Annotated in this window: 102 protein-coding genes, 6 tRNA genes and 1 pseudogene (1 of these 109 only partly in view); 28 read left to right on the forward strand and 81 right to left on the reverse strand. The window is 28.0% G+C overall.

The annotated features are described in order from the left end of the window. Positions 1–283: the 3' end of a crotonyl-CoA carboxylase/reductase gene (gene ccrA / locus CRU95_RS08095; protein ID WP_129100642.1), read on the forward strand. It extends 1,079 nt beyond the left edge of the window; only the last 283 of its 1,362 coding nucleotides appear in the window; its start codon lies off the left edge, out of view; it ends in the stop codon at positions 281–283. 2 nt (positions 284–285) lie between these two features. Here ccrA and CRU95_RS08100 read toward each other — a convergent pair whose 3' ends face one another. Beyond that, positions 286–990 (reverse strand): 4'-phosphopantetheinyl transferase superfamily protein, encoded by a 705-nt coding sequence (locus CRU95_RS08100; protein ID WP_083771999.1) that lies wholly within the window; start codon positions 988–990, stop codon positions 286–288. Positions 991–1,119: 129 nt separating this feature from the next. Further along, entirely contained in the window at positions 1,120–3,204 is a 2,085-nt protein-coding gene (locus CRU95_RS08105; RefSeq protein WP_129100643.1) for a TonB-dependent receptor, read from the reverse strand. A gap of 321 nt (positions 3,205–3,525) precedes the next feature. Between CRU95_RS08105 and CRU95_RS08110 the strand changes: the two genes are divergently transcribed. From CRU95_RS08110 to CRU95_RS08125, 4 genes are all read left to right on the forward strand, one after another. Continuing rightward, positions 3,526–4,290 carry an outer membrane lipoprotein-sorting protein gene (locus tag CRU95_RS08110; protein WP_164969750.1) on the forward strand — a complete coding sequence of 255 codons (765 nt, stop codon included), beginning with the start codon at positions 3,526–3,528 and terminating at the stop codon, positions 4,288–4,290. A 3-nt stretch (positions 4,291–4,293) separates the two neighbouring features. After that, the gene (locus CRU95_RS08115) at positions 4,294–5,445 is read left to right on the forward strand and encodes a hypothetical protein (RefSeq protein ID WP_129100645.1); all 1,152 of its coding nucleotides are present in this window, start codon (positions 4,294–4,296) and stop codon (positions 5,443–5,445) included. A 21-nt stretch (positions 5,446–5,466) separates the two neighbouring features. Then, entirely contained in the window at positions 5,467–7,764 is a 2,298-nt protein-coding gene (locus tag CRU95_RS08120; RefSeq protein ID WP_129100646.1) for an RND family transporter, read from the forward strand. Positions 7,765–7,906: 142 nt separating this feature from the next. Beyond that, a complete protein-coding gene (locus CRU95_RS08125; protein ID WP_129100647.1) occupies positions 7,907–10,168 on the forward strand; it encodes a glutamine--tRNA ligase/YqeY domain fusion protein in 2,262 nt (753 codons plus the stop codon). A gap of 265 nt (positions 10,169–10,433) precedes the next feature. On the opposite strand, the gene CRU95_RS08130 is transcribed toward CRU95_RS08125, so the two are convergent. Both CRU95_RS08130 and CRU95_RS08135 read right to left on the reverse strand, forming a co-directional pair. Continuing rightward, a complete protein-coding gene (locus CRU95_RS08130) occupies positions 10,434–11,816 on the reverse strand; it encodes an ATP-binding protein (RefSeq protein ID WP_129100648.1) in 1,383 nt (460 codons plus the stop codon). Then, positions 11,806–12,480: a response regulator transcription factor gene (locus CRU95_RS08135; RefSeq protein ID WP_129100649.1), complete on the reverse strand. Its 675-nt coding sequence runs from the start codon at positions 12,478–12,480 to the stop codon at positions 11,806–11,808. Before CRU95_RS08135 ends, CRU95_RS08130 begins: the two co-directional genes overlap by 11 nt. 234 nt (positions 12,481–12,714) lie before the next feature. Between CRU95_RS08135 and CRU95_RS08140 the strand changes: the two genes are divergently transcribed. Continuing rightward, positions 12,715–13,119 (forward strand): DUF350 domain-containing protein, encoded by a 405-nt coding sequence (locus CRU95_RS08140; RefSeq protein WP_129100650.1) that lies wholly within the window; start codon positions 12,715–12,717, stop codon positions 13,117–13,119. Positions 13,120–13,133: 14 nt separating this feature from the next. Here CRU95_RS08140 and CRU95_RS08145 read toward each other — a convergent pair whose 3' ends face one another. The 3 genes from CRU95_RS08145 to CRU95_RS08155 are packed head-to-tail and all read right to left on the reverse strand — an operon-like array spanning position 13,134 to position 16,896. Continuing rightward, on the reverse strand, positions 13,134–15,638 hold the full coding sequence (locus tag CRU95_RS08145) for an ABC transporter permease (RefSeq protein ID WP_129100651.1): 2,505 nt from the start codon (positions 15,636–15,638) through the stop codon (positions 13,134–13,136). Continuing rightward, the gene (locus CRU95_RS08150; RefSeq protein ID WP_129100652.1) at positions 15,632–16,294 is read right to left on the reverse strand and encodes an ABC transporter ATP-binding protein; all 663 of its coding nucleotides are present in this window, start codon (positions 16,292–16,294) and stop codon (positions 15,632–15,634) included. The genes CRU95_RS08145 and CRU95_RS08150 overlap by 7 nt, the downstream gene beginning before the upstream one ends. Further along, the gene (locus CRU95_RS08155; RefSeq protein WP_129100653.1) at positions 16,294–16,896 is read right to left on the reverse strand and encodes an arylesterase; all 603 of its coding nucleotides are present in this window, start codon (positions 16,894–16,896) and stop codon (positions 16,294–16,296) included. Before CRU95_RS08155 ends, CRU95_RS08150 begins: the two co-directional genes overlap by 1 nt. Before the next feature lie 193 nt (positions 16,897–17,089). On the opposite strand from CRU95_RS08155, the gene CRU95_RS08160 reads away from it, so the two are divergent. Then, on the forward strand, positions 17,090–17,419 hold the full coding sequence (locus CRU95_RS08160) for a hypothetical protein (RefSeq protein WP_129100654.1): 330 nt from the start codon (positions 17,090–17,092) through the stop codon (positions 17,417–17,419). Here CRU95_RS08160 and CRU95_RS08165 read toward each other — a convergent pair. Both CRU95_RS08165 and CRU95_RS08170 read right to left on the reverse strand, forming a co-directional pair. After that, a complete protein-coding gene (locus CRU95_RS08165; RefSeq protein ID WP_129100655.1) occupies positions 17,416–17,877 on the reverse strand; it encodes a hypothetical protein in 462 nt (153 codons plus the stop codon). The two genes, CRU95_RS08160 and CRU95_RS08165, sit on opposite strands and share 4 nt — an antisense overlap. A gap of 98 nt (positions 17,878–17,975) precedes the next feature. Further along, complete coding sequence (locus CRU95_RS08170; RefSeq protein ID WP_129100656.1) at positions 17,976–18,374, reverse strand: hypothetical protein; 399 nt, start codon at positions 18,372–18,374, stop codon at positions 17,976–17,978. 186 nt (positions 18,375–18,560) lie between these two features. Here CRU95_RS08170 and CRU95_RS08175 point away from each other — a divergent pair, with 186 nt between their 5' ends. The 4 genes from CRU95_RS08175 to CRU95_RS08190 all read left to right on the forward strand — a co-directional run bounded on the left by CRU95_RS08175 (position 18,561) and on the right by CRU95_RS08190 (position 22,253). Beyond that, a complete protein-coding gene (locus tag CRU95_RS08175; protein WP_129100657.1) occupies positions 18,561–20,249 on the forward strand; it encodes a protein adenylyltransferase SelO family protein in 1,689 nt (562 codons plus the stop codon). A 97-nt stretch (positions 20,250–20,346) separates the two neighbouring features. Further along, positions 20,347–20,745 carry a rhodanese-like domain-containing protein gene (locus CRU95_RS08180; RefSeq protein ID WP_129100658.1) on the forward strand — a complete coding sequence of 133 codons (399 nt, stop codon included), beginning with the start codon at positions 20,347–20,349 and terminating at the stop codon, positions 20,743–20,745. 40 nt (positions 20,746–20,785) lie between these two features. Next, positions 20,786–21,652, forward strand: coding sequence for a DMT family transporter (locus CRU95_RS08185; RefSeq protein WP_129100659.1), 867 nt, complete (start codon positions 20,786–20,788; stop codon positions 21,650–21,652). A 196-nt stretch (positions 21,653–21,848) separates the two neighbouring features. After that, positions 21,849–22,253, forward strand: coding sequence for a restriction endonuclease (locus tag CRU95_RS08190; RefSeq protein ID WP_164969751.1), 405 nt, complete (start codon positions 21,849–21,851; stop codon positions 22,251–22,253). A 23-nt stretch (positions 22,254–22,276) separates the two neighbouring features. Here the strand turns inward: CRU95_RS08190 and CRU95_RS08195 are convergent, their stop codons facing one another. After that, the gene (locus CRU95_RS08195; RefSeq protein WP_129100661.1) at positions 22,277–22,561 is read right to left on the reverse strand and encodes a type II toxin-antitoxin system RelE/ParE family toxin; all 285 of its coding nucleotides are present in this window, start codon (positions 22,559–22,561) and stop codon (positions 22,277–22,279) included. Continuing rightward, positions 22,551–22,802, reverse strand: a complete 252-nt coding sequence (locus CRU95_RS08200) for a type II toxin-antitoxin system Phd/YefM family antitoxin (RefSeq protein ID WP_129100662.1) — start codon at positions 22,800–22,802, stop codon at positions 22,551–22,553. Before CRU95_RS08200 ends, CRU95_RS08195 begins: the two co-directional genes overlap by 11 nt. Positions 22,803–22,984: 182 nt before the next feature. On the opposite strand from CRU95_RS08200, the gene CRU95_RS08205 reads away from it, so the two are divergent. After that, a complete protein-coding gene (locus CRU95_RS08205) occupies positions 22,985–24,166 on the forward strand; it encodes a hypothetical protein (RefSeq protein WP_129100663.1) in 1,182 nt (393 codons plus the stop codon). A gap of 173 nt (positions 24,167–24,339) precedes the next feature. On the opposite strand, the gene CRU95_RS08210 is transcribed toward CRU95_RS08205, so the two are convergent. The 23 genes from CRU95_RS08210 to CRU95_RS08320 all read right to left on the reverse strand — a co-directional run bounded on the left by CRU95_RS08210 (position 24,340) and on the right by CRU95_RS08320 (position 45,398). Then, positions 24,340–24,414 (reverse strand) — tRNA-Asn (locus tag CRU95_RS08210). Between the two features lie 34 nt (positions 24,415–24,448). Next, positions 24,449–24,523, reverse strand: a tRNA-Asn gene (locus CRU95_RS08215). Between the two features lie 72 nt (positions 24,524–24,595). Continuing rightward, entirely contained in the window at positions 24,596–25,504 is a 909-nt protein-coding gene (locus CRU95_RS08220) for a radical SAM protein (RefSeq protein WP_129100664.1), read from the reverse strand. Continuing rightward, positions 25,504–26,535, reverse strand: a complete 1,032-nt coding sequence (hemE, locus tag CRU95_RS08225; protein ID WP_129100665.1) for a uroporphyrinogen decarboxylase — start codon at positions 26,533–26,535, stop codon at positions 25,504–25,506. Before hemE ends, CRU95_RS08220 begins: the two co-directional genes overlap by 1 nt. A gap of 22 nt (positions 26,536–26,557) precedes the next feature. Continuing rightward, positions 26,558–27,070: a YqhA family protein gene (locus tag CRU95_RS08230; protein ID WP_258238661.1), complete on the reverse strand. Its 513-nt coding sequence runs from the start codon at positions 27,068–27,070 to the stop codon at positions 26,558–26,560. Then, complete coding sequence (locus tag CRU95_RS08235) at positions 27,070–28,107, reverse strand: aspartate-semialdehyde dehydrogenase (RefSeq protein WP_129100666.1); 1,038 nt, start codon at positions 28,105–28,107, stop codon at positions 27,070–27,072. The genes CRU95_RS08230 and CRU95_RS08235 overlap by 1 nt, the downstream gene beginning before the upstream one ends. Before the next feature lie 2 nt (positions 28,108–28,109). After that, a complete protein-coding gene (gene gyrA / locus CRU95_RS08240; RefSeq protein ID WP_129100667.1) occupies positions 28,110–30,683 on the reverse strand; it encodes a DNA gyrase subunit A in 2,574 nt (857 codons plus the stop codon). Between the two features lie 114 nt (positions 30,684–30,797). Continuing rightward, positions 30,798–31,019, reverse strand: a complete 222-nt coding sequence (locus CRU95_RS08245) for a YdcH family protein (RefSeq protein WP_129100668.1) — start codon at positions 31,017–31,019, stop codon at positions 30,798–30,800. 179 nt (positions 31,020–31,198) lie between these two features. Beyond that, entirely contained in the window at positions 31,199–32,380 is a 1,182-nt protein-coding gene (gene argJ / locus CRU95_RS08250; protein ID WP_129100669.1) for a bifunctional glutamate N-acetyltransferase/amino-acid acetyltransferase ArgJ, read from the reverse strand. Beyond that, entirely contained in the window at positions 32,380–33,510 is a 1,131-nt protein-coding gene (locus CRU95_RS08255; RefSeq protein WP_129100670.1) for a TrkA family potassium uptake protein, read from the reverse strand. Before CRU95_RS08255 ends, argJ begins: the two co-directional genes overlap by 1 nt. Before the next feature lie 26 nt (positions 33,511–33,536). After that, entirely contained in the window at positions 33,537–33,725 is a 189-nt protein-coding gene (gene rpmB, locus CRU95_RS08260; protein ID WP_013136034.1) for a 50S ribosomal protein L28, read from the reverse strand. A 60-nt stretch (positions 33,726–33,785) separates the two neighbouring features. Continuing rightward, on the reverse strand, positions 33,786–34,658 hold the full coding sequence (locus CRU95_RS08265) for a glycosyltransferase (RefSeq protein ID WP_129100671.1): 873 nt from the start codon (positions 34,656–34,658) through the stop codon (positions 33,786–33,788). Continuing rightward, complete coding sequence (locus tag CRU95_RS08270; protein WP_129100672.1) at positions 34,651–35,589, reverse strand: glycosyltransferase family 9 protein; 939 nt, start codon at positions 35,587–35,589, stop codon at positions 34,651–34,653. The genes CRU95_RS08265 and CRU95_RS08270 overlap by 8 nt, the downstream gene beginning before the upstream one ends. Further along, positions 35,579–36,637, reverse strand: a complete 1,059-nt coding sequence (locus CRU95_RS08275; protein WP_129100673.1) for a hypothetical protein — start codon at positions 36,635–36,637, stop codon at positions 35,579–35,581. Before CRU95_RS08275 ends, CRU95_RS08270 begins: the two co-directional genes overlap by 11 nt. Further along, positions 36,630–37,244 (reverse strand): YrbL family protein, encoded by a 615-nt coding sequence (locus CRU95_RS08280; protein WP_164969752.1) that lies wholly within the window; start codon positions 37,242–37,244, stop codon positions 36,630–36,632. The genes CRU95_RS08275 and CRU95_RS08280 overlap by 8 nt, the downstream gene beginning before the upstream one ends. Before the next feature lie 10 nt (positions 37,245–37,254). Beyond that, the gene (locus CRU95_RS08285) at positions 37,255–37,842 is read right to left on the reverse strand and encodes a YrbL family protein (protein WP_129100675.1); all 588 of its coding nucleotides are present in this window, start codon (positions 37,840–37,842) and stop codon (positions 37,255–37,257) included. After that, the gene (locus CRU95_RS08290; protein WP_129100676.1) at positions 37,835–38,758 is read right to left on the reverse strand and encodes a glycosyltransferase family 9 protein; all 924 of its coding nucleotides are present in this window, start codon (positions 38,756–38,758) and stop codon (positions 37,835–37,837) included. Before CRU95_RS08290 ends, CRU95_RS08285 begins: the two co-directional genes overlap by 8 nt. Next, positions 38,758–39,504, reverse strand: coding sequence for a lipopolysaccharide kinase InaA family protein (locus CRU95_RS08295; RefSeq protein WP_129100677.1), 747 nt, complete (start codon positions 39,502–39,504; stop codon positions 38,758–38,760). Before CRU95_RS08295 ends, CRU95_RS08290 begins: the two co-directional genes overlap by 1 nt. Positions 39,505–39,517: 13 nt before the next feature. Next, complete coding sequence (locus tag CRU95_RS08300) at positions 39,518–40,108, reverse strand: YrbL family protein (protein ID WP_129100678.1); 591 nt, start codon at positions 40,106–40,108, stop codon at positions 39,518–39,520. 128 nt (positions 40,109–40,236) lie between these two features. Then, a complete protein-coding gene (gene kdsB, locus CRU95_RS08305) occupies positions 40,237–42,555 on the reverse strand; it encodes a 3-deoxy-manno-octulosonate cytidylyltransferase (RefSeq protein WP_129100679.1) in 2,319 nt (772 codons plus the stop codon). Positions 42,556–42,557: 2 nt separating this feature from the next. Further along, entirely contained in the window at positions 42,558–43,661 is a 1,104-nt protein-coding gene (locus CRU95_RS08310) for a glycosyltransferase family 4 protein (protein ID WP_129100680.1), read from the reverse strand. Further along, positions 43,658–44,395: a glycosyltransferase family 2 protein gene (locus CRU95_RS08315; RefSeq protein WP_129100681.1), complete on the reverse strand. Its 738-nt coding sequence runs from the start codon at positions 44,393–44,395 to the stop codon at positions 43,658–43,660. Before CRU95_RS08315 ends, CRU95_RS08310 begins: the two co-directional genes overlap by 4 nt. After that, the gene (locus CRU95_RS08320) at positions 44,379–45,398 is read right to left on the reverse strand and encodes an O-antigen ligase (RefSeq protein WP_164969753.1); all 1,020 of its coding nucleotides are present in this window, start codon (positions 45,396–45,398) and stop codon (positions 44,379–44,381) included. Before CRU95_RS08320 ends, CRU95_RS08315 begins: the two co-directional genes overlap by 17 nt. A gap of 58 nt (positions 45,399–45,456) precedes the next feature. Here CRU95_RS08320 and CRU95_RS16605 point away from each other — a divergent pair, with 58 nt between their 5' ends. After that, positions 45,457–45,594 (forward strand): hypothetical protein, encoded by a 138-nt coding sequence (locus tag CRU95_RS16605; protein ID WP_164969754.1) that lies wholly within the window; start codon positions 45,457–45,459, stop codon positions 45,592–45,594. Between the two features lie 39 nt (positions 45,595–45,633). Here CRU95_RS16605 and CRU95_RS08325 read toward each other — a convergent pair whose 3' ends face one another. The 11 genes from CRU95_RS08325 to gltB form a co-directional block, all read right to left on the reverse strand. Next, positions 45,634–46,269: an HAD family hydrolase gene (locus CRU95_RS08325; protein ID WP_129100683.1), complete on the reverse strand. Its 636-nt coding sequence runs from the start codon at positions 46,267–46,269 to the stop codon at positions 45,634–45,636. A gap of 25 nt (positions 46,270–46,294) precedes the next feature. After that, positions 46,295–47,314 carry a hypothetical protein gene (locus tag CRU95_RS08330; RefSeq protein ID WP_129100684.1) on the reverse strand — a complete coding sequence of 340 codons (1,020 nt, stop codon included), beginning with the start codon at positions 47,312–47,314 and terminating at the stop codon, positions 46,295–46,297. After that, a complete protein-coding gene (locus tag CRU95_RS08335; protein WP_129100685.1) occupies positions 47,307–48,485 on the reverse strand; it encodes a glycosyltransferase in 1,179 nt (392 codons plus the stop codon). Before CRU95_RS08335 ends, CRU95_RS08330 begins: the two co-directional genes overlap by 8 nt. Further along, complete coding sequence (locus tag CRU95_RS08340) at positions 48,482–50,491, reverse strand: LTA synthase family protein (RefSeq protein ID WP_129100686.1); 2,010 nt, start codon at positions 50,489–50,491, stop codon at positions 48,482–48,484. The genes CRU95_RS08335 and CRU95_RS08340 overlap by 4 nt, the downstream gene beginning before the upstream one ends. Continuing rightward, positions 50,491–51,276, reverse strand: coding sequence for a kinase (locus tag CRU95_RS08345; protein WP_129100687.1), 786 nt, complete (start codon positions 51,274–51,276; stop codon positions 50,491–50,493). Before CRU95_RS08345 ends, CRU95_RS08340 begins: the two co-directional genes overlap by 1 nt. A gap of 5 nt (positions 51,277–51,281) precedes the next feature. Continuing rightward, positions 51,282–52,184 carry a lipid A biosynthesis lauroyl acyltransferase gene (locus CRU95_RS08350; protein WP_129100688.1) on the reverse strand — a complete coding sequence of 301 codons (903 nt, stop codon included), beginning with the start codon at positions 52,182–52,184 and terminating at the stop codon, positions 51,282–51,284. Next, positions 52,168–53,187: a lipopolysaccharide heptosyltransferase I gene (waaC, locus tag CRU95_RS08355; RefSeq protein WP_129100689.1), complete on the reverse strand. Its 1,020-nt coding sequence runs from the start codon at positions 53,185–53,187 to the stop codon at positions 52,168–52,170. Before waaC ends, CRU95_RS08350 begins: the two co-directional genes overlap by 17 nt. A gap of 3 nt (positions 53,188–53,190) precedes the next feature. Further along, complete coding sequence (locus CRU95_RS08360; protein WP_129100690.1) at positions 53,191–54,660, reverse strand: Ppx/GppA phosphatase family protein; 1,470 nt, start codon at positions 54,658–54,660, stop codon at positions 53,191–53,193. Positions 54,661–54,663: 3 nt separating this feature from the next. After that, entirely contained in the window at positions 54,664–54,918 is a 255-nt protein-coding gene (locus CRU95_RS08365; protein WP_013136050.1) for a YfhL family 4Fe-4S dicluster ferredoxin, read from the reverse strand. A 175-nt stretch (positions 54,919–55,093) separates the two neighbouring features. Next, positions 55,094–56,467, reverse strand: a complete 1,374-nt coding sequence (locus tag CRU95_RS08370; RefSeq protein WP_129100691.1) for a glutamate synthase subunit beta — start codon at positions 56,465–56,467, stop codon at positions 55,094–55,096. Between the two features lies 1 nt (position 56,468). Continuing rightward, entirely contained in the window at positions 56,469–60,905 is a 4,437-nt protein-coding gene (gene gltB, locus CRU95_RS08375; RefSeq protein ID WP_129100692.1) for a glutamate synthase large subunit, read from the reverse strand. 274 nt (positions 60,906–61,179) lie between these two features. Here gltB and CRU95_RS08380 point away from each other — a divergent pair, with 274 nt between their 5' ends. The 4 genes from CRU95_RS08380 to CRU95_RS08395 all read left to right on the forward strand — a co-directional run bounded on the left by CRU95_RS08380 (position 61,180) and on the right by CRU95_RS08395 (position 65,340). After that, on the forward strand, positions 61,180–62,205 hold the full coding sequence (locus tag CRU95_RS08380; protein WP_375153686.1) for a TRAP transporter substrate-binding protein: 1,026 nt from the start codon (positions 61,180–61,182) through the stop codon (positions 62,203–62,205). 160 nt (positions 62,206–62,365) lie between these two features. Continuing rightward, entirely contained in the window at positions 62,366–63,421 is a 1,056-nt protein-coding gene (locus tag CRU95_RS08385; RefSeq protein WP_129100693.1) for a TRAP transporter substrate-binding protein, read from the forward strand. Positions 63,422–63,433: 12 nt separating this feature from the next. Next, complete coding sequence (locus CRU95_RS08390) at positions 63,434–64,060, forward strand: TRAP transporter small permease (RefSeq protein ID WP_129100694.1); 627 nt, start codon at positions 63,434–63,436, stop codon at positions 64,058–64,060. After that, positions 64,057–65,340 (forward strand): TRAP transporter large permease, encoded by a 1,284-nt coding sequence (locus CRU95_RS08395; RefSeq protein ID WP_129100695.1) that lies wholly within the window; start codon positions 64,057–64,059, stop codon positions 65,338–65,340. The genes CRU95_RS08390 and CRU95_RS08395 overlap by 4 nt, the downstream gene beginning before the upstream one ends. A 71-nt stretch (positions 65,341–65,411) precedes the next feature. On the opposite strand, the gene CRU95_RS08400 is transcribed toward CRU95_RS08395, so the two are convergent. Continuing rightward, positions 65,412–66,905 (reverse strand): cache domain-containing protein, encoded by a 1,494-nt coding sequence (locus CRU95_RS08400; protein WP_129100744.1) that lies wholly within the window; start codon positions 66,903–66,905, stop codon positions 65,412–65,414. Positions 66,906–67,022: 117 nt separating this feature from the next. Between CRU95_RS08400 and CRU95_RS08405 the strand changes: the two genes are divergently transcribed. Next, entirely contained in the window at positions 67,023–67,706 is a 684-nt protein-coding gene (locus CRU95_RS08405; RefSeq protein ID WP_129100696.1) for a response regulator transcription factor, read from the forward strand. Here the strand turns inward: CRU95_RS08405 and CRU95_RS08410 are convergent. Beyond that, the gene (locus tag CRU95_RS08410) at positions 67,695–68,480 is read right to left on the reverse strand and encodes an EI24 domain-containing protein (protein ID WP_129100697.1); all 786 of its coding nucleotides are present in this window, start codon (positions 68,478–68,480) and stop codon (positions 67,695–67,697) included. The genes CRU95_RS08405 and CRU95_RS08410 overlap by 12 nt on opposite strands. A gap of 9 nt (positions 68,481–68,489) precedes the next feature. Further along, positions 68,490–69,365, reverse strand: a complete 876-nt coding sequence (locus CRU95_RS08415; protein WP_129100698.1) for a radical SAM/SPASM domain-containing protein — start codon at positions 69,363–69,365, stop codon at positions 68,490–68,492. Between the two features lie 138 nt (positions 69,366–69,503). On the opposite strand from CRU95_RS08415, the gene CRU95_RS08420 reads away from it, so the two are divergent. Both CRU95_RS08420 and CRU95_RS08425 read left to right on the forward strand, forming a co-directional pair. Further along, on the forward strand, positions 69,504–70,778 hold the full coding sequence (locus tag CRU95_RS08420; RefSeq protein WP_129100699.1) for a DEAD/DEAH box helicase: 1,275 nt from the start codon (positions 69,504–69,506) through the stop codon (positions 70,776–70,778). A 3-nt stretch (positions 70,779–70,781) separates the two neighbouring features. Beyond that, positions 70,782–71,111, forward strand: coding sequence for a hypothetical protein (locus CRU95_RS08425; protein WP_129100700.1), 330 nt, complete (start codon positions 70,782–70,784; stop codon positions 71,109–71,111). Positions 71,112–71,123: 12 nt separating this feature from the next. Here the strand turns inward: CRU95_RS08425 and CRU95_RS08430 are convergent, their stop codons facing one another. The 4 genes from CRU95_RS08430 to CRU95_RS08445 are packed head-to-tail and all read right to left on the reverse strand — an operon-like array spanning position 71,124 to position 75,916. Continuing rightward, positions 71,124–71,642 (reverse strand): 3'-5' exonuclease, encoded by a 519-nt coding sequence (locus CRU95_RS08430; RefSeq protein WP_129100701.1) that lies wholly within the window; start codon positions 71,640–71,642, stop codon positions 71,124–71,126. Continuing rightward, a complete protein-coding gene (locus CRU95_RS08435; RefSeq protein ID WP_129100702.1) occupies positions 71,639–73,564 on the reverse strand; it encodes an EAL domain-containing protein in 1,926 nt (641 codons plus the stop codon). Before CRU95_RS08435 ends, CRU95_RS08430 begins: the two co-directional genes overlap by 4 nt. After that, complete coding sequence (locus tag CRU95_RS08440; protein ID WP_129100703.1) at positions 73,554–74,021, reverse strand: hypothetical protein; 468 nt, start codon at positions 74,019–74,021, stop codon at positions 73,554–73,556. Before CRU95_RS08440 ends, CRU95_RS08435 begins: the two co-directional genes overlap by 11 nt. Continuing rightward, positions 74,021–75,916 (reverse strand): TonB-dependent siderophore receptor, encoded by a 1,896-nt coding sequence (locus CRU95_RS08445; RefSeq protein WP_129100704.1) that lies wholly within the window; start codon positions 75,914–75,916, stop codon positions 74,021–74,023. The genes CRU95_RS08440 and CRU95_RS08445 overlap by 1 nt, the downstream gene beginning before the upstream one ends. A gap of 183 nt (positions 75,917–76,099) precedes the next feature. Between CRU95_RS08445 and CRU95_RS08450 the strand changes: the two genes are divergently transcribed. Together CRU95_RS08450 and CRU95_RS08455 are read left to right on the forward strand one after the other, a co-directional pair. Continuing rightward, positions 76,100–76,663, forward strand: coding sequence for a DJ-1/PfpI family protein (locus CRU95_RS08450; RefSeq protein ID WP_129100705.1), 564 nt, complete (start codon positions 76,100–76,102; stop codon positions 76,661–76,663). A gap of 68 nt (positions 76,664–76,731) precedes the next feature. Further along, positions 76,732–77,463: an IclR family transcriptional regulator gene (locus CRU95_RS08455; protein WP_129100706.1), complete on the forward strand. Its 732-nt coding sequence runs from the start codon at positions 76,732–76,734 to the stop codon at positions 77,461–77,463. Between the two features lie 639 nt (positions 77,464–78,102). On the opposite strand, the gene CRU95_RS08460 is transcribed toward CRU95_RS08455, so the two are convergent. Together CRU95_RS08460 and CRU95_RS08465 are read right to left on the reverse strand one after the other, a co-directional pair. Next, complete coding sequence (locus CRU95_RS08460; RefSeq protein ID WP_129100707.1) at positions 78,103–79,848, reverse strand: RNA-directed DNA polymerase; 1,746 nt, start codon at positions 79,846–79,848, stop codon at positions 78,103–78,105. A gap of 4 nt (positions 79,849–79,852) precedes the next feature. Continuing rightward, on the reverse strand, positions 79,853–80,746 hold the full coding sequence (locus tag CRU95_RS08465; protein ID WP_129100708.1) for a hypothetical protein: 894 nt from the start codon (positions 80,744–80,746) through the stop codon (positions 79,853–79,855). Between the two features lie 166 nt (positions 80,747–80,912). Here CRU95_RS08465 and CRU95_RS08470 point away from each other — a divergent pair, with 166 nt between their 5' ends. Both CRU95_RS08470 and CRU95_RS08475 read left to right on the forward strand, forming a co-directional pair. Then, positions 80,913–81,320 carry an NUDIX hydrolase gene (locus tag CRU95_RS08470; RefSeq protein WP_129100709.1) on the forward strand — a complete coding sequence of 136 codons (408 nt, stop codon included), beginning with the start codon at positions 80,913–80,915 and terminating at the stop codon, positions 81,318–81,320. A gap of 171 nt (positions 81,321–81,491) precedes the next feature. Then, a complete protein-coding gene (locus CRU95_RS08475; protein ID WP_164969755.1) occupies positions 81,492–82,457 on the forward strand; it encodes an HD-GYP domain-containing protein in 966 nt (321 codons plus the stop codon). An 8-nt stretch (positions 82,458–82,465) separates the two neighbouring features. Here CRU95_RS08475 and CRU95_RS08480 read toward each other — a convergent pair. The 4 genes and pseudogenes from CRU95_RS08480 to CRU95_RS08495 form a co-directional block, all read right to left on the reverse strand. Next, positions 82,466–82,720, reverse strand: a pseudogene (locus CRU95_RS08480) (DUF2780 domain-containing protein); the annotation flags it as partial. A 12-nt stretch (positions 82,721–82,732) separates the two neighbouring features. After that, positions 82,733–82,924, reverse strand: a complete 192-nt coding sequence (locus tag CRU95_RS08485) for a hypothetical protein (protein WP_129100712.1) — start codon at positions 82,922–82,924, stop codon at positions 82,733–82,735. 58 nt (positions 82,925–82,982) lie between these two features. After that, positions 82,983–83,318, reverse strand: a complete 336-nt coding sequence (locus CRU95_RS08490; RefSeq protein WP_129100713.1) for a hypothetical protein — start codon at positions 83,316–83,318, stop codon at positions 82,983–82,985. Between the two features lie 122 nt (positions 83,319–83,440). Further along, positions 83,441–84,691 carry a uracil-xanthine permease family protein gene (locus tag CRU95_RS08495; RefSeq protein ID WP_129100714.1) on the reverse strand — a complete coding sequence of 417 codons (1,251 nt, stop codon included), beginning with the start codon at positions 84,689–84,691 and terminating at the stop codon, positions 83,441–83,443. Between the two features lie 131 nt (positions 84,692–84,822). Between CRU95_RS08495 and upp the strand changes: the two genes are divergently transcribed. Together upp and CRU95_RS08505 are read left to right on the forward strand one after the other, a co-directional pair. Beyond that, entirely contained in the window at positions 84,823–85,446 is a 624-nt protein-coding gene (gene upp, locus CRU95_RS08500) for a uracil phosphoribosyltransferase (RefSeq protein WP_129100715.1), read from the forward strand. Positions 85,447–85,488: 42 nt separating this feature from the next. Continuing rightward, a complete protein-coding gene (locus CRU95_RS08505; RefSeq protein ID WP_129100716.1) occupies positions 85,489–86,349 on the forward strand; it encodes a DUF808 domain-containing protein in 861 nt (286 codons plus the stop codon). Between the two features lie 23 nt (positions 86,350–86,372). On the opposite strand, the gene CRU95_RS08510 is transcribed toward CRU95_RS08505, so the two are convergent. Genes CRU95_RS08510 through CRU95_RS08520 form a run of 3 tightly spaced genes read right to left on the reverse strand, consistent with a single transcriptional unit; the run spans position 86,373 to position 90,542 of the window. Further along, positions 86,373–87,923, reverse strand: coding sequence for a DHA2 family efflux MFS transporter permease subunit (locus CRU95_RS08510; RefSeq protein ID WP_258238662.1), 1,551 nt, complete (start codon positions 87,921–87,923; stop codon positions 86,373–86,375). A gap of 14 nt (positions 87,924–87,937) precedes the next feature. Further along, a complete protein-coding gene (locus CRU95_RS08515; RefSeq protein WP_129100717.1) occupies positions 87,938–89,071 on the reverse strand; it encodes an HlyD family secretion protein in 1,134 nt (377 codons plus the stop codon). Continuing rightward, positions 89,058–90,542 (reverse strand): efflux transporter outer membrane subunit, encoded by a 1,485-nt coding sequence (locus tag CRU95_RS08520; RefSeq protein ID WP_129100718.1) that lies wholly within the window; start codon positions 90,540–90,542, stop codon positions 89,058–89,060. Before CRU95_RS08520 ends, CRU95_RS08515 begins: the two co-directional genes overlap by 14 nt. A gap of 106 nt (positions 90,543–90,648) precedes the next feature. On the opposite strand from CRU95_RS08520, the gene CRU95_RS08525 reads away from it, so the two are divergent. Next, on the forward strand, positions 90,649–91,257 hold the full coding sequence (locus CRU95_RS08525; protein WP_129100719.1) for a TetR/AcrR family transcriptional regulator: 609 nt from the start codon (positions 90,649–90,651) through the stop codon (positions 91,255–91,257). Positions 91,258–91,309: 52 nt separating this feature from the next. Here the strand turns inward: CRU95_RS08525 and CRU95_RS08530 are convergent, their stop codons facing one another. Genes CRU95_RS08530 through CRU95_RS08545 form a run of 4 tightly spaced genes read right to left on the reverse strand, consistent with a single transcriptional unit; the run spans position 91,310 to position 97,802 of the window. Next, positions 91,310–92,020, reverse strand: coding sequence for a response regulator (locus CRU95_RS08530; RefSeq protein ID WP_129100720.1), 711 nt, complete (start codon positions 92,018–92,020; stop codon positions 91,310–91,312). Next, positions 92,020–93,303: a PAS domain-containing sensor histidine kinase gene (locus CRU95_RS08535; RefSeq protein ID WP_129100721.1), complete on the reverse strand. Its 1,284-nt coding sequence runs from the start codon at positions 93,301–93,303 to the stop codon at positions 92,020–92,022. Before CRU95_RS08535 ends, CRU95_RS08530 begins: the two co-directional genes overlap by 1 nt. A 34-nt stretch (positions 93,304–93,337) precedes the next feature. After that, entirely contained in the window at positions 93,338–95,005 is a 1,668-nt protein-coding gene (locus tag CRU95_RS08540) for a ShlB/FhaC/HecB family hemolysin secretion/activation protein (protein ID WP_129100722.1), read from the reverse strand. A gap of 10 nt (positions 95,006–95,015) precedes the next feature. Beyond that, the gene (locus CRU95_RS08545; protein WP_129100723.1) at positions 95,016–97,802 is read right to left on the reverse strand and encodes a filamentous hemagglutinin N-terminal domain-containing protein; all 2,787 of its coding nucleotides are present in this window, start codon (positions 97,800–97,802) and stop codon (positions 95,016–95,018) included. A gap of 182 nt (positions 97,803–97,984) precedes the next feature. On the opposite strand from CRU95_RS08545, the gene CRU95_RS08550 reads away from it, so the two are divergent. Next, complete coding sequence (locus CRU95_RS08550; RefSeq protein WP_129100724.1) at positions 97,985–101,764, forward strand: Ig-like domain-containing protein; 3,780 nt, start codon at positions 97,985–97,987, stop codon at positions 101,762–101,764. Positions 101,765–101,820: 56 nt separating this feature from the next. Here CRU95_RS08550 and CRU95_RS08555 read toward each other — a convergent pair whose 3' ends face one another. From CRU95_RS08555 to CRU95_RS08630, 16 genes are all read right to left on the reverse strand, one after another. After that, positions 101,821–102,432 (reverse strand): LuxR C-terminal-related transcriptional regulator, encoded by a 612-nt coding sequence (locus tag CRU95_RS08555; RefSeq protein ID WP_129100725.1) that lies wholly within the window; start codon positions 102,430–102,432, stop codon positions 101,821–101,823. Continuing rightward, entirely contained in the window at positions 102,433–103,815 is a 1,383-nt protein-coding gene (locus tag CRU95_RS08560; RefSeq protein WP_129100726.1) for an HlyD family type I secretion periplasmic adaptor subunit, read from the reverse strand. Then, positions 103,805–105,979: a type I secretion system permease/ATPase gene (locus tag CRU95_RS08565; RefSeq protein WP_129100727.1), complete on the reverse strand. Its 2,175-nt coding sequence runs from the start codon at positions 105,977–105,979 to the stop codon at positions 103,805–103,807. The genes CRU95_RS08560 and CRU95_RS08565 overlap by 11 nt, the downstream gene beginning before the upstream one ends. Positions 105,980–105,981: 2 nt before the next feature. After that, on the reverse strand, positions 105,982–107,298 hold the full coding sequence (locus CRU95_RS08570; protein WP_129100728.1) for a TolC family outer membrane protein: 1,317 nt from the start codon (positions 107,296–107,298) through the stop codon (positions 105,982–105,984). Positions 107,299–107,565: 267 nt separating this feature from the next. Beyond that, a tRNA-Ser gene (locus CRU95_RS08575) sits at positions 107,566–107,654 on the reverse strand. An 83-nt stretch (positions 107,655–107,737) separates the two neighbouring features. After that, a tRNA-Gly gene (locus CRU95_RS08580) sits at positions 107,738–107,814 on the reverse strand. Between the two features lie 102 nt (positions 107,815–107,916). After that, positions 107,917–107,993, reverse strand: a tRNA-Ile gene (locus tag CRU95_RS08585). Positions 107,994–108,008: 15 nt separating this feature from the next. Continuing rightward, a tRNA-Ser gene (locus CRU95_RS08590) sits at positions 108,009–108,098 on the reverse strand. A gap of 102 nt (positions 108,099–108,200) precedes the next feature. Next, the gene (gene pyrF / locus CRU95_RS08595; RefSeq protein WP_129100729.1) at positions 108,201–108,887 is read right to left on the reverse strand and encodes an orotidine-5'-phosphate decarboxylase; all 687 of its coding nucleotides are present in this window, start codon (positions 108,885–108,887) and stop codon (positions 108,201–108,203) included. Beyond that, positions 108,887–109,285: a transcription antitermination factor NusB gene (gene nusB / locus CRU95_RS08600; protein ID WP_129100730.1), complete on the reverse strand. Its 399-nt coding sequence runs from the start codon at positions 109,283–109,285 to the stop codon at positions 108,887–108,889. Before nusB ends, pyrF begins: the two co-directional genes overlap by 1 nt. A 1-nt stretch (position 109,286) precedes the next feature. Beyond that, positions 109,287–109,757: a 6,7-dimethyl-8-ribityllumazine synthase gene (gene ribH, locus CRU95_RS08605; RefSeq protein WP_129100731.1), complete on the reverse strand. Its 471-nt coding sequence runs from the start codon at positions 109,755–109,757 to the stop codon at positions 109,287–109,289. Between the two features lie 31 nt (positions 109,758–109,788). After that, the gene (kdsA, locus tag CRU95_RS08610; RefSeq protein WP_258238663.1) at positions 109,789–110,589 is read right to left on the reverse strand and encodes a 3-deoxy-8-phosphooctulonate synthase; all 801 of its coding nucleotides are present in this window, start codon (positions 110,587–110,589) and stop codon (positions 109,789–109,791) included. Continuing rightward, positions 110,586–112,277, reverse strand: coding sequence for a TrkA family potassium uptake protein (locus CRU95_RS08615; RefSeq protein ID WP_129100733.1), 1,692 nt, complete (start codon positions 112,275–112,277; stop codon positions 110,586–110,588). The genes kdsA and CRU95_RS08615 overlap by 4 nt, the downstream gene beginning before the upstream one ends. A 44-nt stretch (positions 112,278–112,321) precedes the next feature. After that, positions 112,322–112,699, reverse strand: a complete 378-nt coding sequence (locus tag CRU95_RS08620; RefSeq protein ID WP_129100734.1) for a DUF6394 family protein — start codon at positions 112,697–112,699, stop codon at positions 112,322–112,324. Beyond that, a complete protein-coding gene (locus CRU95_RS08625) occupies positions 112,686–114,428 on the reverse strand; it encodes an FMN-binding glutamate synthase family protein (protein ID WP_129100735.1) in 1,743 nt (580 codons plus the stop codon). Before CRU95_RS08625 ends, CRU95_RS08620 begins: the two co-directional genes overlap by 14 nt. A gap of 9 nt (positions 114,429–114,437) precedes the next feature. Beyond that, the gene (locus CRU95_RS08630; RefSeq protein ID WP_129100736.1) at positions 114,438–115,319 is read right to left on the reverse strand and encodes a DMT family transporter; all 882 of its coding nucleotides are present in this window, start codon (positions 115,317–115,319) and stop codon (positions 114,438–114,440) included. Positions 115,320–115,343 lie beyond the last annotated feature (24 nt).

The following is a 115,343-nucleotide window of genomic DNA, read 5'->3' on the forward strand; positions in this document are numbered from 1 at the left end:
GTATGTAAAATCTATCATAGGTTCTCATGGAGCTAATATCTATGAAGCTTATAATGCTAATAGATTATCATGCTTAGGGAAAATAAATCCTATATTATCAGAAGTGTATACCCTTGAAAACTCTATTGAAGGTTGCATAAAAGTTAAAAACAATCAACATATTGGGAAAGTTGGTATTTTATGCTTATCTCCCAAAGAAGGATTAGGTATCAAAGACCATGAATTACGTCAAAAAGTAGGTGAAGATAAAATTAATATCTTTAGAAACTTAAAAAATAAGTAAATTTATTTATATAAATTATAAGCATCAAAATATGACATAGTTACATTAGGACTTTGAATACACATAGCTCCTAAGTACTGTGTTGATATATTTAAAGGATACAAAAACCATTCTTTTATTTGAAAATTATCAATAGGTATTTCTTTAGTATTTTGAGGAATAACATGAAAACTATCAAGGGGAATACTAAGTCCTAAGCCCAATGCTTTAATATAAGCTTCTTTTCTCACCCAACAGTAAATAAAAGCCTCTTTTTGCTTCTCTAGGGCTAGGTTTTTTATCCAAAGTCTTTCTCTTTTTGTAAAATATCTTGTTGAAATATCTATGATATTGCTATCACAATTCATATTTTCCAAATCAATTCCAATCTCATTATTTCTTGAAAATGTGATTATAGACATATCTGTACTATGACTTATATTAAAATAAAGGTTGCTTCCTTTTATATATATCTTGCCATAATTATTTTTATATAAAGTAATTGAATATGAATCATTATCAAGGTAATACTTAAGTAGTATTTTTAGCGTTATCCTTGTAGTAATGTATGCTTTTTTTTTATTGCTAATTCGATATTTATTAGCACGATTTAATTCATCGGGAGTTAATAATTCACTATATTTATAAATATCTTCAGATATTTTATCTATTTCTATTTTCCAAATATGTACATTATTATTAAATAAAGGAACCATAAGGTTTTCCATTCTCTACATCTTCTGTAAATATTATCATATATTTCATTATTAATTATCTATTCATAATAGCTGTTCTGACAGATTTTAAATTTACTTTACACTTAAAAATAAAAATAGAAGTATTCCTACTTCTATTTTTTAAAATCTATATCTAGCACCTATCCCAAAAAACCTTGGGTCACCAAATGTTGCCATTGTAAATAAACTATTTGCTTCATAAGTATTAATATATTTTTCATCTGTTAAATTTTTACCATATACATAAATATCCCAATCAGAAAATTTATATCCTACTTTAACATCAACTAAAGTATAACCATCTTCTTTAGGAAAAGTTTTATGGGCATCATCATAAAATGACATTGAACCTTGATTTCTCACATCTGTACGGGCATAAAATCCATTGGGATGATAATAAGCTACACTTAAATTTGCTGTATGACTAGGTGTAGTTTCTATTTCTTTACCACTAAAATCATTATCTCCAGCAACATAAGAATCATATTTTGTTTTTATAAAACCAAGTGCCCCACTTACTTCTATCCTATCTGTAGGAAAATATCTAAAGTCAAATTCGATACCTTCTGAATGTGCTTTATCAGCATTGTCGGTATAATAATTAGTTGTGGCACCAACCGTTTCTTGTCTATTAATATGAATATCTTTTATATCCATTCTAAATATTGCAGCAGTAAACATAAAATCACCTACTGACCCTTTAATACCTATTTCATAATTTGTAGATCTTTCTGGTTCAAATCTATTATCCTCTTTTTTAGAATTTCTAGCTAATACATTAAATCCTCCTGGCATATAACCTTTAGAAACAGATACATAAGGAGAAAAATTTTCATTTATTTTATAATCTAAAGCAACTTTGGGAATAAATACATTCCAACTTCTTTTATCATTATATTCATTATTTTTAGTAGTATTTGAAAAGCCATTCAAGTCAATTTCTCTTTTGATTTTCTGATACCTACCACCAAGAGTTAATTTCAATTGTTTATTTAAAGGAATCATTGCTTGTCCAAAAACAGCTTGAGTAGTACTATCAATAGAAGAAACAGTATTAGTCTTTCCAAAGTTAACACCACCCATTACTGTTTCACTTCCATATGCATCTTTATTTTTTTCTTCTTTATCTAAATATAATCCAGCAACCCAACGAATACCATCAGTTTCTTTATTAGACAGTCTTAATTCTTGAGAATATGTATCAGAAGAGGCATCATTAAATAAATTAGAACCATCTAAAATGGTTCCATTTGTAAAGTCAGCATCATAATTACCTTTTAAACTAGTTTTTCTGTGTACTGTAACAGCATCAAGAATATAATTATCTGCTTCGTATTTAATATCAATACTTTGAGAATCAATATCATTCTTTTCAAGCATTGGTTCTTCAAAACTAGTATTTTCAGCATTATTTCTTTTAAATTCACCAAAATTAGTACTACCCACTATTCCATAACCTTTAAATCCATAGTTTTTAATTTTTTCTTTTTTTAATACTAATTTTGTTGAAAGATTATCTGTTACTTTATAATACAAAGATGTACCAAAACTTTTATCATCTTCTTTAGCCGCTTTTTTATCATTTTTATATTTATTATTTATCCAACCATCTGTTGAAGTAATTTCACCATTAAGATTAAAAAAAAGCTTATTATCAATTATTGGTGTATTTATATTAAATGTTGTTCTTTTATAATTATCACTACCATATTCAAAGCCTATGTTTCCACTTGTTTCATTAGTAGGTTTTTTTGTTATGATATTTATAACTCCACCTATGGCATCTTTTCCATAAAGAGTTCCTTGTGGTCCCCTTAAAACTTCTATTCTCTCAACATTTTCTAAAGAAGCTGTAAAAGCACGCTTGAATGAAGTAGGAATTCCATCAACATAAACTACAATAGGATTATTTTCAGTAAATAAAGAAGCATTTAATCCTCTAAAGTTCACCTTAACACCACGATCAGGTATAGATGTCATATTTGGTATCTCATTTATCACATCTACAATTGTCTTTATACCTCTTTCTTCTAGTATTTCTCCGCTTATGACAGTTATACTTTGAGGAACATCTTGAATATTTTCTTCTACTTTATTTGCTGTTACAGTTATATTATCCATCTCTTGAGCTGAACCTTCACCATAAAGAGTAGTTGCTGTTGCCAAAGATAATACAGATAGGATCATCAGTTCTTTTATTTTCATTTTTCCTCCAATTTAAGTAAATATTGGCTTAAGTATATTATAAATAAAACTAATAATCATTATTATAAATAGAACTAAAAGGATTTTTTATGCCGTCAAGAGTATTTTATAAGTAACTAAATAGCTTATTAAATAAAATCAAGAATAAATTATTTATTTGATAAATTTGTATAATAATCTTTAACTATATTAATATCACAAACAAAATATAATACTTTTATAATCAGATAAAATCCCTTTAGAACAAGAAAAATATTGATAATTACTCTCAATTAGTATAGCATTCACCTAAATTTTATTAATTTACTAATGGAGCATATAATGATTAAAAAAATAATACTAGCATCTCTTTTTATTTCACAAGTTTTTGCCCTCACACCTTTTGAAGTAGCAACAAATGTTAAAAAAAGTTCGGATGGATATGGAAGTTCAAAAAGCATATTAGAGATGGTTTTAATAGATCAAGCTAAAAATAAATCAAAAAGAATAATGGAATCAATCTCTTTTGAAAATAAAAATCATTATGGCATAAATGGAGATAAATCATTAATGGAATTTAAAACACCATTAGATGTAAAAGGTACAAAATTCTTAACCCATGAAAAAATAAATAAAAATAACAACCAATGGTTATATCTACCTGCACTAAAACGTATAAAACGTATAACTAGTAAAAATAAAAGTGGTTCTTTTATGGGAAGTGAATTTTCTTATGAAGATATATCTTCAAGGGAACCTTCAAAATATACTTATTCTACTAGAACAGAAGATAGTAAGATAGGTAATATAGACGTTTATAAATATGAAAGATACCCTAAAGATAAAAATTCAGGATATTCAAAACAAATACTTTTTGTGGATAAGACTAAATTTGTAATTTTAAAAGTAGAGTTTTTTGATAAAAAAAATGAACTTCTCAAAACTGCAAAATATACTTATAGAAAAATTAAAAATATATATAGAGTTGCCAAAATACAAATGAGTAATCATCAAAACTTAAAATCTACTACTTTAATTTATGTAAAAGATGACATCAAATTAAATCTAGATGAAAAGCTTTTTTCAAAAAGATACTTAAAAGACTAATTTTTGAAAAAAATATTATTTAGTTCTTTACTTCTAGTAAATATTGTCCTAGCTAAAAATGAGATAAAAAGTTATATTGGATATGAGTATAAATCTTATTTAAAAACAAAAGGTGATACTAGAAATTATAACAGTGCCATCACCTTTCAAAATGAGTTTAAACACTCTTTTGAAGACTCATATTTATATTCAAAAATTAGTATTTTAAAAGATAGTAGTGAAGAACAAAGAGATTATTTCAATATATCAGAGCTTTATTACTCTAAAGCGTTTGAAAATTTTGATTTAAATTTAGGTAAAAAAATTATATTTTTAGGAAGTTTAGAAGCTAATAATATAGTAAATATATTTAATCGTCAAAATTATCAAAAAGATTCTTTAAGCACTTATAAAAAAGGTTCAATTATGGCAAATTTGAACTATTTTTTTGATGATGATTCTACTTTAAAACTATATATAAAAAGTTTTGAAGAAAACATAAAACTACCAAGTACAAACTCCCCTTATAGCCCTTTTAAAACAAATATATATTCAAAAAAAATAAATTTTTCAAATAAAAGGGAACAACCATCTTTCTTAGCTGTATATTCAAAAAGTTATGATGATGAAATAATCGCAGATATAAATATGGGCTTTTTTTATGGCTATGATGAAAATATACTCTATCAAAAAACAAATAATAAAATAAACCCTTATCTTTTCCAAAGTGCAAAACTTTTTACATATGATACTTTTGTCCTAAACTCCACACTTTATAAGGTTGAAGCTAGTTACACAAAAGTACAAAAAGACGGAGAGTTTGATATAAAAGATTTTTATAATATAGGTGTTGGTAGCGAATACACTATAGAACAAATTTATAAAAATAATAGTTTAGGGTTAATAGCTGAATATTATAAAAGTGATAACAAAAATACAAGCTTTGATAATGATCTATTTTTAGCACTAAGATATTCATTAAATGACAAAGATTCCAGTGAATTTTTAACAGGAATTATAAAAGATACAAAAAAAAGTGATATGAGTGCATATATAAAATATAGTGGAAGATTAATTGATAATTTAAATGTATCAGCAGATATAAGATATCTAAAAAGTGACAACTATATTGGTGAGCATTTACGCTTTGGTTGTGAAATAAAGTACTACTTTTAATAAAATAGGAGATAAATAAAAATGAATAAAAAAGAAAAACTTGCACATAATATTATAAAATATAGATGGTCAATAGCTATTTTGATTCCTATTCTTATAATAATTATTTTTGCGTTAAATATACATAAAGCAGGAGTTGAAACAGATTGGAAAATATGGTTTGATAAAGATTCAAAAGTTATGAAAAACTTTACACACTTTAAAGAAACTTTTGGTTCAGATGATAGAATTATGATAGTATTAAGTGATAAAAATAGTATCTTTAAAAAAGATATATTAAAAAACATAAAAACTATTACAGAGAGTTTATGGCAGACAAAACTTATAGCAAGAGTTGATTCTATTACAAACTATCAATACTCTCATGTAAGTAAAGAAGATGAAGATGAGATAATTGTTGAAGACTTCATTGATAATATTTATTCTCTAACAAAAAAAGATTTAGAAGAAAAAAAAGAAATAGCAATAAGCGATCCACAAACAAAAAACTTATTAATCTCAGCTGATGGAAAATCTGCAATCATAATCGCAAGAATAGTTTACAAAGAAAATATAAAAGCAAATGATTATATAACTTTATATAATGCTTCAAAAAAACTTATTGAAGAAAATAAAATCAAAGGTGTTGAATACCATATAGTAGGTGTACCGGCTTTTACAGATGCTTTTATCAATGCCATTAAATCAAATTTTATAATGTTTATGCCACTTTTATTTATTTGTATTGTCGTTCTACTTGCATTGATTTTTAGAAATATTTGGGCTGTAGTTTTACCCCTAACTATAGTTATTTTAACTATTCTTTTTATTGCTGGATTCTCTTTTGGTTTAGGATATAAACTAAATACACTAACTTCTATGTTTCCTATTTTTGTTATAGCTATAGGAATAGCTGACTCCATACATATTTTTTGGGTTTGGATACATAAAAGAAAAGAAGGTTTAAACAATGAAGAAAGTATAGTCTTTTCTATAAATAAAAACTTTACTCCTGCCTTAATCACCTCTCTTACAACTTTTGTAGGATTTTTGTCACTAGGAGTAAGTAAAATAATTCCACTTCAAGCCTTCGGTATAGTTGTAGCTTCAGGAGCTATTATTGCATTTATATTAAGTATTTTATTTTTACCTGCCATGTTAAGCATACTAAACCCTAAGATAAAAGAACAAAAACAAAAAGTTTATAAAACACATGAACGAATAAAATCATATACTAATTTTGTAGTAAAAAATGATAAAGCTATCATAATATCGTGTCTTATAGTTATTAGTATTTGTTTTATAGGACTAAAAGACACTACTATTGATACAGATTTTCTAAAACAATTTTCTAAAACAACAGATATAAGAAAAAGTACTGATTTTGTGGAAAAAAATATAGGTGGAACTATCTCTATGGAAATTATAATAGATAGTAAAAAAGCTTCAGGTATAAATAAACCTGACTTTATGAAAGATGTCGAAAAATTCAAAATTGAATTCAAAAATCACTTTTCAAAAGTAAGACATATAAATTCTATAACTGATGTAGTAAAAAAATACAATCAACTTATGAATGGAAATAAAAAAGAATTTTATAAAATACCTGATTCTAAAGAACTAATTTCCCAATATTTACTTTTATATTCATTATCTCTTCCACAAGGAATGGGAATAAATGATATGATGGATACAAAAAACAGATACTTAAGACTAACCTCTATGAACAACCTTGCAAGTGAACAAGAAAAACTCAAAATGTATAGATGGACTGAAGACTGGTGGAAACAAAACAGTAAATATTCTGCAACCCTAGAAGGATTGACTTTAGTTACAGCACATATGAAAATTGAGCTTACAAATACTATGATTAAATCCGTATTACTTGCACTTTTATTCGTAACCTTGATTTTTTGGTTTACATTTAAATCAAAATTCTATATGTTAATCTCCGCCGTTCCAAATATAGCTCCACTTCTCATAGCAATGGGTATAACTGGATGGATAGGCATAAATATGGATTTAGGTATGGCTATAGTTTTTGTAATCATTATAGGAATTGCTATTGATGACACTGTTCATTTTCTCTCAAAATATAAAGATGCCATATCAAAAGGATATACAACCCGTGATGCCATAGAAAAAGCCTTACTTTTGAGCGGAAGTGCTATAGTGATTACTACGGTTATATTAGTTACTGCATTGGGAATATTTTTATTAAGCGATTTCACTATTTATTCAAATTTTGGATTTGTAAGTAGTATTGCATTATTTTGTGCAATGATTTTGGATTTACTCCTACTTCCAGCAAGCTTAAGTTATATGAGTAAAATAAAATAAAATTTATAAATATTTTATTTATTAATAAGCACCTATATAAGTAAACTCTAATTCTACGATGATATAAGCACTAATTTGATAAAATACAGCTCTTAATTAGTTTTATAATCAAAACGAAGTTTATTTAAAAGGTTTATTAATAATGAGTGAGCACAAAGATTTTTTACGAGTCAAAGTTGAAGAAGACTTAAAGTCAGGCAAATACAAAGAAGTAGTTACCAGATTTCCCCCTGAGCCAAATGGCTTTCCACATATAGGACATGCTAAATCTATTTGTATAAATTTTGGGATTGCACGAGACTTTGGTGGTCACTGTAACCTTAGAATGGATGATACAGACCCTACAAAAGAAGATACAAAATATGTTGAGGCTCTAAAAGATGCTGTAAAATGGCTTGGTTTTGAATGGGGAGAAACAGAGTACTATACTTCTGATTATTTTTCTAAACTTTATGATTATGCAGTTGAACTTATTAAAATGGGTAAAGCTTATGTTGATAGCTTAAATGAAGAAGAGATAAGAGAATATCGTGGAACTGTCACACAAGCTGGTAAAAGAAGTAAATATGCACAGCGTTCTATTGAAGAAAACTTAGACCTTTTTGAAAGAATGAAAAAGGGTGAGTTCAAAGATGGAGAACATATCTTAAGAGCTAAGATTGATATGAGTGCAGCAAATATGAAAATGAGAGATCCACTTTTATACAGAATCAGACATGCTCACCATTATAGAGCAGGAGATGAATGGTATGTTTATCCTATGTATGATTTTGCTCATTGTCTGTCGGATTATACAGAAGGTGTTACTCACTCTATTTGTACCCTTGAATTTGAAAACAACCGTGAACTTTATGATTGGGTACTTGATAATCTTAACTTAACACCTCCAAGACCTTACCAACATGAGTTTGCAAGACTTGGTATCAACTATACAGTTATGAGTAAAAGAAAACTACTAGAACTAGTTGAAGGTAAATATGTAAGTGGTTGGGATGACCCTCGTATGCCTACAATTGCTGGATACAAAAGAAGAGGATATACACCTGAGTCTATTTTAAACTTTTGTGACCAAATAGGTATTGCCAAAGCAAACTCAATGGTTGATGTATCGCAACTTGAATTTTGTATTAGAGATGATTTGAACCAAAAAGTACCAAGAGTGATGTGTGTACTTGACCCAATAAAAGTTACCATTGAAAATTATGAAGGAAGTGAAAGCATTGAGGCTTCATACTATCCACATGATGTACCAAAAGAGGGTTCAAGAAAAATACCTTTTTCAAAAGAACTTTATATCGAAAGAGAAGACTTTTCTGAAAATCCACAAAAAGACTACAATCGTCTTACCCTAGAACAACCAGTAAGATTAAGACATGCTTATATCATCACTTGTAAAGAAGTCCTAAAAGATGCAAATGGAGATATCATAGAAATAAAAGCAGAGTATAATGCTGATTCTAAAAGTGGACAAGATACAAGTGGTATCAAAGTAAAAAGTGCAATACAATGGGTTGATGCAAAAGAGGCAAAACAAATCGAAGTAAGACTTTATGATAGATTATATAAAAATGAAGCACCAGAAGGATTAGAAGACTTAAATCCAAACTCTTTATCAATCATCAAAAATGCACTTGTGGAACCTGCTGTTATCACTGAAAAAGCAGATGAGAGATTTCAGTTCGAAAGACAAGGTTATTTTTACGCTGATCCTATTGATTATACTGATGAAAAACCAGTATTTAATAAAATAGTTGGACTAAAAGATTCTTGGGCAAAAAAAGTAAAAACAACTGAAAGTACACCAAAACCTGCACCTAAACAAGAAGTAAAAAAAGAAGTAGTACATGGTGAAGCCCAAGCTTTAAATGAAAAAGAAAAAGCACTATTTGATAAATATACGACTGAACTTAAACTAAATAGTGAAGTTGCAAATATCTTAGCAAGAGATGAAAAGCTTTCATCATTTTATGAAGAGGCATTATCAGAGCTGAATAACCCTGTTGCAATAGCAAATATTGTAGCAAATGAAGTAGCTAAAGAGTTAAAAGAAAAACAAGCAAATGAGTTAAAGTTTACAGCAGTCCAAATAGCACAACTTATTAAAATGGTAAATGAAGAAACTATTTCAAGTAAAATTGCAAAACAAGTATTTGAAGAGATGTGTAAATCAGGAGAGAATCCAGCAAAAATAGTTGAAGCAAAAGGACTAGTACAAATAAGTGACCCATCAGTAATCTTACCAATTATCGATGAAATAATTGCGAAAAATCCAGACAATGTTGAAAAATATAAAGCTGGTAATACAAAACTATTAGGCTTCTTTGTAGGACAAGTTATTAAAAATACTGGTGGGAAAGCAAATCCACAAGTTGTAAATGAACTTGTGGCACAGAAGTTGAAATAATATAAATATCTCATCATTTTTATATAAAGCTAAGTAGAAGTAACTATTAAGTTACTTCTTTTACCATAAACTCTCACACTCAAAAATTGTTAAGAACATGTCAAGAACTATACCCTTTTTAACTTTGCAGAAATATACTAAAATTAAATTATAAGAAAATTATTAAAAAGGAACTATCATGGAATTCTTAAGAAACTTAATAATAGTAAATGTTGTAGTATTTTTAGGATTAGGATTTTTATCTAGTGCATTAGCTAGCTAAAATCTAATTTTTTAATATTATTTTAAATATATTATATGAGTCTTTATGGGTATATTTTAAATCAAATCCATGAAGCTCTAATATTTTATTTACAATATTTAGGCCCAAGCCATGACCTTCTTCTTGGTTTGGCTCTCTTGTGAAAGGTTGGATGTAATATATTAAATCATTTGAAAGTTCATTTGCGATATTTTTTACATAAATTCCATCATCACAACTTTCTATTATTATTGGAAACTCTTTAGCATATTTCATAGCATTGCTAATCAAGTTTTTAAGGGCAATAGTTAGATAATAAAAATCTGCTTCAATATTAAAATCATTTTTAATATTTACTGTTACATTTGACTCATTTTCAATAGAGAGTTTAGATAAAGATTCTAGTATTAAAGAACTCACTTTAAATTTACTTCTTTTTAAAACTGCAAAGTTTAGTTTTTCCCTTTGTAAGAGTTTACTTGTAAGCTTTTCAATATCATAAAAGATTGTATTTATATCTTTTAGTATTTGATTATCTTCTTTATTTTTGATTTTTCGAAGCATGAACTTTCCCTTCGTAATTGGGGTTTTTAATTCATGACTAATATTTCGTAAAAGCTCTTCTCTTGAATATATAATATTTGCTTGTTTTTCTAAATATGAGTTTAAATTTTCGGTTATCACACTAAGCTCATTATTGCGTCCAATGTCTACTTTTATAATTTTTTCATCATTTTTAAATAAATGTAAAACACCTTGATTTAATTTATCAAGCTTATCTTTTATCTCATTTATAATCTTTGAAGAAATTATAGAACTAAGTAAAAATAAGACAATAAATAAAATAACTAATTCAAGTTTTATAGTATCTAAAAAGTCATCTCTTTTATTTTGAGTTTGAGTTAATTCTTCTTGTAAATATTTTATCTCTTCTTCAAGTAGTTTTTGACTATGCATATTTACTTGTTCAAACTTTTTATTAAAGGCAATAAAATCAGTATTTTTATTAAGCACTAAAGTATATAATTCTTCACTTATTGATTTTTGCATAGTCTCAAAATATGAAAAAATCAAAACTAAACTTCTTTCTTCTTCTTTTGATTCAGAATTATTTATGATTTTAGTTTTTTGAGTACTCAAATTTTCAAAGAGTTCATTTGCTTTATTGATTCGATCCTTTACTATTTGTATTTTGTCAAAGTCAGTTATAATATCAAGTACTATCCATGAATAAGAGTTACTAAACTCTTTTAATTTTTCCATTCTTATTAATTGATCATACCTATGTTTTTGTTGAGAATTGATGCTATTTAGATTATAAATTGTATAAAAAAACACTCCAATAATAAAAGCAACAATCAATAAGATTAAGCAAAATGATATAAATAATCGTTTTCTAATTGTCATAAAAAAACTTATACCCAATACCCCAAATAGATTTTATGTATTTAGGTTCTTTTGAATTATCATCAATCTTAAATCTAATATTACTAATATGAGTATCTATTGTTCTATTTTTTGTATCATCATTAAGTGAAGTTTCTTTTGCTATATCTTCTCTTGATATGATTTTATTTAGATTATTTACAAATAATAAAAAAATCTCTTTTTCAACTTTAGTAAACTCTATTTCAACATCACTTAAAAAAACGCTTGAGCTATTTAAATCAATACTTAAGTCATGTATTTTAAGAAAATCTACTTTATTGTATCTTTTTAAGATGGCTTCAACTCTAAGAATCAGTTCCCTAGGCTCATATGGTTTTGAAAGATAATCATCTGTCCCAAGTTCAAATCCATAGATTTTGTTACCTATATCATCCCTTGCTGTTGATATAAGAATAGGAATATTTTTTATCTCTTTTAATTTTTTAAACAAATCAAAACCATCCATAAGAGGAAGACCTAAATCAAGTATAGCGATAGTAAAATCATCTGGTTTTTTTTTAAATGACTCCAAGGCATCTATTGGATTTGAAAAGGCACTGCATAAATAATTATATTCTTCCAAATACTCATTTATCAAGTTTTGTAAAACTAAGTCATCTTCAACTAGTAATACTTTTTTCATATCTCACCTTTTCAATTATCATATCTTATTTGCAATATATTTTAACAAAAAAATCTAAATAATCCTCCTGTAGTTAATTCATTTTAGTCAAGTAGTTATTATATTATCAATTTGCAAAGTTACAAAGTGTATAGTTCTTGACAATTTCTTAACAATTTTAAAATAAATGTTATTACAAATACCATAATAAAGCATATAGCTACTTTTAGATAAGATTTCAAAAAAGGATTTAAAATGGAAATAGGATTATTTATAGGCTTTCTTGGCTTCTTTCTTACAGCTATTATTTTAGTGATTATTTTTCTTTATTTGTATGCAGTTGTTACGCCATATGATGATTATAAGCTAATTTTTGAGGACAATAATCTAGCAGCAGCACTTGGTTTTGGGGGAGCTATTATTGGGGTTTCTATTCCTTTATATAGTGCCTTAGTTAACTCTATATCGTATATAGATTTTGCTATTTGGGGAACAGTTGCAATATTTATACAATTAATTTTTGCATTTATTGTAACAAGACTTGGGGGAAAATACTCTTTTAAAACAAAGATTTCTGATGGAATCATATCTGTGGGGATTTTAATGGCATTTTTATCAATCTCAATTGGACTTTTAAATGCAGGATCAATGAGTTACTAAAACTCATTGATTAACTACTCACCAAAAAGAATATTCTCTTTTTGGTGAATCATTCTTGAAGTAAAAAAGCTAACAATAAAGATGGTCAAAATTGGTATAAAGAAAAAGTACAACAATAAAACATCTGGTCTAAAATCCCAATAAGACTCAAAAAGTATGTTACTTATAATATATGAACCAATACTTCCTAAAACGATTCCCAAAGAACTTGCGCAAAATGAGATTAACCCAAATTCTATTAAAAAAGAGTTTCTGATGGTTTTATTTTTTACTCCAATCATTTTTAGTCTTAATATATTGTTTTTTTGTAAATTCATTTGATACTGAATAATAATAAAACTCATAAGAAGCCCAATAATTATGGAATAAAGACTCATCTTATCAGTTATTTCTGTGACATTTTTTACAAGGTTTGAAAAAGTCTCAAATAAACTTTTTACATCAATAACAGTCAAACTCGGGAAAAGTTCAGTTAGCTTTATCAGCATAGCAGTTGCATCATAATTCCCTGAAGAAATAGTTGCTAGTATAGTTTTAGGAGCATCATCTAAAGCACCATCTTGCAAAATCAAAAAGAAGTTTGGTACAAATTCAGTCCACTTTACGGTTCTTATATTCACAACAACTGCTTTTAATTCAAGACCTAAGATATCAAAAACAAGATGGTCACCTAATTTTATTGCTCTTCTATTTGCATATCTTTTTTCAACACTTACCTCTATTGGTTTAGAAAAATCTTTTGAGTTGTATACTCCACTAAAGTCTCGCCCTTCAACAATTTGTTCACTTTTTTTGAGCCCACTTCTATATGAAAGATTTACTGCCCTATTTTTAAGTTCATTTTTCTCTTTTTTTAGTTCTTCACTTCCACTGTTTTTAGAATGATTTGTAAAATCTACATCATTTACTTTTATTATTCTCCCTCGAATCATGGGTGAAATATTTTCTAATTGTGTTCCCATGTTCTCAACTTGGGTTTTTATATCTTTTATTTGCTCCTCTTTTGCATCAATTACAAAAAACCTTGGTCTTTCATCAGCACTTTGCATCAAAGCACTTGATAAAGATGAGCCAATCTGAGGAATAAGACTAAAAAAGGTCGTACATAAAAGTATCGCTGTAAACAAAGTCAAAGATGTCTTTTTTTGTCTAACAATATTTTTTAAAGCCAAGGATAAAGATAGATTTTCCAAATGCCCTGAAAAATCAAATTTTCTTAAAAATAAAGAGCCAATTGCAAAAAATAAGATGATAAGTATTAACATTGCTAAAGCAAAAAGAATACCTACATTTTTAGCAGGCGTTACAAAATGAGATATTATTAATAAAACTGTAATAAAAGGAGTAAAACTAATAATTATCTTAGAAAATGATTGCTTTGTTCTTTGAAGGAAAGGCAAAATCAATGGTAATCCTATACTTAAACTCAAAAGTATTAATACAAGTGATGATTTTAAGAAAAAGTAATAGTCCAATGAAAAATCAAAATTGAAATCCACAAGTTTTTTGATAATAGGACCTATAAACTGTGCAGACAGACTCATAAGTGAAAAAACAATAACAGTAGATATTGTAATCAATACAAAGAGGTGCAAAATATATGTAATACCTAAACTTTTTTTACTAAGTCCCAAGTCGCTTAAAATAGTAATGTCTTTTTGATGCTTTCTTAAAAAACCAGAATATAGATAAATAAGTCCAACTAAACCCAAAAAGAAAGAAACAAGTGAAACCAAAGACAAAAAATCTGTAACGAAGGTCAAAACACGAAGCAATCTATCTTTTCCATCATTGGGAGAAAGAACTCTCAAGTTTTGATCAACACTTTTTTCTAACTGATTTTCGATTTTTTCTAATTTGTCATTGTCTAAATTTTCTTTAAAAACATAGTTTAATTTGTATCTAGCAGTAGAGCCAAACTGTAAGAGTTTGGTTTTTTCTAGTCCCTCTTCACTTATATAAATCTTAGGCATAAACCCACTAAAACTTACTGTTTTTAAGGAGTCTTCTTCAATGACTTTTTTTATAATAAAACTTTCTTGACCGATTTTTAAACTATCACCTTGTTTTAAACTAAGTAAATCTAAAACTTCTTGATAAACCCAAACTTCATTTGATTTTGGTTGGGCTTCTTCTTGTGGATAAGTAGATTTGTCTTTAAAAACCAATCCCCCATAATAAGGATAACCTTCATTTACCTTGACTACTTCCATTAGCCTAGCTCTTTTTTTAGAAGCAATCATACTAACAGTTGAAATACCTTCATTAAAATCTTTTATGGCAGGAAGTTTGTTTTTGATGTCTTGTTTTTCTTGGTCACTTATAGGAAACCTTGAAGATACAACAAGGTCAGAACCTAATAAAACCTTTGCTTTTGTATCTAGCGAGTGTTCTATACTTCCTTTAAAAAACTGTAAATATGAAAGTGAGGCAATAGCTAAACAAAAGTTTAATATAAATATCAAGCTAAAAGACTTTGAACGAGCCAAAGCCTTAAAAACAAGTTCTAATACTAACATTGAGTTAAACTTCCAGAAACTAGCTCATAAGTCTTTTCACAACGAGCAGCAACATCTTTTGAGTGAGTCACTAAAATCAAAGTCATGTTGTTTTTTTTTATTAGTTCAAAAAGTATATCCATAACTGCATTGCCAGTCTCATCATCTAAATTTCCACTTGGTTCATCTGCTAAGATTATCTTGGGATTATGAATAAGTGCCCTTGCAATAGCAACCCGCTGTTTTTCACCACCACTTAGTTGTGAAGGAAGATGATCTAGTCTATGAGAAAGCCCTACACTTTTTAAGAGTTCTATTGCTTTTTCTTTTGGCTTTGCAATATTACAAACTTTTGCAGGAAGCATCACATTTTCAAGGGCATTTAAATAAGAGACTAAATGAAAGTTTTGGAAAATAAACCCTATATTTGTAGCTCTAAAATCATTTAATTCACTCTCTTGTAAATCTTTATAAGAAGTAGAGTTTAAAGAAATATCACCAGAATTTGGTTTGATAATCCCTGAGATAAGAGAAAGTAGTGTTGATTTACCACTTCCTGATTTTCCCATGATAGCTACTCTTTCTTTCTCTTCTAAGTGAAAGTTTAGATTCTCAAATATCTCAATATTTTGTGAGCCTTGAAGGTATGATTTTTTTAATGATTTTAGTTCTAGCATTAGAGGTCTTCCTTTATAAATTCAAAAACTTTTTTTGCAATATATTTATGACCCTCAACATTTGGATGAATGCCATCTCTTTGATTAAACTCTTTTTTTCCAGCAATCCCATCTAATAAAAAAGGCATACTTCTTAACTTGTATTTATCTTTTATTTGTTGATACATTTTTTCAAAACGCTTTGTATATTCAGGGCCATAATTAGGAGGCATAAGCATGCCTGCTAATAAAACTTTTGCATTTGATTCTTGGGCATAGTTGATTATTTCTTCAAGATTTTTCTGACTTTGTTTGAGATCCAAACCTCGAAGACCATCATTTGCACCAAGAGCTACTAATATAAGATATGGCTTTTTTTTCATATACCATTTAAGACGAGAGAGCCCATCACTTGTAGTAGAGCCACTAACTCCACCATTTATAACTGTAATATCTTTTTTGAGTTTAGTGTGAATCATATTCTCAACAAGACTAGGAAAAGCATCTTCTTTATTGACACCAAGCCCTTCTGTTAAAGAATCTCCCAAAAAAAGAATCGTGTCAGATTTTGCATTGACAATTTGAAGAGTAATTAAAAATAAGATTAAAATAATTTTTTTCATAAGCAATACTATCTAAAATCAAAAACTTTTTTATTAAAAGCAAGAAGGTATAATAAAAATTAACATAATTTTAAGACTTAGATTAATAACAATAAAAAATCTATAAATAAAACCTTACAAGTTGTAATATTTTTAAATATAATCATTTTTTACAGATACAATAACATAAGAAAAGAGACAAAAGGACAAAAAAATGGATGGCAAAATGATAGTAACTTATAAAATACTTTGCAAAAATGACTTCAACTTAGAACTCACCTTAGAAAAACTATTTTCAAATGAAAAGATATCAAAGATGATAAAAAGTGAATTTGCAAAAGGAATTAGAAATGTTGATATTATTACAAAAGAGAGTGATACAAAGATCAAGATAGAAACACAAAAAGAGTTATATCAGTTTGAAGTAAATAAAAATGACTTTGCAGATTTAATATCACTTGCAGAAGAAGATGCAAAAACAAGAAAACTTACAAAAAAAGATTGTGCAGATATTGAACTTGTGAATATAGAAACTATAGATTAATCTTTATTTTTACTAATAAACTCTTCTAGGGCAGAACTTTTTATAGGTATTTTTTTTGTAAATTTAACTATATCTTTATCAATTGGCATACCGCCTATTTTACTTTGCATTAAATCTATATATAAAGAGTCATCTTTTAGAGAAAATCGTGCATAGTTATAATAAACAGAAGACTCTTTGTCTATTTCATCAAACTTTATTGTCTCAACTCGCAAAGAAGTATAATCAAGCTTTCCTTTTCCCTCTACTTGTGTAAATATAAAATATGGAAATATATTTGGATTTAGGTTCACTTCACTTATTTTTGTATCAGATTGCTTAACAATCATATCATTTACAATCTTCACAAAATAATCTGGATGAATTCGCCCTACCCCTTTTAGTACTTCTTTATTAATAAACTCATATATCAAAGATGAGTTCTCTTTTATAAAATCTTTTAATTTATTTGATTGCATATAATTTTCCTATAAAATAATAACTTCGTCATAATAATTAATTGCAACTTACAGTAAAGTAAGTATCCAAAAGAAATAGAGCTAAAACTTGACTAATACTAATTTAAATTATCACCAAAATTAGCAAAAGCACTTTCAACATTTGGAATGTTTTTATAAGAAGTCTTTGATAGTCTTACTTTTTTAGTTTTGAGATCACATACTGCAATTTTAAAACTTGAGCCTATAAATGGCTCTACAACACAAATGATTTTATCTTCAACCTGTCGTGTAGCATAAATAGTGCCTTGAAGATTAGTAAAATAATATTGAGGATAACTTAATGGTGTTATTTCAACAATATCAATGGCTTCTGTATTTTCAAGAGTTTTTAATATAATCATAGCGTCTTCATAACTCTCAAAATGAATACACCAGTCATCAAATCTTTTATTAAAATGTTCTAAATCTTCATCTAGAAATCCACCAGCTAAAGATTGTAAAGCAAAAATAGACACAAAATCACCTTCAAATATATATTGTTTAATGTTGATTTTAACATATGTTTTTTATAAAAGAGGATAAAAATCATGCTCAAATTTACTTTTGACTTAATAAAATTTTTTAAATCTTATTATTGCCATGTATTTCAATTACTTATGTTAAAACTATTAATAAATAAAAATTAATGGATAAATATAAATATGAAAAAAATAGATACATTTGATGAACTTACCAAATTGAGTGATTACTCTTTTTTAGAGAATCTTAATTGTGATCCTGATGCCAAATTCAATGCAGATAATAAAACACCAAGAGAAGTTTTTAGTGGACACTATGTACCAGTAAAGCCCACTGCTTTAAAAGAGCCTATCTATATTTCTCACAGTACTAATTTTTTTAATGAATTGGGCTTTACACAAAATCTAATAAAATCAGAAGGCTTTATCAAAATGTTTTCAGGTGATATGTCTAATGTACCTAAACCTATGAAAAATATAGGCTGGGCAACTGGATATGCCCTATCTATTTATGATACAGAATATTATGCACAATGCCCTTTTCAAACGGGGAATGGATATGGTGATGGTAGAGCTATTTCAGTTCTTGAAGCTGTTATAAATGGCAAACGATGGGAATTTCAATTAAAAGGTGCAGGAAGAACACCATACTGTAGAGGTGCTGATGGTCGGGCAGTTTTAAGATCAAGTGTCCGTGAGTTTTTAGCTCAAGAACATATGTATGCCTTAGGTATTCCAACATCAAGATCATTAACTCTATTTACCTCTAAAAAAGAGCAAGTAAGCAGACCTTGGTTTAGAGGTAATTCTTACTCAAAAGACCCTGAAGTTATGATTGAAGAAGATGTTGCAATAACTACTCGGGTAGCACCTTCATTTATTCGTGTGGGGCAACTTGAACTTTTTGGAAGACGAGCTAGAAAAAATGAACACGAAAAAGCATATGAAGAGTTAGAGAAAATAGTCTTGCACCTAATTGAAAGAGAATACAGCGATGTAATCAATGAAGATTTAAATTTAGAAGAAAAAATTATTTTATTAATAAAACAGTTCCAAAACCGCCTTACAGCTCTAGTAGCTAACTGGATAAGAGTAGGATACTGTCAAGGTAACTTCAATAGTGACAACTGTGCTGCAGGAGGCTTTACACTTGATTATGGACCATTTGGGTTTATTGATATGTTTGAGCCTAAATATCAATCTTGGACAGGTGGAGGATTGCACTTTTCATTTTTCAATCAACCCCAAGCAGCCTATAAAAATTTTCAATCATTTTGTAGTGCTTTAAAACCATTACTTAATTCACACCCTGATTCTTTGCAAGAGCTTGAAAAGATTGAAAACAGTTTTCCTTTAGCTATGCAAGAAAAAATAGATACTATGTGGGCTAAAAAACTAGGAATAAGTAAATTTGACTTGGAATTATTTACTGAACTTATTGATCTTATGATAGAAACTAAAATTGACTACACTATATTTTTTAGGGAACTTTCAAATATACCTGATGATGTTAAGCCACTTACAAAAAGTTTTTATAATAATACTTTTGAAAATGAAGATATTAAATCAAGATGGAACAATTGGTTAGAAAAATGGAAATCACATCTAGATATAAGCTCAAAAGAGTCTATAGAAAAGCTTTCAAAGCAAATGAAACTTACTAATCCAAAATATACTTTAAGAGAATGGCATCTAGTTTTATCATACCAAAATGCAGAAAATGGAAATTATGATCTAATACAAGAGTTACAAGAGATAATGACAAATCCATACACTGAACAAACGAATGAAATAGAAAAAAAATATTATTCAAAAAAACCTCTAGACTTATTTGGAATAGCTGGGGTATCACATGTTAGTTGTTCTTCATAGATTAAGTGTACAATGTAAACAAAGAACTTGTGAATATAGAAAATATAGATTAAACTATTTAAAGCTATTATTTGGTAATTAAGAAAAGGTTATAGATATGAGAATATTTCTAGCATTGGTATTTTTAGCTATTTTTGCATTTGGAGATTTTAAAGGACTTAGTCCTAAAATGCTTCAAAATAAAATTGACAAAAATATTATACTTATTGATATAAGGACTCCTCCTGAATGGGAAGAACTAGGAATTGTACCAGCAAGTAAAAAAATCATGTTCTTTGATGAAAAGGGAAAGTATGATGTTCAAAGTTGGCTTAATCAATTTTCAAAATATGTAAAAGATAAAAATCAAGCTTTTGTTCTAATATGTAGGTCTGGAAATAGAACAAGTTTAGTTGGTGAATTTTTATCTAAACAAATGGGATATAAAAATGTCTTTCATTTAGAGCATGGTATTAAATCATGGATAAAAGAAAATAGAAAAATAGAAAAAAATTAAAATACTAATAAATTACATATAATTTGAGGAGATTTGCTTTTTGAAAGATATAAAAGTCCAAGGGATGGTTCTTGCTGCATTAGGAGTATTTATCGTAAGTTTTGATGCGCTTTTAGTGAGACTTGCTAATGTAGATGCATCTGTTATTTCCTTTTATAGAGGTCTTTTCATGGGAATAAGTATGCTAATTCTTTGGCGACGAAGTAGTAGTAAATCTTGGATTCCTGTCAATAAAATAGAGTTTATGAGTTTTTCTTTATTGGTCATACTCTCTGCTTTGGGAACTTGTCTTTTTGTCTTTTCGGTAAAATATACAGCTGCTGCAAATACCGTCGTACTTTTAGCAACATCCTCTTTCTTTGCAGCTATATTTAGTTATCTATTACTAAAAGAGAAAATCAAAAAGCAAACAGTTATTGCAATAGTAGTCTCTTTTGTAGGTGTATTTATTGTCTTTGGAAACTCCTTTACATTTACAGGAAACTATATAGGAGACCTGCTTGGTGTAGCTTTGGCTATAACTATGGGTATGGAGCTTACTTTATTTAGAAAGTATGGACACTTTCCTACAATGCTCGTCATCTCCCTTAGTGGTTTTCTTGTTGCAACTGTTATGTTTGCTTTTAGTGATAAGCTTTTAGATATCTCTTTAGAGTCACTATTTTGGTTAAGCATTATGGGTTTTATTCAGATCCCATTAGCCATGTATTTTATTTTTATCTCAACAAAATATATAACATCTGCAGAAGTAAGTCTTTTCACTACCATAGAAACAACAATGGCACCAATCTGGTTATGGCTTTTTCTTAGTGAAATTCCACCCAAAATGACAATTATAGGTGGTGCATTAGTGATATTTGCCATATTTATAAATGCACTGCCAAGTATAATTAAAAAAAGAAAATGAAACTCATTTTAAGCATATTTTCTCTTCATTCCTTTGCTCAATACTATTTATAATAATTAGATATACTGTTGCAAAACTTTGATAATAAGGAATAAAATGAGAAAATATAATGTCTAGTGAAATGATAATTAGTTCCTTATCCCAAGTGTGGCACTTAATACCTATAGTGATTTTTATTTTTGTTTTTAAAAAATTCATGGATAATAAAGGTAAAAAATACAAGATAAATATAAATGAAGAGTATGAAAAAAAAGGTTTAACATTAGAATTACGTACAATAGAAAAATATGAAAAACTAGGATATAAAATAATCTATGATGAAACAAAAGATGATAAAAAAGAACAAGGTATAGATATAATTTGCACTAAAGATGAACAAACATACCTAATAAAATGCAATAACAACTCAAAATCAAAATCAATCAAAGCCGAAGATATAAAAGCATTTCATAAAAATGCATTGGAATATGTCAAAACAAATAATCTAGAAGAAAAAAATGTGAAATTTAGATATGTAATACACTATGAGGATGCATTAGATAAGTCTGCAAGGAACATACTAAAAGATGATAGTTACAATTGTAAGTATGTGATTATTTAAAAAACGACTCTTCAGATGTAAGTTTAAAATCTCTTTTTTAGCATATCATAAATTTTATTATCTTCTCTTTTTCCTACAGCCAAAACAATAACTACAACATCTTCATCCTTAACTTCATAAGCAAGCCTAAACCCAGAACTTCTAAGTTTGATTTTATAAATATTATCATAACCACTTAACTTATCTTTTAAAACTTTCGGATTTTCGAGGCGTTCTTTAATTTTCTTTTTAAATTGTTCTTTTATGGATAAATCTAGCTTATTATACTCTTTAAAAGCCTTTTCATGGAACTTAAGACTATAACTCATCAATATTTACTTCTAGAAGATTTGAGCTATCATGTAGCCTTTTATCAATCTCTTTTGAAAGTAAATAGTCATCAACTATTTCCATAAGTTTTTCATAGGTTTGAGCAGGTACTAAATAAGCACTTGCTTTATTATGATTTAAAATAGCCACAGCTTCACTACCCGCATCTTCAATTATAGATGATGGAGATTTTTTAAGCTCACTAATACTCGCAGAATAATTTGCCAAAATAGAGTTCATTTTAATATCCTTTTAAATACCTTTTTTAGTACTTATTTTAGCATTTAATTTAATTTATGTCAAATAATTATTTTAAGATAAGGAAAAATCATTTAACCGTTAAAGTGTGTATTTGATACTATCTTTATTATTAACTAATATATTCTATTATGATAAAATAAATTATATTTAATGGAGATGTTATGAATAATTGTTTTGAAGATTTAGAACTAGTACTTATTGACATAATAGACTATTTTGAAATTGAAAGTACCTATTTTGAACACAATAATTTTCATGAAAAATTAGAAAGATATGAATGGATAAGAAGTAAAGAATTCAATTTAATTATCAATATTCTAAAAAATATTTTAGATTTAAAAACAAATGAATATTATGAAAATATAGGAAATAGTTCTAGTTTAATTAATTTAAAAGATTTAGCAATAGTTTTAGTTATAGATGCCAAAAGGTTTTCTATAAAAACTACAATAAAGAACTTTAAAACTTTTATAGAAAAAAAAGAAATTTACTTATATAGAGTTTACTTATTAGGTAATTTACATAAATTTTCTTCAACTGAAAGTATTAATTTTGAATTTGACAATGGAGTTAAACTCTTAGATTTAAGAAATTTTATAAATAAAAGACATTACTCAATTTATAATTCTGGTAATTTTGCACCTAATATTGAAATGTACCTCACGTACGAATTTAAAGAAAACAAAAGTGCAATTATTTCACTTAAAGAGCCTTTGCTCAATACTTTCAAATATAAAGACTATTCAATTATTGATAAAAAAATAGATAATGTTTATTTGTGCCTTATTTTAAGTAGATCCTTTGAATGGAATTATATACCACTTATTGCAAAAACAATTATTAATGATGAAAAAGATTTTTTTATAGAAAATCCAAATTATCAATTAGTACATTATCTACAACCTAAAATTTCACCTGAAATACTTGAAATTGAACTTAATAAAGCTAATGAATTATTAAAAAAATTTGAAAACCTTGATAATAAGATACAACATAATCTAGATATTGCAATAAGAAAGATCTCAGAGTTTGCTTCTCTGAATAGTAATGTTGATAGGGCAATTTCTGTGCGAGTTTCAATGGAATCGATTTTTTTAAATAATTCAGAGGGAAATAAAGGTCTGAAAATTAGAAAAAGAGCTTCATCTTATTTAAAAAAAATAAAAGAAGAAGATAACATATTTTATCTATTTCAAAATGCATATAAGTCTTGTTCTACAGCTGTACACAATGGTACAATTACAGATAAAGAATTTGATAAAGTAGCAGAAGTTATTCCTTACATATATGATGCAATTTTTAATATTATTGATAATGGAAAGCCTAGTTGGAAAAAATATTAATTTTCTTTACAAATCAATTTAGTGAATAAGATGTTGAAAGAGTTCGAGGCAAATTAATTTTTTAGTATAGGAATTACCGTCTGGTAATGAGTATATTAAAAAATTGATTTAACGCTGAAATATTTTAAAATATTGTTTAATAAATTGATTTTTTTGCTGAACGCAAAATGAAGTGGCTCCGGCACCTGGGTTCGAACCAGGGACCAAATGATTAACAGTCATCTACTCTACCGCTGAGCTATGCCGGAACTTGTATAAAAAGGTATTTAAAAAGAAGTTTGATGGCTCCGGCACCTGGGTTCGAACCAGGGACCAAATGATTAACAGTCATCTACTCTACCGCTGAGCTATGCCGGAATCTTTCTTCTCTTTAAATGGAGTGGAAGTATAGTAAAATTTGTTTTTATTGTCAAGGAAATTTGGGTAAAATTAGCAAATTTTATAGAAATTTAAGCCTGCGCTATCTACTAGTGAAATTTTTGACATTTCAATTAGCTTTTCTAGCTCTTTTTTACTATTTTCATCAAACATATTATTGATATCTTCCAAGGTTAAAGGACGTCTTTCTAGCATAGATAATATCTCTTCACTACTATATGAGTTTATCTGTTTTGGTCTATTTTTATATGCGATATTTACATTTATATTTTCAAATCTTTTTGCTATACTTTCTAGTGTCTCAAAGCTTACTGGTTTGACTTCATAAGCTGGTGGTCTATCAATAGTGCCAATATCAACCCTATGTGGATTTATCTTTTTAACAGCTTCATATATCAGTTCTATCTCTTCGTCTTTGTCATTTAGATTTTTTACAAAAAGTATCTCTAATACAAAGCTTTTGTTTGTTTTCTTTCTAAACTCTATCATTGATTCGATTATTTTTTCTATATCGATATTATTATGGATTCTATCTAGTTTTTTAAAACACTTTTGACTTACACAATCAAGTGATAATTTCACTGTATCAAATTTCAATAAAGCATCAAAAATTTTTTTATCGTATATGGTACCACCATTTGATAGTATCAATGTCTTAGTATCGTTTTTTATTTCATTTATTTTTGTAATTAGTTCATCAAGTTTAGGATAAAGTGTTGGCTCACCATTTGCAGTGATTGTTATAACATCAATTTTTGGATGCTTTTTATAAGAGTCTTTAATAGCCTCTAAGACTTCATCTACACTTGGGTATGAATCCATCTTATCAACTGTTTTTGCAGGCTTTAATTCACAGTATAAGCAGTCAAAGTTACACTGTTTTGTATCAGGGGATAAATCTACTCCCAAAGAGATACCAAATCTCCGTGAAGGAATAGGACCAAAGATTATATTAGACACTATTTTTTACTAACTCTTTGGCACTCTTTTACAAAGTGAATAGCATTTTCAACAGGAACATCAGGTAAAATACCATGCCCTAAGTTAAAAATATGCCCGTCACCTTGCATAATATCTTGAATTGCTTCAACACATTTTGTAGTTGCTTCTTTTGAATATAATCTACAAGGTTCCATATTACCTTGTAAAACATACTTATCACCTAATTTTTCTTTTGCTAGTACCATTGGAGTAGCCCAATCTACACCAAATACATCAAAGTTTCCATACACTTTATCTAAAAATGCAGGAACACCTTTTGGAAACATGATAATAGGAATATGTGGATATTTTTCTTTTAAATATTCAGCTATCTCTACCATATATTTCCAAGAAAATTCATCATATTTAGCTGGCTCGATTGCTGCTGCCCATGAATCAAAGATTTGAACAACATCAGCTCCTGCTTTGATTTGGTTTTCCATATATAGTTTTACTACTTCAGTTACTTTTCTTAAAATCTTATGTAGAAGCTCTGGATTTGAGTACATCATCTTTTTACAGATATTGTATGTCTTAGTTCCTTGTCCTTCTATCATATAAGTTGCTAATGTCCAAGGAGCACCAGTAAATCCAATAAGAGCTTTATCTTCTGGTAGTTTTTGCTTTAATAACTTGATAGTTTCATATACATAAGTTAGTTTATCAGCAGCTTCACTTCCACCAAGTAAAGCATCAACCTCAGCTTCTGTTTTAATTGGGTCTTTGAAGATTGGACCTTCACCTTTTATAAATTCAAGGTGCATACCCATTTCATTTGGAATAACTAAAATATCACTAAATAAAATAGCTGCATCAACTCCCACTATATCAAGTGGTTGAATAGTAACTTCTGCTGCTAATTCTGGATTGTGACATAGGTTTAAAAAGTTTCCAGCTTGTGCTCTTACTTTCATATACTCAGGTAGGTATCTTCCCGCTTGTCTCATCATCCATACTGGTGTATAAGGTGTTGGTTTTCTAAAACATGCATCAACAAATATTTTTGACATTTATAATTTTCCTTTAGTATTCTTAGTGTTTTCCAACTTTTCCTAAAAAGAAAAGTCCAACTGCTAGTGCAGTAACAGCAAGGGCGAAATATAACATTTCTAGTGCGCCATTGTATTGAGTATGTAAAACTCTTTGGAAGAAGTTAACAACTAAAACCATAACAATAACTTTTGCTATTTTATCTTTTAGTTGATCTAATGTTGTGATTGACAGGATCTTTGAATCTTCTTTTGCATCTTCTGAATGATCAATTGGAGAGATAAAAAGTTCATATACTCCAAATGAAAATATTAACATAACAACAGCGATAAGATATAAATCAACTGCTCCTATAATACCACCTACAATATCTTCATGAAAATCTTGAGGATGAGAGTGAGTAATTATAGTTTTAAAAGCATATTCTGCCATAGCATATATATCCATGCTAGCGATTATAAAAAGAACTAATGCACCGATTAGTCCAAAGATAACTGCAGAGAGGACAAGAAATCTTGTCTTCCACATGCAAGCTTCAAAAAGCTTTTCTATCATTAAATTTCGTTTTCCATTTCTATCCATTTAAGAGCGATTCTAACTGAGTTTGTCGCAGCCCCTACTCTTACTTGGTCAGCTACATTAAAATAATGAACAACATTAGGAGAATAGATATCTTTTCTAATTCTTCCTACAAATGTAGTATCAGTATCTGTTGAAACAATTGGCATAGGATATGCATTGTTTTCAAGATCATCTATTACTTCTACATTTTCAAATTTTGCTAAAGTTTCTCTTACTTCATTTACATCAACATCTACACCATCTTCAAATGTAACAGTAATAGACTCTGAGTGACTTCTTAAAACAGGAACTCTTACACAAGTAGCAGCTATTTGCATTTGTTTGTGCATGATTTTTTGAGTCTCTTTTACCATTTTCATCTCTTCTTTAGTGAAACCATTAGCTTGAGCTACATCTATTTGAGGAATAACATTATTTACAATTCTATGTGCAAAAGCTTCAATTTTTGTATCATCTAATTTGAAAGTTAACATATCTTGCATTTGTTTTATAAGTTCTTCCATACCTTTTTTACCAGCTCCTGAAACAGCTTGATAAGTAGATACATCAACTCTTTTTATTCCATAAAGTTCATCAAGTGGTTTTAAAGACAATACCATTTGAATAGTAGAACAATTTGGATTTGCAATAATTCCAGTCTCTTTCCATAAAGCTATATCTTGTGGATTTACTTCTGGTACTACTAAAGGTACATTTTCATCCATTCTAAAGTGACTTGTGTTATCAATAACTACAGCACCAGCTTCAACTGCATATTTTGCAAATTTTTCAGAAATAGAACCTCCTGCACTAAAAAATGCAATATCTACTTCATTTTCTTCAAAACAAGTTTCAGTTAACTCTAAAACATTTATTTCTTTATTTTTATATTCAATAGTACTACCTAAACTTCTTGCACTTGCTAAGGGAACGATTTTATTAACAGGGAAGTCATATGCTTCCATAACTCTAAACAGTTCTTCACCAACTGCACCAGTAGCACCAACTACTGCTACATTAAATCTTCTCATTTTTAATCTTCTCCTAATATATTATCTTCATTTTTATTATTAGTATCGTTATTCTCTTCTTCAGGTTTATCTTTTAGATTAAACTCATCTAAATTGATACCATCCATAGTATCAGCATTTTCGATATCTAATTCATCATCATCTTCTTTTGGACATTTTGCAATAGATACAACTTTATCTTTTGCATCTACATTTACAATAATTACACCAGAAGTATTTCTTCCAGCTTTTCTTATTGTTTGCATATCTACTCTAATCATTTTACCAATAGAAGTTAAAATCATCAAGTCTTGTGCTTCATCAACTAATACAGCACCTACAACAGTACCTGTTTTAGCGCTTAGTTTCATAGAAATAACACCAGAACCTGCTCTATTTGTCTCTCTATATTCTTCTACTGTTGTTCGTTTTCCGATACCTTTTTGAGATACAGTTAATAACTCTTGCTCAATATTATCAACAACATTTGCATCAACTACAAAGTCACTATCATGTTTAAACTTGATACCTCTTACCCCTCTTGTACTTCTACCTTGTTCTCTTGTTTTTTCAACATCAAATCTGATACATTGACCTAAACTTGTGAAAATCATCAAGAATTGAGTACTAGGAGTTGTAATCTTAGCTGTTACAATCTCATCAGCATCATCAAGAACGATTGCTCTTACCCCATTACTTCTTATGTTACTAAATTCTGATAGTGATGTTCTTTTTACAACACCATTTCTTGTAAAGAAGGCTAAAGATTTAGACTCATCAAAGTCACTTGTTGGAATAATCTCCATAATCTTCTCATCAGGTCTTAAGTTGATTAAGTTAACAACTGCTTTACCTTTAGCTGTTCTACTTCCTTCTGGGATTCTATAAACTTTCAACCAGTACAATTGCCCCATGTTTGTAACAAACATCAAGGTATCATGGGTATTAGTTACAAAGAATCTTTCTATAAAGTCATCATCATGAGTGGTAACAGCAACTTTACCTTTACCACCTCTTCTTTGTTTTTCATAAGATTTGATTGGTACTCTTTTTACATAACCATTGTGAGTAATAGTAACTACCATTGGCTCATTTGGAATTAAATCTTCAATATCAATTTCGTCATAAGAGTCTTCAATATCAGTTAATCTTTTAGATGAATATTTCTCTCTAATTTCCGTTAATTCTTCTTTGATTATTTCAACTAATTTTTCTTCTGATTTTAGAATTGATTCAAGCTCTGCAATTAAAGTCATAAGTTCTTGATACTCAGCCTCTAATTTATCTCTTTGAAGACCTGTCAATCTTCCTAATCTCATATCTAAAATAGCTTGTGATTGGATTGCACTTAATCCAAATCTCAATTCTAATTTCTCTTTTGCATCAGCATCATTTGCACTTGCTCTGATGATTTTTACAACTTCATCAATATTATCAAGGGCAATTTTCAGACCTTCTAAGATATGTGCTCTTGCTTTTGCTTTTTCTAAATCAAATATTGTTCTTCTAATAATTACAGTTTTTCTATGTGAAATAAATACATTTAATAACTCAGGTAAAGTAAATACTTTTGGCTCTTTATTATATACAGCTAAAAGAATAATTCCAAAAGTTGTCTCCATAGGAGTTGACTTATATAAGTTATTCATAACTATTTCACTCATGGCATCTTTTTTAAGTTCAATTACAACTCTAATACCATCTCTATCTGATTCATCTCTTACTTCTGAGATACCCTCTATTTGTTTATCTTTTGTAAGATTTGCAATAAGCTCAATTAATCTTGCTTTATTTACTTGATAAGGCAATTCATCAAGTACAATAATCTCTTTTTTACCTCTTGTTTCAATATGGTGTTTAGCTCTGATTCTAACTCTTCCACGACCTGTATTATATGCGTCTATAATACCTCTTCTTCCAAAGATAGTTCCACCTGTTGGGAAATCTGGTCCTTGAATAAATTCCATTAATTCATCAGCTGTTGCTTCTGGATTATCAAGAATATGGAAAGTGGCATCGAGTAACTCATTTAAATTATGAGGAGGAATCTTTGTAGCCATACCAACCGCAATACCCTCAGAACCATTCATAAGTAATGTAGGAACTCTTGTAGGTAAAACTGATGGCTCTTTTAATGTATCATCATAGTTCATTGTAAAGTTAACAGTATCTTTATCTATATCTTTTAAAATATCTTCTGAGATTTTAGTAAATCTTGATTCTGTATATCTCATCGCTGCTGCACTATCACCATCTACTGAACCGAAGTTTCCTTGTCCATCAATAAGTGGCTCTCTCATAGAGAAACTTTGTGCCATTCTTACAAGTGCATCATAAACTGAAGTATCACCATGTGGATGGTACTTACCAATAACATCCCCAACGATTCTCGCTGATTTTTTATAAGGAGCTCGTGCGCTCATATTTAAATCATGCATTGCAAATAGTATTCTTCTGTGTACTGGCTTCAATCCATCTTTAGCATCTGGTAAAGCTCGACCAATAATTACACTCATCGAGTAGTCTAAGTATGAAGACTTTACGGAATCTTCGATATTAATATCTATAATATCTTGATTTTCAAAAAGGTTTTCCATTGATATTGCCTTGTTATAAAATTTAGATATTTTATCCAAATTTTACTTAGTATTTGTGAATAAAAAAGGGGGAAAGCTTAAAACTTTCCCCCTTGTAAAAATTTAAGCTAACTTTTATAAATTATTTTCTTTTCTGTATTTAATAATAGCGTTAAAAACTTCGTCTTTTAATTTTAGTTTCTCTTTTTTCTTTGCTTCAATAGTAAACTCATCACCATGAGATTTTACCAAACTTTCAATCTCTTCATCTAAAGCATTATGCTTCTCAAATAAATTGTGAAAATAGTTATCACTTGCCTTTAATTTTGTTATTTCTTCTCTGTATTCATGAAACATATTAAATCCTTTTGTTGAATTGTAAATACATTATATCAAGTAAATTCTTAGACTTTTATGTTTTATAAATTAGATTTATTTTATATTTAAGAATGTAAAAGTTAGGATTTGTAATCTGAATTTATATTTATATTTTCATAAGGGCAAAAGTGACAGTAAGTCACTTTTGAAATAATTAATTACGATCTATAGTCCGCATTTATTTTTACATACTCATAACCCAAGTCACAACCATAGGCTGTGAAGCTTTCAGTTCCAAGTCCTATATCACAAACGATTTTGAACTCTTTATTTTGTAGAACTTTTCCAGCATCTTCTTCGCATTTTGCATCAAATACTATTTCACCTTTATTAAATACAACAACATCATTATAAGAAATAAGCAAAGTGTTTTCATCACATTGTATTCTACTAGCTCCTATAGTTGAAGCGATTCGTCCAAAGTTTGGGTCTTCTCCAAATAGTGCTGTTTTTACTAATAGTGAGTTTGATAAAGCTTTTGCTGCTTTCATTGCATCTTCTTTTGTTACTGCATTTATTACTTCAAAAGCAACAGACTTTTTAGCCCCTTCACCATCTGCAACCATTAACATAGCCATGTCATGCATCACAAGTCTTAAAGCTTCTTTAAAAGCCTCTTTATCATAAGCATTTGATTTTCCATTTGCCAATACTAAAACTGTATCATTAGTAGAAGTATCTCCATCAACTGAAATTGCATTAAAAGTTGTCTCTTTATTTTCATTTAATGCCTCTTCAATGTCTTTTTTAGAAACTTTTCCATCAGTACAAATAAAACATAACATAGTTGCAAGATTAGGGTTAATCATACCTGCACCTTTTGCAACTGCTCCTATTTTAAAACTACTTCCATTTTCAAGTTTTACTTCATACAAACAAGTTTTTGGGTATGCATCTGTTGTCATAATTGCTTGACTTAAATTTTCACCATTTTTACTTGACAAATCAAAAGTATTTGCACCATCAACTATTTTTTGCAGAGGAAGTCTATTTCCAATAACACCAGTTGAACTCATAATAGGGTTTGTAATATCAAATTTCAATGAAGAAAATATTGTGTTAATATCTTCAATACCTTTTTCACCAGTAAGTGCATTTGCATTTTTTGAATTTATAAGTACAAAATTTGTTTTAAAATCATTTTCATATCTTTGATAATGTCTTAAAGGTGCTGCTTGAAATTTATTATTAGTAAGAACAGCTCCAACATCACACAAAGTATCACTATAAATAAAACCTATATCTTTTTTATTATTTGGTTTTAATCCAGCTGAAACTCCATCACAATAGAAACCATCAATTTGGTCTATAAAACCTTTTATTGGAAAAATTGAAAACATTATTTTGTACACTCCTCTGGCATATATTTTTGATTGACTAATATTTTAGCTTTTGCTATACCTTTTTGGTTCCCAACTAAAAGTAATTTGCAATTACCCTCTATAACAATAGTCCCCTTAGGCATTTGAATAAATCTTCCTCTTTTTTCTGTAATACCTATTACAGAAACTTTATATCTATCCCTTAAATGAATATCTTTTAATTGTCTAGATACTAACCAAGAATCTTCCCTTACAAGTACTTCTTCCATATCAATTGGAGTATCAGGTTTGTATAAAAACTCTTCAAGTACATTTTCCATATCAGGACGAACAGCCATTGCTGAAACTCTTTTTGCCATCAAAGATGGAGAGGCAACAACTTTATCAGCTCCTAGTTTTTTTAGTCTCTCTTTGTCATGTTGCGTCTCAGCATTTGAGATAATCAAAAATGGTTTATTTCGTCCTAACTCTTTTTCATAAAGTCTTACAGAAGCTATCAAAGTAATATTATCAGAAATATTTCTTGACAAAGTTATAACACCTTTTGCAGATGATAAGTGAGATTTTAAAAATGCTTTTTCAGTAAATGATTCTTCGCATACATAATATGGATAATGATATTCTTTTGCTATTTCTTCCATATCTTCTCGTGGATCAACAACTACAAAAGGTACATGATTTTCTCTAAATTGTCTTGCTAATTGAATTGTATATTCATTATGATGAAATATTACAAAATGTCTACGAAGTCTTGCAATTTTATAAAGCATATTTCTTTCCTTATATAGTTCAATTAGGTTACCTTTTATAATTGCTTCTATAAGTACAGCAATTGAAAGGGTAAATAAAGCGAACCCGATAATAATAAGTGTGACGGTAAAAAATCTACCTGCATCTGAGATGGGAGCAACTTCTCCAAAACCAACAGTAGTAAAGGTTATACCTGTTTGATAAATGGCATCTAAAATAGGGAAACCATCAATAAGAACATATCCAACTGTTCCAATCATCATTAACAGTTGTACAAGTACCAAAGGTACTCTAAAAGGTTTTAGTTGTGAGTATATTAGAGGATTAAGGTCGTATTCAGGCTTAGAAGATCTAAGTTCCCAACCCAGCGACTTTTTTAATTTATGAAAGATGCTCATAGAAGCACTTTATTTTAGTGCCTCTATTATGAGTTTTTCTTAAGAGTTCTTAACTCTTTTGCCGATATTTTAATCTTTTGTGTAGTACCATCATCTAAAGTAACTCTTACAGTTCTTAAGTTAGGTAAAAATCTTCTTTTTGTTCTGTTTTTAGCATGACTTACGTTGTTTCCAGACATAGGCCCTTTTCCAGATATTGCACATCTTCTTGACATTATTTTTCCTTCTATTTTCAAAATATCTGCGAATTATATCTTTTTTATCTTAAGTTTAATTTAAATATTTAATACTATCTCTTTTAATCTTTGAAATTGAATATCAAATAAGAACTCAGAAGAACTCTCTTTATTGCTTTTTTTGATATTTTTTAGTTCATCTTTATTTGATAACAAAGCTTCAACTTTAAACTGCATTGATCTATCAGTGGGAGAATCCATAGTTGAAAATATATCAATAACTTCTTTAGAAGCACTATTTGCACTTACAAAAACAGCTGTTTTGAAAAACATGGCTCTTAAAACATTTGAGGAAAAGGCTTTTACATATGTGGGTAAAATAAAAATATCAGCAACACTATATAATAAATCAATATTTCTATAATCTTCTATAAATATAACCTTATCGTCTAAATTGTACTTTGTAAATTTAAACTTTAAAGAATAGATTTGATTTTTATTCCCTGCAATTATTGCCTTGTAATTGTCATTGCTCAAAGAAGCCAAAATATCAAGGAATTCTAAAACACCATTTTTTAATAAGTTTTTAGAATGAAAAAGAATAATTTTATCATTTTTTTCAAAATTAAACTCTTGAGAAAGAATCTCTTTTGAATCTTTTTGTTTAAGATAAGTAGATGTAATAGTTGGATAGATAACTTCTACTTTGTCATTTGTAATATTGCAAGTTTTTATTATCTCTTGCTTCATAGTGTATGAGTTAGCTATCGTTTTCTTAGCATTTTCAATCATCTCAATAGATTCTTCATCTAAAGTACCATTATGAAAATAAACAGCAGGAAAAGTTTTGGCCTTGAAAGTAAACTTTTGGAAAATAGATTGTTTTTTATATAGACTTATATTTTCATCTTTTAGAAGTTCTTCAATAAGTACATTATTTAATTTATAATAAATAGATAATTTTTTATTCATTTATCACCTTTAATACATCTTCTGCTTTGATTAGATTCATACAATCATGATGACCTAATGGACATACCCTTTTCATACAAGGGGCACAATCTAAGTTTTTAGTAATGATATGCTCATTTAGATTATTCCATTGATTTGTCTCTTTGTATCTTGTAGGTCCAAAGATACTATATGTTTGTACTTTGAAAGCTGCTGCAATATGCATAGGTCCAGAATCATTTGTAATAAAGATATTTAATCCTGCAATTTTTTCAATTAATTCAGAAACTGTAGTTTTACCAGCTAAATTTTGGTAGTTAGATATTCCTGCACTTTTCAAAGACTCTTCAATATCTCCAGCAATATCAACTTCACTAGGACCTCCGAAAATAACAATATCATATTTTGAAGCTAACTTTATAGCCACCTTTGCAAACTCTTCAGGATACCATCTCTTTGCACTTCCATAAGTAGCTCCTGGGTTTATTCCTAAAGTTGGTTTTTTATATTTAAATGGCTTATAATAAAGTTTTAAATCCCCTACTTCATTTTGTAAATTTAATACATGATTTACAAAATCATTATATCTTATAACTTGATGTATCTGATTTTTTTTCAATCTTCTGTAATTGAATTTTTTAATAGCTTTTATAAAAAATAATAAAAGTTTTGAAGAAATACTTCGCCTAAAAGAAATAGCAAAATCAACCTTTCCAATTTTTTTTGACAATTTATAAAGGTTTACATATCTATTACCTTTCTTTTTTGTATCATCAACTATAACTTTTTCTATATTTTTATAATTTGCAAAAGCTTGTGTAGATACATACGAACCTAGTAAGGTAATCTTTGCATTGGGGTATGTTTTTATTATATTTTCAATAGCTGGCGTTGCCATAATTGCATCGCCTAGCCAAGTAGGGATTTCTATAAATATTTTTTTAATCTTCATTTAATAACTCTTTAAATTTATAAAATTGTGGTAACTTCAATATCTTGCCATCTCTATTATCAACTAACCCATAACCTGGGGCTATTAACTGATGCCAATAAACTCTTTGTATCTTTTTAGTATTTCTTGTAATTTTAATATATTCTGTCATAAATTTTGTATATACCTCATTACTTACACATTCTTTTTCACTTGTTGGAGAATATGGAGCAGTATTTGAAATAGGCCAATTAACTTCAGTTATATATATTTCATCACTTGATTTTGGTGATAATTTGCACATTGAATATAATAAATCAATTTTATTTTTTGTGTCAAAAATTCCATACTGACTATTTAAAGGAGACCCCCGTCTGTCTACATAAAGCAAAGCGCTAACTTTGTCATAATTTATATCATATAAATTAAACATAGCTCTTGAATTGTAATAGTACTCAAAATCAATCATACTGGGTCCCAAAAGTTTTAACTCTTGATATTTCTCATCCCTTATAGCTTGGGCTACTTTATAAAATTTCAAATACTCTTCTACCGCAAAAAATCCCCATTTTATTCTATTTATAGTACTGCCTATTTGATACTCTTTTGATATATGTTTAAATTTTGAAAAAATTGTATTTAAATCTTTTTTGAGTAGTTCTTCATTTTCTATATGTTCTCTATCTTGTATTATATTTAATAAAATATTTTTTTCTGAACTTTTATTAAAACTATTTGCAAAATCCACATAAAGATCGATATTTTTAATATCATGAAGAGGTATTCTTATGATTAAATTTTTTACACCGAGTTCTTCTATTAATTCTTGTTGTGAATTCCCTTTATCTAAATTTACTCCTATTCCTATAAACTCTTTATTTGTAAGTACTTCTTTGCCACGAAAAAACTTCATTGTTAAAAAGGAAATTGGCAAAACAAAAAGAGAAATAAAGAATAACTTTAGATAATCAAGTATGTATTTCTTCCTCATACTTCTTTTATAAAGTTTATCTTTTATAACAGATGGTTGATCTGAATATTTATCCCAAGAAAAAGGTGTTTTATTCACTTACTAACCTTGTCTTTTTCAATATTCCCTCTTTTATAACTTTTTGATATCTTTTTTCTAATCTTTTTAATTGTTTTTTTACTTTATACTTTGTAAATAGTTTTGAATATAAATAAAGTTTTGATTTCAAACCAGTTCTTTTCCCACCAATACCATCTGTAATAATTAATTTATATTTATTTGCTGAAACCTCTTGACAAAAGATATTACTTAAAGCAATATCTACAAAAATAATATTATTATCTATTAAATATCTCTTTAGTTCATTTAACAATTCAATTTCTAAATTAGGACTTAAAACTCCATTGAGAACCATATATTTAAATGACTTAGATGTTTTTCCATCAAAATCTTTTATTCTATTAAAAATATACCCCTCTCCCAAGTTAGTTTGAATAAAGCCAAAACATTTTGAAAGATGAGAAAAGGATACTCCTTTTTTCTCTAGAAAACTTAGATAATTATGTTCTAATTGATTTTGATTTAGATTTTCCGAACTTTTATAAACTACTTTTATAACCTTATCATTATCTTCAGGATGAATATAACAAGCTCTCTCTCTTCCTTTACCTAAATAGTCACTTTCTTTTAAATTTAAAAAACCCAAACTTTTCCTTTTAATCGTACTTACTATATTTTAAGTAATTGTTATAAAATTTTTTCCACTGTTTTTTAATTTTATACCTTGTGAATTTTTTTGAAAAAAGGTATAAATAAAATCTCCAGTTTAATCTTCTAGCTCCTAACCCATCAATAATTACTAGTTTATATTTATTCTTTGAGATTTTTTGACAAAAGACATTACTTAAATCTACATCTATGAATAATATATCATTTTCAAATAAATAATCTTTCAAATCATTTATTAACTTTTTTTCTGACAATCTATCCAACAATTTTTCTTCTAAATAAAACTTAAATGATACAGAAGGAGTTTCATCAAAATCTAAAATTCGCTCAAAGACTAAACCTTTTCCTAAATTTGTATCAATAAAACCAAAGCATTTACTCAAATATTTTAAAGATATATTATTTTTTTGTAAATAATTATAATATTTATACTCTAATTTATTTTGCTCATTATGTTTTTCTTGCCTATGAACTATTTTGATTACTTTTGACTTATCGTTTGGATTTATATAGCAATTACGCTCTCCTCCTTTTGATAAGAAATACTCTTCCTTTAAAATAATTTTACTATTCATTCTCTAAAAGTTTTCCTACTGCTTTTTCTATTTCTTCATAGTTAGCGCTAGAATAATTTTCAGAAATTACAAAGTTATGTTGATTTTTTTCATCGCTTACTGTTGCCCATCTTTTAGAACTAGCAAATAAACTATCTCCAAAAAAAGATATTGTTTTTATGTTAACAGCACCCGCTAAGTGCATAGGCCCAGTTGAAGTACTTACAAACAAATAACATGAACTTAATAAAGAAGTAAATTCAAATAAAGACATTTTTGAATCAATTATTTTAGCATCAAAATCCAAATGATTAGATATATAGTCTTTTGAATTAGCATCATCAGGTCCAAAGGTAAAAATTATTTCATAATCACAACTAGAAACACTTTTCGCTAACCTTATATAATCGTCAAGAGATAAGTTTCCATCACTGCTTCCACCAAATCCAGGATGAAATATAACTTTCTTCTCTTTTTTTGTTTGTAATTGTAATAAAGGTCTTGTGAACTCTAATTTTAAAGTCGGAAAAAGTTTCAATGCCAAATCCAAATTATATTGCCATTCTGTTTTTTCAACTTTACTTCTTCTTTGTTTGACAGTTTTATTGAAAAATATTTGAGCAATTTTTGTAGCAGGAGCTACTCTTTTTTTTATACCACTTCTAAAAAGTAATTTACCTAATGTCATATCAATATATGCACTAATACTTGCATCAAATTTTCTTGATTTTATTTGATCAAGTGTAATATCTAAATTTTCTTTATCATATAAAATCACATCATCTATAAAATCAATCTGTTTTGCAAAATCAAAATTTATTTTACTTACAAGTGCTGTTATATTTATCTTTGGAAATTGTTCTTTTATCGCTTTAAAAAGAGGTAATGTAACTACAAAATCGCCAATTTTATCATGTCTTGAAATAAGAAGATTCACTATTCCTTACCTCTTATTTTTCTTTTAAACTCTACAAAGTTTTTTAACTTCTTATCACAATCTTTTAAAATATCAATTGCTTTATCTTCATCAACCTTTGCTAGTTTTGCATACTCTTTTGCAATAATCTGTAAACTATCTTCATCTAACCATAATTTTGCAAAATTATCTAAACCAAGTTCTAGGCTAATTTGTTTAAATTGCATTCTATTAATATCTACGACAAAGAACTCATAATCATCATTTTTCTTTTGTACTAAAATATTTCCAGCAGAGTAGTCTTTATGATAAACATCATTTTTATGTAAATTATAAGTAAATTGAACAAATTTTTTTATTATTGATTCTCTATTTTCAAGATTTTCATTTCTTAAAGGTTCTCTAATAGTAAATTCATAATCTAATTTTTCACTTATAAAAAAACTCTCTTTAAATAAAAAATTTCTAAAAAACTCAATATATCCAATGGGGCTTGGAGTGTTTATATTTAGACTTTGTAGTTTTATAGCATTTTGGTACGATTTTTTTGCTTTTGAATCTCTAAAATATGCATAAACAATTTGATTTAATACATTTGGAACTTTGAATGCTTTTACAACAGTTCTTATCCCCTTATACTCAATAACTTTTAATTCATTTCTAGCTTTGTGAATAGTATTTGCATTCTGTTTAAAAAAATCTTTTATATTTAATAAAAATTCTTTTATATTTTTATATTCATTCTTTAGTTTATATTTTATATTCAATTTAATTTCCACTTTATTTTTTATTACGATGTGCGTCTATCCATTTTTGATTTAAATATTTTTTTTGGAATTTATCCCAACGTCTATTTATTCGTCTTCTTGCAAAATAAGGAATACTATTTAATAAAGTAAAATGAGAAACATCTCCTAATCCATCAATCAAAACCAAATCAAAATCAAATTCACTATTTTTTCTTAAAAGTATATTTCCTTGCATCATTCCATAATTAAAGATTATACAATTATCCAAAAAGTATTTTTTATAGGTTTCTAACTCTTTTGAATATTTTTCTAAACCATATTCCTCTAAATAATATTTAAAACTTTTTGATACTTCCCCATCATAATCTCTTATTAACTCAACGACAAAACCTTTTCCCTTATTTGTTTCAACTTCTCCATAATATTTAGCTAAATGCTTCCAATTTGTATTTTGCCTTTTTAAAAGTTTTTTATAGTATTTAACTTCAGTGTCACTTTGTTTTGTGTGACCATTCTTTTGGTCATAACTAACTTTTATTGCTTTATTATTGTCATGAGGATGAATATAGCATTCACGCTCATTACCTTTTCCTATGAAATTTTCTTTATTTAATATGAGCACTATAATTCCCCAATCATATAATTAATATTTAAAAAGCGTTTATTATATCAAATCTTTAATAAATACTAGAATTATGTATTAAAATAAATTATTAAATAAAATAATGCTTTGGATAAAAAAGCAAGCTTTTAATTTAATCCTCTCTCACTTAAAAATGTTTCTACTTTTTTTATATCAGAGGGAACATCTACTGCAATAGAATCAACAAAAGTTTCTTTCATTTTTACAGTATATCCCATATCTACAAATCTCAATATTTCAATATCTTCAAACTGTTCATTTATAGTTTTGCTTCTTGATGAAAAGACATCTAGTGCTTTTTTTGTAAATCCATATACACATACTTGTTTTTTATATTTAACTTTATTTTTCGACTTGTTAAATGGCACACCTAATCTTGACATGTACATTAACTCATCTTTTTCATTAACAATAGTTTTAATAATTGTATTTGATGTTACTTCTGTTTCGTCATCAATAATTTTATATAAATTATATGCAATATATTTTTCTTGATGTATTTTATATTCACTTATCACTTCATTTATGCTTTTAGGATCAATAACTGGTTCATCTCCTTGAATATTAACATATAAATCAAAGTGTTTTTCTTTTGAAACTTCTGCAATTCTATCTGTACCAGTCAAACAATTATCACTTGTTAAAATTACAGGAATATTCTCTTTATCACAATAATCTTTAATCCTCTCATCTTCTGTTGCAACAATAAGTTCATCTAATAATTTAGATTTTTTAGCTTGTTCATAAGTTCTTTTTATCATAGGTATTCCATTTATTATACATAAAGGTTTACCTTCAAACCTACTTGATTTAAATCTTGCAGGAATTACTCCAATAATTTTCAATTTTAACTCATTCTTAAAAATGGAAGGAGTGATAAATTGAATTGATATTTTTTCATTTAATAAACGTAAATTAGATAATAATATTTGATTTTCCTCTTCTAAGGCTTTTTTGTCAAGAACTTGATTTGTTTCATTATAATTGTAGTTTTCAATTTTATTAATATCATATCCATCTAATCCTGCAATTTCTATCTCAGTAAAATTTTTCTTAAAAAATAAATTTATTGCAATTAATGCCACATTTATAAATATCTGATTTTCAAAACAATTATATTCAGATAAATCAAAAACAGAAAAAACACTTTTGTCTGTTTTTATATTACTTGAAATCACTGATTTACTTAAATCAATCTGATTAACAAACTCATCAAATCTTTTTTGATTTGTAAAAAAATTAAAATCTGTATCAAATTTAGATTTATGATTTAAACTAATAACTACATATTTATTAGTTTTAATTTTTTCTTCAATTAAGTTCTCATAATCATTTATACTAGTACCTGAGGCAATTAATAATATTTTTTTATCTTTATCTATTTCAAAATCATCACTTATACTATTTTTCATAGATGCAACATAATTATCTAAATATATTTTTTCTATTAGGTTTTTATCAAACGATATTTTTTTATCTTCTGGAATTAAACTTAACATTTGATTAATCTCTGCAATGTGCTTTGTATTTTTGTTAATTAAATAACTTGCATAATTAGGATGGCAATTAAAAGCAGCTGATAAAAATTGTGCGGGTGAAAAACCCCAAGGATTTCTATGCATTAATGAATTAAGAAAATCATCTATTATTTCTAATAAAGGCATCGTTTCATAATTTTTATGAAAAGTTTTATTCATAAAATCAAAAATAAGTTCAGTATTTAAATTTCCAGCTCCTCTTCCTATTCCATATATACTAGAATCTAATATAATATTTCTATTAAGCTTTGATAAAGACAAACTTATTGCATTTGAAAAGGCTAATTGCATATTATTATGGGAATGATAACCTAAATAAATAGATTCATTTAAATTATTATCTGCAAGATTTATATATCTTGAAAATTCATTTAAACTCATAGAACCAAAACTATCAACGATATAAAAAGCATGGGGATTTAAATCATTAACCTCTTTCAACATTTGAAGAAATTCCAAATCAGTATAGTTTTTAGTTATCATTGGTTGAAAATATAGTTCATAGCCTTTTTCAATTATTTTTTTGGCGTGCGAAAAAATATTTCCTAAATCTTTTTTATGAAAAGCTAATCTTATTCCATCAATATAAGTTATTGATTTATTTGGTAAGTTATCAATATCAAAATCTTTAAAATTAATCATTACAACTTTCTTTGAAGATTTATATTCTTTTCCTTTAAAAATTCTATCAACTGAATCAATATCTTTAAAAAGGGTAGAGTTTGATATTAATCCATTTTCATCATTTAAATAACCACATTCAATAATATCTACATTAGCTTTATTTAAGGAGTAGATTATCTTATCAATTTGATGATTTGTAAAATTCCAGTCATTAATATATCCTCCATCCCTCAATGTACAATCTAAAATTTGAATATCATTCATATCTAATCCCCTATTTCATTTAATTCTTCAATCAATTTTTCAAATTGTTTCTTATTATTAAACTCTTCATTTACTTTAGTCTTAGCATTATTTATAAGAATATTTAATAACTTATTATCATTATATAATTCTTCAATCTTTAAAGCTAAATCATGAAAATTCTGATTTTCAAATAATAGTCCATTTTTTCTATCATCAATGATTTCTAATACTCCACCCGAGTTTGAAGCAATTACTGCTGTGTTATTTTTCATAGCTTCTATTATAACCAAGCCAAAGGTTTCATTTTTGGAAGTCATCAAAATCACATCACATGCTTGCATGAATTTATGAGGTTCTTTTGTAAAACCAAGAAAATTTACTACATCTTGTAGATTGTTTTCAATTACTTTTTCTTTTAATTTTTCTAAGTATTCTTTGCTCATTGCATGACCAACAATATATGACTTAATATCTAAATTTTTTGCTTTTAACTCTTTCATTGCATCAATTAAAAGATGTTGTCCTTTAAATTCATTTATTCTTCCAACTAAACCTATCATAAATGAATTTTTAACATCTAAATTCTGCTTAAAATTAGTAATCTCTTCTTCTTTTAAAAAGTCAACCTCATCTACACCTAAATATATTAACTTTGTTTTAGGTCTAATATCACTAGGAATAAACTTATTTATTTGTTCTTCTAAAGCTTTAGTGACACAAATTATTGTATCAATATTTTTATATAAAAACTTATGATAAAAATCACTTTTAAATCTAGTCATAGTCATGTGTCTTGTTTGAACTATTTTGGGTTTTCTTTTAGAAAATAATTTAGCTAAAACAACTATTGGAATATCTTTTGTCCAATGAATATGAATGATATCGATTTTTTTCTTGTCAATAATTTTCGATAATCTAAAAGAATTAAATAAAGAAAAACTACTATTTCTTTTTAATTCATACTTTTCTAAATTATTTATATAAGTTTTTAATTTTGAATTACTAGCAACTACACATGAAACATCAAACTTATTTGATAAAGCATTTGAACAATTAGCCATATAAAGTTCTAATCCACCTAAATCAGGAGAAAGACATACTTCTAAAATATTCTTATTTTTCATTTTTTTTGTAACTCAAGCATTAAAGCATATTTCATGTATGAACTAAATGCTGAAATAACAGCTACATTCCAACCATGTATTCCATGAAAAGCACCACCTTTTAAAACTAGTGCCTTAAATAAAGCTCCAACACCATGGATAAAAGGGTCAAATGATGAAGCTCTTTTTCCAGCATCATAAGAAATTTGGGCACCTCTTTTTATAAACTTTTCTGTTGTTCTTATCATATGAACATAATCTGTATAAGAATAATGAAGCATATCAGCTTCTAAATCACATATATTTTTAGCTTCAACTTTTGCATGACCTTTTACTTTTGAGTATGCACATTTATTTTTATTATACAATCTTGTAACTCTATCTGGATACCAAAGTTTTATAAAGTTATCACCAACATAAGTTTTCCTTGCAAAAGAGAATCCATCATAAGGTGTATTTTCTAAATCAATCTTTTTAATCTCTTCAATTGCATTTAAATCAAGTCTTTCATCAGCATCTATACTAAGTATCCAATTATTTTTTGCAAAAGGCTCTCCAAAAGCTTTTTGCGGACCATCACCCAAATACTCTTGTTTTATGACTTTTGCACCAAGTTTTTCTGCAATTTCACATGTTTTATCTGTACTTAAAGAATCAACTACTAAAACCTCATCACAAACTTTTTGAACTGATTTTATAACAGCTTCAATGTTTTTCTCTTCATTTAAAGTAATTATATTAGCCGTTATTTTCAATTTTTTCCTTTTCTTCTTCGTTTGATTTAAATGCAATTATGGCAAAAAGTAAAAAAAATACTATATATACATAATTTAGTGGTCTAACAGATAGTGTTTTATTTGCAAATGAATTAAAAAATAGTGATAAAAATACTGCTAAACTTTGATAATAATATAAAGGTTGTTTTCTTAAAGAATAAACCAAAAAAATTATACTAAAAAATAATAAAGAGTATCCAATTAATCCATATGCAGTTAATGTATCCATTTGTTCGCTATGAAAATGATTTATAATTCTGCCATTTCCTCCATCACCTAAATAGTTGGGATCATTTTTCTCTATTTCTTGAAGTAGAATTCTATTATCATGAGGACCTGTTCCAAAAAATAAATTTTCTTTTAAAATATCTAGTCCTACTTTGTTAAAATATAATCTAACACCTAGTGAACCTTTGTACTCTTGGTTATTAATAACATAATTTAACTCATTATATGCATTTTCAAATCTACTTAATTTATTATTTTCATACAAAAAATATATAGATGAGAATAATAATAAAAATATTAACACTAATGCTTTAATATTAAAAATATATCTTTTTAAAAAAAGTAAACTAAAAATTAAAAGAATTAAGAAAAAAGACAATTGAGAAGTTCTACTATTATTTATAAATAAAGCAAAAAAACACAATAATCCAATTAATATAAAAAGTCCTTTTTCTTTTTTTGATTGAGAATAATAAAGAAACAATGCTGATAAAAAAGTTCCAAATATCATATATTGAGTAGAGATTAAATATCTTAAATGTCCAGTTGGATTATTTGGATTAAATCCATATTCATTATTATTAAAAAAACCTAAATAAATTAATATTGAATATACAGAATAACATCCAAAACTTATAGTTAAAACTTTTATTGCAGTTATTGTTTGGTCTTTATTTAAAGAGACCAAAAGTACTGGAATAAAGAGAAAATAATATTTATGAAAAGTATTTATATGTTTTAATCCTTCAGCCATAGGATTACTCCATAAAATACTAATATAGCAATAGCCAAAAAATAAAAAAAGCAATAGAATGGGTAAAAAAGTGCTTATGCTTTTCAATTTAAGAAGAAATTCTTTTTTAAATTTAATTATTGCCCAAATAAAAAGAATTCCAGATAATATTGGAACCTGCGCATTTGCAAAATGCAAAGGTATTGTAAATAAATAAATATAAATATAAATTACAAACCAATCTAAATTTTTTAATTTAAAGCTTCCCATTCAATATTCCTTCTAAATTTATAAACCTATCTAAATATTGACCTTTATCTTTTAAGGAAGCATTATTAAATCCAAAAAAACTTATGCCATTTATCAAAGCAGCCTCATAATCGTTTATACTATCTCCAATTAAAATTGACTCTTCTTTTTTATATTTTTCTTTATCTAAAATATTTTTTACTAAATCATTCTTAACAGTAGGCGAACCTTCTATTGATTTAAAGTATTTATCTATATCTAATTTTTTACATAAAAATCTCAATTCCTTTTGCTCAGAACCTGAAACAATGTGATAGATAAAATTATCATTATTTTTTCTAATAAAATTTAAAGTATCTGAAATAAGGTACTTTTTGTTAATAAGTTCATTTTTCATAATTTCAGAAAACTCATTAGCATATATTTCAATTTCTTTTTCTGAAATAGTTTTTTTTAAAATATTAGTATAAAAATATTCTATTTTATGAAATCTTGATAAACCACCATTATTATTATGATAAACTAAAAAATCTTCAACTTCTTTCTGGGGAAACTCTTTAAATATTTTTTTAAAACCATAATCTCTAATTGGCATTGAGTCTAATATAACACCATCAAAATCAAAAAAAATCACTTTTACCATTTTTTATTTCCTAATACCCATTTATTTACATTTTTGAATAATTATTATCAACTATTTTTATTCCACTTTTTTTCATATTATCATATGATAAAATATATCCTTCATTATTTAAAAATTTTGCATTATTAAACTTATATGAGATTATATTTATATCCTTAAAAATATATTTCAATGAAATTAATAACGCAGAGACATTACCAATTATATATTTAGGCTGATAATCTAACTCTAAGAAGTACAACTCACCAGGTTTTGTACTATCTAATATATTCATTTTTTTGTCGAAATTATTATTAATTAAGTAGTCTTTATCTTCTGTTCTATGCATCAAATAGTTGATATTATATTCTTTATAGTTTTCTAAAATATTATTCAAATAAGAGAAATATTCTTCTTGACTTACCATTTTAGATTTGACTAATTTCTGTCCAATAATAAAAACTTCATTTTTTAATTCTTTATTATTTAAATTATATTTATTCTTCACAAAATCATAGTTATTTTTATATATATTAGATTTATTTAATTTTTCAAAATCAAACATTGTAAAAAAATCAATTTGCTTATTGATTTTTATTTTTAATCCTAGAAATAAAAATCTTAACTTTTTTAAATTAAGTTTATTTATATTATTTTTTTTAAAATAATTATAAGTTAGAATAGTTCCTGTACCTTGATCAAAAAAACATGTTTTTTCTGAATTAATATTAGCAATCAGAATTTGTTGCATTTTATTAAATCCACTGCTCATAAATAAATATTCTACACTTATTTTTTTTATTTTATGAATTAAGTTAACATAATTCATAAAATTACTAGATTTTTGATCTCCAAAACGCATTATTGTAGTCCAAAAGTTATGCTCAATCAATTCACTCAACTGCTTCTTATTATTTTCCGTACCATTATCTATAATAATTAAAATATTATTCTCTGTTTTAAAATAGTCTAATGTTTCATAAGCATTTATAAATTGAAATGGTGTTCTTACAATAAAAATATTGTACTTTTTTGATTTATCTAAGGTATCAAGTTCTTCAAACATTTAAATCCTTTTTTACATACATATCAATCCATTTTTTTACAACTTCAGATGGATTAAATAATGATAACAATTTTTCATAATCACTATAATAAAACTCTTTTTCTTTATTTAAGATATTATTGATCTTTAGTGCAATATCATCTTTATTATTTTCTGCTATATTATTAGATAAGTTACCTTGCATCATTTCTAACATTCCACCCGGAGACTTTGTTATCAATATTCTAGTTTTACAACACATAGACTCTATTAAAACATTAGACAATCCTTCTTTTTTAGAAGTAAAAACGATAATTTCAGAATTCTTAATCCATGGGTAAGGATTACTTTGATAACCAGTAAATATGACATCATCGATAATATTTAGAAATTTACATTTTTCTTCCAAAATAGCTTTATCATCTCCATCTCCTACTAAGATGAGTTTATGCATTAAATTATATTTAGTTTTTAATTCATAATAACTATCTATTAATAATCCAAAATTTTTTGTTTTAACTAATCTTCCCAACCCTAAGATATATGGGGTATTTGGTATTTTATTATTTTTTTCTTTTGATAAATCAATTACTTTTTGAGTAAAAAATGGATTTTTTATAGTATCTAAAGAAATAACATCTATATTTTCTCTTTTAAACTTTTCAACATAAAATTCTCTTGACCCTTCTGAGTTACAATTAACTTTTACATTATTATAGTAGCATCGACTCATTATCTTATCAATAAAAGTTGAATAATTCTTTTTTGAAACATTTACGCAAATTCTTACACTTCTTTTATCTTTAAATCTCCAAATTTGTTCAAATGTACCTTGACCTCTAATTAAAATCAAATCATACTTTTTATTCTTCTCAAGTTCTTTAAATTTTTCTTCAAAAATTTTACTAGTATAAATACCACTAACTACTGGATATGTTTTCCTTAATATCATATTTGATAATTTTGAAATAATATCCCATGAGCGACCAATTAAAGAACTTTTCATCATTGAATTTAAATCAATCTGTATAACATTAACAGCCTTTTGATTTGGCATTATGTTCTTTTCTTTATTTGAAAAATAAATTAGATCAGCTTCATGTCCAGCTAAATAGAAGGCATCTGATTGATTACAAGCAGCTCTTTCCATTCCTCCATATTTTAAACTTCTTACAATCACTGCAATTCTCATTTTTTACCTTTATGATTTTTATACTCTTTTTCTATTAAGTATTGAGAGATTGCTAAAGAAGCTTTATAATACTCTAACAGTGGTTGTTTTTTTTCACTAAAACTTTTAAATTTTTTAGTTTCACTTTCTGAATTGACTATCAAAGAACCATTGAACCCATAGTGTTTTTTTGTTTTATCAAATAAGTTCTCTCCAATAGAGATATATTCTTGATTTTTTAATGTCAAATTATACAATGTAGGGAATATGTCTTTGTGTGATCCTGCAACCTTTGTATCTATTTTTAATTTTTCCTTTAACTCTTTTGGAATATAAAAATACAAAGGAATATTTTTTGAATTTAATACTTTATTATTATCATACTTCATTATTCCATCAATTGTATTATTATCAGCAGTTATTGCAATAATTGTATTATCTTTAAATTTTGTTTTTTTAAATTCATCTAAAAAAATACCAATTTGATCGATGGCATAAGCATATGATGCAAATCTCTCTTTTGCTAAATCCAAGTCTCCAGTAATGTGTTTTTTTAAGTCATCACTAAATATTAAACTATTTCTTTTATAATCTGCTGGAACATTGTAAGGAGGATGATTATTCGTTGTTAAAGCAACAATTAATTGTTTTTTCTTAGAATTTTCAAGTTTATTTAAAATATAAGACATTAAATACTGATCATAAATTCCCCATGGGTGGAAATAAAAGTCATCACTTTTTGATTTATCTTTTAAACTATTAAAAATATTAATTTTACCTTCTACATGATCATAACTTTGGTATTTTAGAAATTGCCCTAAACTTCTCCAAGTCAAGTCTCCACCATAAATAAAACTTGTTTCATATCCATTTGATTTATATAAAAATGCAGGTGAAAAAGTAAATGGTGTTTGCTTATAAATAGATTGAGAAAAGGCAAAAGAACCTGGTCTATGGGGTATATTTAAAATCATTGATTGTAAGCTAGATATTGTTCCATCACCTTCTGAAATAAAGTTAGTAAATAAAGTATCTTCTTCAAAATGTTTTTTTAAAGATCCTAATATATTAAACTTATCACTTTGATATTTTAATATAGGTTTACCAAAGCTCTCTACCATTATTACAACTACATTATAATCTTTATTGTCTATCTTTAATGTTTGATTTGTAATATTTGATAAAAGATTCTTTTTATCAATATTTGAATTACCTTTATACACTTCAAAAGCTTTTTCAATATTATTTTTATATCCTGTACTTTGTATTAAATCATAATGTTTTGATAAATATTTTTCTCGGGCATCTAAAGCATTTGTAAATGCTCGAACTCCATTTTGAGATACTTTATTGATAAACTCATTTGTTGATATATTAGGTACCATTTTACCTAAAGGATACATTCCAAAAGTTCCTCTAACTGCTAGAAAATTTAATATAAAGAAAATTAGAAATATAATTACTGAATATTTTATACCAAAAAATGTTTTATAATTTTTATTACTAATCTTGAATATTTTATTTATTAAAATAAAAAGTAAAACTAAATATACAAAAAATACAGATAGAATCATAATTACATTATAATTTTGCCAAAATGTAACTAGTAAAGCTTTAGTATCATCATCCATAAGACCAAAAAATATAATATTTATATGTTCTTTAAAGTATGAGTAAAACCCAAAATCTGCACCCAAAAATATACTTACTAATAAATAACAAATAAATAAATAATATACTAAGAAAATTTCAAAATAAACTATCAATTTTTCTTTTTTAATATAATATAAAAATATCAAAAAAAGTGTAGGTATAACTTGAATATATCCAATTACAGTCAAATCAATTCTAAAACCTAATAAAAAAGCATTGAAAATATCTGAATAAAACTCACTTAAATCATCTATTGGTGAGTAATAATTAAAAAAATACAGCCTAAAAATAGACATAAAAATCAAAAAAACAAGGTGTACAAATAATAGTTTTTTAAATATATTAAGTACCCTAGACATTATATTATCGTTCATTAAATATCATCCTTCAAATTATATAAAATATCAAAAAGTTTAAAAAATAAGAGTACATCATTCCCGAGTCGTTTTCTTATAAAGCTAACTTTACTTAATTTAATAAAAAAATATATTTTTTTTGCAAGTTTATTTAATCTTTTTTTAAAATCACAGTTTCCTGTTTGTTCAATATATTTATTAATTAAGTTTTCATAATCTATTTCAACTTTTGCTCTAATTTTTGTTAAAGATAATAAAAAAAGTAAAAAATCACGAAACTGTAATGTTTTTAAATCAATATTTCTTTCATCAAAACTATCTTCCAAATCAATAGCATATACTTTCTGATTTTTATAAGTTAAGTTTCTTGCCTGAGCCCCACCATGATATTCATTTTTTATATGAATATTAGTTATTGCATTAATAGATTCTTTAATATAAAAGTTTATATCTTCTTTTTTTGCATCTCTTTTTCTAATATATGAATTTATATTCTTCCCACTATCTTCTAATACAAAAAATTCTTCGTTTTTAAAAATGATAGAAGGAACATCTATACCTAAACTTTTAAATTTAATTAATTTATTAGTTTCAAATACTAAAGCCTCTTTTGCACTTTTTTCTTCAACAGGGGCAATTAATTCTAATTTAAAAAGTTTATAATAAATTTTGTGACTTAAAGAAGATTTAGTAGCTCTTGCTTTCTTTAGCCAATATTTTTTATCCTCATAATAAAAAGAAAGTATATCAAAAGAACTATTTTTATACTCATTTAAAGCAAATATCTCAAACTCTTTATTCATATTGATTACTTGTAAATTTCTTTATAAAATTTCTTCCATCTCTTATGTTGCCAAAACCAAAAATCAGGAGTTTCTTTTATTTGTATTTCTATAATATCTGATTGCATTTTTGTAAACTCTTTTATCTTATCCTCAGTTTTAAACTCAATATTTCTAGGGTCAAGAGGTTCATAGACCTTTAAAGTATAATTTCTAAAATCATTCATTACAGAGAAAATAGGAATTATTATTGCATCGAGCTTTAATGATAATCGTGAAGTAGCATCAGTTGCAAGTACTTTTTTATCAAAAAATTCTACTTCAACTCCATCTTTTATGTGTTGATCAATTACAACAGCAACATGATTATTGTTTTTAAGAGCTTTTAACATACCTTTTGCTGCTACCTTCTTTTCTAACATTATTATATTATTTCTATCCCTTGCTTCTATATAAAGCTTATTTATTAAAGGATTATCCATTTTTCTATTTACAACGGCTAGCGTACCAAATTTTAAGGCAACATACGGAAGTGCAATTTCCCACCCACCATAATGCGCAGTAATAAATATAATTTTTCTGTTATTTTTAATTGCATCTATAATGTAATGTTCATTTTCAAAGTTAGCCTTTTTAAAAAGATCCTCTTTTGAAATCTTTTGATTTTCTATAAATTCATACATATTGAAAAATAAAGATTTATAAGAGTTAAACTTTATTTCTTCTTTTCTTTTTTGTGAAAGAGTATTTCCAAAAGCTAAATACAAATTTGCTTCTACCACTTTATTAAATCTTTTATTATATTTATTAACTAATTTTGCTGAAAATATAAGTATTGGTTTTAAAATAGAATGTGGAGTTATAATAAATATAAATCTAAAAAATTTATACAAAACATATCTATAATAATCTTTAATCTTTCTCTTCATAAAGAATTTCCTTTGCTACTTTAACAATATACTTCTCATCTACATCTTTAATTGAGAAATCACTTTTATCTAATTTATGAGGGTTAACTTTTGAGTTTGACTCAAGAATTTTATTTATTTTTGTTTCATATGTATTTCTATACCCAGGTGTATTACCAAATATGGTAATTGAAGGTACATTTAAGGCCCATGCCATGTGTGTAGGTCCTGTATCATTCCCTATGATTAGATGAGAATGACTAACTAATGCTTTTAAAGTATTCAAATCAAGCTTTGGCATTATTTGAGCACATGAATGCCTTTCAATATATTCTGCAATCTTTTTTTCTTCTTCACTTCCCCAAACAATTAAACAATTCTCATTTGTATTATTAGCAATTTTAGCGAATTTTTCTTTAGAATACATCTTACTTTTCCAACTAGCACCAATGATAAAAAGAATATTCTTTTTATCATTACTTAAATAGTCATAGATTATTTTATTTTCATCCTTATAAAATAAAAAAGGGTCTTTTTCTAATATCATTTTAGAAGTAATATCAAAACCTAAAGGATTTGATATTACTTTTGCATTTCTATCAATTGTATTTTTTTCATAAGATATAGATACTTTTTTATTATAAAAATACGAAGCACTTTTTTCTCTAATTGATTCTTTATCAAATCCAGCAACATCTTTTGATAATAACCTTGATACTATTGCTGATTTAATCAACCCTTGTGCATCTATAACTAAATCATAATTATTTTTAGAATAACTTTTTATTAGTTTTATTTGATTAAATATTTCTAGTTTATTCTTTTTGATTGATTTTAAATTTAGTTTATAAATATTATCTATGTGTGGGTTGTTGTCTAAAACTTGAGAAAAACTCTCTTCTACAAACCAGTCAATTAAAATATTTGGATTATTTTTTTTTATAAATTGCAAAGCAACCATGGCATGAATAATATCACCCATTGCAGACAGTTTTACAATTGCAAGCTTTCTAATTTGATTCATAAACTACTTTATATTGATTTTAATGCCCTTTGGCATTTGTAATTTATCTATTTCACTTTTTACTAGATAAATGTCACAATCCATATCAATACATAGTATACTATCTTTTAAATTATACTCTACTTTGGGTGCTGATAGGTCATTGTTAATTAGAAGATTTAAAGATATCATAAAAGATAGCCATTGCATAGTTTCTAAAGGAGGTAGAAGCATTTTATGTCGGATTATGTCTCTTTGCATTGGTAATGATTTTTTTGAAAATTTTATAATATGAGCAACTGTAACTCTAGAGCTGTGTAAAAAATCATAATTTAAGCCATTTAATATAAAATCAGCCGTACTGTCATTTCCTTTATAAAAGTTTAGACTATTCCCAATAGAGTGGAGTTTTGAGGCAATTACTAACAGAGTTCTATATTTATCATCTAGTTGATGAATTGGTTTTAACACATCAAATATTTTTCTTGCATTTGCACCATTATACGCACTTGTTTTTTCATCAACTTGAAATCTATCAAGCAGACTTCGAACACTTACATTAAAATTATTTGGGAATTTACAATTAGAGTTTCTTAATAAATCAGTTAAATAAACGCCTTCTCTAACACCTGCTCCAGATGTTATAACTTCTTGTATATTTAACTCATTTAAAATAGTAGAGAAGATAAAAGTTCCCTCTTTTATTGTGTCATATCTATCTTTTTTTATACCTAAGAGTTTCAAAGTATTATTATTTTTTGAGTTAAATATAGCTTCAAATAAATCTATATTTGAATTTACATTATATTTAAAGCCATGAAGAACATCTAAAGGATAATAATTTTTTTTCATAATAACTTTACTCAAAGCTCTTATACTTCCACCAATACCTATTACAGTACTTGGTATTTCATATCCACAAGATTTGAGTTCTTCTAGTTTATTTAAAATATATTTTTTAGCACCTTCCATATCTCCTTTAGAAAAAAACAGTTCCCCTAACCTAACTGTTCCAATATCTAAAGATAAAACATGCTCTATATTTTTATTTTTAACTATTGCAAATTCGGTCGATCCCCCGCCAATATCCACAGTTACAAAATCATCAGCTTTTATTAAATTTAAAGCAGCAACTCCACCAAAATATGCTTCTTTTGTACCATCAATTACTTTAATATCTAAACCTAATTCATTTTTTACTCTATTTACAAAGATTTTTGAATTGGGAGCATCTCTCATAGCAGAAGTTGCTACACAAAAGATTTTTCTAGATTTTAAACATTTTGAGATATTTAAGAAGGATTTTAAAGAGTTAAAAGCTCTTTCCATGGGAATTTCTTGTAAATTCCCACCATTTTCATACGAGCCTTCAGAGATTTTAACTCTTGCTTTTGTTTCGTTTACAAGATGAAAAGCGAAACGGCTACTTTTTTGCATCACAACCATACGCATTGAGTTAGACCCAATGTCTATAACAGTTGTAATCTTAGCCATTTGTTATACCTCTTCTTCCTGTAGTTGATTATACTTAAATCTCAATTCTTCCATAGTTTCTTGGTTATCTGGGTCAACTATAATACAGTCAACGGGACAAACTTCAACACACGCAGGCTCTTCATAATGACCTACACATTCAGTACATCTGTCAGAATCTATTATATAAATTGGATCACCCTCTTCAATTGCCATGTTAGGACATTCTTCTCTACATGCATCGCAAGCGATACATTCATCTGTGATTATTAAAGACATACTTAAATTCCTATTTTTTAAAATTAAATTATGGAGTTATAACCTAATATTTATTAAAAATTTCTTTATTCAGACTAACTTTTATAACAGTTTTGCTAAAAATAAGAAATTTAACGATATTTAAAGGTATAAATTTTATTTTTATTAAAAAGAAGAGTATAAAATACTCTTCTTTTTATAAAAGCTTAGAAAGAATTATTTTTGCAGCTTCTCTTCCATCAAGTGAGGCAGTTACAGCTAAGTGAGCTCCTCGTTGACAATCTCCACCGGCATAAACTTTTTTATTAGAAGTGATATAGTTATCTGTTTCTACTCCACCCCATGAATTAGTTTTTATTTTTAAATCTTTCAAGAATGTTGGAACTTCTGGCTTGAATCCTAAGGCTAAAATTATAACATCAGCCTCTTCAAAATATTCACTTCCTTCATTAATTACAACTTTTTGTCTTCCTGAGCCATCTGCTTCACTCATAGAAGTAGTTAATAATTCAATTTTAACAGCATTCCCATCTTCCACAACAAAAGATTTAGGAGAAACATTAAATACATATTCTACACCCTCTTCTTTTGCATTTACAACTTCTTTTTTAGAACCAGGCATATTTGCTTCATCTCTTCTGTAAAGACACTTAACTGTTCTTGCACCTTCTCTTACAGAAGTTCGTACACAGTCCATAGCAGTATCACCACCACCAATTACAATTACATCTTTCCCATTTACATCAATAAAGTTTTCAGTTGTCTTCCCAAAATTTCTTTTTTGAACAGCTGTTAAGAATTCCATTGCTAAATGTACATTTGAAGATTTTTCACCATCAATACCAGTGTAGTTACCTAAAGTAGAACCAATTCCAAGATAAATTGCATCAAACTCTTCTTCTAAATCTTTTGCAGATTTATCTTTTCCTATTTCACAATTTAAATGTAATTTCATTCCAGCTTTTATTAACCATTCAACTCTTCTTTGAACTACAGTTTTATCAAGTTTAAATCCTGGAATTCCATAAGTTAAAAGTCCACCTGCTCTATCAGATCTCTCAAAAAGCTCAACTTGAATACCTCGTCTTAGTAAAAAAGTAGCTGCTGATAAACCACTTGGTCCTGAACCAATAATTGCAACTTTTTTATCACTATTTATTCCTGGATATTTTGGTTCCATCCCTTTCTCAAAAGCTTTTTCACTAATATGAGTTTCAATAGCTCCTATTGAAATAGCTCCATGTCCAGTATTTAAAGAACAGGCACCTTCACATAAAACATCTTGAGGACAGATTCTTCCTAAAATTTCAGGGAAAGGAGATGTTTCATTAGATAAAGCAAATGCTAAATCTAAATTTTTATTTGCTGTTTGTTTTAACCATGCAGGAATATAGTTTCCTAAAGGACATCCAGTATGACAATACGGGTCACCACATTGCATACATCTATCAGCTTGTTCTTTTGCTCTTCCATTACTAAAAACTTCATATATCTCACCAAAATCTTTTAATCTTTGTAGAACATCTCTTTTTTCAGGACTTATTCTTTCAAATTTAGTAAAGTTTAACATCTTAATCTCCCTTATCCGGATCTAATGGTAGAACTGTCATATTTTTTGGTTTTACCATCCAAAAGTTTCTTATTTGTGGTCTAAAATTATCTAATATTAAAGCTGCTCTTTCTGATTCTGTTTCATTAAAATAATCCATTAATAATCTTTTTAAATATAGTCTTTCTCTCTCCGTATCATCTGTATCAATTCTAACAGCTTCTATTAATTCTTGATTCATTTTATCAATAAAAGATTTTTCAGGGTCATAAATAAAAGACAATCCACCAGTCATACCAGCTCCAAAATTAATACCTGTATCACCTAAAATTACAACAATACCACCAGTCATATACTCACAAGCATTATCTCCTGTTCCCTCAACAACTGCAATAGCTCCTGAATTTCTAACAGCAAATCGCTCCCCTACTGCTGCTCTTACATAAAGTTTTCCACCAGTTGCACCATACAGACAGGTATTACCAGCACCTGCGAATTCTGGACCTTGGTGAGGAGTATTTACAATGATTTTACCACCATTCATACCTTTACCAACATAATCATTTGCTGCGCCATAAAGGTTGATATTCATCCCTTTTGATAATAATGCACCCAAAGATTGTCCTGCAATTCCATTTAACTCAAAAGTAATAGAGTTATCAGGTAAACCTTTATCCCCATAATACTTAGCAATTTCACCAGAAATCAAAGTACCAAATGATCTATTTAAGTTACAAATAGTCTCTTTGATTTTAATTGGCATTTTAGGATTTTCTATTGTTCTATGAACTTTTTTTAATAATGCTTTTTCAAACTCATTTTTATCATATGGCTCGTTTCTTAGCTTTTGACAGGTATCAACTCCATCTATTCTTCTTAATATATTTTGGAAATCAAATTTTTGAGCAAACTCATCATCAATTACTTTTAATAAGTCACTTCTTCCTACTATCTCTTCAATAGTTTTATACCCCAATGATGCAAGTATTTTTCTAACATCTTCACCAATAAATGTGAAGTAAGAGATAAGTCTATCAACTGTACCTGTAAAAAATGCTCTTAAATCTTCATCTTGAGTAGCAACTCCCACAGAACATTTATTTGTATGACAAATTCTTAAAATCTTACAACCTAAAAGTGTAAGTGCTGCTGTTCCAAAGGCATAAGACTCAGCCCCTAACATTGCAGCTTTTACAACATCAAGTCCTGTTTTAAGTCCACCATCTGTTTGAAGATGAACAGATTCTCTTAAACTATTTGCTTTTAAGGCATTATGAGCTTCTGAAAGACCCATTTCCCAAGGATTACCTGTATGCTTAATAGATGTTAAAGGAGCAGCTCCTGTACCACCATCTGCACCTGAGATAACAATTCTATCAGCATATGCTTTTGCAACACCTGCTGCAATAGTTCCAACACCAATAGTTGATACTAATTTAACTGTGATTTTTGCCTCTGGATTGATTTGTTTTAAGTCAAAAATCAATTGAGCTAAATCTTCAATAGAATAAATATCATGGTGTGGTGGAGGAGAAATAAGAGTAACCCCTTCAACCGTATGTCTTAAACTTGCAATCAATGGAGTAACTTTGTGACCAGGTAACTGTCCACCTTCACCTGGTTTTGCTCCTTGTGCAACTTTGATTTGAATCTCTTGGGCACTTCTTAGATAACCTGGTGTTACACCAAATCTTCCAGAAGCAACTTGTTTGATTTTAGAGTTTTTGATTGTTCCAAATCTTTTTTGGTCTTCACCACCCTCACCTGAGTTACTCATACCACCAATTGTATTCATAGCTGTAGCCATTGCTTCATGAGCTTCAGGAGAAATAGAACCCAAAGACATAGCAGCTGTTGCAAATCTTTTGAAAATATCTTCTAAAGATTCAACTTCATTAATATCAATTGCTTTTCTATCTGAATTAAATTCAAAAAAATCTCTAATGAATTTTTTATCTCTTGTTTCTACAAGAGTTCTTAAAGTGTCAAAATCTGTAATATCTTCTTTATCTTTTGCTTTTTTATTATGCATAGCATTTGTAGTTGCTGGACCATAATCATGATATTCACCACCATTAATATACTTATAAAATCCACCTAGATTTAATGGGAACATATAAGTATCATCACAGTATGCATTAAAATGAATTTTTTCAATTCTTTCTTCAATATCGGCATAACCTAAACCTGCTAAATCAGAATGACTCCCATGAAAACAATCATTAATAATCTCATCACTTAGTCCAATTACATCAAATAGCGTTGAGTTTCTATATGAAGCTACTGTACAAATACCCATTTTAGACATGATTTTTAGTAATCCAGCATTTATTGATTTTAGAGTATTTTTAAGTAAAGCTTGCATTTCATATTTTGAAATTTCATTTCTACTAAATAACGAAACAACTGAACCGTACATCATATATGGGTAAATAGCTGTAACACCATAAGCTAAAAGAACAGCTGCCATATGAGGATCATAAACTTCACCAGTTACTGCTACTAATGATACTTGATGTCTAATACCAACTTCTAAAAGTTTTTTATTTAAGTATCCCACAACCATAGCAGCAGGCATAATTTTATTGTCTTTAGAACCTTTTCTATCATCTAAAATTATTACTGTTATATTATCTTCGTTAACTGATTTAATAACTTTTTGTGATAAAGTTTCTAATGAGGCTTTTAAATCAGTTTTAAAAGTAGTTGAGAAAACTTTATTTTTATATTGTGAATTATATCTTGGATTTGTACTATCTCCAAAAGATCTTAATACATCATATTTCTCTTTCATTAAAATAGGACTTACAACTTTTAATCTTTTTGCGTACTCAGGTTTTTCATCTAAGATGTTATAAATAGGTCCAAATCCTGTTTCTAATGACATTACAACTTTTTCTCTATATGGGTCAATTGGAGGGTTTGTAACTTGTGCAAATTTTTGTCTAAAATAATCAGTAAAATTTCTATTTACCTTTGAAAAACATGCCATTGGTGTATCATCACCCATAGATCCAACTGGTTCTTTGCCCTCTTTTGCCATAGGTTCAAGAACTTGATCTAATACTTCATATGTAATATTAAAATATTTTTGTTTTGTCTCAATATCTTTAACTTTATAATCGCTAGTATCTAAAAAAGATTCATCAATATACTCTTGAAGATATTCCATATCTTTTGTTAACCATTGTACATAATTTTGAGAAGATTTTAAATAATTATTTATATCTTCTTCTTTTAGGATTTTACCATGGTTAAGGTCTAATCCAATCATTTGACCTGACTGTAATCTACCTCGTTCTAAAATATTGTTTTCATCAATTTCTAAAGTACCATATTCTGATGTAATATAAATCTTATGATTTTTTGTAATTACATATTTTGCTGGTCTTAATCCATTTCTATCTATCAAACAACCAATATGTCTACCATCTGTTAAAGATATTGCAGCTGGACCATCCCAAGCTTCCATTGAAGTAGATCTGTATTCATAAAATGCTCTTAAATCAGAATCCATTTGTGGTGCATTTTGCCAAGGAGCAGGTACTAAACTTCTTGCAGCTTTGAAAAAATCTACTCCATTAGCAATCAAAAACTCGAACATGTTATCTAAAGATGCAGAATCAGACGAACCTGTTTGTAAAATAGGCAAGATTCTTTGTATCTCTTCATCACTAAATATTTCTGATTTTACTAATTCTGATTTTACTTCAACATTAAATCTATTTGCTTCTACAGAGTTAATTTCTCCATTATGAGCTATTGCTCTAAATGGTTGAGCTAACTTCCATTTAGGAAGAGTATTTGTTGAAAATCGTTGATGAAATAAGGCAAATGAAATTTGAAAATCTTCATCTCTTAAATCAATATAAAAATGCTTAATATGTGTAGGCATAATAAGCCCTTTATATGCGATTACTTTTGATGAGAATGTTGGAATATAAAAATCTTTATTATCTTTTAATTTATGCTCACACTCTTTTCTAGTAAGATATAACATTGCCTCAAATCTTTTTGATGACATTAAACTATTTGGTCTAACAAATACTTGTACAATATTTGGTAGGCTCTCCAAAGCTTGTTCACCAAGAGCTTCAGTATCAACAGGAACTTTTCTAGTCAATAATACTTTTAAATCATTTTTTTCACAAAATTCTATAAATGTTTCTAATTCTGAATCTTCACTTGTAAATATCATAGCTACAGCATATGTTTCAGGTAAGTCTATTCCTTCGTGAAAGGCAATTTTTCTCATAAATTTGTCAGGCATTGATAATAGTAAACCAGAACCATCTCCAGTTTTACCATCAGCTGCCACTGCACCTCTGTGCATCATTCGCTCTAGTGAATGAATAGCATCTTCTAAGTTACTATGACTTGGTCTTTTTTTTAAATCAGCAAGTAAACCAAAACCACAGTTATCTTTAAAAGATGTAAGTAAATCTAAATTACAACCCATTAACTGTCCTTTTAAAATTTTTTATTTATATTCCATAAAAGAGAGGGAGTATACCTTGTCTTTATTTAAAAAAGGGTTAATATATTACCTTGTTTTTAGCACTACTTAAGGTAGTACAAATTATATTTTTAAGATTATAGTAAATAATTAAAAAATACAAAATGCTATTTTAATGCTACGCAAGCTTAAAATTTCTTTAATTTTTACATAAAAGTACATAACTTTGACATAATATTTAATTATACTTTTTTTAACACATAATCAAGGAGATAAAATGACAAAAAGCAATGGAATCCTGTTTACAGGTAAAAAATTTGTAATGGGAGCAGTAGCAAGTGCTTTATTAATGACTTCAGGTATGGCAGCAGACTATACACTTAAATTTTCACATGTTGTAAGTGCAAATACACCAAAAGGAAAAGCGGCCGATTTTTTTGAAAAAAGATTAGAAGAACTTTCTGGTGGTAAAATTGATGTTCAAGTTTATCCTTCTTCTCAACTTTACAATGATAGTGCTGTTCTTAAAGCCTTAACTTTAGACTCTGTTCAAATGGCAGCACCATCTTTTTCTAAGTTTGGTAAAATTGTTCCTCAACTAGCACTATTTGATTTACCATTTTTATTTAATGATATTGATCAATTACATAGAGTTCAAGATGGACCAGTTGGTGAAAAATTAAAAGGATTAGTAACTGCAAAAGGTTTCGTAGCTTTAAACTTTTGGGATAATGGATTCAAACAATTATCTTCATCTGAAAAACCACTTATTATGCCAAAAGATGCAGAAGGTCAAAAATTTAGAATCATGTCTTCTAAAGTTTTAGAAGCACAATTTAAAGCAGTTGGTGCAAATCCACAAATGATGCCTTTCTCTGAAGTTTATTCTGGTTTACAACAAGGTGTTATTGATGGTGCTGAAAATCCATTTTCAAATATTTGGACTAAAAAATTCCACGAAGTACAAAAATATCTAACTGTTTCAAACCATGGTTACCTAGGTTATTTAGTTGTAATGTCTAAAAAATTCTGGAAATCATTACCTGAAGATTTACAAAAAAATGTTGTTCAAGCAATGAATGAAGCTACGCAAAAAGAAAGAGAGTATGCGCAAGAATTAAACGATTCTCAATTTGAAAAAATTAAAGAGTACGCAAAAACAACTGGAAAACTTGAAATTTATGAATTAACTCCTGAACAAAGAGCTGCTTGGAAAAAAGCTGTTAGTAAAATCTACCCTGAATTTTATGATAAAAATTTAATTGGTAAAGATTTAATTGAAGGTGCTCTTAACACTAAATAATTTTTATCTTCAACACTTTTATATCGTCGGTTTTACCGATGATATAGACACCTCAAAATTCAAAATAATATTCAAAAAATTTATAAATTTATACACAAAAAGACATAAGATATACATAATATTTTATTATAATTAATTATAATCACAAAAGGAGAAATATATGAAAATCACTATAAAAAGTTTAATAATTAGTGCAACTCTTGGTTCACTATTATTTACTGGTTGTGGAGATACAAAAGTGGAAGATAAAAAGCCTTCTTCAAAAACTGAAAATGCTGGACCTGAATATACACTTAAATTTTCACATGTTGTAAGTGCGAATACACCAAAAGGAAAAGCGGCCGATTTTTTTGAAAAAAGACTAGAAGAGCTTTCTGGTGGTAAAATTGATGTTCAAGTTTATCCCTCTTCTCAACTTTATAAAGATAATGCAGTTCTAAAAGCTTTAACTTTAAATTCTGTTCAAATGGCAGCACCATCTTTTTCTAAGTTTGGTAAAATTGTTCCTCAACTAGCACTATTTGATTTACCATTTTTATTTAATGATATTGACCAATTACATAGAGTTCAAGACGGAAGTGTAGGTCAAAAATTAAAACAAATGATTGATGATAAAGGCTACATTGCATTAAACTTTTGGGATAATGGATTTAAACAATTTTCTTCATCAAAAGTACCAATAATCATGCCAAAAGATGCAGAAGGTCAAAAATTTAGAATCATGTCTTCTAAAGTTTTAGAAGCACAATTTAAAGCAGTTGGTGCAAATCCACAAATGATGCCTTTCTCTGAAGTTTATTCTGGTTTACAACAAGGTGTTATTGATGGTGCTGAAAATCCATTTTCAAACATTTGGACTAAAAAATTCCATGAAGTACAAAAATATCTAACTGTTTCAAATCATGGGTACCTAGGTTATTTAGTTGTAATGTCTAAAAAGTTCTGGGAATCATTACCTGAAGATTTACAAAAAAATGTTGTTCAAGCTATGAATGAGGCTACAATTAAAGAAAGAGAATATGCTCAAGAATTAAATAATTCTCAATTTGAAAAAATTAAAGAGTATGCAAAAACAACTGGAAAACTTGAAATATTCGAATTAAGTCCTGAACAAAGAGCTGCTTGGAAAGAAGCTGTTAGTAAAATCTACCCTGAATTTTATGATAAAGATTTAATAGGTGAAGATTTAATTAATGATGCTCTTAATACAAAATAAAATGGAGATATTATGATAATAAGACTTCTAAGTAAAGCAATAGGTCACATTAACCAAAAAATAGCTGTATTTGGTATGGTTATTGGAGTTTCTATTGCATTTGTTAATGTTGTAGCAAGATATGTTTTTGATGCATCATTAACTTGGGCAACAGAATTAAGTGTCGATTTATTATTATGGAGTGCTTTTTTTGGAGCAGCTTATTGCTTTAAAAAAGATGCACATATTGCAGTTACTATTCTTTTAGATAGTATGCCTTCAAAAGTTGCAAAAGGAATGCTACTTATTTCTCATCTAGTTACATTAGTATTTTTAGTTGCTGTTTCTTATTATGGACTTCAATACATTACTCAAGTAGTTTATCCTTTAGATGAAAGATCAATTGATTTATGGAATCTTCCTATGTGGATAGTTTATTTAGTTATTCCAGTTTCATTTCTTTTTGGAGCTTTTAGAGTTGCAGAAAGAATTCACGCAATTTTATCAACAAATCATGAAAATATATTAAAAGAGAGTGAAGCTGAACAAGTTTTAGCAGGTATGGGAATGGGTGCTAAAGAGCATAAAGATAATGAAAATGTTAAACATCTAAATGAGATGGTTAAAGAAGTTGAAAAGAAAACAGGAGGAATGCTATGAGTATAGCTGTATTATTTGGAATATTTTTCTTTTTAGTACTTATTGGAGCTCCAATTGCTATTTGTTTAGGGGCTGCTACATTTACTACAATGATGTTATTTACTCCAATATCACCTATTGAAGTTTCTTCAATGATGTTCGAGAAAGTTGATCATTATTCACTTATGGCAATTCCAATGTTTATTCTAGCTGGTAACTTACTGAGTAAGGGAAGTGCCGCGCAGAGAATTATTGAATTTGCTAAGTCAATTGTAGGGCACTTACCAGGTGGATTACCTATTTCAGCTATTTTCGCATCTATAATTTTTGCTGCTGTTTCTGGTTCTTCTCCTGCAACTGTTGTTGCTATTGGTTCTATTATGTTTGGTGCTATTATGCAAGCTGGTTACCCTAAAAAGTATGCTGTTGGTACTATTGCAACTGCTGGAAGTTTAGGTATTTTAATTCCACCTTCAATTGTATTAATCGTATATGGTGTTACAGCTGAAGTTTCAATTGGAAGACTTTTTATGGCAGGTGTTGTTCCCGGTATTTTATTAGGAATCATGCTTATGGTTGTTACATATATAGGAGCTGTTAGATTAGGATTTCAAAGAGAAGAACCTCAGCCTTTTAAAGTAAGACTTGCAAAAATGAAAGATGCATCATGGGGACTTATGACAATTGTTATTGTAATAGGTGGTATCTATGGTGGTATCTTTACTCCAACTGAAGCTGCTGCTGTTGCTGCTGTTTGGGCATTCTTTATTTCTGTATTCATTTATAAAGATATTAAATTATCTGAATTTTATACAACAACACTAGAATCAGCTAAAACAACTGCAATGATTATGTTTATTATTGCAAATGCAATGTTATTTGCTCACTTCTTAACTATTGAGAATATTCCACAAATGATTACAAATGCATTAGTTGAAGCAAATGTTGATAAATATATGTTCTTACTTATGGTGAATGTTCTTTTAATTATCGCTGGGTCATTTATGGAACCTAGTGCAATTATTATGATTATGGTACCTTTATTACTTCCAGTTGCTGTTGCACTTGGAATTGATCCTATTCACTTTGGTATTGTTATTACTATCAATATGGAGCTTGGAATGGTTTCTCCACCTGTTGGTTTAAACTTATTTGTTACATCAGGACTTACAGGAATGTCTATAAAAGATGTTATAGTTGCCACTTTACCTTGGACATTGACTATCTTTGTAGGACTAATGCTGGTTACTTATATACCAGAAATTGCCCTATTCTTACCAAATTTGATGTATGGTGGATGATAAATAATTCAATAAAACAAAAAAGGGATAGAAACTTTTCTATCCCTTTTTTTATGTGAATATTTTCTTAATTATTTAGGAACAGTAATTACAAATTTTGCACCATTTTTTGTATTACGAACTCTTAGTTTACCTTTCATATTTTTATCAATAATTATTTTTGACATATATAGACCAATACCTGTTCCATCACTATCACTTTTTGTTGTGAAATATGGTTCAAATATTTTACTTTTAGGATTTACTTTTACTCCCTCACCATTATCTTCTATAGATAAGAGAATGTAATTTCCCTGCTCTTCAGCATAGATTTTAATAATTGGATTTTCAATATTATTTTGGATTAAAACATCTTTTGCATTTGAAATTATATTTAATAATACTTGTTCGTATTCGTTGAGAAATGTATTTAATTTTAAATCATCTCCTACATCGATTTGAACATTTATGTTATTATATTTCAAGGCTGATGATATTATGGTCATAACTGAATTGATTGCATCTTTTAAATAAAACTCTTCTTTATCTTTTGTTGGCATAAAGAAATTTCTAAAGTCATCAATAGTATGAGACATATAATCCAATACAACTTCTGCTTCTTTAGATTTTTTATCCATTGTTTCTTTATCTAATTTATCCATACCATGTTTAAATTTTATGTTCATAAATATTGAAGAGAGTTCAGATAGTGGTTGTCTCCATTGGTGAGCAATATTTGATATCATTTCACCCAAAGCAATAAACTTAGATTTTTGCACAAGTAATTGTTCATGCTCTCTATTTTTTTCTAACTCATCAGAAACTCTTTTTTCTAAAGTCTCATTCAACTCAATTAGTGCATCAGATTTTGCTTTCACTTTTTCCCTATACTCTTTAAAAAAGTCATCAATTCTTTCACTTAGAAGTATAGTTAAAACAATTCCTATAGATAAAAATAGTACAAATAATAATACAGTTTGTATTATTTGAGTTTTAACCCTACTTTTTAAATCTTCTTTTTTCTTAGCAATATCTTTTTCAATGTCATCTGTATAAACTCCAACAGCTATAACCCAATTCCAAGTTGGATAAAGTTTAAAATAGGTAATTTTTTGTCTTACTTGATCAGAAGAGAATTTTTTATATACATATTGGGTAAAAGATTCCCCTTTAACCTTTATATCATTTAAAAAATCTTGTCTAAATTTCTTTCCATTTGCATCTTCATAATTTGCTGAAATAACTGTTCCTACAATATCCAATCTATTTGGATTGACTAATAGTTTTGCAAACTTATCACCCCCATTAAAATCCAAAATTTCATATACAAAAATATAATTACTTCTTTCCCTTTCAAAGGAAATATTATTTAAAAGTCTTATTGTCTCTTCTTTTAATTCTTCTTCTGTGCTACCGCTTTTCGTAGCATTGTAATTTATAATATCAATTACAACATTTATCTCTTTTTTTAGAAGAGCTTTTTGATGTGAATAGTAATCATGAACAAACTTATTTAACTCCATATCAAAGTCAGCGTAAGTATTTTTTACATAAAAATATGATATAAGAGTTATCATAGTTGTCATAATAACTATAAATATATATATGATTATTCTGGATATGTTTTTTTCGGTTACAAAACGCAAATTTACTCCATTTTTTTAATTATATATTTTAACATATCTTTTATTACAAGGTATCCTATGGATTATAATCTAGTAAACCAACTTAGAAGTTTCACTTTACTTTATGCCGAAGATGAAATTGGTATTCAAAATAATATTTTTGAGATTCTTGATTGTATGTTTAAAAACATATATCTAGCAAAAGATGGAGAGGAAGCTTATAAGCTATACTTAGAGAAAAAACCTGACTTAATAATTACAGATATTAAAATGCCAAAAATGACAGGACTCGAACTAGTCAAAAAAATCAGAGAATCTAATCCAAAGGTGCGAGTAATAATTACTTCTGCACATACTGATTTAGAATATCTTTTAGATGCAACAGAACTTCATTTAGTAAAATATATAGTAAAACCAATAACAGAAGAGAAACTAAGCCTTGCATTAAGAGCTTTTATAGATAGTTTTGAAAATAGCACTATTTTCAACCTCATACCTTTATGGGTTTATGATGAGAGTAAAGCATTAGTAAAAGGTCCAAGTGAAGAGTTTATACTTACAAAAAAAGAGAATATCTTTTTAAAAATGCTTTTAGTAAAGGGTAGAATCATCACTTACCATGAGATTGAAAATATTCTTTGGGAAGAGACTTCGGTTATGACACAAAATGCCCTAAGGCTATTTATCAAAAATTTACGGAAAAAACTCCCTAAAAATATATTAAAAAATATTCAAGGCACAGGATACAGATTAAATATCTAATCCATTTTGTCTTATTTTTTTCAACTCTATAAAATATCCATTTGATAAATATACTATAAAAAATACAGCAGAAAAAAGTGCTATAAAAGGTATCATTGACATAAAATATAATATCAAAGTTCTAAATCTAAATAGATTTTTTTTACTAGTATATATCTCAAAATATTCCCTAGAACTCAACATTGTAGATGTAACATCAAAATTCAAAAGCTTATGAAAAAAGTAGTAAATAGGTAAATTAAAAGCAATAATATTTACTAAAGGTATAAAATACAAAGGAATAAAAAGTATAAATAATAACATCATCACAACTAAACTTTTAAAAGCAACCCAAAGTGGAGAAATAAGTGAGCCATGACCTTTTAATACTAAATCAGGATAATGCCTTTTTCGTAAAGTCTCTATAATCATAGGAGTTAAAAATCCAATTATTATCAAAGTTGTAAAAATAGAAAAAAACAATATAAAAAATGTACCTACAGTAAAAAGTAAAAATCCAGCTAACCAAGCAGTTACAGAATAGTGTAAAAGAAAAGTTAAAACATTGACTGCCCAAACATAAAAAAATGGAGCATTTGGATCAACTGTAAATTCTTCTCCATTTTGTACTTGAATAATCACTTGGTCAAGTGAAGAGAGACTATAATCTGCAAAACCCATAAATATAAGAATCATAACAACAACTGTCACCAAAAGAGGAATAATAGCAATTTTTAATATTCCAGGGGTAAAAAAATCTTTTAAACTTCTTTTTATCAATTCTACTTCATTCAATCCAAATCCTTATTTATCAAATCTCGTTCTAAAAGAACATTTTTGGCAAAGTTCTTCTAAAACTATACCTTTTTTAAAACCATCTTTTATATCATGTACTCTTTTTGATTTTAAAATATTTTCCAAACCATTTTCAAAAACATTTCCTAAATCTATACAGGCATCTTTATCCAAACAGCATGGAACAGCTGTTCCATTTGCTAATATTCCAAAATGAGAGTCCAAACCATAACAAAAGCCCTTATCAGAGACAAATTCATTTTCCAAACTTGGCCACTCAAAATAATCGTCAAAATTGAAAAATATCTTCCTTGCAACTCTTATATTTTTTGGTTTTGCCACATAAAATTCATCAATATTTAAAGTCAAATCAAAGTATTCAAAAGCTTTTTCAAAAACTTTTCTATTGAACTCTTTTGCACTTTTTTCTTCATCAAAATTCCAGATTCTCAAATTTATGAAAAATTCAACTTCTTTTTCCAAGGCATATTTACAAAAATCAAAAATAGGAGTTAAATATTCATCTAAACTCTTTTTATGAGAGTTTCCATTATATGAATTAATTGAAAAATTTATTTGTTTGATTGCACTATTACACAATGTTTCAAATTGTTCTTCTTTTAAGTTATATGCAGTAGTTGTAAGATTGACTTTTAAACCATGTTTTTTACTTATGTCCAAGTATTGATTTAAATTTGATACAACTAATGGATCACCAACTACATGGTATGCTAACTCTTTTGTAACACTTGAAAGTTCACTATTTATCTTTTCAAACTTATCTAAACTCATTGTTGTACTTGGTAAGTTTTTTGGAGGACAAAATGAACATTTTAAATTACAAATATTAGTTATTTCTATATGGACTTTTTTAAACTTTTTTATGTTTTACCTTTAAATTAATTATTGATTTAGCAATACAATTGAGATATTATACACTATTTGATATAATCACACTTTTAAAATATAAAACTAAAAGGAATAGTTATCAAAACTTTCAACACAATAAAACTTTGTTCAGAAATTTTAAAAGCTCTTGAAGAAGAAGGATATGAGAAACCAACTGAAGTTCAAGAAAAAGTAATACCTGTATTACTTAAAAATAGTGATGTAATTGCAACTGCACAAAGTGGTACAGGTAAAACTGCTGCCTTTGTACTTCCTATTTTACAAAAACTTTTTGAAACAAAAGATAATGATTCTACAAATAAAAGAGTTCTTAGAAGTTTGATTTTAGTTCCTACACGAGAATTAGCAAAACAAATAGAAAAAAGTATCTCACATTATGGAAGATATTTAGACATAAAACAGACTATTGTTGTGGGGGGATTAAGTCATAAAGAGCAAATTAGAAAAATAAATGCTGGAATTGATGTACTGGTTGCAACACCAGGAAGACTGCTTGACCATATAAAAACAAAATCTGTAAACTTATCAAGTATAAATAATATAGTTCTTGATGAAGCTGATACTATGCTTGAAATGGGATTTTTAAAAGATATTGAACTTATATTTTCTCAATGTGCAAAAACAAGGCATATAGGAATGTTTTCTGCAACTATCAATCAAAATATTAAAAAACTTGCAAAAGAGTTTTTACAGAAACCAGTTGTAATAGAAGTTTCTTCACAACGATCAAGTGTGGATATAATTGACCAACAAATATATTTAATGGATGAAGACAAAAAAATAGAATTTTTATCATATCTAATTGGTTCAGAGAATTGGGAACAAGTTTTAGTATTTGTAAATACTAAACTAAAAGCGGACGAGATAACAAAACAGTTCAATTTAGATGGGTTAAAAACAGCTTGTATCCATGGAGATATTAAACAACCAGTTCGAGCAAGAGCACTGGAAGGCTTTAAAGATAAGACTCTAAGAGTACTTGTAGCAACTGATATTGCAGCAAGGGGAATAGATATAGAACTATTGCCAAATGTAGTGAATTTTGAACTACCTGAGACGACAGTTGATTATACACATAGAATAGGAAGAACAGGACGAGCTGGTAATCCAGGGGTCGCTACTACATTATTATGTGTAAAAGAGTATGTACAAATGGCTGAGATAGAAAAAGAGCTAATAATAAATGTACCAAGACTTACACATGATGAATATGAGCTAAATGAAAAACAACCAAGAGTTGCAAGATTTAAGACACAATCACTTAGTCAGAAAAAAGGTTTAAGAGATAATAAAAATAAAAAACCTAAAGATAAAGCTCAGTTACCAAAAAAAGCAGCAAAAAAGAAAAAAACAACAAAAAGAGATGCAAATAGAAGCTTTGGGAGATAAAATATGATGGATATGATTTTAAATGAAAATGATTTAGTAGTAGGTGCAAGTTTTGAAAATGGAACAATTCAAGACTATGTTGATGAAGCAAACACCTATGGACTAATAAGAATAGAAGATACTACTGTAAACTGGTTTTTACATAATCAAGATGATGCAAGTGATGAGATGCAGGAATTATATGAAAAAGTAACTGCTAGTGAAAACCATTATATCAAAAATGATTTTGGTGAAGAGGTTGTACTTTTTGATAAAAAAGGAACTGTTTCATTTGAAGATTTTATTGAAAAAATAGATGAATACTTGGATGTTGAATTAGTAAATGCTTTATAGCAATTTACTAATTTAAATTTTCATTCTTTTTAATATCTCAAAAGTTTTACTAACATCATAAGTAGCACTGTGATGTTTACTTTCATCAAACTCAATACCATAATAAAAACACACTTCATCTAAAGTTGGATTTTTAATTTTGGCATTTTTATTTAAAGCTTTTACAATATGCTTATTCTCTTTCATTGTACAAATATGATTTTTAAAATTTACAATTTGTCTTAAATGACGAAGCTCAAAACTAATATTGTGAGCAACCAGTGTTTCTGCTCCACCACAAAACTCTACAAACTCTTCATCTTCTTTAAAATAAGAGGCATAAGAGGAGTTTTGTCTAATTTTTAGTATAGCTTCAGGGGAAAGTTTATGAACCTCATAAGAGAAAGGATTCACAGGATAACGAGAGAGATAGTATCTATGAAACTTATCACAAACTGTATATTCTCCATTTACTAACTCTAATTTTACAGCTGCTGCTTCTATAACATCATGTTCATTATGGCTATTTGTTTCAAAGTCTAAAATTATCATCTAACAACTAAATCTTTTGTTTCAAAAGAAGAGGGAATAGAGAAATAAAAACCTTGAGAGTATTCTATTCCTAAAGACTCTATTTTATCAAAAATCTCTTTGCTACTAACATATTCAACTATTACTTTTATATTGGCTTCTTTTGCAAAGGCTACAATACTTTTTACCAATAAAAAGGATACATCATCTTCAAGTATTCGTTTAATAATATTTCCATCAATTTTTATATAATCAGTTTTTATTTCAGTAAGATAAATAAAGTTTGAATATCCACTTCCAAAATCATCTATATAAATCTTATATCCCAACTCTTTTAACATAGATAGGTTTTCTTTTGCATCAAGACAAGTCATAATATCTTCATTTTCAACTAACTCTAAACCCAACCTGTTTGATACGCTTCTATCTTCTGCATAAGTTATTAAAATACTTAAAATAGAATCATTTATTATATCTTGGGGATTTAGATTAACATTGATTTTGATTTTTTCATCTTCTAAAAGTCTTTTATAACAAATATCTAAAACACATTTTGTAATATTTCTTAAAATAAATGTACCACGAATAGCAGGTAAAATTTTATCAGGAGTAATGATTGTTCCATCTTTATCTACTATTCGTAAAAGTGCTTCATAATGTGATATCTCTTTTGTTTGTGTATCAACAATCCCTTGATAAAAACAAATTACTCTATTCTCATCCATTGCCTCATTTATTTCGCTAATAGACAAACAATTAGCAATTTGATCTTCATTTTCATCATAAATTTCAATAGTATTTCTACCTTTGTTTTTTGCACTATATAAAGCAATATCTGCTAGCTTAAAAGCCTCTGAAAAAGTTTTTGATTTAAAAGGAACAAGATTAACTCCAATAGAAACAGTAATATTAATATAATTTTCATTATTGATATAAAATTTATTTTTCTGAATATTTTTATAAATTCGCTCTATTATGTTTAAAGCACTAGCATGGTCATTTCTTCTAGCTTTTGCTAAAATAACAAACTCTTCTCCTCCATACCTAATAACAATATCTTCTTTAGTTCTTGTAGATTTTAGAATTATTTTTGCCACATCTTTTAATATCTTATCTCCAATATCATGCCCATAAGTATCATTTACTCTTTTGAAAAAATCTATATCAAGGGTAGCTAAAACATAATCATTTAAATTAATAAAATCTTCTGATTCTTGTAAATAGTTTCTATTATAAACATTTGTTAACTTATCAATATAAACTACTTTTTTCATAACACTATATTTGAATGTCTGAATAATTAAGATTATTAAGAAAATAAAAGTAATAAGAATAATTCCAATAATTACATTTTTGATTACAGTAATCATCTCATTGATATCTTCAATCTTATTGATTGAAAAATCTATTGCTAAAATAAGTTTCACTTCACCATTTTGAATAATAGGTACAAGGTATGTAATTGATAATTCATGCAAAAGTTTGTGCATTATTAATTGAGGTTCTTTAGTCTTATATAAATTAAACCACTTTTCACTTTCTATATCAAATTTTTGATTTATTGTAGCTTTTTCAGCAGGCTTTGAACCATCAACTAAAAATCTAAATATACCTTTTTCATCTTTATATAAAAGGTATGCATATTTTATATTCTTTGTTAAAAGTATTTTTAGATGTTCTTCTATTCTCTTTTGCAATGTAAAATCTTTTTCTATGTATTTAACATAATCTTCATTTTTAGCATTATTTAATATTCTTTCTATTGAAGTAGCATCATTTCTGGCAATAGAGATAACATCAAAAATAGAAATTTCAACCATTTTCTTTTCAACTTTATTCTCTAATATCGTAATTCCATATAAAAGCAAAAGCAAAAGGGAAGAAATGAATGCAGTTAGAAGTATAATCCTTAAAGGATTTTTTATAAATAACTTATCTTTCATCAAAATCTTCCACAAATTGGTCATAATCTTTTGGTAATTTGATGTGTTCTTTGGTTAATCTTGCTTTTATAAAAACAATATTAGGTCTACTTTTATTCCAAAAAAATGCTCCGAAATATTTTCTATTGGAAAGTAGTTTTTTATAGTTATTAGTAAAGAATAATTTGTTTTTTTGAGAACAACTATTAATATCTTCCTTATTATTTTTAACGAAAACAAAGTTTGAATTTTCACAAGTTTTAGTCAAAAGAAAATATTTAGAATAAACTCTTTTTTCCATATTAGTTATATTTGGAATAAAAAGCCTAATATCTTCATTTAAAGAACTTTTTGCAATTTTTGCAATAATTTTTGCTTCTAATTCAATCTCTTTATCATATTCATTGACTAAAAAAGTATATTGAGAAGAAGAAAATAAAGATGAAATAATACTTAATATTAAGATTAGGCTTTTCATTAGAATACCCATTTCAGTGTCATAGTAACACTTCTTCCATAATCTTTAAGTGCAAAGTCTTTTTTTGTACTTACATCATAAAAAAGAGATTGAGTTGATTTATTAAAAATATTCTCACCCTTTAAACTCAGACTTAAATTTTTAGTTACATTATATGTACTACCAATACTTACATCATAGGCACTACCAACATGAACATCTTTATAAGAATATGAACTTTTGTAGTTTAATGAAGTAAAATACTCAAACCTTTTATACTCTCCCATATACTTAATGTATCCACCATCTTGTGAATTATTTGCAATCTCACTCAAACTTGTTAAATAATAATTAAGTTTTATTTTATCTTGGTTTGCAAAATTATACTCATAATCAAATATCCAACCATCAGTTGTAATTTTGTGATCAACATTTACAAAACCATAAGAAGAAAGATATATAAAATCTTTTATAGTAACATGATCATATGTTATTCCAAATTTTGAGTTATCTGTAGTAAAAACACCTTCAAGAGTGTAGAATCTGTACTTTTGCTCTTTTAATTCTTTGTTAGAAGGTAAAGCAAAATCTATACTATAAAAATCTTGAGGTACAGTTGTTATTGTATAAAAACTTTTTAGACCAAAATTTTTATAAGGGGTATAAATAGTTCCTATTCTATAATTACTATTTGTAGAATCTTTTAAAAATCCTTTTCTTTTGTATTTATCATACTTTGCATTTCCTATAATTATTAAATCATCTTTTATTTTATAATCATCTTGAAATAACACAGAATAAACACTCTCTTCATTAAAGTTGTTAAACTCTCCTACATCAATAGAAGTATTTGAATTAATAAGAGTTCTATTATTTACTTCATACTTTTTATTTTCCATGCTTAGTGCAGCTAAAAAGTTATTGTTTTTATAATTAAATGTTTTTGATAAATATGCATTTGTTTTTGTTAGCTTTAAATCTTCATTATATTTTGTAATATTTTGTAAAGGAGAAAAAAGATAAGGAATAATTGTAATGCCTTCCTTATTTTCTTCTTCATATTTTCTATTATTTTTCCCAATTGAAAAATTAAATTTTATTGATTTATCATCTAAAAAATACTTGGTAACATCTAAAAAATAGTTTTTTGAATATATTTCACCACTGTTTGGAGTTATATCTTTTGAGAATCCCATATAGTTATCTTTTCTTAAATCACTATACCCAACATTGATACTTGTTGTTTCATTCTTTACATCTAAGTAAAGATATCTCCTATGAGAATCATTTGAAAGTTTTCTGTCTTTATAATCGGACTCATCTCTTATTTTTGTATTATTTAAATATATTAAATATGACCAATCTGTACCTAATTGAGATGAATAAGTAAATCCATTTGAATTTGTATGATTATTAGAAATTTGAGAAGTAATTTCAGCACCATTTTCTTTTTCAGGATTTTTAGTATAAAGTCTTATAAAATATACTCCACTATCATTTCCAAGAGAAAAAGAACTTTGTCCATAATATATCTCAACATGGTCAATAAAATCTAAAGGTAAATCACCCCAAATAATAAAGGGTGATTTAGTTTGAGCTGAGCTTATTTCATGGTCATTTATAAAAAACCTAAAAAATCCACTAACAGTTGTTTTACTTCCTGCAAGGGATGGATTAGATACTCCATATCTATTTTTATTTAGTGTAAAAAGGGGAAGTTCTTTTAAGATATCACTTAATTTATGGTATTGCATAAGTTTCATCTCTTTTTGCGAATAAATACGAACATGCCCCATTTTCTCATCTACAGTTTGCAATGAGTTTTCAGTGGTTTTTTCATATTGATCAAGTAAAGATTCTAAAGTACTTGAAAATAATGTTGAAAGAAATAAAAAAAGCAATAATAATATTTTCATCTAATACCTAGTTTTGTAGTCATATACGCACATAAAGCCAAATTTTAGCCAAAATAAATTTAATTGTTTATTTAAAACATTTAATGTTGCATAATATGAAACTAGAAATAATTAGTTTCATTTTAAATTCTAAATTAAAACTTTATGATATATCATTTATCAATAATAAAAAGGAGAAATATTATGTCAAAAAAAATATTGATTATTGCTGGAGATTTTGTTGAAGATTATGAATTAATGGTACCATTTCAAGCTCTTTTGATGTTAGGACACACTGTTGATGTTATTTGTCCAGATAAAAAAGCAGGTGATCAAATAAAAACTGCAATTCATGATTTTGAAGGTGATCAAACTTATACAGAGAAACCAGGGCATAAATTTGCTTTAAATGCTACTTTTGATGAAATAGATGAAAATAGTTATGATGCACTTCTAATTCCAGGAGGAAGAGCTCCTGAATACATCAGATTATATCCTAGAGTTTTAGAAATAGTTCAAAACTTTAATTCAAAAAATAAACCAATAGCTTCTGTTTGTCATGGTATTCAAGTATTAGTTGCTGCTGGAATAGTCAAAGATAGAACTTGTTCTTGTTATCCAGCTTGTTCTCCTGATCTTACTACAAATGGTGGGAAATGGGCAGATATTGGGTTTGAAGATGCTTATGTAGATGGCAACTTAGTTACAGCTGCTGCATGGCCTGCTCATCCAAAATGGCTTGCAAAATTCAATGAACTTCTAGCTTAAATTTTCAAAATAACAGAACTTTAAAAATAGTTCTGTTATTTGATATAATAAACAAAAAGAGTTCTATTATGTCAACTAACAAATCTTTTACAAAAGGTTTACAAGTTTACAAAGAAATTGTGAACTATGATAAACCTATTTTAGCAAAACAACTATGCAAAAAACTAAACATAGAAAAAAGTACCATGTCAAGATTACTAAAAACACTTGAAGAAGAAGGCTTTATAACTCACTTAGAGAAATCAAATGAAATAATTGCAACTGATATAATAAAACCAATAAGTTCAAAGACAAGAATAGAACTTATAGTAAATAAAACAAACTCCCTACTAGAAGAGATATATTCAATTACTAATGAATGTTCTTATTTAGGGGTCTTTGACAATTACAAAGTTTTATACATAAATCAATTTGACAATTCAGATAGGATAATTAAAACAAGAAATAAAATAGGTCTACAAGCTCCTTTACACACAAATGCTTTGGGTAAATCAATCCTAGCTTTTGGAAATTTTGATTTAGAAAAAGTAAAATTAAACTCATATACTCACAATACTATTACAAGTCTAAAGAGTCTAGAAGATACTTTAAAAGAAGTTAGGGAAAATGGTTATTCTATTGATGATAAAGAGTATCAAGATGGTATGAGGTGTGTTGGTGTTCCTTTATTTAATCATGAGAATATTTTAATTGCTTCTGTTGGTATTTCTGGTACCAAGGATAGATTGACTTTGGATAAATCCCATGAATATGGGAAGATGATTTTGGATATTGTTAGTCGGTATTCTATTGTTTTGTAAAAGTTTCTTTCACTCTTGAAAACCTAAAGGTTTCCGCTCTTCTTACTTTTTGGTCTCGAAAAAGTAAGCAAAAAAGACTGCCGAGTTGATGAAGGCAAAGCTCCCTAAGATTTCAGTCTTTTTTTTCTGCGTTGTGGAACTCCTAAATAATGACCATTTAGGTCATTATTTACTCAAACAGTCCTCACTGTTCCCCGAAAAAAAAGTCTAAAATCTTAGCTTCATCAAAGGCAGAAAAAAAAATCCCTTCGGTTGTTAGTTCTCTTGTATCACCTTAATATTAATTGGAGTAAGTAAAAGTTTGGAATCTAAACAAATCAAAAATGTAAATGTCCTTATCCCACCTTTGTTCCCAACATTTGCAAAAGCTGAATGTTTATTTCTCTTTTCGGGAAAGACTTGTAACTGTTTGAACATAACAAATATTCTAATAGCATATTTTTAAGTGAGTTTTACAAGTCAGATGCCGAAACGAAGTGACTAAATTCTGGTACAGACAAAAGATAAATAATAAGTGAGGTAATCCAAAGGGCTTTTGAAATTTTGTTGGTAATTTTGCTTACTTTGTTCATATAAAGTAAGAGAAATGAAGACTTTCAAGTATTTATAAAAGTAAAGTGTTCTAAAATACATATACTCTTATAAAGAATACCCTATCCCTAAATCTAATCCTGCTAACTGTATACTTTCATCATTATCATATCTTGTAAATAATAATTCATTTTTCCTTTCTAAACTTACGTTTTTTAACAATCCATATAATTCCATAATATATTCATTATCTTTTAATGTAGGAATATATTTTTCATCAATAATTACTAAAAAATATTCTTTATTTATAAAATCTAAATATTTCAAGATTTCATCTTTCTCAAAAGTTATAACTTGATATAAATACATTATAATTATTGAATCTATAACTTCATTAAGATTTCTAAATTGTAAAAAATCTTCCTTTGTAAAATTAATTTTAGCAAAATTATTTTCTTTCCATAATTCACATACAGTTTGAACTAATTTCCCTCCAAATTTTATTGTATTAACTAAATTTTTATTACTTAATGACAATATTACTTCTTTTGTATCAGAAAATTTTTCAGTTTTAGGAATTTTTATTAGTAATTTTTCTAATTCTTCTAATGTACACAGATATAATAATCTATTTAAAATAAATTTTAATCGTTGAGTATTACTTCGATTTTCAGCACTATTATCATTACTATATTTGAATTGAGATAGTTCATTAAATTTTAATAAATAAAATTCTTTCAAAGAAACCAATTTAGAAATAATTGATTCTGGTTTCATGTAATAAATTTCATATGTAGATAAAAAACCTATTCCACGCATTAAAGATTGTATAAATCTCATATAATTTTTACTTTTAGACTGTTTTTTTATTCTTCTCAGAGGAATATTAAAACCTTGTTTATTTAGCATCTCTTCTAATTCATCAATTTTTAAAGGATGCATAGAAATAAAAGCAGTAATTTCATTTAATATTTCATTAAAATTTTCACTTATTTTATCATTTGATTTTGTAAGAATTTGCCATTCATTAAAAGTTAATTTATCTGTTTTACTTTCATTTATCTTTAATTCAGGAGGTAGAATACCTTTAACAAAATCTTTTATATAATCTTTTTCTTCACCATTACAAATAATAACTATATCATCTACATATCTAAAATAATTATTAGGAAATTTTTCAATCATTTTCTCGTCAAAATATTCAAGATAGATTTGAGCCATTAAGTGACTTAAATCTGGACCAATTGGAATACCAGAAGAAGAACTATTTAAAAGAGAACAAACAATATTATTACTTAGTTTATTAATCTCATCATTTCCTTTTTTTATTTTTTCTAAAAAAATTTTTTTCACATTTTCTTTATTAACTGAAGGATAAAATTTTTGTAAATCCAAAACTAATGCAATTTTTTCACTATTATTATTTAATGCTAAAAGAATTGCTTCATTTCTTTCTCTATATCCATTAAAATAATATTGATAATTTCTTGTTGATTTTTTACTATCTGGTAAAATATAACTATAAACAAAATCTTTATTTTCTAAACATTCCTCATCAACAATTTTTCTCATTAAAAAAGATTCACAAATAACTCCAAAAGCTGATAATGATAACACATCTCGATAAATAAATTCATCTTTTTCTTTTTCTTTATAAAGTTTATTTTCTTTTATACTCCAATATTTACGAACATATAATTTTCTTTTTATATATTCTTCTAAAAGATTTATATCTCCATATTTTTTAGAAAAATTTTCAAAAAAACATCGTACTGCCAAATAGATAATTGGATTTAATGTTTTTGTTTGATTTAATGCTCGAATTGCTACATTATTATATAATTCATTTCCCATTTTTTTATTTCCTAGAATATTGTTTAACTAATACTTCACTTTTTGCAGTATTATCTCTAATCTCATCATGCCAATTAAATCTTTCTCCATTTGTTGATTCTTCTTTTCCATTAAGCCATGATAAACAAACATTATAAGTTTTAGTTAATAATTTCATAAAAATATTTGATTCTTTAGTATTTGGTTCAATAAAAATAATTGTTGAGGGTTGATGACATATCCTATTTTGAATAAATTTGAATGATTCTTCAAATCTCTTATAATTACTACTTCCTACCCCACTAAATGCAGACATAAAAATGTAAAATTCTTCATATTTATCTTCATCTTTTAACCATTGTGTTGTTAAAAGATTAGTAGATTTCATATCTGATGCATTCCATTCAAAAATATCAAAAGTTATAAATATCAATTCATTTTCAAGTTCCAATTTTATTTTATTTAATAATTTTACATATATATCTAAAGCTGACTTTGAATAATCTCCTCCTAAAATATCTATAGAAATAGGTAATCTTGGTACTTTTGAAAATTGTCTTAATTCAGCTAAATTTGATAATAAAGATAATATACCAGCTCCTGTTCCACATGGAATATCTAAAAGAGAAATATTTCCACTTGAAAAAGTTGATTTTAAATCTTTTGAAATTTCTAAAAAATATTTTTTCGGGTCTAAAACGACAAATTGCACTCTCGCCGATGATGTTAAAAAACGTTCAGAGAAATGTTTTTTTGTTTCTTCCTCATTCCTACCACCAATTGCTCCATCATTTTTTTCTTCTTTGCAATTTGTTGCATACTCATACATGCCTAGACATTCTAATTCTTCTTTATAAAGTTTTATTAATTTTTTTGATTGATAAAGAACTTCATTTTTCCACAATAAATTTGGTATCATATTTTTCCTCTAATTTAAATTTCTTAATAAAGCTATCATTTATCAATTTTTATAACTATATTTTAGTATAATAGAAAATAATTTTATTCAAATCAATAATATAATTAATATACTTTAGTTATATTAAAAAATAACAAGAAAAATAAAACTAAATAGAAAGAAAACAATGATAAAGACACCCTATTTGACAGTTGATGGCATCATAAAACTATATGATGAAAAAGAAAATTTTAGAGGAATCGTTTTGATTGAAAGATTAAACAGACCACTAGGAATGGCTATTCCTGGTGGGTTTGTTGATATTGGCGAAACAGTTGAAAATGCAGTAGTTCGTGAGATGAAAGAAGAAACCTCACTTGATGTTACAATTGAATCACTCCTTGGAGTTTACTCAGACCCAAAAAGAGATGAAAGATTTCATACGGTATCAATAGTTTTTATATGCAAAGCCTATGGAGAACCTATAGCTCAAGATGATGCAAAAAAAGTATTTATATATGAAAAAGACAAAATACCACTTGATAAATTGGTCTTTGACCATAAAAAAATCATTAATGACTTTTTAAAGAAATAATAGATGAATGTCAAAATAAAAATTGGATAATTAAATTATAATTAACAATTTGATAACTAAGTAGATTATATAATAATATATAATAAAATTATTTTTTAATATAAGTTTTATTTTTTTTAGACTAATATAGATGAATTAATACCATAATTACTAAGTGAGTTTAAAATGGGCATGAATGAATACATAACAAATAAAGAAAAATATTATCTTATTAATAAAGAAATAATAAATGAAGGTGTTGAATTTTTCTTTGATTTATATGGGAAAAACTCAAAAGAAGAAAATGTTTCTTTAATCTCTACAAAAAGTAGAAAACTTATTCTTCACGATATTGAAAATCTGTCTGATTACAGATATCTGTATGTTCATGAAAATGAAAGAAAATTTTATGAAAATTATTATAATGATTTTATGAGCAAAAAACTCATACCAAAAAATATGAAAAATTTTTATGAAGAAGTTGGAAATACTGTAAATAATATATTTGAAAATCCTCAAACAATAAAAAATGTAAAAGAAGTAGAAATTATAGTAAATGATATGGTATCTACAATTTTACAAGATAGTTTTTCAGTAAGTTCATTTATAACTATACTTGCAAGTGATTACTATACGCATACTCATTCATTAAATGTAAGCGTTTATGCCTTATGCCTGGGTAAACATATGGGCATGAATAAAAAAGATTTAGAAAACTTAGGAATATCTGCCTTACTTCATGACTTAGGGAAAACTCAAATTAGTGACAAAATCATAAATAAAGAAGGTATTTTGACTGAACATGAATTTAATGAGGTTAAAAAGCACCCAATGTATGGATGGGCAATGGCAAGACAATTAGGAATTACAAATAAAGAGATATTATCAGGTATTAGAAATCATCATGAAAGAGTTGATGGTTTCGGATATCCAGATAAGCAAAAAGCTGAACACATGAGTATTTTTGCAAAAATAATTGCTGTATGTGATGTTTTTGATGCCTTAACCACCAATAAAAGTTATAAAAACTCAACAGGCACATTTAATACCCTTGTTATGATGAAAAAAGAGATGTCAAAACATCTAGATGGTAATGTTGTAAATCACTTCATTGGAGTATTTAAAGAAGAAATGAATAAAATACAACAACACAAATAATAATTAAACTATAATAAGCCTTTTAAGGCACTTGTTAAAAGAGTAGAAGAATCAACACCCCCTACTTTTTGTACATACTCAATAATTAATGGTACAAATTTACTAACCATATTAGAATCCATTCCCAAAGTTTTAAATGCAGTTTGTACAGATTCAGCTGAACTAATTTTATTCAATAAACTATCTGTCAATGAAGAAGTATTTAGATTACCTAAAGCTGGAACATCTTTTAACAAACTAGTATAGTCAGTATCAGAAATTTGATTTTTTGCATATTATAAAATTGTTGCTGTTCCTGTTGTAGCTTGAGTTGGTGTTATGTTCATATTTTTTGAGATAGAGCTTATTAAGTCATTTTCACTTGTTTTTGAAAGTTCGTTAGAGATCATATTTTTAACTTGGTCAAACATTCCAGCATGAGAAAATGTGACAAGTAGAAACATTATAGATAATAGGATTTTATTCACTATTCTTCCTTACTTTTTAGAAAATTATACCATAAGAAATTATTAGTTCTTCTTTTATTTAAGTAAATAGTTTAGTACTTTTATGAGAATTAGTTTTATTGCAAGTAGGACATATATTATGGAATTTCGATTCATCTTCTTCACAAATAACACAAGGATAAGTTAAAGAGGGAGAATCTTTAAATAATATCTTTTTTGATATAAATTTATTTGCCATATATGCAACATTTAAGATAGGGTCATTTTGTAGTTTCTTTAAAGTTTTTTGAGAAGTATTTGGATTTCGAGCCACTGCTCTTCTTACTTTATAATTAGAAGATTTCGAAAGTTTTTTTAACTCTTTTGGGTCAATACTTTTCTTAGCTTGAAGAGCTTCTTCAATAGATTTTTTCACTTTTTTCTCCATTATTTTTATTAAGAAAAAATTTTACTTTAAGATGGTTTCAATATAGCGACAGAAAATAAATGAGTTAATAATTTTATAGAAGATGATAAAAGGAGACTTTCTCCTTTTATCTAAAGAATATGGTCGTCTTTTCTTGGTTGCGGTAATATAAGATTTAAAAATATACCAGTAATAGCTCCAAGTCCAATTCCTGAAAATGAAACTCCACCAAAATTAAATGTCATTCCTCCAATTGCAAAAACTAAAATCATAGAAACAATAACTAAGTTTCTAGGACAGTTAAAATCAATATTAGCTCTTACTAAAGTAGAGATACCAACGCTTGCAATAATTCCAAAAAGTAATAGCATAACTCCACCCATAACTGGAACTGGGATAGTAGCTAGTATTCCACCTAATTTCCCAACAAATGCTAAAACAATAGCAGCAATAGCAGCCCAAGTCATAATTGCAGGATTAAAGGCTTTTGTTACTGTAACAGCACCTGTAACTTCTGAGTATGTAGTATTTGGTGGACCACCAAACATTGATGCAACAGAAGTTGCTAAACCATCACCTAAAAGTGTATTTTTTAATCCTGGCTTTTTAAGATAATCTACTTTTGTAACATTTGAAATAGCCAACATATCACCAATATGCTCAATAGCAGGAGCAATAGCAATTGGTAAAATAAAGATAATAGCTTGCCAGTTAAATTCTGGTGCTGTAAAGTTTGGCATAGAAAACCAAGAAGCTTTTGCTACAATTGAAAAATCAACTACCCCAAAAAATATTGAAACAACATAACCCACCAAAATAGCACCTAAGATAGGAATCAGTTTGAAAATACCTTTTCCCAAAAGTGATATAAATACCATAGTAAAAAGAGAAATCATAGAGATAATAATAGCTGTTTCAAAGGGAATTAAAACAATCGCTCCATCTCCTGTTTTACCCATAGCCATATTTACTGCAACTGGAGATAAAATAAGTCCAATAGAGATAATAACAGGTCCCACAACAACTGCCGGTAAAAGTTTATGAATAAAATTATCACCTTTTAATCTAATAATAAAACTAAGCACAACATAAAATAGTCCAGAAGCAACAAGTCCGGACATAGTTGCAGCTATTCCCCAAGTTTTTACCCCATAAGAAATAGGAGCAATAAAAGCAAAAGATGAAGCTAAAAAGATAGGTGGAACTGTTTTTCTATTTACAAGTTGAAATACTAAAGTACCAAGACCAGCAGTAAAAAGTGCAACATTTGGATCAAGTCCTGTCAAAATTGGTACAAGTACAAGTGCACCAAAAGCAACAAACAAAAACTGAATACCAAGAATAGAATCCTTGATTCTAAAATTATAATCTGTGGGTTTCATTTATCCTCTTTATTTAAATAATTTTGTTATGGTAACCAAATAATGGTTAATATTATGTAAACCACTGTTTAGGATATAAGCAATTTTGCGATATAATCTGGCCCAAATAATAAAATAAAATAGGACAAAATATGTATAAAGAAAGTACTAATATACTAGTAAAACATCTAATAAATAGATTAAGAGATGTAAGAACAGCATCAAATGAATTTAGACTTACAATTGAAGAGATTTCAAGAATAATTGCAGCTGAAGCCTTATCTGATTTTAATACAATTACACAAAATATAAATACATGGCAAGGTCCTTTAGATGTTCAAATGATAGAAGTACAAAAATTAGTATTAGTACCAATTTTAAGAGCTGGTGAACCTATGCTTACAGGTATTTTAAGAACTTTACCATATGCAAGAAGTGGATTTTTAGCTATGAAAAGAGATGAAGAGACTGCCTTATCAAAACTTTTTTATGAAAATATCCCAGAAATCGAAGATAAAACCGTTCTTTTGTTAGATCCAATGGTAGCAACTGGTGGTTCACTTATAGATGGAATTTCTTATTTAAAAAGTAAAGGTGCCAAAAGAATCATCTCTTTAAATATTTTAGGAGCTCCGGAAGGTATAAAAGCTGTTCAAGAAGCTCATCCTGATGTGGATATCTTCATAGCCCAAATAGATGAAAGACTTGATGATAATAAATACATAAGACCAGGTCTTGGTGATGCAGGAGATAGAGCATTTTATACACATGAGTAAAAACTTTTTTTATCCTAAATAATTTTAAAATAAAGGCTAATAATGGCTTCAGGCATATTTGCTCTTTTAGATGATATTGCTGTTTTAGCTGATGATGTGGCAGTTACAACTAAGATTGCCACTCAAAAGACTGCTGGAATTTTAGGTGATGACTTAGCAGTAAATGCCCAAAAGGCAATGGGCTTTAGTCAAGAGAGAGAATTAAAAGTAATTTGGGCGATTATAAAAGGTTCACTAAGAAATAAAGCCATAATCCTACCTCTAGCATTTATATTAAGTGCTTTTGCAGCCTTTCTTATCCCTTATATTCTAATTTTTGGTGGATTATACCTTCTTTATGAAGGTGCTGAAAAGATAGAAGAGTATTTTCACAATAAACTACATAGTCACCACGAAAAAGAGATTATAAATTCAACAAGCGATAATATTTTGAAAATAGAACAAGACAAAATAAAATCAGCAATATTAACTGATTTTATTCTTTCTATAGAAATTGTTATAATCTCTTTAAGTACTGTATTAAATGAAACCTTACCCTTGCAAATTTTTGTGACAAGCTTTGTTGCAATAGTTGCCACTTTTGGAGTATATGGAATAGTAGCACTTATTATTAGAATGGATAATATTGGATTTTGGTTGATTGAAAAAAACAAAGTTACAATAGGAAATTTTTTAATTGCCCTTATGCCAAAAATAATTAAGTTCTTAGCTGTTGTTGGAACTTTTGCCATGATTTTAGTGGGAGGAGGAATTCTTTCACATAATATTCATCCAATAGAAGAAGTTTTTTTTGAAAATATTCCTCTTATTTTAAATCATTTAATAGTAGGTTTTATTGTAGGCTTTTTACTTTTAGTTATTATCAACATATTAAAAAAAGTTTTTAAAAGAGCTAAAAATTAAATACATTTAGCTCTTTTCTATATCTAGTGACCGCCAGTTGTTTTTGGTATTTTCACTGGTTTGGGAGCTCCCCAAATCATAAGAGCTGCTAAAACAAATACTACTGAAAGAGTAATCATAACTTGATTGGTTGCCAACATTACACTTTGTTTATTTATCATCATATTTATTGTCTGATTAATCAAATCCGTACTCATTCCTGTATTCTCCATTGCCATTCTTATACTATTATCACTATCTGTAATGGCTACCAAATTAGCATGATTTTCAATTGTTTTATTACTCCAGGCAGTTGCTACAAATGATGTGGCAAAAGCTCCTGAAAGTGTACGAACAAAGTTCAATAATCCAGCTGCAGAATCCACCTCATTTTTTTCAACACTTGAAAGGGATAAACCCATTGCAGGAATAAAAAAGAAAGGTAGTCCAAATCCCATAAACAATAGAGGCAACATAACATCAATAAATGCCATATCTGTATTTGCAATACCTCTCCAAAAAGTCATAAGACCAAGCCATAAAACACCTACAAAAACCAATTTTCTAGCATCTGTAGTAGTTGCAGCTTTTGCCACAAATGGAGCGACTGTTAGCCCAGCAATTCCTGTCCAACAAGCTGCAAGACCAGCTTGCGTTCCTGTATATCCCATCAAAGTTTGAAGCCAAAGAGGAGTTAAAACATTGGCACCAAAATATGCACCAAATGCCAAACTTACAGTTAGTACACTAATGGTAAAGCCCCTATGTCTAAAAACTTTTAAATCAACAACAGGATGTTCATCATAAAATTCCCAAATTATAAAACTAACAAAACTTATAAAAGAGACAATTGCTAATATTACTATTTTATTGGAACTAAACCAATCAAGGTCTTTCCCTTCATCTAATACTAATTGTAAACATACAACCCAAATAATTAATAAAAATAATCCAACTACATCAATAGGTTTTTTAACTAAAGGTTCAATATAATCTTTCAATAATTGCCAAGCAAAAAAACCACAAATAATAACAATAGGTGAATTTAAGAAAAATACCCAAGGCCAGCTATATTCATCACAAACATAACCTCCTACAATAGGACCTAAAACAGGAGCCACAAGTGTTGTCATAGACCACATTCCAATAGCAACTCCCGCTTTTTCTTTTGGAAAAAGTCGTAAAAGTAGTGTTTGAGAAAGTGGCATCAAAGGTCCACCAGAAAATCCTTGAAATACCCGAGCAACAACTAATAAACCTAAAGAATCTGAAAGCCCACAGACTATAGAAAAAAGCCCAAACATAATCATAGATACCACAAATACTTTTACAGCACCAAACCTAAGAGCAAACCAACCTGTAAGTGGCACTGTTATTGCTTCACCTATTGCATAAGCTGTGATTACCCAAGTACCTTGAGAAGCTGTTGCTCCTAGATTTCCAGCAATATGAGGAACTGATACATTTGCAATAGTCATATTTAAAACTGCAATAAAATTTGCAGTTGTAAGCATAAGTGCAGCAACCCAAAACATTGTAGGAGATAATTTAAATTCTCCTATAACTTCTTCAGAAGAAGTTTTTTCATTTTGCATAATAAACTCTCATTTTATTTTTGGTTATATGTATCTATTTCTACATCCATTGAAAGACCTACTTTTAAAGGATGAGCTTCTAACTCTTCAGGAAGTAGTTTTATACGAACTGGTACTCTTTGAACAACTTTAATCCAATTTCCTGTTGCATTTTGTGCAGGAATTAAAGAAAAAGCAGCTCCTGTTCCACCAGAGAAACCTTCTACTTCACCATGATATGTAACATCGTCTCCATAAATATCTGCATGAACAATAGCCTCTTGACCAACTTTAACTCTTCTCAATTTTCCTTCTTTGAAATTTGCATTTACATATATATTATGAGTAGGAACAATTGATAATAAAGGTGTTCCTTCTTGAACTCTTTGTCCAAGTTCTACTTGTCTTTTGGCAATTATTCCACTTATAGGTGCTTTAATAATCGTACGATTAAAGTTTACAATCGCTTGGTCTAATCTAGCTTTTGCTAAAAGAACTTCTGGATTGTTTTCTACACTTACATTATCAATTCTTGTTGCATTTTGATTTCTTGAACCAATTGCTGAAACAATATTTGATTTTGACTGTTTAACTTCTGCTAGGGTTGAATCTAACTTTGATTTTGCATTTTCATAGGCATTTTTTGCTTTTGTCAATTCATCTGCTGAAATTGCACCAGATGAGATTAAATCTTCTCTTCTTTTTAAATCTATTTGTGCTTTTTCAAAGTCAGCTTTTGCAGAACTCAATTTTGCATTCATTCTCATCTCATCTGCTTTTCTTGCTTCTATTAAAGCATTTAGTCCATTATTATTTGCCATATAACCTTTTACACGACGAATTGCTAAACTTAAATTTGCTTTTGCTTCTTCTAGAGCTAAAGAAGTATCTGTTTGATCTATTTTTACTAAAATATCACCTTTTTTTACAACTTGAGTATTTGTAACAAGTACATCACTTATTGTACCACCAACAGAAGGTGTAACTTGTGCAATTTCAACATCTGTGTATGCATTATCAGTTGAAACATAGTGTGAAGCATAAAAATACCAATACAAACCAAAAATTGCTCCTATTAAGACAATCAATACCAAAAAAATCGAAAGTACTTTTTTTCTTTTACTTTGATTTTTCTTTACTTTTTCATTGATTTTTTTATTTTCTTCCATTATTATTTCCTTTTTCATTCATAGGCGATTGTTGAGTATATCCGCCTCCAAGTGCATACTTAAGTGCTATATCCAAAGTAAGTGCTCTGCTTTTTTGATTTATTAAATTTCTTTTTGTATTTATAAAATTTTCTTGTGAATATAAAACTTCTAAATAATTACTAAGTCCACCTTCATAACGCTTTGTTTTTATTTCATATGCTTCTTGTGAAGAATTTAATGCTTCTTGAGATTTTATAAGCTGTTTTGTCAATGCTCTTTGACTAATACCAACATCTGCAACTTCTTTTAAAGCTTGAGTTAGAGTTTGATTATAGTTTGCAACTGCTTGTTCATATATACTTGTATTTTTTCTCAAATCACCTTTTAATCTTCCTGCTGTGAAAAGAGGCAAAGAAATAGCAGGCCCCACTGAGCCCATATAAGAATCTTTTTCATGAAGTAAATTCAATCCTAAAGATTGCAATCCAATAAATGCTGAAAGATTTATATTAGGATAAAACTCTGCTTTTTTCTCTTGTATTAAATACTCTTTTGATTCTACTTGCATTTTTGCAGCTATTATATCTGGTCGTCTTCCCAATAAATCAACCGCTAAATTATTAGGAAATCTAAATTCTTTTTGATAAAAATTAATTGTTGGACGAGTTATTTTAAGACCCCTATCAGGTCCAGCTCCCATTAGTGCTGCTATTTTATTTCTTTGTAAAGAGATTTGTTCATCTAGTAATAAAACATTTTCTTGTGCATTTGATAATAAAGTTTTTGCATCATCAACACTTGATTTATTTTCAAGTCCATTTTCATATCTTTGATTTAATAAAACTAATAATTTATTTTGAACTGTTAAATACTCTTTTAGTTCATCTTTATTTGCAAATAATCGTGCTAACTCAGAATAACTACTTGCTATTGCACTAGAAAGAGTTAATCTTGTTTGTGCAAGTTCTGCTTTCATAGCTTCTACATTTGAGATACTAGCAGCTATAGTTGCACGATTTTTACCCCAAAAATCTAACTCCCAAGAAAAATTTAAAGTAGCTTGTCCATAATCATTCCAACCTTTAGGAGTTGAACTTGGAGGAGTAATATAGTTATAACTATGTTTTTCTTCTGTTACTTGTGCATTTGCACTTATTTGTGGTAAATTTAACGATTTTGTAACCTGAGTATAAGCATCTGCTTCTTTTAATCTTGCCATTGCTGAAATTATATTTGGTGAATCACTTAAGGCTTCACTAATCAATTCATTAAGTTGTTTATCACCATAAATTTTCCACCAGCTCGCTTTTGGCCATTGTGTATTATTATTATCAAATGATTCTTTTATTTTATACATTGATATTGAGTTTGGTTTAATTAATTCATTATTTTTAGGAATTGGAGCACAACCACTTATCATTATACTAAGTACCGTCATTGTAGTTAATATTTTATAATTTGATAATAAATTAGCAATTTTTCTATTCATTTATACCTTTCATCAAAATTGTACTGTACTGTACTGTTCATTTAAAGGAATATTATCTTTTTAAATGTTAAGATAACTTTAAAAAATCTATCTAAAAGAAATATTAATGAGAAAAAAAACAGAAACAAAAAGACAAACAATAATTCAAGCTGCAACAGAAGTCTTTAAAGAATTTGGTTTTGAAAGAGCGTCTATGTCAAAAATTTGTGCCAAAGCTGGTGGTTCAAAAACCACCTTATATAATTATTTTCCATCAAAAGAAGAATTATTTTTTGAAGTTGTATCTATGGCAAATGCAGAAGATTTTATATTTGTACATAAAATATTAGATGAATCAAATGAGGGAAAAGATGTATCTGAACAGTTATGTGAATTTGGTAAAAGATATCTAGCATTTTTGTATTCACCAAAACTAAAAGAGCTAAGAAGACTAACAATAAGCCAATCAGGAATAACAGATTTAGGAAAAATTGCTTACAATAATAGAGTATTAAAAAGCCAAAATATCATTTCTAACTTTTTAGAAAAAAATATAAAATTGAATAAAATAAAAAAAATAGATACTTCTATTGCATCAAAACACCTATGTGGACTTCTAGAATCAGAATTAATGTATCAATTTCTCTTTCAGATTGATATGGAGTTTTCAAAAAAAGAAATGGATCAAATGGCAATAAGAGCTATTAATGTATTTATGGATGCTTACAGGGCTTAATATTAAATATTTATCTACAGAATTTATTACACTCCCATTTAAAATGAAAAATCTATATTTTTAATTTATAACCAATTCCATAAATATTTATAATTTTTATATTAGGAATCTTTTTACGCAAACGAACAACCATATTTCTAATATTATCTTGTTTTACATCTTCATTATTTAAGTAAAAATAGTCTAATATTTTATCTATTGGGCAAATAAGTCCAAAATATTCTACAAGTATTTCAAATAAAAGTAAATCATATTTAGCTAGGATTACTAACTCTTTATTATAAAAAATAGATTTTTTTGTTTTATTCCAAGTGAGAGAATCACTTATATGAACTAATTCATCTTTTGAAGAATCAAACTTATCACTTACTTTAGATAATACAGACAAGATATTCTCAGGGCTAAGTGGCTTTGGAATAAAATATAAGATATCAAGATTTATATACTCAATTAAATACTTAGGATTTTGATGAGCAGAAATTACAATAAAAACTTGATTCTCATTTTCTTCTTTTATTGCTTTAATTAATTCAATACCCGTAAGTTTTGGCATCTCATAATCTGTCATCACAATATCAAAAGGTTTTCCATTTTTCTCTTGATAATTTTCATATATTTCTAAACCTTCTTTTCCATTTAAAGCAGTATGAACTTCACCAAAATAATCACATAAAACAGATGCTATCTTTTTTTGAAGAGGAAGATAATCTTCTACAAAAAGAATACTCAAATTTTTACACTTTCTATATAATAATTGTCCCATTATTTTCCCTCAAATAAAACTATCTCAAAACAAGCACCAATATCAGTATTTTTTGCACTTAATATACCAGCACTGTGATTTTCTATGACTATTTTTGATATATACAAACCTAACCCTGTACCATTTTTTTCATTTTTAGTAGAAAAGTATGGATCAAAAATTTTCTCTATAATTCTCTCATCAATACCCCCTCCATTGTCACAAATAGTAATAATAAACTTGTTGTTATCTTCTTGAATACTAATGTTTATTTGGGGATTTGCAATGTTTTTCTCTATAAAATTATCAATATCATTTTTAATGATATTTAGAATAACTTGCATAACTTCATTAGCATAAATATTTATACTTTTGCTTGTTTGATTATCAATCAATATTTTAATATCTTCTTTTTTTATCATTGTATTAAGAATATTTAAAGCCTTATCTATAGGTATGTCCAAGGTTGTAGATTCTTTTTGTTTATTTGGTTTAAAAAAGTTCGTAAAGTCTTCTATTGTACCTGTCAAATATTGAGTATAATTATGTATATCTTTCATCTCATTTTGTAAAAATTGTAAAAACTTTTTTTGTGATTCTTCATTATTAAAATCAAATTTTTCCAAATCAATCTTACTTTGAATACTAAAAGCGCTCATTCCTATCACACTTAAAGGTTGTCTCCATTGGTGTGCTATGATACTTAGCATCTCTCCCATTTGTGCAAGTCTAGATTGCCCAAGAAGAAGTTCTTCTTTCTTTTGTATTTCTTTTATACCTGTATCAACCCTATCTTGAAGTGAAGCATTAAGTTCTTGTAATTGAAATTGTGCATCTAAAAACTTTGTTTCAGCTTCTTTTTGCGCTCGCATATCTATTCCTATATAAATGATTTCATCATCAGACAAATTAACATTCACCCATCTACTAGGAATTATCTCTCCACTTTTAGATAAAGGATTCATATCAATATATTGTGTCTCTTTTCTAGTACGAAAAGCTTCTATCATAATCTCTTGTTGTTTTGGATCTGGGTGAAATAATGCAAATACATTCTCCTGTGCATTTAGCTCCTCCATACTCCACCCAAATACTCGTTCACATTCTTTATTCCATAATTTACAATGTCCTTTTGTATCAAAAGAATCAATAAATATAGGGGCAATATCAAAAAGTGTTTTAAAGTGTTCTTCTCTATATTTAAGATTTTTTTCAATTCTTTCTTTATTATAAATCTTATTTTCTAATCTTAATATCCATAAAACAAGCATTAAAATAATAAATATTAAGATTGATATAATCATAGTTTATCCTTTAAACAGTATGTTTAATTTTATCTCAAAACACCCAAAATAATTGAGCCAATAGTTTATTTCTTGATTCTTGTGATACAGATACTGCTTCACTTCCAAATCCATGAGCAAAGCTTGCCTTAAAGTTTAAACTTTTATATAAAACTGTATAACTGATTCCTACATCGTTTAATCTTCTTGTATTATCCTCTAAGCCATCCCAAGTATTAGTATTACTCCATATTTTTGCTGTATCATAAAAGATACCTACTTGATGAAATACTCCTTTAAATGTTGGTAAAGTGCGTAATAATTCCACTGAAAATAAAAAACCTTTATCCCCTGAAAGTTCATTATCTCCATAAGCTCTTAACCCATAAGCACCACCCACAGACAAATCTTGACTTGAATCTAAATTTCTATTAAAACCTGTTTGAGCATTAAATATTGTTCTTAGTGCTGTTTTCTCATTCAACTGAAAATTATGCGTTAAATTTAAATTTGCTTTTGAAAAACTACCAGCTGTATTAGCTATAGCATCATTTGTTTTAGCTGTTGGAGTTTCTAAGTTTTTATGCCCTTGAGTAAAAGAAAGAGTACTAAATAAAGAACTTGGCAAATTAAATAAGCTTATACTTTTAGAAGACTCTAAAGAGAAGGTAACGTCATCAACACTTTTTTTATCATCTTCTGCATTCATCCAATCTGTCATAACTCTATGAGCATATTGTCCTTTTATAATTAGACTATTTGAAGTATTTTTAATAATAGGATAACTAACTCCAGCTTCTATCACTGTGGCAGTACCATAAGCATCTAAAGATTTATAACTATCTCCTAAGGTATATTTTAATTTACTAAGACCTAAATTTGCACTCATTCCCGAATTAGCTATTGGTATATTATAAGATACATTACCGTAGTTTAATTCATTTGTAAAAGAGTTAAGAAAAAAGACATTTATACTATCCCCATATCCCAAAGGAGAGTTAAAAGTTCCTCCCAAACTAGCTCGCTCATCACCCACATATTTATTTCCATAATTATCTACGGCTACACTACCCTCAAACTTTTTTGAAGCTTCCATAGTAAGAATAAAATCACTAGTTCCGACCATTTGTCCCGGAGCAATTTGAGCATCAACAATTTGAAGTCCTGATAAAGAGTTGATAAGAAATATTTGCCTTTCTAAATCATCCATAAATATTACATTATTATCAAATTTAGAAAGATATTTTTTTATTGTTGCATCTTGAATATTTGATGAGTTTATTAAATTAAATTTTCCATAAACCCCTTCTATAATAACTATCCTAACAATATTATTATTTAAATTTTGTGCAGGGATATAAGCTCTTGCTACAAAATAACCTTTCGTTCTATAATACTTAGAGATAATATCTGCCACTTTTTTTATATCTAAAAGTGTCAATTCTTTACCTTCATATTCTTTTATAAGATTATGTAAAATTTCAGTGCTAAATACTGTATTATTTTCGATACTAAACTTTTTAACCATTACTTTTACAGTATCATTAGCTGTAATAGGTGCTTCATATTTTAGAGAAGGTAAAGCTGGTGCTTTCTTTTCTACTTGTTTTGAAGAGGGTTTTATCTCATTTAAGATTGTCCCAGAATTTGGTATGTTAGCTGCAAACATCATGTTTACTAGCAATAAAAAAGTTATTAAACTTTGTTTTACTATTTTTTTCATTTTATAATTCCTAATTATTTATTAATCCCGCTGGTAATTTAACACCATTGTTTACTATGTTAGTTGGAGGTTTAATACTTGCTATATTAATTTGTTGTTCTATATTATCTACTCTAAATGCTATTCCATTTTGTACAGGGGTTTTAATTTGTTTTATTTCACTTGTATCAAAGGTTTGATTAGTTGATGCTGGTCTTGGATTTATCTTTAATGTTCCATTAGCATAAGAGATAATATATCCTTGTTGGTTTGAGTATAATCCTGATGGAGTTAAGGTATAAGTACCTACATTTTTATCAGTACCATAATTGAGTGTTCCTAAAAGATTACTGTTAGTAGTTGTAGAGTATGTTACTCCATTGGCTCCATTATAAACATTCCCATCATAGGTTTTTGTGGCATCCTTTGCTGTAACAGTTAAGTGTGTCATAAAAGTTCTTAAAAGTGGTCTGGTGTTTCCTTCGTAGATTATCCAGTCATTTGTGAAGTCAAATCCTGTGTAAGTTGCTTGTGTAAAGGCATCTATTGTTCCTGTTGAACTATGTATCCCTGTGAGGTTTGTAAAATTTCCACCAGCATTTTGATTAAATCCATTTGCTTGTTCAGTAGTATCTATATCCCAATATGAGTTTGTAATAAAAGAACCTGAAGAATTTCCAACAAATCCACCCATATCAGTACCATTACTTACTTTTCCTGTTGCATAAGAGTTTGTAATCCTTGCCTGACTATCTAAAGTTCCTACAAATCCACCAATACGAGTACCATTGCTTACACTTCCCGTTGCATAGGAATTTGTGATAGTTGAAGTATTATTTCTCATTTCTCCCACAAAACCACCAAGATTACTTGTACCTGTAACATTTCCTGTCGCATAAGAACCTGTAATTGAACCAGCAGTCATGTATCCAATAAGACCTCCTATACGGATACCACCACTTACATTTCCAGTTGCATAAGAGTTTTTGATAGTTGCTAAAGCAGTCCCCATAGCTCCAACTAAACCACCAGCACTATTACTAGTACCACTAACAATTGCACTTGAATGTGAATTTTGAATTTTACCTTGATTTACTCCAACAAGGCCACCAACATTTAAAGTACCTTTTACCTCCCCTGTAGAATATGCATTTTCAACTATCCCAGCATTTCCTCCAACAACTCCACCAACGAAGCCATCACCCGTAAAATCAACATCAATAACTCCAACATTTTTTACTATAGAACTTGCTGTTGTTGCTCCAATTAATCCTATATTATTTCCTGACCCATAATTAATAAAAAGGTTAGAAACAGTATGACCAAGACCATCAAAAATACCTCCAAAATGTCCATTTATACGTCCCATAGGGTCAAATCCAGCTCCACTATTCCAAGAAGAAGTAGCACTTGCATCTATATTTGAACCCAAGACATAATTAATTAATACATTTCCGTTCATCCCTTGTAAGTCAGTTGTTGTTGTTGAACCTTCAGCTCCTAAAGAAGTTATAATCGTGTAATTTTTGACTGCATCTGCTGAGTATTTAGTTGAGAAACTTCCAGTTGAGGCTAAATTTATAGGAGCATTTATATTATAGGTTCCGGTTGATGTTGTTTGAGCATAGAGTAAAGACAAACCAGCTGTATTAGTTGCATTTAAAGCTGTATTAATATTTATATCATTTCCTGCATTCAATGTAAGAAGACTTTGCGTCCAATTTATAGTTTCATTTACATTAATATCATTATCAGCTTGTAGTATTACATTTGTCCCACCATTTAAAGCTGTTGATATAGTAGTTGCTTTTATACTAGAACCTGCAAGGTCTGTTCCGCCACTTGATTCAATAGTAATATCTGTTGGATCAAGTAACCAAGTTTTAGTTTTAATAGTAGAAGTATCTTTTATCCCAAGTACTTTTCCAGAAGTTTCAATAAATCCATTTTGTGCGGATAAAGTTCCATCAACAATCGTAGTTCCTCCATGAGCATAAAGAACTATTTTTCCATTATGGGTATCTATTGAGTCTGCTTCTATTATCCCTGTATTATTGACTACTCCATTTAAAACTGTATCTAAAGCTTGAGTTGTAAGATATATTTCTCCGCCAGCTACTTGTATGATTCCTTTATTTTCTACTAAAGAATCTAATATACCTTTATCAATAGTTAGTTTAATTAAAGAATTTCCATTGATATTTAGGCTTATTTTACTTGCACCTACCAAATGAATATCACCTAAGGTTGCTTTGATTAATCCTTCATTAGAAACACTTTTTCCTGCTAGGACTACATATCCATTTGAGTTTGCTGTTATGGTTCCTAAGTTTAAAATAGAGTTTGTACTATTACCACTTAGAGTATAGTTTCCTGCTTGGAAATCTTCATCACTCATATTTAGCGTTGAAGCTACTAATCCTCCTACATTTACACTTGAGCCTTTTGAAAAGACGATGCCATTTGGATTTAATAAAAACACTTGACCGTTTGCGTTTATTGTTCCTTCTATTAAGGAGCTTGTTACTCCTATAACTCTATTTAAAGTTACAGAAGAGCTATTTGGTTGTACAAAATTTACTGTTTCATTTGGTTTTACACTAAAGCTTTGCCAGTTTATACTGGCTTTATTAGAGGTTTGATTTATGGTTGTGGTATTTGCGGTTTGGGAAATAGTTGCCGTTCCTGTTGTGACTACTCCATCACTTGGGGATGCACTAACAAGGGTAATACTACCTAAAAGGCTACTTATGATTAAGGCTACTTTACCATTTTTTAGAATTCTAAATCTTGATTTATATTCATAATTATTTTTCATCTTTATTTCCCTAACTTTTCTTATTAGGAAAACTATAACTTATCATTGCTCCTCAACTGCTCGTTTTTTCTTTTTAAGATTAATTAATATAATTTCACATGAATAAACATACCAAAGTAGTATATACATAGATAAATACATCAGCTACAATTTTTAAAATTGATAATAAAAGAGGTGTTATTATGGCAAAACTTGTTGGCGTTATAGAAGGTGGAACCAACGGAACTCCACTTAATGGGATTCAAGTCATTGGTACAGATGGGGTTATTAGAGAGGTAAAAGTTGGGGATTATATTTATGAAGGTGAAAATATAGTTAGTACAAATCCCCAAGCTACTGTTGAAGTTAAATACTTAGCATTGTCTAAAGTTGTGACTTATGATGGTGTTTTTAATATACTTGTTGATAACTCTGTTTCTTCTCAATCAGATGAAACAGAAAATTCTCTTGGTCAAGATATTATTCCAATAGAAAACAATAATAGTGCAATTGTCACAAATCAAACTAGTCAAATGTGGAATGACAATTCATTTTCAGTAACTAATACAACATATGAACAAAACTATAATAATTTTGAAAGAAATAATGATAATAATAGTTTTGGAAATAATGATAATGATGAGTTTGAAAATGAAATCAAAGAAAATGAATCTGAAAACATATCTTTTGAAAACATCAAAATTCCTCTTGAAATCACTTCTTCAAATACTGCTGTTTTCAATGAAGATGCAGAAGGTGCTGTCTTGAAAATTACAGCAAATGAATCAATAGGAGTAAAATATAGTATAGAAAATAGTTTAGATGGAGCACTATTTACTATTAATTCTACAACTGGGGAATTGAGTTTTTTAAATTCTCCTGATTATGATACTCCACTTGATACAGACTTTGATAATGAGTACAATATTAATATCATAGCTACAGACAATGAGGGAAATTCTAAGACCCAACTTGTTTCTGTTTATATCAATAATATCAATGATGCTCCAACAGCTGTTGCTGATAGCGATACTACAAGTGAAAATCAGCTATTGACACTTGATGTGTTAGCAAATGATACAGATGCTGATAGTTCTGATTTTAAACTTAATAGTGTAGCTATCTCTACAAATGCGCACTCAACAGGATATGATGATTCAAAAGTAACAACAAATGCATCTGTTTCTATTATGAATAATAAACTAGTATTTAACTTAGGAGATGAATTTGATTATCTCTCTACTGGTGAAACTGTAACTGTGGTTGTAAGTTATGAGATGCAAGATGAGGGAGGTTTAACTTCTACAACAACATCAACTATTACAATAACAGGTACAAATGATGCTCCAATAGCAGTAGCAGATATTGCTACGGTTACAGAAAATGGATCGTTAACTATTGATGTATTAGCAAATGATACAGATATTGATAGCTCTAACTTCTCAGTAAATAATGCATCTATTTCTACAAATACACATCCTACAAGATATGATGATTCAAGTGTAACTACACATGCAACTGTCTCAGTGGTAGATAATAAATTAGTATTTAACCAAGGAGATGAATTTGATTATCTCTCTGTTGGTGAAACTGCAACTGTAGTTGTAAGCTATGAGATGCAAGATGAGGGAGGCTTAAGCTCTACTGCAACTTCAACAATAACAATAACAGGTACAAATGATGCTCCTGTAGCAGTGGCAGATAATCTTAATAATCACTATGTAGATTTATCAAACACTACAACTTCAAATATTGTGGTAGCAGATTCAAATACAATTAATTTAGATAGAAAAGATAATTTTAGTATTTCTGTTTCAGTTGAAGGCTCAGGCAATGAAAATTTTATGAATGCTATATTTGCAAAAGGAGATGCTCTTTCATTAAGAATTGGGACAAATAACAAATTAATATTTTCTATGGCTACAGAAAATTTTTCAGTAGTGGAACATTCGGATGGGACTATTGGATTTACGACAGAAACTATAAATGTAGGAGATGTTTTTTTTGATACTGGCATAACATATAATGTAAATTCGGTTAACAATATAACCTTTAGCTATGATGGGAAAAATGTAACTATTATCAATACTGATGAAAATGGAGTTACAAGTAGTAATTCTATACCATATAGTGGTACGGTTATAGACCCAGATTATTTAAATAATGACCTTACGATAGGAAATGGTCCAATAATTTCCTACACTATCTTAGGATATACTCAGGACTTTGAAAGTTCAATAGATGCTAATATAGATAATCTTTCTATGATTGTAGAAAATAAAGAAGTTCTTAATACAAATTTCGAGAATGGATTAACTGATTCTTATGGTCATACAATTACATTAGGGGATGGTACAACTTTAGAATATCAAGATAAAAATGAAGATACACCTTTAGTCATTAAAGTAGAAACACTTTTAGCAAATGATACAGATATAGATGGTGATACACTTAGTATCATCTCAGTTCAAGGAGCTACTCATGGTACAGTAGCATTATCAGCAGATGGTTCAACTATAACTTTTACACCTGATACAAACTATAGTGGAGATGCAAGCTTTACATATACTATAAGCGATGGAAATGGTACTACAAGTACTGTTAGTGCCAATTTTGATATAACTTCTGTAAACGATGCTCCCGTTGCTATAGGTGAAGTTATCACAAAAATTGCTGATGAAAGATCATATACCATCTCACCACCAATTACAAGAGCTTTTACATATCTTGGTTCAGAAACTTTAACTTCAAATATAAATGACTTTGATACTGATAATTCACAATATGCAAGACACAATTCAAATATTTTTGTTTTAGATGACAATGTATATTATACCTATGATGATCCTATGACAGGAACAGCTATTGATCTTTTTGATATAGCTTCTACTGATAATACGACCATACATGATGATGGAGATATTACTGAGCATATAGATAGTGTGGGATATTATAACGAGGGTGTTATCTTTGATTTTGCTAGAGAAGTTGATAGTATAATTGTTAAGATAGACCCCACTTCACAGATAACAGATGATGATAATGTCGAAGTTAGAGTATATAGTGATACATCAAATACTTTATACTGGTTAGCAAATTTTAACGAAAGTACTCAAACTTATACTATTAGTAATAATCATACTGGCTTTGGAATTAAACGTATTGCTATAATTGCAAAAGATGGTATAGATGGAGGACAAACAGAATTTAGAATACAATCAGTTACAGGAACATATACAGAATCAAAAACATTAGATGTTTTTACTATTGATAAAGATATGCTATTATCAAATGATACAGATGTTGATTCTAGCTCTTTAAGCTTAAAACTTGGAAATGGAATATTATATGATGAATCAAATGTAGCTATTGGTACAGTTTCAATTAATGCTCAAGGAGATATAACAGTCACTCCAAATGCCCACTTTGATGCAACAGATTTTTCCTATCCAAAGACACATATCTCAACACATTTTGAATATAGTGTAGTAGATGCGGATGGGGGTGAAAGTAGTCTTGTAAATGCAATAGTTAATGTAAAAGTTGGAACTGATACAAGTGATGGAGTTACCTTTACCCAAGGTGATCCAGTGGTAACTTTAGAGGGAACAACAATTACTACAAAGCCTGTAGATACCATGATAATAGGAACTGATGATAAAGATACTTTTTCAATAAATGGTACTATTGATTTGTCAAATGTAAGTTCTATTGAGGGGATTGACTTAAATAATTCTACAGCAAAACTTATAGGTTCTGGCGTAGATGGAGCAATAACACTTACTGATGTTATCTCAGCAACTGATAGTTCAAATGATTTGATTATAAATGCTTCTGATCATAATGCAAGTGATCAAATTACAGTAGATAGTTCATTTACTAAAAAGGAAGATTCAGTCACACAAGATGGTAGTGTATATGATTTATACTATGGCTCAAATGGAACTACACTCTTAGTTGAAATACATCAAGAAATTGTGTAGTTTAACTCTTCAAATAAACTCCCAGATTCTCCTTGGGAGTTTGAAGTTTTTTAATTTTATTTAAAAAGTAAAGCTAAGGAAAGCCTACTATTTACTCCAACTTTTTCAAAAATACTTTTAATATGACCTTTTATAGTAGATAAGGCATTTTTCTCTTTTTGAGCAATCTCTTTATTACTAAGTCCATCTGCAATCATCAAAGCAATCTCTTTTTCTTTTTCAGTTAATAACTTCATAAACTCTGGTTCTTTTGAAGAAGTTATATTGATATGTTTATTAATTATAAAGTTCGTTAAATCTGTAAAAATCCACATTTTTTCATCTTCAACTACCTTTAACATATTTTCTAAATTTATACTTGCTAGATAACTATTTTCATACCCTCTTATACCACTTGATAATAAAAGAGAAGCATGATAAACCTCAGGAACTGAGTTAAAAAGAAGTACCTTTAAAAACTGATATTTAGTTATCTCTTCTAATACCTCTTGTATATTTGAAATACTCAATTCATCGAGCATTAAAATTATTGGACTATTGTTTTTATTTAAATATGTAGTTAACTCTGTTAAGTCATTAATATTAATAGCATTATATAAAGAAGGAAGAGACTTATTCCAATATATACTTACTGAACTCATATTTGTAAATAATATTATATTTTTCATCTATCGTTCACTCCATACATTTTGTGTTGCACGAAAGATAGGTTTTAATATATATGAAAGTATAGTTTTTTTACCAGTAACAATATCTACATCAGCTGTCATACCAACCATGACATTGAGTTTGTTTTTTTCACTTCCCAAATAAGATTTGTTGGTTTTTATCTTAACTAAATAGTAACTTTGTTTATCTACTTCATCAACTATTGTATCTGCACTAATATGTGTCAATACACCTTCAAGTGAACCATATACAGCGAAATCATAAGCAGAAAACTTCACAATTGCTTTTTGTCCAGGATATAAAAATGCTATATCAGAAGGTCTTACTTTTGCCTCTACTAAAAGTTTGTCCCTTATAGGTACTATTTCAACTATATCCATACCTGGTTTTACTACACCACCAACTGTATTTATAAGTAACTGTTTGATTGTTCCATCAACTGGTGAACGAACTAAAGTTCTATTAACTCTATCTTTTTTTGCAACATTAGTTTCACTAATTCTAGACATTTCAGCTCTTGTTTCATTGAAAGCTTCTTTTGCTGTATTTCTAAACTTTAGTTCCACTTCTTTTATGTTGTTTTGTTGTTCTTCTTGAATAGATAATAATCTTGGTAAAGATAACTTAATGGCTTCAATTTCCCCACTTAAACTACTTTCTTCTCTTTTAAGCTGTAAAAACTCTACTTCAGATACTAACTTTTTTTCAACTAGGGGTTCCATTAAAGCAACTTCTTTAGAAATCAGTTGATAGTTTGTCTTTAATTGCTTAAGTTTTGCAACTGCTTCATCTCTCTCATTTTGTTTTTGAGTCAAACGACGCTTATAAATATTTATATTGTTTTCAAGCTGTTCTAAGTTTGTTTTATATAAAGACTCTTCATGTCCAATCAGTGTTGGGGATTTTTTTCTTATCTCCTCACTTATTATAAAAGGTTCACCAGTAGATTCAGCTTGCAATCTTAGTGCTTTTGCTTCAAGTTCATTAAACTTTAGTGAACTCTCAGCATATGTACTTATAAAACCTGTATCATCAATCCTAATAAGAATATCGCCCTTTTTAACATTTTGCCCATCTTCAACCAAAATCTCAGAAACTATCCCACCCTCTAAGTTTTGGATAACTTGTATTTGGTGTGTTGGTATAACTTTTCCTTGACCTCTTGTAAGAGCATCGATTTCAGAAAAATATGCCCAAACAAATAAAAATATGATAAGAACAAAACTAACCCAAAGCATTATCTTTGTTCCTAGTTTGTTTTTTATAAGCATAGCAGCACTTAAAGAATCCATATACTTAAAATCAATTTCATCTTTTATGCAAAACTCATCTTTATCTTTTTGTTTATATGAGTATTCAATAAATTTATCTTTAAGACTCATTTCCACCCCTTTGATATGTTGGTGATGGCTGACTTAACTGTTTCACAACCTTCTTATATGTATCATTAAGTATTACTTTTCCATTATTCAATAAAATAAGTCTATCAGTCAGCTGCAAAGAGCTATGTTTATGAGAGATAAGAAGCATAGTTTTACCTTTTTTATACTCTCTCATTGTATTATTAAAAACCATTTCATTGTTGTTATCCATACTACTTGTAGGCTCATCAAGAAGTATAATTGGTGCAGGATGAATAAAAGCCCTTGCTATACAAATTGATTGTTTTTGTCCACCTGAAAGTCCATCTCCTCGCTCAGCAACTGGTATATCATAACCCAAAGGATGTTTATCAATAAAATTACTTAAACCACTTAGTTTAGATACATAAATAATCTCTTCATCTGTTGCATCAGGTGCACACATAATTATATTTTCTTTTAGAGTACCTTGAAAAAGCATTGAATCTTGTGGTACATAAGAGATATTTCTTCTTAAATCTGTAGGGTCGATTTGTTTAATATCAATACCATCTAATAAAATAGACCCTTCTGTTGGTTCATACAAACCTAAAAGAAGTTTTTCAATTGTAGTTTTTCCTGAACCATTTGTACCAATAATCCCAACGGATTCTCCAGAATTTATACTAAAACTAACATCATCTAAAACTTTCTTTTCACTATTTGGATAGATAAAAGTTACATTTTGAAATTCTATTTTTCCAGTAAAAGAAGGTCTTTCGACATATTTTTTACCCTCTTGTCTATCTACATCAAGATTCATAATATTGTTAATTGCATTATATGAAGTTTTGGTTTGTTCAAAATTAGTAATAAGAGAAGCTACTTGCGCCAAAGGTGCTAACATACGGGAACCCAACATAACCGTCGCAATTAGTCCACCCATACTTAAGTTTTTATCTCCTATTGCATATACTCCACCGACTACAATAGCAACCGTAGTAAATTGAACTATAAAATTAACAAATGTTGATACTGAGTTTGATAATATTTTTGACTTTAAACCTTTTTGTGCCAAATCGCCAGATGATTCTTCCCATTTCCATTGATACTGTCCATTGATTCCTAAGGCTTTTATAGTTTCTAAGGCAGTTAATGATTCAATTAGAATAGAGTTTTTATAAGAGGCTGCTTGATACGTACTTTCAATACTTTTTCTTATAGGTTTTTCAATAATATAGCTATATATAACAATAATAAAAGCACTAATAATTGGAATAATTACAAGCCATCCAGCGATAATATAAATAATAAATAACATTAAAATGGCAAAGGGTAAATCAATTATTGTAGCTATTGAAGAGGCTGTAAAAAAACCTTTTATTGAGTCAAAATCTTTAATGTTGCTGGCAAAAGAACCAACAGAGCGAGGACTTGAAGATAGTTTAAGATTTAAAACTTTTTCAAAAATCATTGAAGACATGATTATGTCGCTTTTTTTTGAAGCAGTTTCTAAAAAATAAGATCTTAAAAATTTTAATATCATGTCAAAAAAATAAACAATACTTATACCAACAGCAAATACCCACATCGTATCTAATGCATTATTAGGTACAACTCTATCATAAATATTTAGTGTAAAAATAGGACTTGCCATAACAAAAAGGTTGATTAAAAAAGAAGTAACAATAACATCTTTATATATCCCTTTAGAATAGTTCAAAGTTCCCCAAAACCAATGGTGTTGTTCATGTTTAAGAACTCTTTTTCTAGCATCTTTATAGTGATGTTTTGGTTTTATCAAAAATGAATAATCAAGATACTCTTCTTCCAAATCAGAAATTTTCACCCAATTTTCGGCATTTTCTAGTTCGGGTAAAATTATTTTTGCATGTTCTTTGTCTGGGCTTATTTCTGTTAGTATGCAGGCTTTTTGATTTTCATCATCACCTTTTAATATTAAAATAACAGGTAATAGTAAAGGTGATATCTCTTTAAGTTGACGATTTACAAGTTTTGAACTAAATCCAGCCCTTGAAGCTGCTCTAAAAAATGTAGCCTTTGATTCTTTATGTTCTAAAGAAAAAAGTTTAGGAGTGATTCTTCCAGGTTCTATTGGAAGGTCAGATATTAAAGCATCAGCACTAAAAGATCGATTATGTAATTTTGTAAATATTACTAAACATTCTAATATAGGATCTTTCATACTTAATTTCCTATTGAAACATGCATTTCACTTAAAAGTTTATTTGAATATGACATTATCTTATAGTAAGCTAATAATTGCTCAAACTCAGCATTTATTTTTCTCTTTTTAGCATTATTATATTCAATACTAACATTTAAAAGATCTATCAAACTTCGTCGTCCTAATTCATACTCTTTTTGATAATAAGCAACTGTTTCAGAGGTAGCTTGAATATCATTTTTAATATGTTCTAAACTTTTTTCAGTGATATGATAAGTATTCCAAGCAATTTCAATATTTAGTTTTAAGATTCGCTCATTATCTGATAAACTATTGTGATTTTGAAGTACTTTGTGTTTACTTATTTCTATATTTGATTTATCTGCAAAACCATTGAAAATATTATATTTAAAAACAACCAATGCATTATATCCTGACTCAGAATCATAATTACTACTAGAAAGTGGAGCCTCATTATTAGTTGAAATTCCATTTAAGTTTTTATTCCAATAACTTTGAGCTACTAAATCAACTGTGGGATAATATTTTGATTTATTTCGTGCAACTAAAGCTTTTGATGCTTGAATCTCAGATTTTAAACCTTTTATTATAGGATTATTTTCAATGCAATCTTTAATCAATAAGTCTAAATTATTATATTTAAGTTTACCTAGTACTGGCTCTTCTAACTCTTCTACAAAAACTTTCCTAGGAAGTATTCTTTGGTATGAAGAGATAGTATTAAGATATTCTAATTTTGCTAAATACTCTTCACTTGTAACATTTTCAAAACGAGAAAGTGTTTGAGTATAATTAGAATTTATACCAATACCCCCTTCAACTGTTTTTTTAATTTGGTCTAAGTATTTTGTATGCAAAGCTACATTTTCTTGAGCTGTTTTATATAAAGCCGAATATTTTAAAACACTTAAATAAGCATTAATAGATTCTATAGCCAAAGAATTTGCTGTTTCATTGACATTTTCACTTGCACTTAGTATAAGTTCTTTTTTTTGTTTAACACCATTCATAGTATCAAAACCAGAAAATAGATTTTGTTTTAATGTTATAGTGGCATCTTTTCTTGTTAAACTTGACCTATTTTGATTATTTGTTATTGTTCTTGTAACTTCTGGACCAATTGAGTATGATAAATCTATTGTAGGTAAATATCCCGATTTTACATTAACTAACTCTTGCTCTTTTTCACGTAAAATTTCTTCTTTTACCTTCATTTGTGGATGAGTTGAAATAGTTTCTTGTACCACATCTGTTAAGGTAAGAGCATTAACAAGTATCGGGGAAAAAAATAGTATCAAGAAAATAAAATACTTCATAGTATTCCTTTGTTTATATTATTAGTAATTATAAATAAAGATTGCACTCCAATTGCTCGTTTTAACAATGATAAATTTATTCTATAAATTTAATAGTATAATTGCCTGAAAATCTTATAAAAGACTAGGTGTTAACTGATTTAAAAAGACTCAATGATATTTAGTGTCATTCCAAGATGACAATGGAGATTCTCATCTTTGCAGAGTAGCAGAGTATTTAAACCCCAATTTAAATCATAAATGCATAATTTCAAGTAGTTATAAAAATGGCAGATAGAATGGGATTTGAACCCATGGTAGATATTATCTACATATGCCTTCCAAGCATACTCTTTCAACCGCTCAGACACCTATCTACAATGTTATTTATTAGTTTTTTTGCAAAAAAAAAGTCAAGACTTAAAACTTCAAAAGAAATCTTAAATCTTGACTTTTTTTATGGAGCGGGAGACGAGACTCGAACTCGCGACAATCTGCTTGGAAGGCAGAAGCTCTAGCCAACTGAGCTACTCCCGCTTTTTTACAAGTTGTATTAAAAATGTATTAAAAATAAATTTTTACATTTTTAAAAGAAGTTTGCAAAACTTCTATAAAGTACCATAAAATGGTGCTTTAAAGTGGTGGGTCTACTGTGACTCGAACACAGGACCACTCGGTTATGAGCCGAGTGCTCTAACCAACTGAGCTATAGACCCTCACTAATTCAATAGTGGCGGACAGTGAGAGATTCGAACTCTCGGTACCGTTGCCAGTACGCATCCTTAGCAGGGATGTGGTTTCAGCCACTCACCCAACTGTCCTTCTTTGAATTAGGACTGTGATTTTAGACAAATAAAGTTAAAAAATTGCTTAATTTTTGACGATTTTATATTAATTTTTGAAATTTAATCACTAAAAAGGTTTTAAATATTTTCTAAAATCTTTTTAACTACATCATTTGGATTTTGTTCTTTATATATTGGCCGTCCAACTACAATAAAATCAACAGAATTTTCTTTTGCAAATGGAATATCAGCAACTCTTTTTTGATCTCCCGCATCTTCACCAAAAGGCCTAATACCAGGACAAAGTGTGATAAAATTCTCTGAAGTATTCTTTTTAATATCCGCACTTTCAAAAGCAGAACAAACAACTCCATCAATACCAGCATTAAAAGTGTCTTTTGCAAACTGTGTCGCTTTTGTTGTTATGTATTCATTGTAAATAGATCTAAAACTTTCATTATCAAAAGAAGTCAAAGCAGTAACAGCTAAAACTAAAGGTCTATTTGGAATATCTTTTATTCTATCCATTACAGTTTTCATAGCATCTATTCCAGCACTTGCATGTACATTAAACATATCTACAAGTCCTAAGGCTGTTATTTCTTCTGCTGCATCTGCCATTGTATTTGGTATATCATAAAGTTTTAAATCCAAAAAGATTTTAAAGTTTGGATTTATCTCTTTTATCTCTTCTAAAAAATATTTACCATCTCTTATATATGTTCTAAATCCTACTTTTAACCAAACATCATAATCTTTTACTTTTTTTACTAATTCAAGATTTTCATCTGCACTTGGTAAATCCAATGAAATACATAGTTTCATTAAGCTTCCTTAGTAACTTTATCCAATACACCATTTATGAATTTTGGTGCACCATCACTTGCTAATCTTTTTGACAATTCAATTGCTTCATTTATAATAATAGCTCTATCAAGTGTTTCAAATAATATTTCATAAATAGCAAGTCTTAAAATTGATTTTTCTACAGAACCTATATCTTTTATAGTTCCTTGATTAAGATGAGATTCAATATGCTCATTAATAACTGCATAGTTATTTACTACACCATTAAATAAATTTAAAGCGAACTCTTTTTGTTTATTTCTTATTTTCTTATCTTCTAGGATTTCATCAACGAATTTTACAATTCCCTCATTACCTAAATCATATGCATAAAGAAGCCCTATTACAGACTCTCTTGCTTGTGTTCTTGTTGCCAATCTATTTTCCCATCTCTTTATATAAATCTAACATTTCAATAATAGTAATCATAGCTTCAGAACCTTTGTTCCCCACTTTACTTCCAGCTCGCTCAATTGCTTGCTCAATAGTATCAGTTGTTAAAACACCATTTGCTACAGGTTTACCTGATTTGATACCAACTGTTGCGATACCTTTTGTAGCTTCAGCAGATATATAATCAAAATGAGGAGTTGCTCCTCTTATTACTGCACCTACACAACATACAGCATCGTATTTGTTTGAAGCCAATGCTTTTTCTAGGGCAAAAGGAATTTCAAATGCACCAGGAACTAAAACTAAATCAAGGTTTGCTTCATTTCCACCATGTCTAATAAAGGCATCTTTTGCACCTTCAACTAACCTATCAGTAATAATATGATTAAATCTACCATTTATAATAAGAACTTTTTCGCTACCGTCAAGTCTTAATTTACCTTCAATAATATTCATTTAAATTTCTCCGAAAATTTTATATAAGGGGCTAATTATATCCTAAAGCCCCTTGGATTGCAAAAATCTCATTTATAGTCTTGTATAAATCTTCGATTTTTAACATATTTGGACCATCACTTTTTGCAACACTTGGGTCTGTATGTGTTTCAAAAAAGAAGCCATCAACACCAACAGCTGCGGCTGCTTTTGCCATAGATGGAACAAAAGCAGAATTTCCGCCTGTTGTTCCTCCTGTACTTGGTATTTGAACAGAATGAGTTGCATCAAAAATAACTGGTGCATACTCTTTCATTAGAAGTAAATTTCTCATATCAACGACAAGTGCTCCGTAACCAAAGGTATTTCCTCTTTCACAAAGCCATACATTATTATCAAGAGAATTTTGGTAACTAACCTCATCAACTCCTCTTGTTTTTAGTATCTTATCAATTGGATGTCGCATAGCATCAGCTGCTAAAAACTGACCTTTTTTTACGTTTATTATACATGATGTTTTTGCAGCAGCTACAAGTAAGTCTGTCTGTCTACACAAAAATGCAGGTATTTGTAATATATCCATAACTTCAGAAGCAGGTGCTGCTTGATGAGACTCATGAATATCTGTTATAAGTTTATATCCAAATTCTTTTTTAATCTCTTCAAAAAGTTTCAATCCATCATCAAGCCCAGGTCCTCTATATGAATCCAAACTTGTTCTATTTGCTTTATCAAATGAAGCTTTAAAATAAAATTCTACTCTTTTATCTTCACTTAAAGGCTTCAATTTTTCAGCTATTCTAAATACTGTGTCTCTATCTTCTAAAACACAAGGTCCAGCTAAAACTTTCACTTTAATATCCTTCTTAAAATTGTTCTTTTTTCTTTTCCACTATAAGCATAATAAAATTCATAAATATTTTGTGCGATATATTGCATATCATCTCTTGCATATTTATCACAAGCAAAAAGTATTTTATCATCTTTTTCTAAGGGCATATCCCAATCAGGGATTAAATACTTTTCACCACCTCTTATTAAAGCTAAGGGTACTACATTATTATTTAACTCTCTATTATGCAAAGATGTTCTAAATATCTTTAATTTTATCTCTTCGCCATTATCTAGATGTTTATAAATTTCGGGGGCATCATAATTATCTATTTCAATTGATTCCAATAAAGGACTTTCATCTATAGTTTGAGTTAATCTCTTCACTAAGTTTGATGCCCAATTTTCATCTTTAGTTATCATCTCTTGAATAAACATGTCTGATAAAGGATTTATTAAAGCATTTGTTGTTTTATTAATTAAAATATTTGCAGGTAAAAAGACATGGTCAATTCTAGAGTTTTCAAACATTGAGACATAACCTAATTCATTCTGTCTTGCTATTGTAATTATTTTTGGGTTTAATCTTTTAGCACTACTTAAAATAGATAAATTAGTTGTATCATCATTTGTCGCAGCAATTATAGCAACACTTTCAAGAATTCCAGCTTTTGTAAGCGCTTTTTTATCATCTGCGTCACCAATAATTATTCTTGAAACACTATCTTCTTTATAATTAACAAGTTTTTTTTCATCAATTTCAATAAAAACTAACTCTATTTCATTATCACTCAATCGATTATGTAAATAATTTCCCATACGACCAAAACCACAAATTATGTATCTTCCCATGGGGAAATTAGGAGTTTGCGCATTCAAATTATCTAGTTTATAAATCCATTTTTCTAATTTTAAAATATTTGGTGCTTTGAAAGCTACATCAATTTCTTTTGAAATAATAGAAAAAGGATTTGCCACAATGTCAACTCCAATATCTTCAAGGTTTTCACCTTGATTCTCAGTTGTTGCTTTTACTACAAGTTTTATATTTCTATTTAAAAGTTTAGACATAACTGCAACTTTTAAATTTAATTTATCATCATTAAATAAACACACTAATCCCCTGCAATTACTTTTTTTAATTCCTGCTTCTTCTAAAGTCTTTGGTGAACTTACATCTGAAAGTAATACTGGCACATAAGGCGTAAAATTTTCTAAAAGTAAATCATTTACCCTATTTTCATCTGATTCTATTACTACAGTTCTTATGTCATAGCTTAAAGCTTTTTTTATAATTTCCGAAGTGATATTGTTATATCCTAAAACTATAATAAAACTTTGTCTTATCTTTTTTACATTTCTTTTAAACTTATTTCTTCTAAGCTCTTCTAATAAAATCTTATCTTGCAACAAAGATACAAGAGTACCTATGCCATAAAACCAACCTAATACTGTAAGATAAATTGAAAAACTAACCCACATTCTTTGAGGATAAGTAAACTCATATGGTGTTTCACCAAATCCAATAGTTGTAGCAGTATATGTTATGAAATAATAAGCATCAAAAATTGACATATGATAAACATTACCTTTATTATCAACTCCATCAATTAATAAAAGTCCAGTTATTGCAATAGTGTATGTTACAATTATCACAATAAAAGGCATTCTCATTCTAAGAAGAACTATCCACAATGTACTATTTGCCAAAATTTAACCTATCGTTTTCAAAGAAACTATCGTTTTCAAGGAAACTATCGTTTTGATTTTAATGTATCTCCCACATAAAGAAGCACAGAAACAATATTTGCTAATAATGCCCCAGCTGAAAGAGATACGATAGTTGTACTAACTTCAGAAGTAACTATACTTGCATATGTAGCTATTGTCCAAACAGAAGCTGCAGATATCAATTGTATATCTGCAACAAGTGAAGTTGCTAAAAGTACAGAACCAACTTGAGTTCTATCACCCAATTTAAGAACTGTTGCAATTACATTTATAATAATTGCAGCAAAAAGTTCATATTTACTATGGTGAGTCATAGTATCTAAGTCACCATACACAAATCCAAAGTTTACGGTCATTGCTAAAATTATAAAAAATCCAGAAATAACTTTATCCATGTTCATGATATTCATCCTCTAAATCTCTACCGATTTTTAATTTTCTTTTAAATACATCATCCATATTATCATAAACTTTTGCATCTTTATCTATAAACATTATTCTATGTTTATTTAATTGTCCTACATTTTTAAGTCCCATAATTGCTAACATACTTTTTACACTTTTTAGTAAATTTTTATGATAGTTTGCTACTTTTTTAGCTTGTTTGTGCACAAAATATTTTTTTCTTTTAGATTTATTTTGAGTAGCAAGTCCAACGGGACAATCATGACCTGTCGTGCCAGAACAATATCTAGCTCTAATACATCCAGCACTCATCATAAATCCCCTTGCAATTTGAATAAAATCTGCTCCTAAAGACATGATTATTATAACATCATCAGGAGTTAAAACTTTTCCACTAGCTACAAGTTTAATTTTATCTCTAACTCCATATTCAGATAATACTTTATCTACTAAATAAATAGAATCTTTAATATCAAGACCTACTCTTTCCATTGTTTCAATTGGAGCAGTAGCACTTCCTCCACTTCCTCCATCAATAGCAATATAATCAGGATATGAATCTTTTCCTTCATCTATTCTTTTTTTAATCTCTTTAGCATAAGGTTCGATATTATCTAAATCAGAAATAACAATTTTTACTCCAACTGGTTTTTCAGAGATTTGTTGTAATTGTCCAATGAAATCAAAAAGTTCTTCAATAGTATTTGCATAAGGAAATCTATTTGGTGAAAAAACATCTTTATATGCTTCAACACCTCTATAATAAGCAATTGCAGGAGTAACTTTATGACCAGCTAGTTTTCCACCTGTTTGTTTTGCACCTTGTGCCATTTTTATCTCTGTCATACGACAAAATTTCATAACTTTTTCATATCTTATAGGGTCAAATTTACCAGCTTTATCCCTAGCACCATACAATCCAGAGCTTATTTGGAATGTGATATCAGGTAAGTCTGTTGGAACTTCTTTTGGAAAAGACTCTAAAGGAGCATCCCAGTTTATTCTGTGAAACAGTGATGATTGTAAATCAAATATATAAGTTTCAGCTTCTGGGTCTTTCCCAAATACTAATTTTCTATAAACATCAGCCGCAACTGCTCCATTAAAAAAGAATTGAACTACATCTTTTATCTTTTTTTCAAACTTTGTTCCGTGTACAACTTTCATATAATCAGCTTTGTAATTTTGATGTGTTACAAAAAAGTTTGATGTTACACTACCTTCACCTGTGTTTATAGGAAATTGTCCTTCTAAAGCTCCTTTAGCAAATGCTCTTGTTCCTTCAGGAGAAATAGAACCATCACTCATAGCAGATCTTCCAATTATAGATTTAGAAATAAAAGGCTTTTTCCTTCTTGGACCAAAAGTTACTTCAAATCCCCCTTCAATCTCATCTTCATTTAAAACTATATTGGCATGTCTTATCATAAACTTAGGATATGGCAAAGGTTGACTTGGAGAAAATGAAGCATAATTAGGTAAATCTCTACATGCCTTATTAAGCCAGTCTAGTTTATCTTTTGACTCATAAAACTTTTCATCACCAAAGTATTGTCTAAATGGTTCCCTTGCTTCTTCTAAAACAAATCTCAATCTTCCAATAATTGGATAATTTACCAATAATTGATGTTTTCTTTGAACATATTTATCATGTATATACCAAGCAAATATTACAAGTATAATAATACTCCATTCTATTGTTGAAAATTCCCAATCAAAACTCACATTTTCTCCTTATTTTTTACTTGAAGCTAAAACTCCACTAATAATAATTAAAATTATACCTAATGATATCCAAATATCAGGAAATTTGTCCCCTAATATTACACCTAGAATTATTGCAAAAATTAAATTACTATATGAAATTGTTCCTACTATTCCAGCTTTTGCAACCCCATAAGCTTTTGTCATATAAATTTGAGCAAATGTAGCAGTTATTCCCATAAGAGTTATATATAACAAATCATTTAGATTTGGCATCGTAAATTTCCCAAACATAAAATCAAAAGTACTATTTGAATAAAAGTTTGCAATTACCATCAAGATAATAGGACCTATTGTTCCTATTGTCATAAATGACAAAACTATAACCCTAGTATCATAAAAAGTTCTCAGTTCTCTAACTGAAGTGTATGCTAATGCAGCACCTACTCCTGAAAAAATACCAAGCCAATCTGTTTTATCTAAAGTACTTCCATCAAACTTTGTAATAAAAAGTATTCCAATAAATCCAATAAATACCCCTATCCATCCTCTTAATCCTAATTTTTCTTTTATGAAAATATATGCAAAAATAGCTGTAAATATTGTAGAAGTTTTAGAAAAAGTCATAGCTTCAGCAAGTGAAATATTTGAAATATTGTAAAAAAATGTAAGCAGGGCTAAAAAACCAACAAAACCTCTGAAAAATAGTAATAAAGGCTTTCCACCTATTTGCTTTACTGGTTTTTTGTATAAAGAAATAGCAATTAAGACTACTCCAAATATATTTCTGAAAAATACAACTTCAATTGAACTCATTGAAGAGCTTAGTTCTTTTGCAAAAGCTCCCATAAAAGCAAATAAAAGTGATGCAAAAAGCATAAACTTTATGCCTTGTATTGTTTGAGTGTCCATTATAATCCTAGGATGTAAAAACCG

The sequence above is a fragment of the Arcobacter sp. F2176 genome (assembly GCF_004116465.1).
GTDB lineage: Bacteria > Campylobacterota > Campylobacteria > Campylobacterales > Arcobacteraceae > Arcobacter > Arcobacter siniprincipis.

Excerpts from the sequence above, each read along its gene's own strand:
- CRU95_RS08100 (WP_083771999.1), bottom strand. The coding sequence starts at position 990 with ATGGAAAACCTTATGGTTCCTTTATTTAATAATAATGTACATATTTGG.
- CRU95_RS08105 (WP_129100643.1), bottom strand. The coding sequence starts at position 3,204 with ATGAAAATAAAAGAACTGATGATCCTATCTGTATTATCTTTGGCAACA.
- CRU95_RS08110 (WP_164969750.1), top strand. The coding sequence starts at position 3,526 with ATGATTAAAAAAATAATACTAGCATCTCTTTTTATTTCACAAGTTTTT.
- CRU95_RS08120 (WP_129100646.1), top strand. The coding sequence starts at position 5,467 with ATGAATAAAAAAGAAAAACTTGCACATAATATTATAAAATATAGATGG.
- CRU95_RS08125 (WP_129100647.1), top strand. The coding sequence starts at position 7,907 with ATGAGTGAGCACAAAGATTTTTTACGAGTCAAAGTTGAAGAAGACTTA.
- CRU95_RS08130 (WP_129100648.1), bottom strand. The coding sequence starts at position 11,816 with ATGACAATTAGAAAACGATTATTTATATCATTTTGCTTAATCTTATTG.
- CRU95_RS08135 (WP_129100649.1), bottom strand. The coding sequence starts at position 12,480 with ATGAAAAAAGTATTACTAGTTGAAGATGACTTAGTTTTACAAAACTTG.
- CRU95_RS08140 (WP_129100650.1), top strand. The coding sequence starts at position 12,715 with ATGGAAATAGGATTATTTATAGGCTTTCTTGGCTTCTTTCTTACAGCT.
- CRU95_RS08145 (WP_129100651.1), bottom strand. The coding sequence starts at position 15,638 with ATGTTAGTATTAGAACTTGTTTTTAAGGCTTTGGCTCGTTCAAAGTCT.
- CRU95_RS08150 (WP_129100652.1), bottom strand. The coding sequence starts at position 16,294 with ATGCTAGAACTAAAATCATTAAAAAAATCATACCTTCAAGGCTCACAA.
- CRU95_RS08155 (WP_129100653.1), bottom strand. The coding sequence starts at position 16,896 with ATGAAAAAAATTATTTTAATCTTATTTTTAATTACTCTTCAAATTGTC.
- CRU95_RS08160 (WP_129100654.1), top strand. The coding sequence starts at position 17,090 with ATGGATGGCAAAATGATAGTAACTTATAAAATACTTTGCAAAAATGAC.
- CRU95_RS08165 (WP_129100655.1), bottom strand. The coding sequence starts at position 17,877 with ATGCAATCAAATAAATTAAAAGATTTTATAAAAGAGAACTCATCTTTG.
- CRU95_RS08175 (WP_129100657.1), top strand. The coding sequence starts at position 18,561 with ATGAAAAAAATAGATACATTTGATGAACTTACCAAATTGAGTGATTAC.
- CRU95_RS08180 (WP_129100658.1), top strand. The coding sequence starts at position 20,347 with ATGAGAATATTTCTAGCATTGGTATTTTTAGCTATTTTTGCATTTGGA.
- CRU95_RS08190 (WP_164969751.1), top strand. The coding sequence starts at position 21,849 with ATGGATAATAAAGGTAAAAAATACAAGATAAATATAAATGAAGAGTAT.
- CRU95_RS08195 (WP_129100661.1), bottom strand. The coding sequence starts at position 22,561 with ATGAGTTATAGTCTTAAGTTCCATGAAAAGGCTTTTAAAGAGTATAAT.
- CRU95_RS08200 (WP_129100662.1), bottom strand. The coding sequence starts at position 22,802 with ATGAACTCTATTTTGGCAAATTATTCTGCGAGTATTAGTGAGCTTAAA.
- CRU95_RS08205 (WP_129100663.1), top strand. The coding sequence starts at position 22,985 with ATGAATAATTGTTTTGAAGATTTAGAACTAGTACTTATTGACATAATA.
- hemE (WP_129100665.1), bottom strand. The coding sequence starts at position 26,535 with ATGTCAAAAATATTTGTTGATGCATGTTTTAGAAAACCAACACCTTAT.
- CRU95_RS08230 (WP_258238661.1), bottom strand. The coding sequence starts at position 27,070 with ATGATAGAAAAGCTTTTTGAAGCTTGCATGTGGAAGACAAGATTTCTT.
- CRU95_RS08235 (WP_129100666.1), bottom strand. The coding sequence starts at position 28,107 with ATGAGAAGATTTAATGTAGCAGTAGTTGGTGCTACTGGTGCAGTTGGT.
- gyrA (WP_129100667.1), bottom strand. The coding sequence starts at position 30,683 with ATGGAAAACCTTTTTGAAAATCAAGATATTATAGATATTAATATCGAA.
- CRU95_RS08245 (WP_129100668.1), bottom strand. The coding sequence starts at position 31,019 with ATGTTTCATGAATACAGAGAAGAAATAACAAAATTAAAGGCAAGTGAT.
- argJ (WP_129100669.1), bottom strand. The coding sequence starts at position 32,380 with ATGTTTTCAATTTTTCCAATAAAAGGTTTTATAGACCAAATTGATGGT.
- CRU95_RS08255 (WP_129100670.1), bottom strand. The coding sequence starts at position 33,510 with ATGAGCATCTTTCATAAATTAAAAAAGTCGCTGGGTTGGGAACTTAGA.
- rpmB (WP_013136034.1), bottom strand. The coding sequence starts at position 33,725 with ATGTCAAGAAGATGTGCAATATCTGGAAAAGGGCCTATGTCTGGAAAC.
- CRU95_RS08265 (WP_129100671.1), bottom strand. The coding sequence starts at position 34,658 with ATGAATAAAAAATTATCTATTTATTATAAATTAAATAATGTACTTATT.
- CRU95_RS08270 (WP_129100672.1), bottom strand. The coding sequence starts at position 35,589 with ATGAAGATTAAAAAAATATTTATAGAAATCCCTACTTGGCTAGGCGAT.
- CRU95_RS08285 (WP_129100675.1), bottom strand. The coding sequence starts at position 37,842 with ATGAATAGTAAAATTATTTTAAAGGAAGAGTATTTCTTATCAAAAGGA.
- kdsB (WP_129100679.1), bottom strand. The coding sequence starts at position 42,555 with ATGAATGATATTCAAATTTTAGATTGTACATTGAGGGATGGAGGATAT.
- CRU95_RS08310 (WP_129100680.1), bottom strand. The coding sequence starts at position 43,661 with ATGAAAAATAAGAATATTTTAGAAGTATGTCTTTCTCCTGATTTAGGT.
- CRU95_RS08320 (WP_164969753.1), bottom strand. The coding sequence starts at position 45,398 with ATGGCTGAAGGATTAAAACATATAAATACTTTTCATAAATATTATTTT.
- CRU95_RS16605 (WP_164969754.1), top strand. The coding sequence starts at position 45,457 with ATGGGTAAAAAAGTGCTTATGCTTTTCAATTTAAGAAGAAATTCTTTT.
- CRU95_RS08325 (WP_129100683.1), bottom strand. The coding sequence starts at position 46,269 with ATGGTAAAAGTGATTTTTTTTGATTTTGATGGTGTTATATTAGACTCA.
- CRU95_RS08330 (WP_129100684.1), bottom strand. The coding sequence starts at position 47,314 with ATGTTTGAAGAACTTGATACCTTAGATAAATCAAAAAAGTACAATATT.
- CRU95_RS08335 (WP_129100685.1), bottom strand. The coding sequence starts at position 48,485 with ATGAGAATTGCAGTGATTGTAAGAAGTTTAAAATATGGAGGAATGGAA.
- CRU95_RS08340 (WP_129100686.1), bottom strand. The coding sequence starts at position 50,491 with ATGAACGATAATATAATGTCTAGGGTACTTAATATATTTAAAAAACTA.
- CRU95_RS08345 (WP_129100687.1), bottom strand. The coding sequence starts at position 51,276 with ATGAATAAAGAGTTTGAGATATTTGCTTTAAATGAGTATAAAAATAGT.
- CRU95_RS08350 (WP_129100688.1), bottom strand. The coding sequence starts at position 52,184 with ATGAAGAGAAAGATTAAAGATTATTATAGATATGTTTTGTATAAATTT.
- waaC (WP_129100689.1), bottom strand. The coding sequence starts at position 53,187 with ATGAATCAAATTAGAAAGCTTGCAATTGTAAAACTGTCTGCAATGGGT.
- CRU95_RS08360 (WP_129100690.1), bottom strand. The coding sequence starts at position 54,660 with ATGGCTAAGATTACAACTGTTATAGACATTGGGTCTAACTCAATGCGT.
- CRU95_RS08365 (WP_013136050.1), bottom strand. The coding sequence starts at position 54,918 with ATGTCTTTAATAATCACAGATGAATGTATCGCTTGCGATGCATGTAGA.
- CRU95_RS08370 (WP_129100691.1), bottom strand. The coding sequence starts at position 56,467 with ATGTTAAACTTTACTAAATTTGAAAGAATAAGTCCTGAAAAAAGAGAT.
- gltB (WP_129100692.1), bottom strand. The coding sequence starts at position 60,905 with ATGGGTTGTAATTTAGATTTACTTACATCTTTTAAAGATAACTGTGGT.
- CRU95_RS08380 (WP_375153686.1), top strand. The coding sequence starts at position 61,180 with ATGACAAAAAGCAATGGAATCCTGTTTACAGGTAAAAAATTTGTAATG.
- CRU95_RS08385 (WP_129100693.1), top strand. The coding sequence starts at position 62,366 with ATGAAAATCACTATAAAAAGTTTAATAATTAGTGCAACTCTTGGTTCA.
- CRU95_RS08390 (WP_129100694.1), top strand. The coding sequence starts at position 63,434 with ATGATAATAAGACTTCTAAGTAAAGCAATAGGTCACATTAACCAAAAA.
- CRU95_RS08395 (WP_129100695.1), top strand. The coding sequence starts at position 64,057 with ATGAGTATAGCTGTATTATTTGGAATATTTTTCTTTTTAGTACTTATT.
- CRU95_RS08400 (WP_129100744.1), bottom strand. The coding sequence starts at position 66,905 with ATGACAACTATGATAACTCTTATATCATATTTTTATGTAAAAAATACT.
- CRU95_RS08405 (WP_129100696.1), top strand. The coding sequence starts at position 67,023 with ATGGATTATAATCTAGTAAACCAACTTAGAAGTTTCACTTTACTTTAT.
- CRU95_RS08425 (WP_129100700.1), top strand. The coding sequence starts at position 70,782 with ATGATGGATATGATTTTAAATGAAAATGATTTAGTAGTAGGTGCAAGT.
- CRU95_RS08430 (WP_129100701.1), bottom strand. The coding sequence starts at position 71,642 with ATGATAATTTTAGACTTTGAAACAAATAGCCATAATGAACATGATGTT.
- CRU95_RS08435 (WP_129100702.1), bottom strand. The coding sequence starts at position 73,564 with ATGAAAGATAAGTTATTTATAAAAAATCCTTTAAGGATTATACTTCTA.
- CRU95_RS08440 (WP_129100703.1), bottom strand. The coding sequence starts at position 74,021 with ATGAAAAGCCTAATCTTAATATTAAGTATTATTTCATCTTTATTTTCT.
- CRU95_RS08445 (WP_129100704.1), bottom strand. The coding sequence starts at position 75,916 with ATGAAAATATTATTATTGCTTTTTTTATTTCTTTCAACATTATTTTCA.
- CRU95_RS08450 (WP_129100705.1), top strand. The coding sequence starts at position 76,100 with ATGTCAAAAAAAATATTGATTATTGCTGGAGATTTTGTTGAAGATTAT.
- CRU95_RS08455 (WP_129100706.1), top strand. The coding sequence starts at position 76,732 with ATGTCAACTAACAAATCTTTTACAAAAGGTTTACAAGTTTACAAAGAA.
- CRU95_RS08460 (WP_129100707.1), bottom strand. The coding sequence starts at position 79,848 with ATGGGAAATGAATTATATAATAATGTAGCAATTCGAGCATTAAATCAA.
- CRU95_RS08465 (WP_129100708.1), bottom strand. The coding sequence starts at position 80,746 with ATGATACCAAATTTATTGTGGAAAAATGAAGTTCTTTATCAATCAAAA.
- CRU95_RS08470 (WP_129100709.1), top strand. The coding sequence starts at position 80,913 with ATGATAAAGACACCCTATTTGACAGTTGATGGCATCATAAAACTATAT.
- CRU95_RS08475 (WP_164969755.1), top strand. The coding sequence starts at position 81,492 with ATGAATGAATACATAACAAATAAAGAAAAATATTATCTTATTAATAAA.
- CRU95_RS08495 (WP_129100714.1), bottom strand. The coding sequence starts at position 84,691 with ATGAAACCCACAGATTATAATTTTAGAATCAAGGATTCTATTCTTGGT.
- upp (WP_129100715.1), top strand. The coding sequence starts at position 84,823 with ATGTATAAAGAAAGTACTAATATACTAGTAAAACATCTAATAAATAGA.
- CRU95_RS08505 (WP_129100716.1), top strand. The coding sequence starts at position 85,489 with ATGGCTTCAGGCATATTTGCTCTTTTAGATGATATTGCTGTTTTAGCT.
- CRU95_RS08510 (WP_258238662.1), bottom strand. The coding sequence starts at position 87,923 with ATGCAAAATGAAAAAACTTCTTCTGAAGAAGTTATAGGAGAATTTAAA.
- CRU95_RS08515 (WP_129100717.1), bottom strand. The coding sequence starts at position 89,071 with ATGGAAGAAAATAAAAAAATCAATGAAAAAGTAAAGAAAAATCAAAGT.
- CRU95_RS08520 (WP_129100718.1), bottom strand. The coding sequence starts at position 90,542 with ATGAATAGAAAAATTGCTAATTTATTATCAAATTATAAAATATTAACT.
- CRU95_RS08525 (WP_129100719.1), top strand. The coding sequence starts at position 90,649 with ATGAGAAAAAAAACAGAAACAAAAAGACAAACAATAATTCAAGCTGCA.
- CRU95_RS08530 (WP_129100720.1), bottom strand. The coding sequence starts at position 92,020 with ATGGGACAATTATTATATAGAAAGTGTAAAAATTTGAGTATTCTTTTT.
- CRU95_RS08535 (WP_129100721.1), bottom strand. The coding sequence starts at position 93,303 with ATGATTATATCAATCTTAATATTTATTATTTTAATGCTTGTTTTATGG.
- CRU95_RS08540 (WP_129100722.1), bottom strand. The coding sequence starts at position 95,005 with ATGAAAAAAATAGTAAAACAAAGTTTAATAACTTTTTTATTGCTAGTA.
- CRU95_RS08545 (WP_129100723.1), bottom strand. The coding sequence starts at position 97,802 with ATGAAAAATAATTATGAATATAAATCAAGATTTAGAATTCTAAAAAAT.
- CRU95_RS08550 (WP_129100724.1), top strand. The coding sequence starts at position 97,985 with ATGGCAAAACTTGTTGGCGTTATAGAAGGTGGAACCAACGGAACTCCA.
- CRU95_RS08555 (WP_129100725.1), bottom strand. The coding sequence starts at position 102,432 with ATGAAAAATATAATATTATTTACAAATATGAGTTCAGTAAGTATATAT.
- CRU95_RS08560 (WP_129100726.1), bottom strand. The coding sequence starts at position 103,815 with ATGAGTCTTAAAGATAAATTTATTGAATACTCATATAAACAAAAAGAT.
- CRU95_RS08565 (WP_129100727.1), bottom strand. The coding sequence starts at position 105,979 with ATGAAAGATCCTATATTAGAATGTTTAGTAATATTTACAAAATTACAT.
- CRU95_RS08570 (WP_129100728.1), bottom strand. The coding sequence starts at position 107,298 with ATGAAGTATTTTATTTTCTTGATACTATTTTTTTCCCCGATACTTGTT.
- pyrF (WP_129100729.1), bottom strand. The coding sequence starts at position 108,887 with ATGAAACTATGTATTTCATTGGATTTACCAAGTGCAGATGAAAATCTT.
- ribH (WP_129100731.1), bottom strand. The coding sequence starts at position 109,757 with ATGAATATTATTGAAGGTAAATTAAGACTTGACGGTAGCGAAAAAGTT.
- CRU95_RS08620 (WP_129100734.1), bottom strand. The coding sequence starts at position 112,699 with ATGAACATGGATAAAGTTATTTCTGGATTTTTTATAATTTTAGCAATG.
- CRU95_RS08630 (WP_129100736.1), bottom strand. The coding sequence starts at position 115,319 with ATGGACACTCAAACAATACAAGGCATAAAGTTTATGCTTTTTGCATCA.